The sequence below is a fragment of the Vreelandella massiliensis genome, from assembly GCF_900155385.1.
Lineage (GTDB): Bacteria > Pseudomonadota > Gammaproteobacteria > Pseudomonadales > Halomonadaceae > Vreelandella > Vreelandella massiliensis.
The window spans coordinates 1157627-1271738 of sequence record NZ_LT699745.1; the positions used below are offsets into that span (position 1 = coordinate 1157627).

Genomic DNA, 114112 nt, shown 5'->3' on the forward strand with positions numbered 1-114112 from the left:
TATCACGCCGCAAAAAGCCAGCCGTAATGGCTTGCCCGAAGCGGAGTTCGCCGGTGAGGTGTTGCGCCATATGAGTGAGCCCGGTACGTGCGTCGTGGGCTACAACAGCTTGCGCTTTGATGACGAAGTCTCACGCCATCTTTTTTACCGCAACCTTCTCGACCCTTACGCCCGGGAGTGGCAAAACGGCAACTCCCGCTGGGACTTAATCGACGTGGTGCGCGCGTTTTATGCCCTCCGCCCTGAGGGCATTGAGTGGCCCCTGCGCGACGATGGCGCACCGAGTTTTAAGCTTGAGGACCTCACCGCCGCCAACGGCATCGAGCACGCTGGCGCTCACGATGCCCTGGCCGACGTGCGTGCCACGATTGCGCTGGCGCGGCTTTTGCGCGAGCGCAATGCCAACTTGTTCGACTACCTGTTGGTGCTTCGCGGTAAGCGCGCCGTGGCCAAGCTGTTGGACCTGCCTCATGCCAAGCCGCTACTGCATATTTCCCGGCGCTATCCGGCAAGCCGCGGATGTAGTGCCCTGGTGATGCCGCTCGCGGAGCACCCCTCCAACCCCAATGGGGTGATTGTTTACGATTTAAGCGTCGACCCGAGCGAGTTGTTATCGCTCTCCGCGGAGCAAGTGCGCGAGCGGGTGTTTGTCAGTCAGCAGGATTTGGCCGAAGGCGAAACCCGTATTCCCCTCAAGGTGATCCATATCAACCGCTGCCCGGTGGTCTTTCCGGCGAGCGCCTTGAAAGATGTCGCCGGGCCACACCAGGGCGAATACGGTGAGATTGTGGCGCGCCTGGGGCTGGATATGCCGGCTTGCCGTACCCACTGGAAAACCCTGCGCGACAACTTCTTGGCAGTCGCCCACAAAGTGGCGGAGGTGTTTTCGCAAGGGTATGCCGAGGGCGTACAGGATCCCGATTTAATGCTCTACTCCGGCCGTTTTTTCTCCCCCGCCGATCGACAGCAGATGGAGCGCGTGCGCAGCATGAACCCGTGGGATCTGGTCGGGCAGCGCTTTGCCTTTCAAGATCCGCGTTTGGAAGAGATGCTGTTTCGCTATCGGGCGCGAAGCTACCCTGAAACCTTGGAGGGCGAAGAGCTTGCACAGTGGGAGGCGTTTCGCTGGTCACGGCTAAATGATCCGGCGCTTGCAGGGTTTACGCTAAAAGACTTTGCTCGCGAGATTGAGCGTTACAACCAGCAGCCGCTCACGGATCGCGAGCGACAAATCCTGGAAGAGCTCGTCATGCACGTCGAGGCGATCCTGCCGGCGCAAGCCTTTGACGCCGATTAGCGCACCGGGAGGGGCAAACCCCTCCAGGTGTGTTGCGTCAACACGCGGTTAACGGGCAAGCGCCTCAAGCGATTCGCGATAGGCTTTTACATCGCTTTTCTCGTCACCCGGGTTGAAGCGAATATCGAGCGCACGCTCGCTTAGGGTCTCCCATAAGGCGCGTAGCTCCTCTGCTGTCACTTCAAGGGCCAAATCGGCGCGCTTTTCACGGCGATTGAACTCAACCTCATCCAGCGCGGTGGCTTGCCAGTGGCGGTTGGCCAGCGCCTCTAGGCTGTTATCGCGCTGAGTGAAGCGCTCATGCACCGCTTGCCGGTAAGGGGCGAGCGCGGCGTTATCGAATTCGCTCAAGCGCGTTTCGGCCTCCTGTAAAAACGCGTCCATCCGTTCGGCGATGGTAGTGCTGTCAGCATCCGATGACTGCACAATCAGCGCAATCCCAGGGGCGTCAAGCAGCGGTGAGTAACCGGCATGGACGATATACCCAAGCTGCTCTTCGGTGCGCAGGCGTTGATAAAACGGGGTCTCCAGCCACTGCGCCAGTACGCTCACCGCCGCCTGCTGCGCAAGCGTGGTGTCGTCGCCTTGCAGGTAGCGCAGCACCAACGACTCATCCCGCGTGCTATTGGGGTGCAATATGGGCGGCTCAGCGCTGGCCTCAAGGGGTGTGAGCTGGGGAACATCGTCGCGCGTTAAGCGCGGGCGCAGCTGGCCGCGAATGGCTTCGGCCTGCGCTTTGGCGTCGGTTTCGCTTATGTTACCCACGGCCATGGCATCGACGTAGAGACGCTCCAGGAAGCGTTCGCGGAAGTCTTCAAGATGGTGGCGCTCTAAGCGCTCACTCGCCGCTAACAGTGCCTCGCTCGAGAACTGTGGGGTAAGAAGCGCTTCGCCTAGCGTGCGCTGCGCTTGCCGCACGAGGGATTCATCCGGCGCGTTACGCCACCCGCGCTGCAGCTGGTACTTCACCCGTTCAAATGCCCCGGGAGAGATGTGTCCATCTGCCAGCTGCGTGAGCGTGCGCTCAATCAGCGGGGCTTGGCCATCGCGCCAGCCGGAAAAGGCCAAGGTAACACCGCGCGAATGGGCATAGGATTTAAACGACTGCCCGGCCAGCCACGCGGGGTAGAGCGATTCGTTCAGGCTGTCGTTGAGCCACTGCGCCAGCAGGCGCGTTAATACCGCCTCTTCGGCAGAGTAGCTGGTGCTGGGGTGCTGCAAACTCACGCGCCACTCTACCTTGGGTGTGTTGAAGCGATCCTCCTGCATGTGCCAGGCCTGGAACGTAGGTGCTTCAACCAGGGGGCGTGGCTCCGCGTCGCTGCCTTCGATGAGGGTTAAATCTTCAGCGATGAACGGGTGGGGGTCGGGCAGCGTAAGCCCCGCCAGTGCCACGCCATCGGCGGTGGAGGTTAGCTTTTGCCACTGGGTGTTAAACCAGGGCGAGATCTGCTCGCTTTCCACCTCGGGGCCGGAGTATACGCGTAGCACCTTATCGGGTGTCAGGTTCTCGAGGTAGGTGCGGTGCATCTCGGCGTCAAAGCCATCCATGCGGTAAGGGGCATACTGCACGTCCTCGGCCGGGTAGCGCGATAGGTTCATGGCAAGCCCGGTGGCTTCTTGCTGCGGCGCGCCGTGTTGCTGAAAACGGAAGGCCTGCTCGCGTAGGTTGGCTTGCTCCTCGTAACGCCATTCTTCCAGGCCACCCGCGCGAATGTTGTCGATCTTGGCAAAAAGCGTGGCTTCGATGTCGTCAAGGCGCTTGGCACCATCCGGTGTGAGACTAACCGAGACGCTAAACAGCGCGTGCTCGCCATCGCGGCGGCCAACGCCGGCGGAGAGGCCGTCAGCGAGGCCGGCATCGCGCAGCACGGCCAGGATACTGCCCTCGCTCTCATCGCCAATTAAATGGGCGAGAAGCTGGGTCGGCTGGTGCCGGTAGTCGTCGATGGGGTCCGGGATCGGGAAGTGAAAGCGCACCTGGCGGCTATCCTTCAGCGAGTGCCGCTCCAGGTAAATCGGCAAGGTCTGTTCATCGACAAGCGGTGCGTCGATCTCAGGGGCGTCAATCCCGCGATTGGGAATGGCGGCAAAGCGCTCGGCAACCCACGCTTCTAGCGTATCCAGTGACTGCGGCGCGACGATCGCCAACGTCATGATATTGGCGTCGTAATGCTGATGATAAAAATCGATAACGCGCTCACGTAGCGAAGGTTCGCCTTCCGGGCGGTCGGCCAGGGTCTCGCGGCTGCCCACGGAGAAACTCGTCATCGGGTGCTCTTGGTTTAAGACCTGGTTAAGCACGTCGTTTTCGCGCCGGCTTTCGTCGCGGATGCGCGCCATATACTCGGAGTGGACAATATTGCGCTCACTTTCGAGCTTTTCGGCGTTAAAAAGCGGCGAGAGAAAAAAGGCGCTGAAGCGGTCAAGCGCGCCCGGTAGCGCCGACGGCGCGATATCAAAGAAGTAGTTGGTGTCTTGCGGCGCGGTAAAAGCGTTGTGCGAGCCGGCATGACGTGAGAGATAGCGCTGGTAAGCGTCCGATTCCGGGTAGGGCTCGGTGCCCAGAAACAGCATGTGTTCCAGAAAGTGCGCCAGCCCTTGGAGGTCGTCGGGGTCTTGCGCGCTGCCGACGCGTACGTTCATCGAGGCGGCGGCTTTATCGGCCTCGGGGTCGCTGACCAGCAGGGTTTGCAGCCCGTTCTCCAGGGTGAGCACGCGGTAGTTGCGCTCGTCGAAAGGGCTCACGATAGGGGTGACGGTGTCGCTGACGCCATCAGCCGTGTTAGCGCTGGCAGGGGTGGCGATAAGACTTAGCGCAAGGGCCGTGCCCACCGCAAGTGGCGAAAGTGTAAAAGGGCGATGCGTGTGCAACGCAGTAACTCGTAACATCAACGACTCCTAGGTCGAAGCCCATTGCAGCATCGGCCCGACGGGGTGCGCGCAAGCCGGTGACTGATAGGCGGGATTGTTCACATGCTTTGATACCGGAAAAGCGCCCAACAGTTCCAATGGCGCGGGAGTTAATTGCTGTTTCGCCTCGACGGTGTCGGTTGCCGGGTGTAGCCATCGATCCATGTCGCCAGGCGCAATCAAGGCGGGTAAGCGGTCGGTGAGCGGTGATAACCAGGCGTTGGCGGGGACGGTAATCAGCGCCATGGAGTCGGCGAATTGGGTAAGGGTGGTGTGATAGCGACACCAAATCCCCGCAAGCAAAAGCGGTGCGCGCTTCACGTGGGTAATCAAGTAGGGCTGTTTGCTCCGTGGATTATTTTTCCACACGTAAAAGCCGTTGACCGGGATAAGGCAGCGCCGTGCGTCAAAGGCATCGCGAAACATCGGGCGGGTCTCCAGCGTTTCGGCCCGTGCGCAGTGGGGCGCATGGTCAAGCACGGTAAGCCATGGCGGGGTTAGGCCCCAAAAGAGCGTGTTGAGGCGCCGCTCACCCTGCTCCCAGCGGATCGCCGACACCCCTTGGCGCGGCGCCAAGTTAGGTGATGTCACCAGGGGATCGACGACGCTAACGGCCCATGCGTCGGGCAAGACGTTGTCGCGAACATAAAGGCGTCCGGTCACACGAGCCTCCCAAGGGCGAAAAGCCAAAAAGCGTGGGGTGAAATCCGCATGGGACGAAAAAGCGTAGGGAATGACGCGCCATACAACATTCGTGTTGAAAGCGTATCGAAAACAGTGTTCGATCTAAGGTATCCTATCGCATTCCCTTTCCACGCAACAGTGCAGAAGGCTTTCCTCCTTTTGCGGTAAACCTGAAGAGATCGCCATGGCCCGTCCACGACAGCATGCGCCCGATGCCCTCCACGCGCAGGTAATGCACGCTTGCGACATGTGGTTGGCGGAGAAGCCCGTGCATGGTTTATCGCTACGCGCCATCGCGCGCGAGGTGGGGTGCGCGCCGAGTACGCTACTGAAACTCTACGGCAGCTTCAATAACTTGCTGCAGCATGTCAACGTCGAAACGCTGGCACGCTTGCAGCACACCATTACCTCGCTGGCGGATGACGACCCAGAGCCCTGGCTGCGCTCGCTGGCCCACGCCTACTGGCAGTTCGCCGAGCAGGCGTGCTACCGCTGGCAGTTGCTGTTTGACTATCCCCTCGCCGAGGAGGGGGAGCTCGACCAGCGCCAAAGTGATTTGATCGAAGCGCTTTTCACGCAGGTTGAAACCTGCCTAAAGCGCTACCAGCCTAAGCTTGATGAACTTGAGGCACGCCGCTTGGCGCGAACGCTATGGGGCAGTGTGCATGGGTTGGTGCAGTTGGGGCTCAATGAGCGGCTAGGCTATTGGCAGGGGCAGCAGCTTAAAGTCGATGAGCTCATCGAGCAGCTTCTGAGCACGGTGCTGGCGGGACTTCGTCACCAGGGAGTCGTTGAGTGACAAAGCCGGTTCTCCACATGCGCCGTGGGTTGCGCTGGGTGATCTTGGCGCTGATGCGGGTCTGTTACCGATTAACCGTGCGCGGCCAGCAGCATGTGCCTAAAGAGGGCGCGGCGCTGATGGTGTGCAACCACGTCAGTTTCATGGATGCGCTGGTGCTGGGTGGAGCGAGCCCGCGGCCGGTGCGCTTTGTGATGGATCGGCCCATTTTTGAGTCGCCGTGGCTGAAGTGGTGGTTTCAACTGGTGGGCGCTATCCCGATTGAGTCAGAGCGGCGCGACCCCGGTGCTTTGCGCCGTGCGCTGGAGGAGGTAAGCCAGGCGCTCAAAAACGGAGAGATCGTGATGGTCTTTCCCGAGGGGCGGTTAACTCCCGATGGCGAAACGCACACCTTTCGGCGCGGCCTGGAGACGATACTGGCCCGCGATCATGTGCCGGTGATTCCGGCGGGGCTGGCGGGGCTTTGGGGCTCGTGGACGTCTAATCATGGCGGGCCGGCATTGAAGAAGTGGCCCAGGCGCTTTCGCGCGCGGGTGAGCTTACACTTTGGCCCGCCGGTGGACCCACGCGCCACGACCCAGGACGTGGCGCTGCGTCGCTATCTTGAGGCGCGGGTGCGGGTGCTTAAAGCCGCCGCGGCTGAGGATATTCGCCCTTAACGTCGGCCGCTTCTAACCGCTTGCCAGCAGCGTGCCGAGGTGATCAGGTTGTCGCGCATCTCCAGGATTTCCATCCGCGTGGTGCCGATCTGCAGGCAGGCCGGGCCATCGGGGAAAGACTCCAAGTGCTCAAGCATCAGGCCATTCAGGGTCTTGGGCCCGTCGGTAGGTAAGTGCCACCCCAGCAGTTTGTTGATATCGCGGATATTGGCGGTCCCTTCGATAACGTGGCTGCCATCCGCCTGCGCGTGAATCTCCTCATCCTCCGAAACATCGGTGGTGAACTCGCCCACAATCTCTTCGAGAATGTCCTCAAGCGTCACTAAGCCCTCTACGTCACCATACTCGTCCACGACAATGCTGATGCGGCGCTTCTGCTTCTGGAAATTGAGCAGCTGGGTGTGTAGCGGCGTGGATTCGGGAATGAAGTAGGGTTCGCGCGCCTCCTGGACGATCGCTGCTTTAGTGACCTCGGGGCGCGAGAGAAAGCGTGCCGCGTTGCGCAGGTGCAGCATGCCGATGATGTTGTTGATGTCGCCCTTGTAAAGCGGTAGCCGGGTGTGCTGGCTGGTGCGGATTTGCTGCAGAATGTCTTCAAGCGAGTCATCAAGATCGATACCCAACACTTCGTGGCGGGGCACCATGATGTCGTTAACGGTGACGTTCTCCAGGTCCAGGATCGACAACAGCATAGCCTGGTGGCGGTAAGGGATCATGCTGCCGGCTTCGTGTACCACGGTACGAAGCTCATCGCGGGTTAGGCTATCGCCGCCGCTCTCCACGCTTTTTACCCCGGCTAGGCGCAGCAAGCCGTTGGAGATGACGTTGACCAGCACCACCAGCGGGTAGAGCAGCTTTAACAGCGGCACTAGTACGCGCGAGGCGGGGGAGGCGATACGCTCGGGGTTGATCGCCGCGTAGGTTTTGGGCGTGACTTCGGCAAAAATCAGGATCGTGATGGTCAAAAGGGCGGTGGCGACGGCGGGACCGGTCACTTCGCCAAAAAAGTGAATGGCGATAATGGTGGCGATCGACGCCGCTAGGTTATTAACGAAGTTGTTGCCAATCAGGATGACGCCAATCAGGCGATCTGGGCGCGCCAGAAGGTGCAGGACGCGTTTCGCCCGCGTGTCCCCGCTATTGGCTTGATGGCTCAAGCGATAGCGGTTGATCGACATCATGCCGGTCTCGGAACTGGAGAAAAAGGCGGACAGTAAGACGAGTAGCGCCAGCAGGCTAAAGAGTAGTCCCAGAGGGAAGTCGTCGCTCAAGTTGGGCGTCCTTTGTTGCGTATCGAGCTCGATTTTCAGAAGTTAGGGCGGCGTGTGTCAAGGCAACGATGGTCAGATGCAGACACGGTTCGGCCTAACGGTGGAGCAGTATTTCCAGCACGAACTTGCTGCCAAAATACGCCAGGATGAGAAAGCCGCAGCCCGCGAGTGTCCACTTGACCGCGCGCATGCCGCGCCAGCCGAAGCGGTAACGGCCCACCAGAAGCGTGGTGAACACCAGCCAGGCGATCATCGACAGTACGGTCTTATGCGCCAAGTGCTGGGCGAAGAGGTTATCCAAAAAGAGAAAGCCGCTGGCGATGGAGAGCGTCAGCAGTATGACGCCCGCCCACACCAGTTCAAACAGCACCCGCTCCATGGTGGTGAGCGGCGGCAGCGACTGCACAATGCCGCGAATATGGTGATGGCGCAGCGCCTGGTTCTGTAGCCCCACGAGTACGGCTTGAACCGCGGCAATGGCGAGCAGGGCAAAGGCCAAAGCCGAGCTAATGGCGTGGAGTAAAATGCCCGGTGTCAGCCCGGTTTCACTGCCTTGGTTTGGCAGCCCCGCTGCCGTGATCAGCACAATGCCCGCCAGTGGAAAGAGCACCACGCCGGCGTTAAGGACCGGTTTAAACAGGCTGGCGACAAGCACCACGTTAACGGCGACCGCCATGAAAAGCGTGGCGCTGGTGGTGAAGCCGGGCAAAAAGCCAGGGGATTGCCCCAGCAGCTTGATCACCATGGGGATATGCAGCAGTAGGCCCAGCGCCGCGATGACGCGAACCATCCCTGGCCGAGGCGGCACGCGGCGCAGCAGTGCCATGCCCTGCCAGGTTCCAGCGGCGATATAAAGAACAAAAGCCATCGTGGCGAAAGGGAGCGCCTGCATGATGCTATCCGTACGCTGTTAAGCGTGTTAATGAGAACGTGTCGTGAAAAGACGCCACTACTATAACCAATCCTTCGCGTCGCGCACAGACGCTCAGCGCCATTCGCGCTCTGTTTCGGCACGAAGAGCCGCCACCCATGGAGACTCGCCGCGCCAGGGCGTATAATCGCGTCCATTCATGTCCGCGGCGCGTGCGCCTTGTGACCACGACGGAGGCAGAGAGGCCCCATGTTTCAGAATCTAAGCGAGCGTCTTTCGCAGACGCTGAAGTCGATCAAGGGTCAGGCGCGCCTGACCGATGACAATATCAAAGACACCCTGCGCGAAGTGCGCCGCGCGCTGTTGGAAGCAGATGTCGCGCTGCCGGTGGTGAAAGACTTTATCGAGCGGGTGCGCGAGCGCGCGGTGGGGCAAGAGGTCTCGAAAAGCCTGTCGCCGGGCCAGCAGTTCGTCAAAATCGTCCAGCAAGAGCTGGAAGTCACCATGGGCGAGGCCAATGAGGCGTTGAACCTCAAAGGCTCGCCCGCCGTGGTGCTGATGGCGGGCTTGCAAGGCGCGGGTAAAACCACCTCGGTGGCGAAGCTGGCGCGCTACTTGCGCGAGCGCGAAAAGAAAAAAGTGCTGGTGGTGTCAGCCGACGTCTACCGTCCGGCGGCGATTGATCAGCTGGAGACGCTGGCGAAAGAGGTCGAGGTGGATTTCTTCCCCTCGCGCTCGGATCAAAAGCCGGTCGACATTGCCAATGCCGCGATCAAACACGCCAAGATACAGTTCCACGACGTGGTGCTGGTCGATACGGCGGGGCGCCTGGCCATTGATGAAGCGATGATGGCCGAGATCCAGGCGCTGCACCAGGCCGTGTCGCCCTCCGAGACGCTGTTCGTGGTGGACGCCATGACCGGCCAGGACGCGGTCAATACCGCCAAAGCGTTCCACGAAGCGCTGCCGCTGACCGGTGTGATTTTGACCAAGGCCGACGGCGATGCGCGCGGCGGTGCGGCGCTATCGGTGCGTCATGTCACTGGCAAACCGATCAAGTTCATGGGCGTGGGCGAGAAGGTCGATGCACTCGAGCCCTTCCACCCCGATCGCGTGGCCTCGCGCATCCTCGGTATGGGCGATATGCTCTCGCTGATCGAGGAAGCCGAGCGCACCGTCGATAAGTCCAAAGCGGAAAAGCTGGCCAAAAAGGTCAAGAAGGGCGATGGCTTCGACCTGGAAGACTTCCGCGATCAGCTTCAGCAGCTCAAGAAAATGGGCGGCATGGGCGGCCTGATGGCCAAGCTGCCGGGCATGGGGCAAATGGCTGAGATGGCGCAAGGCCCCGGCCCTGAGAAAGAGCTGGCCAAGCTTGAAGCGCTGATCAATTCGATGACGCCCAAAGAGCGCCACAAGCCGGAAATCATCAACGGCTCGCGCAAGCGCCGCATCGCCAACGGTGCTGGCTTGCAGGTGCCAGATCTTAATCGCCTGCTCAAGCAGCATAAGCAGATGCAGAAGATGATGAAGAAAGCCGGCAAAAAAGGCGGCATGCAGAAAATGATGCGCGGTATGTCCGGCATGATGGGCGGCGGAGGTCCTGGCGGGCCCGGTGGCCCCGGCGGTATGGGAGGAATGGGTGGCCCGGGTGGCTTCCCGCGTCGCTAAAAGCGCTATTCGCGCAGCCCAAGTGGATAGCGGATTTCATGCGCTCAGGCTTTCCAAAGTGGGCGCATTTGCGTAGAATGCGGCCTCTTCATGCGTAGGGGGTGCGTCAGTATGGCGCCGCCGGCTGCGTTATGAGGGCCTAAAAACACGATTTTGTATCGTCGACAGAGGCCTAAATCGCTCATGGTTTGGCTCTCTCGTAACCTCAACCGAAGGATAGTTATCGTATGGTTACCATTCGTTTGGCACGTGGTGGCGCCAAAAAGCGTCCCTTCTACCACTTGACCGTGACTGACTCGCGCAATGCTCGCGATGGTCGTTTCATCGAGCGCATTGGCTTTTTCAACCCGGTAGCCCGTGGTCAGGAAGAGCGTCTGCGCGTTGATCTCGACCGCGTTGCTCACTGGCAGAGCCACGGCGCGCAGCTCTCCGGCCGCGTTGCTGAGTTGGTCAAAGAAGCCCGCAAGCAAGCCTAAGATCGTTGTGGTCTTATGGCCTGTGCTGTCGAACCGAGGTCGTCAATGACGCGTTTTGCTAGCCATCAAACAGACGACACGCATGTGGTACTTGGCAAGTTAACCAGCCCCTATGGGGTGAAAGGTTGGCTTAAGGTGTATGCCTACACGAGTCCCATCGACAGTATTTTTGATTACCCCGAGTGGTGGGTGCGCAATGGCGAAACGCTTTCGCGCTATTCCGTGACTCAGGGGCGTCGGCAAGGCAAAGGCTTGGTGGTTCAGCTTGAAGGCGTGAATGACCGCGACGCGGCAGAAGCCCTGGCGCACGCGGATATTTTAATGCCGAAAGAGGCGCTGCCCGCGCTTTCCGACGATGAGTACTATTGGCATGAGCTTGAAGGCCTGGACGTCTTCACTCAGGCCGGCGAACGGTTAGGGCGGGTTAACTACCTGTTCGAAACCGGCGCCAACGATGTCATGGTGGTACGCGGCGATGGGGATGCGATCGACAAGCGCGAGCGCTTGCTGCCGTTTCTACCCGGCGATGTGATTATCGACGTGGATATGGACACGCAGCGCATGGTCGTGGACTGGGATCCCGCGTTTTGAGTGAATCGCCCGCCATGTGGATCGGTGTGGTATCGCTGTTTCCTGAGATGTTCGATGCGTTGACCCGTCATGGGGTTACCGGTCGAGCGGTGGAGCGGGAGCGTATCGCGCTAGAGTTCTGGAACCCACGCGACTACGCCACCGACCGTCATCGCAGCGTCGACGATCGCCCCTACGGTGGCGGCCCCGGCATGCTGATGAAAGTCGACACACTGCGCTGCGCGATCGCGGATGCGCGCAAGCGCGCCGTTGAAGCCACCGGGAAAACGCCGAAAGTGATCTATCTCTCCCCGCAAGGGCGTAAGTTGGATCAACGCGGTGTACAGGCTCTTGCCAGCGCAAGCCCGCTGGTGGTGGTGGCCGGACGCTACGAAGGCATCGACGAGCGTGTGGTCGAACATGACATTGATGAAGAGTGGTCAATTGGCGACTATGTGCTAAGCGGCGGCGAGCTGCCGGCAATGGTGCTGATTGACGCGGCGGCAAGGCTGGTACCCGGCGTGTTAGGGCATCAGGACTCCGCCATCGAGGACTCGTTTAACGACGGCTTGTTGGACTGTCCGCACTATACCCGCCCGGAAGTGATCGACGGGCGACACGTGCCGGACGTTCTCCTAAGCGGCAACCATGCGGCAATCCGGCGCTGGCGATTGAAGCAATCGCTGGGGCGCACATGGCAGCGGCGTCCGGATCTGCTTGAAGGGCGTACGTTGAGCCCCGAGCAGCGCACGCTGTTGGATGAGTTCATCGAGGAGGACGCTCGGTCTACTGACTCAGACTGCTAAGTAGTGAGTGCCCAGGATTCACGGGGCTAGGTAGGCTAGGGCGGCGGTGCAGGGCGAAGGCAAGTACGCGTGTAAAAGCCGCGCACCTGTGTCACCCATAACGACTCCCGCGTGGCTCGTTTCGAGCGCCGGGATCACGGCTTCCGCCTTCCAAAGCTGAGCGGTTAAGCCACAAGTTATTTTAGGAGTGAGATGATGAGTAGTAAAAACAAGGTGATCCAGGCGCTTGAAGCCGAGCAAATGAGCAAGGAAATTCCGGCTTTTGCCCCGGGCGACACCATTGTCGTTCAGGTGAAAGTGAAGGAAGGTAACCGCGAGCGTCTGCAGGCGTTTGAAGGCGTGGTTATCGGTAAGCGTAACCGTGGCCTGAACTCCGCGTTCACCGTGCGTAAAATTTCCCACGGTGTGGGCGTTGAGCGTACCTTCCAGACGTACAGCCCGCTGGTTGACTCTATCGAGGTCAAGCGTCGCGGTGACGTGCGTCAAGCCAAGCTCTACTATCTGCGTGAGCGCAGCGGTAAGTCGGCGCGTATCAAGGAAAAGCTGGCGTAAGTCAGGCTTTACCCCAGGCGTTGCCGCTAAGCGGCGCGCCTGGTTGCAAAACCCCGTCACCGCTTTGCGGGGCGGGGTTTTGTTTGTCGCTATTAACTATTTTTAACTACTGTCTTTAACCACTGTCTTTACCCCAGTTGCCGTTTACTGCGAGACCGCTTGCCTATGGACCTCATTGACGCCTTTCTGGATAGCCTCTGGCTTGAGCGCGGCGCCAGTGAGCATACGCTAGCGGCCTATCGGCGTGATTTAAACGCGTGGTGCGCGTATTTGGCACAGCAGGACGCTGAGTTAACCGCGCCGCCGGATGGCATGTTAAGCACCTGGTTCGACGCGCGGCGCGGGCAGGGGTATCAACTACGTAGCAATGCGCGGCTTCTTTCGAGTTTGCGCAGCTTCTATCGCTGGGGGCGCTTGAATGGCCACGTCGAGCGTGACCCGCTCGCGACCATCCGGCTTCCCCGTGTGCAGCCGGGGCTGCCGCATACCCTTGATGAGGACGAGGTGGAGCGCTTGCTGAGTGCGCCGGACACTACCACGGCCATGGGCGTGCGCGACCGGGCCATGCTCGAGCTTCTATACGCCTGTGGCCTGCGTGTCTCTGAGCTTGTAAGCTTGACCCTTGATGCGCTCAACCTGCGCCAAGGGGTCGTACGGGTGCGCGGCAAGGGCGATAAAGACCGGCTGGTGCCGCTTGGCGACGAAGCGGCGGATTGGCTTGAGCGCTACTTACGCACCGCGCGCAATGAGATGATGAAAGACCCGATGCGCCCGGCGCTCTTCCCCGGGCGTGGTGACAAGCCCATGACCCGGCAGACATTTTGGCACCGGATCAAGGCGCACGCGGTGACGGCGGGTATCACCAAGCCGCTCTCGCCGCACACGCTGCGCCACGCCTTCGCTACCCATTTATTGAATCACGGGGCCAATTTGCGGGTCGTACAGCTGCTGTTAGGTCATAGCGACCTTTCCACGACACAAATTTATACCCATGTGGCGCAGGCCCGGCTAGAGAGCCTGCACGCCCATCACCACCCACGAGGTTAGACCATGCGCCGTACCCCCTTTCTGCCGCTGGCGCTCGCCGCCGCTCTTTCCATGACGTTTGCCGCGACAGCGTTAGCCCAGGAGGTGCCCAAGACATTGGCGCAGTCGCTAAGCGTCAACGGCCAAGCCATGCCGGTGGAGGAGGTGACCGCCACACCGCTCGACGGCATTTATCAGGTGCGCCTGACCAGCGGCGAATCGTTTTACTCCAATGCCGACGGCAGCCACTTTGTGGTGGGCGATCTGTATGCAAACAGCGAGCAGGGGCTTATCAATCTCACCGAGCAGGCGCGTAACCAAGAGCGTGTCGCGGCGCTGGAGAGCGTGCCGGAAAGCGAGCGGGTGATTTTTCGCGGGATGCAGGCGCCCAAAGCGACGGTAACGGTCTTTACCGACACTAGCTGCCCTTACTGCTCGCGACTGCACGAAACCGTGCCGGAACTCAATGAACGTGGGATCGCCGTCCACTATTTGGCCTTCCCCCGCGCCGGGATGCAGAGCGAAGCGGCGAGGGTGATGCAGCAGGTTTGGTGCGCCGATAATCCTAGCGAGGCGATGACCGCGGCTAAAGAGGGTGAGTCGCTTTCAGGCAGCGCCAGCTGCGATAATCCGGTAGCATCGCAGTACGATTTAGGTTTGCAAGTCGGCGTGGAGGGCACGCCAGCGATTATTCTGCCCGATGGGCAAATGGTGCCCGGCTTTGTACCGCCAGAGCGCCTGGCCGCCATGCTGGGGCTGGATGAACAGTAAGCCGGCGAGACGCCAGGCCAGATAACGTTTTTTTAACCATTGTTAACGCTGAGACAGGCACGTTTGCGTGCACACATTCAAGTGCGATATTGAGAGGGGATCTATTTTGAAACCGGTGAGAGTAGGCATCTGTGGGCTGGGTACGGTCGGTGGCGGTACCTTCAACGTGTTGACGCGTAACGCGGACGATATCGCCCGCCGTGCGGGGCGCCCCATTGTCATTGAGCAGGTAGCGCACCGCAGCATCCACCCTGATTGCGACATCACCGGTATTAAAGCCACTACTGATGTATTTGAAGTGGCGCGCAACCCCGATATCGACGTTATCGTCGAACTGATTGGCGGCTACGACGTCGCTCGCGAGCTGGTGCTGACCGCGATCGAAAACGGCAAGCACGTGGTCACCGCCAACAAGGCGCTGATCGCGGTTCACGGTAACGAAATCTTCCAGGCCGCCCATGAGAAAGGCGTGATCGTGGCGTTTGAAGCGGCGGTGGCCGGCGGTATTCCGGTGATCAAGTCGCTGCGTGAAGGCCTCGGGGCCAACCGCATTGAGTGGGTCGCGGGTATCATTAACGGTACCGGCAACTACATTCTTACCCACATGCGCGACGAAGGCCGCGCTTTCGAGGACGTGCTCGCCGAAGCACAGGCACTCGGCTACGCCGAATCCGATCCGACCTTTGATGTCGAAGGGATCGACGCCGCGCACAAGCTGACGATTCTCGCCTCCATCGCTTACGGCGTACCACTGCAGTTTGATAAAGCCTTTACCGAAGGCATTGCGCGCATTACCGCCGAGGACGTTGAACAGGCGGATAACCTCGGTTACATCATCAAACACCTAGGCATCTCCAAGCGCACCGAAGCCGGGCTTGAGCTACGCGTCCACCCGACGCTGATCCCCAAAGAGCGCCTTCTCGCTAACGTACACGGGGTCAAAAACGCCATTGAAGTGATGGGCGATGCCGTGGGGCCAACGCTTTACTACGGTGCCGGCGCCGGTGCTGAGCCCACCGCTTCAGCGGTGGTGGCCGATCTGCTCGACGTGGCCCGTGATATCGCCACCGACCACCACTATCGCGTGCCGTATCTGGCCTTTAGCGGCGTGGGCCAAAGCGCCAACGCCCTGCCGATCATGCCCATGGAGGAGATCACCACCGCCTACTACCTGCGCCTGCTGGCGGTCGACCGCCCGGGTGTTTTGGCACGGGTGGCGACGATTCTCTCCGAGCAGGGCATCTCGATTGAAGCGCTGATCCAAAAAGAGGCCACGGAAGGCGAGTTGGTGCCGATCATTCTGATGACCCACCGCACCAAAGAGAAGCAGATGAACGACGCGATTCGTGAAATCGAGTCCATGGCCGATATTGCCGGCCCCGTCACCCGCATCCGCGTCGAAAGCCTGGACGAAGGCGAATAAAAGGAGCATACGCCATGCGTTATATCAGTACACGCGGACAGGCGCCCGCGCTGTCGTTTGAAGAGGTGGTGCTCACGGGGATGGCAAGCGACGGCGGCCTCTATGTGCCCGAAACGCTGCCTGCGTTCTCCCACGCCGAGCTTGCCGACATGGCGGGGCTGTCCTACGCCGAGATCGCCTTTCGCGTGATGAAGCCCTTTGTGAACGGCGAAATCGACGACGCCACGTTCCGCGAGCTGGTGCGCGACGCTTACGCCACCTTCAACCACGATGCCGTGGTGCCGCTGAAGCAGCTCGACGCCAACCACTTTTTGCTTGAGCAGTTCCACGGCCCGACGCTGGCGTTCAAGGACGTCGCGCTGCAGCTTTTGGGGCGCATCCTCGATCACTTTTTGCAAAAGCGCGGCGAGCGCGCGGTGATCATGGGGGCCACCTCAGGGGATACCGGGTCGGCGGCAATCGAAGGGTGTCGCCACTGCGACAACTTGGATATTTTTATCCTGCATCCGCACAACCGCGTCTCTGAAGTGCAGCGTCGCCAGATGACCACCGTGCTCGCCAATAACGTCTTCAATATCGCCATCGAGGGCAATTTTGACGACGCCCAGGCGATGGTCAAGGCGAGCTTCGCCGATCAGACATTCTTGAACGGCACGCGCCTGGTGGCGGTGAACTCGATCAACTGGGCGCGCATCATGGCTCAGATCGTTTACTACGTGGCCGCGGGTGTGGCACTTGGCGCGCCCAAGCGCGAAGTGAGCTTCTGCGTGCCCTCGGCGAACTTTGGCAACGTCTTTGCCGGCTACATGGCTTATAAAATGGGCTTGCCGGTGAAGCAGTTCATTATCGCCACCAACGCCAACGACATTCTCCACCGCACGTTGGCGGCGAACGACTTCTCCAAGCAGGAGCTGGCCGCGACCCTGGCACCGTCGATGGATATCGTGGTCTCCTCCAACTTCGAGCGCTTGCTGTTTGATGCCTATGAGCGCGACGGCGCGGCGGTGGCGGCGCTTTTGGAGCGCTTTCAGCAGGCGCCCACGGCGCTGGCCGAGGCGCCGCTTGCCAAGCTGCGCGAGAAGTTCGCTAGCCACAGCGTGGATGACGCGACGATTCTGGAAGTGATCCGCGAGGCGCACCACCGCACCGGTGAACTCCTCGACCCGCATACCGCCACCGGTTACCGCGCCGCCGAGCGAGCTCGCGCTGATCAGTCCACGCCGGTTATCACGCTTGCGACCGCGCACCCGGCGAAATTCGCCGAAGCCGTGGTCAAGGCAGGCTTTCCCGGTGTGCCGCTGCCCACGCACATGGATGACCTACTCGAGCGCGAAGAGCGCTACAGCGTGCTGCCGGCAAAGCTTTCCGCGGTGCAGCAGTTCGTCGCCGAAAACCGGCGCTAACCGGGGCGCTATGAGTGCGTTGATCGACCTACCCCTTAGCGTGACCCAGCCGCGCCTAGAGCCTCGTCCCCGCGACGAGGCCCTCTATGCCCGTGCTCAGGCTGAAGGGCTCAGCGAGCTTCAGGCGCGACTGCTCGCCTCAAGGCTACCCGGCTATCAAGGCGCGCTTGCGCCGCTGGTATCACCCAGCTTGCGCTACCTTGCCCACCCCGAGAAGCTCAAAGATGGCCGCGCCGCCGCCGAGCGCATTGCTCAGGCGGTAGCCGAGGGCGAGCCGATCGGTATTCTCACCGACTACGACGTGGACGGTATCACCTCCCACGTGGTGATCCGGCGCACGCTGGTCGAGCTTTTCGGCGTGCCCGAGAGTCAGCTCCATAGCCTGATTGGTCACCGCATTTTTGATGGCTATGGCATCAGTTTGCCGCTGGTGGAGCGCACCCTGGCGCTTGCGCCCAAACCAAGCCTTGTGATCACCGCCGACTGCGGAAGCTCCGATGAGCCGCGTATTGCGCGGATGAAAGCGGCAGGTATCGATGTGGTAGTGAGCGATCACCACGCCTTGCCGTTGGAAGGCCCGCCGCCTTCAGCGTTTGCCTGCGTCAACCCTACGCGCAGTGACTGCGCCTACCCGGATAAAACCATCGCCGGCTGCATGGTGGCATGGCTTTTAATGTCGCTGGCGCGCAGCGTGCTGATCGAGTGGGGTATACTGCCCGAGGCCACGCCGAAGCTTTCGCCGTGGCTCTCTTACGTGGCGCTGGGCACCGTGGCGGACTGTGTCTCGCTCGGGGGGAGCCCCGCGAATCGCGCGGTGGTGAGTCACGGCCTTACCCTGATCAACCGCATGGACGCCGCCTGCTGGCGCGCGATGGCCACCCGCCTTGGCACCGATAGCGTGCCCTTCAACGCTGAAACCCTAGCGTTTCAGATGGGGCCGCGCATCAACGCGCGTTCGCGGCTCGATGACCCCTACGCCGCGCTGCACTATATGCTCGCCGAAAGCGATGGCGTGGCGACGCGCCAGCTCAACGTGCTGGACGAGGACAACCAGTCGCGCAAGGCGATCGAGGCCGATATGGCCGAAGAAGCCCGGGCACTCGCCGCCGGTGACCTGACCGAGAACTCGCCCGCTATCGTGGTGCTGCTTGAAGAGGGCCATCCGGGCGTGCAAGGCATCGTGGCCTCGCGCCTGGTGCAGGCTTATGGTCGCCCGGCGCTGGTGCTGACGCCCGCGCAGCAGCCAGGGATGTTGACCGGCTCCGGCCGCTCGATTGAGGGCCTGCACCTGCGCGATGCGTTGCAGCGGGCGCATGAGCTAGCACCCGAAGCGCTGCCGCGCTTTGGCGGCCACAGCGGCGCGGCGGGCGTGGGCGTGCCCCGCGAGCAGCTGGATGCGTTCAAGGCGGCGTTTTTACAAGCCGTCGGCGAGCAGCTCGGCGATACGCCGCTCTACCCAAGGCTCTGGACCGACGGCGAGCTTTCCAGTGCGCAGCTGACGCTTGCCACCCTTAGCGAGGTCGAAACGCTCGGTCCTTACGGTCGCGAGTTTGACCCACCGCTTTTCGAGGGGCGTTTTATCGTCGAGGCGCTGCGCCCGGTGGGAGCAGATGGCACGCACTTGATGCTGGAACTTTCCATGGGGCCGGTCACCTGCAAGGCGATCTGGTTTCGTGCGCTAACCCCCGGCGAGCTGCCGGCATTTCAGGTCGGCGATACGCTGCACTGTGCGTATAAGCTCAATCGCAACCGCTGGCGAGGGCGTGAGTCGCTGCAGTTGATGGTCGAGCACGCCCGTCCTTTAACGTAAAAAGCGTTAACGTAAAACTCATAACCCAAGGGCACCGCCATGCGTGTGGAAGATCTTCCCGACGACTTACACAAACCCTATCCCCATAAACCCCATGAAGATGTCATGGCGATGCTGCTGGGCACGCTGTTTGTCGCGCTGGGCGTGACGTTTTATACCCAGGCGGTACTGTTGACCGGCAGCACCGCCGGGATGGCGCTGCTACTCAATTACGCCACCGGCTGGGGCTTTGGCGTGTGGTTTTTCGCCATTAACCTGCCGTTTTATTATCTCGCCATCAAGCGCATGGGCTGGAGTTTCACGCTGCGCACGTTCGCGGCCATTGGGCTGGTGTCGCTGTTTGCCGAGCTGACCCAACACTGGGTGCGCTTTGAAGCAGTGCCGACGCTCTACGCCGCGATCATGGGGGGCGCGCTGATGGGCATCGGCATGCTGATGCTATTTCGCCACCGCACAAGCCTCGGTGGTATTAATATCCTCGCGCTCTACCTGCAAGACCGCCACGGCCTGCGCGCCGGCTATGTGCAGCTCGGCATCGACGGTTTGATTCTGCTCGCCGCGCTCACCCAGCTGCCGCTGGATCGCGTTGGCTATTCGGTACTCGGCGCGCTGACGCTTAATCTGATTATCGCCCTGAACCATAAGCCAGGGCGTTATATTGGGGTGAGTTGAAGGATCGAAGTGAGTTAAGGCTGTTTTTGATCTCGAAGAGAGCGGCGTTGGGATCGAGGGTGCCATCTCCATTGCCGCCATTAAATCAGAGGGTTAGCGTTTTTCAGTGCCATGGTGAAACCGTGCAGTGGTCCCGTGCTAAAGTGCCGGTACTGCATGAGGAATGGCCCATGAGCGAATTACTCGATCCTACCAACGACTATGTTTTCAAGCGGCTGTTTGCCGAAGCCCCGGATTTGCTGGTGGATCTGATCAATGATCTGCGCCCAGATTTGCCTGATATTACCTCCGTTGAAATCATCAACCCCAACATTGAGCCAACCGAACTCACCGGCAAGTACATCATCCTCGACGTGCTCGCCCGTGATGGCGAAGGGAACTGCTACAATATTGAAGTTCAGGTACGCCGTTACGGAGCCTGGCACAAACGGGGTCTGTTTTATCTGACCCGCACGCTGGGCAATCAGCTCAGTGCCGGGGAGGACTACGAAGAGTTGCGCGCCTCGGTGGGCCTGCACCTACTGGACTTCGACCTGTTCACGGAAACCGCTGCCGAGCGCGAGCAAGCGATCTGGCGGTTTGAGATGCGCGATGAACGCCAGCCCCATATTTCGCTCGGAAACGTTTTGCAGATGAACCTGATCGAACTGAACAAGGCGGACCGCCTGAGCTTGCCAGAGGGTCCATTACGCGCCTGGATCACTTTCTTCAAGCACTGGCAGGAGGAACTCACCATGGCCAATGTTTCCCACGAACCGGTTAAACGTGCGATGAGCCGCATCCGCGAGCTCAGTGCCGACGAGGAAACCCGTCGTCTGGCCTTTGTGCGCGAACGGGCGCTGAGAGACGAAGTATCTTTTTTGAACGATGCTAGGCGAGAAGGCGAGGCCCATTTGCTTACCAAGCAAATGAAAATAAAGTTTGGTGAGCTTCCTGAGTGGGTGCAGAAGCGGCTCAATGCGGCGACTCCTGAGCAACTTGATGTTTGGGGGGAGCATATCTTAACCGCCAACTCCCTTGATGAGCTGTTCAAGCACTAACCCTAACCCCCGGCGGCACGTCATCGGCCTCCACGAGGACGCCTCAAACCGCCACCGTTAGCACATCCGTAACGCTGGTGAAAACGTCAAAGAGGGGCGTAGCGGTATGGGGCATGTCGACTTTCCGTTACATGCCCCAGTTAAATCGAGCCCTTCTTTACGATTTAGCTGCGAACTAATATCGACGTGCGATTGCCCTGTAAAAGCGTGCTGCGTGCCAAAGGTTAGCTTGAGTCCTGCCGTTAGCTCAGGAAGATTTATACAGCCAGAACCACCACACAATAGCGGCGATGAGGCCGAGGCCGAATAGATTGACCAGTACATTCATGCTTTCTCTCCTGTTGAAGCGTTTCCACTGGCTTGCCAGAGGCGTAGACGGTTGGCGTTGCTGACCACGGTGATCGAGGAGAGCGACATGACCGCGCCGGCAATAATCGGCGAGAGCAGCATGCCGGTGAACGGGTAAAGCACCCCGGCGGCAATGGGGATGCACAGCACGTTGTAGCCAAAGGCGCCGACCAGGTTCTGCTTGATGTTGGAGAGCGTCACCTGGCTGATTTCGATGGCATCGGCGACGCCGTGCAGCGAGCCGCGCATCAGCGTCATACCGGCACTCTCGATGGCCACATCCGTGCCCTGACCGATGGCGAAACCGACATTGGCACGCGCTAGCGCCGGGGCGTCGTTGATGCCGTCGCCGACCATCCCGACCACGTCGCCTTTGTCTTGCAGCCGTTCGATTTCGGCGTGTTTGTCCTCCGGCAACAGCCCCGCGCGGAAGTCATCAATGCCCACTTCGCGGGCAATCGCGCCGGCGGTGTGCTCGTTATCGCCGGTAAGCATCACCACCTTGATGTTATCGGCCTTCAGGCGCTTGATGGCCTCGATGGTATCCGAGCGCAGTGGGTCGCTAATGCCAAAGAGCGCGGTCAGCTCGCCGTCCACGGCGAGATACACCAGCGTGCGCGCTTTCTCTTCCAGCTCGCGCGCTTTTTCTCGGCCAGCGCCAAGATCAACGCCTGCTTCTTCAAGTAGGCGCGCGTTACCCAGCAGCAGCGGCTTGTCGTCGTCGGTTTGCGCTTTGACGCCACCGCCGGTGACGGTATCGAAGTCGTGTATCTTGGCGGGGTCGACCTCTTTATCCTCGGCCTGTTCTTGACAGTACTCCATCAGCGCCGCCGCTAGCGGATGTTCCGAGCCACGCTCAAGAGCCGCCACGAGGCTCAGTGTGCGATGTTTATCGCCACTGATAATCTCCGCTTCGGTTACGCGGGGTTTGCCTTCTGTGAGGGTGCCGGTTTTGTCCACCACCAAGGTTGTCAGTTTGCTTGCCGTTTGCAGTGCTTCGCCGCTTCTGACCAGCACGCCGTGTTCGGCGGCTTTACCCACCCCGATCATGGTGGAGATCGGCGTGGCCAGCCCAAGGGCACAGGGGCAAGCGATAATCAGTACGGCAGTGGCGGTGACCAGCATGTGAATGACGCGCGGCTCGGCACCGAAGTTGAACCACGCAAGCGCGGTCAGTACGGCGACGATCATCACCGAGGGCACAAAGATACTGGAGACTTTATCCGCCAGCTCGCCGATTGGTGGCCGCGAGTTCTGAGCGCTGGCGACCTGCTCGGTGATCTGGCCCAGGCGGGTATCGGCGCCCACCCGGGTGGCGCGATACACAAGGCCGCCTTTGCCGTTGACGGTGCCGGCGCTGACCTCGTCACCTTCGCCTTTTTTCACCGGGACAGGCTCGCCGGTGAGCATGGATTCGTCGATGTGGCTTTCGCCTTCGACTACTTCGCCATCCACTGGTAAGCGCTCCCCAGGGCGTACGCGGATCTGGTCATCCTCGCGCACGGCGTCGATGTCGATCTCCTCCTCCTTGCCATCGCGAATTACCCGCGCGGTACGGCTTTGCAAGTCGAGTAGGCGCTTGAGCGCGTCGCTGGTGCGCCCGCGGGCTTTAAGCTCCATGGCGTTACCGATCAGAATCAGGCCGATGACCATGGCGGAGGCTTCAAAGTAGATGCCGTGGGCCACTTCGGGCAGCCAAGGGGCGAACAGCACCACCACCATCGAGTAGAGCCAGGCGGTACCGGTGCCCATGGCCACCAGGGTGTCCATGTTGGCCTGGTGATGCTTGACGTTTTTCCACGCGTTGACGAAGAAGTGGCGGCCTGGGAATGCCATGATGGCCAGCGTTAAAAGTCCAATCACCAGCCAAAAGAGCCGGCCTGCGCCCTCCGGATGGGGGTGGTAGATAAACATGCTGGCCATCAGCGGGAGGGCAAGCGCCAGGGCGTAGAAGCCGCCTTTCAGCCGGCGCCTGTATTCGCGCGTTTGCTGCTCGGCGCGGGCTTTCTCGGCTTCGCGCATATCGACAATCGGCTCGGCCCCATAACCCACCGACTCCACTGCCTCAATCAGCGCTTGCTCATCGGCGCGGCCAAACACTTGCGCGGTGTGGGTGCCAAAGTTAACGGTGGCGGTATCCACGCCTTCCGTGCGCTCCAGGGCTTTTTGCACGGTTTTTACACAGCTAGCGCAGGTCATGCCGCTGATCGCGAGGCGTAACTGCTGCCCGCTGCTGCGTTTGTCGCGCTGCTTGTCTGCGCTCGCTTCGCTGGCGCTCTTTTTCTCCTCCTGCGGCGATTCGCCCTCTACGTCATCGGCGTTGGCGTCTGTTTTTTCCTCTTCCTCTGATAGCTCGCCGGGAGGGTAGCCGGCATCAACAAGCGCCTTGTCGATGTCGTCTTCGTTCAGGGTAGTGGTGACATCCAGACGCTTCTCCGCTGGCGTGCCGGTTACGTCGGCATCGCTATCACGCGCCTGTATCGCTTCGCGCATACGCTTAACGCAGCCCTGGCAGCTCATGCCGGGCACCGTGCGCGTTAGGGTGTGTTGGCTCATGGGGTCTCCCGTTTGTTATCAGCATCGTGTTCAGGAAGGCTTTCGATCAAGCGGCACAGGCTGTGGCCATCGGGGGCGGCGTCGGGCATCTCTTGCCAGCTCTCCAGGGCCTGCTCCATGCGTGAGGCCAGGGCTTCCAGCTCGGCGATCTGCGCGCGCACTTGCGGCAAACGGCTGGCGAGCAAGTCGCGCACCAAAGGGCAGGGCGAGTCGCCGTGGTCCGCATGGGCGAGAATGTCGCGGATTTCCGCCACGCTAAAACCGAGTTTTCGCGCCCGTTGAATAAAGCGCAGGCGCTCTAGGTCATTCTGATTAAAGAGTTGGTAGCCGTTATCCGGGTGACGCTCAGGTGAAAGCAACCCTTCGCGCACGTAGTGGCGCACGGTTTCCCCTGTGACACCCGCTTGCTTGGCGATGTCGTTCACTTTCATCAAAAGCCCTGTCGCTGATTTATGTACTTGGCATTAGTGTAAAACCTTTGGGTTACCCATAGGTCAAGGCGCTACAGCGGATATTTCAGGAAACAGTAAAACGCTGATTTAAAACGATCGTGCGACTAATGTATAAGGCGCAAATAAAATAAAACGCTCGTTTGCCCTTGAACGCACCGGGCTTTTAGGCCAAAACTGACGTGTACAAAAAAAGTATGACAGGTGAGCTCCACGCTGTCGGATCTTCGGGAAGTAAAGAGGCCCCTATGCATAACAACTTTAAAAAGCTTACGCTGGCGGCAGCCATCGCGGCAGTTGCGTTCACTAGCCAAGCCCACGCCGGTGGTTACCAAATTAACGAGCAGAGCGTGAGTGGCCAAGGCTACGGCCACGCCGGGCGTAGCTCCAATATCAACGATGCGACCATTGTGTTCGGCAACCCGGCGGGGATGTCGTTTCTCGACCGCGCCCAGGTGTCAGCGGGGGGAACGTATTTAAACGTTAATAGTGATATTAGTAATGTGCAGGCCTCCCAAAGCAGTCCGGCGATCCTTCAAGCAACAGGGGGGCAAACGGATACATTGCCGGTTTCTGGCACTAACGATGGCGATATGGTGCCTGGAACCTTAATTCCTTACGCTTTTTATGCGCATCCGGTAAATCAGAAACTGGCGTTTGGTTTTGGCGTTTACGCTCCGTTTGGCTCTAAAACAGATTACGAAGATGGCTTCCAAGGACGTAATCAGGGTAATTATACGGAAGTCGCTGTCATCAGTGCCCAACCGACTGTCTCCTACCGTTTTAACGAACAGTGGTCAGTGGGAGCGGGTATTACTTATAACCAAGTGGAAGGTGAGCTACACCGCCAGGTGCCTGTGGCGACACCGCTAGGATTATCTGAGGCCGATTCACGTGTAGAGGGTGACGACGACGCGTGGGGATATAACCTGGGAGTGATCTATCAGCCGGTGCCTGAAACGACGTTGGGCCTAACGTACCGTTCTAAAGTGGATTACAAGCTGGAGGGTGACTTTACCGCCAGTTCACCAGTGTTAGATCAATTGGGTATCGGAACGGTAACCGATGACGCCTCACTCGATTTGACTACGCCAGAAACGGTTAATTTCTCCCTGACTCAGCAGATGACAGATCGTTTGAAACTTATGTTTGGTGCTTCCTGGGCGCGCTGGAGCCGTTTCGAGCAGATTCGGGTGGATGGGCGCGAGCGGGATGTGATCACGCTGGAAAAACAGGATTACAGCAACGCCTGGGCCTTTTCGACCGGTGGCGAATATCAGCTGACGCCGACGCTTGCCCTTCGCGCTGGGGTAGCGCTTGATTTTACACCAACCCAAGATGATACGCGCAGCGTGCGTATTCCATCCGACGATCGCCGAATCTTTTCCCTGGGGGCAGGTTGGAGCCCGACAGAAGACCTAACGCTCGATTTCGCCTACTCCTACTTAACTGAGCGCAGTACCCAGGTGGAACAATCCAAAACGGATAGCTTCACCGTGGCAGGTCAGCCAACGCCGCCTATTACCTCTACCTACTCCGCTGACTACAAAAACGAAGCCCACGGCTTCGGCGCGCAGCTGACGTACCGCTTCTAAGCGAAGCGCTGCGCTTTGTCGCTGAAACCCGGCCTCGGTCGGGTTTTTTACGTTCTCCACCCTGGGCTTTGGATGCGGCAGACGCTGGCTTTCGTTACAATGCGCGTTTTACTCCACTAAGGCTGACCCATGCTGGAAACGAACCCGATTCATAACCAAATTAAGGACCTGTCGGAGCGGACAGAGGTTCTTAGGGGGTATCTTTGACTACGCCGAAAAGAAAGATCGGCTAGAAGAGGTCACCCGCGAGCTTGAAGACCCGGGCGTCTGGAACGACCCGGATTACGCCCAGAAACTGGGTAAAGAGCGCGCCTCGCTTGAGACCATCGTCGCGACCATTGATGACCTAGAGCAGGGCTTGGCCGATAGCGGCGATCTTTTAGAGCTCGCCGAGATGGAAGAGGACGAAGGCACGGTCGAGGAAGTTCGCAAAGAGCTCGACGGCCTGCAAAAAGCGCTTGAAAAGTTAGAGTTTCGCCGCATGTTCTCCGGCGAAATGGACGAAAATAACGCCTACCTCGATATTCAGTCCGGCTCCGGCGGCACCGAAGCGCAGGACTGGGCCAATATCCTGCTGCGCATGTACCTGCGCTGGGCGGAGAGTCACGGTTTTAAAGCCGAGATTATCGAGATATCCGCTGGCGACGTTGCCGGGATTAAATCGGCATCGCTACATATTCAGGGCGATTACGCCTTTGGCTGGCTGCGCACCGAAACCGGCGTGCATCGCTTGGTGCGCAAAAGCCCGTTTGACTCCGGTGGCCGCCGGCATACCTCCTTTGCCTCGGTCTTCTTATCGCCAGAAATCGACGACAGTTTTGAAGTCGAGATTAACCCCTCCGACTTGCGCGTGGATACCTACCGCTCCAGCGGCGCGGGCGGGCAGCACGTCAACACCACCGACTCCGCCGTGCGGATCACTCATGAACCCACCGGTATTGTGGTGGCGTGCCAAAGCCAGCGCAGCCAGCACGCCAACCGCGACTTCGCCATGAAGCAGTTGAAGGCGAAGCTGTGGGAGTTTGAGATGCAAAAGCGCAATGCGGCCAAGCAGGAAGCGGAAGACGCCAAAGCCGATATCGGCTGGGGCAGCCAAATTCGCTCGTATGTGCTGGATGATCAGCGCATCAAAGACCTGCGCACCGGCGTGCAGTCGAGCAACTGCGATAAGGTGCTTGATGGCGATTTGGATCAATTTATCGTCGCTAGCCTCAAGCAGGGTTTGTAATCTTTTTAGCGTTTGAACAGAAATAGGGTGCCCGATGGCCAACCAAGACGCGTCTTCTCTCGAAAACGAAAACCACCTGATCGCCGAGCGCCGCGCCAAGCTTGTGGCTCACCGTGAGCGTGCGACCGAGCAGGGCAAGAGTGCTTTCCCGAACGACTTTCGCCGCGATAGCCTAACCGTCGAGCTGCAAGACGCGCTGGGTGACAAAGACAAAGCCGAGCTTGAAGCGCTCGACCATCACGCCTCGGTGGCCGGGCGCGTGATGCGCAAGCGCGGTCCCTTTATCGTCATTCAGGACGTGGCGGGGCAGATTCAGCTCTACGTGGATAAAAAAGGCCTCCCCGCTGACGTGCTTGAAGGGGTGAAAGGCTGGGATATCGGCGATATCGTCGCCGCCCGCGGCCCGGTGCATAAATCCGGCAAGGGCGATTTGTATGTAATGATGAAAGAGGCGCAGCTTTTAACCAAAAGCCTGCGCCCGCTGCCGGATAAGTTCCACGGCCTGACCGACCAGGAGGCGCGCTACCGTCAGCGCTACGTGGATTTGATCATGAACCCGCAGTCGCGCAAGGTGTTTGAGACCCGCGCGGCGGTGATCAGCGCCATGCGCCGCTTCTTTGAAGCGCGTGGCTTTATGGAAGTGGAAACGCCGATGCTGCAGCCGATTCCCGGTGGCGCCACGGCCCGGCCTTTCATCACGCGTCATAATGCGCTGGATATGGATATGTACCTGCGCATTGCCCCGGAGCTTTACCTCAAGCGTTTGGTCGTGGGAGGGTTTGAGAAAGTCTTTGAGATTAACCGCAACTTCCGCAATGAAGGGCTTTCCACACGCCATAACCCGGAATTCACCATGGTCGAGTTTTACTGGGCCTACGCGGACTACCGCGACCTGCTCGACATGACCGAGGAGATGGTGCGCGCCACCGCCGAGGAGGTGCTCGGTACCACGACCATCGCCTACCAAGGCGCGAGCTACGATTTCGGCAAACCGTTTGTGCGCCTGACACTGCGCCAGGCGATTCTCGATCACGGCGAGGGCATTACCGATGCGGACCTCGATAGCCTCGACGCCGCGCGGGCGCTGGCGGAAAAGCTTGGCATGCAGGTCAAAGAGAGCTGGGGATTGGGCAAGCTGCAAACGGAAATCTTCGAGGAGGTCGCCGAGCCCAAGCTCGACCAGCCGACCTTTATCACCGAGTACCCAGCGGAAGTCAGCCCCCTGGCGCGTCGCAACGACGCCAACCCGTTTGTGACCGACCGCTTTGAGTTCTTCGTAGGCGGGCGTGAAATCGCCAACGGCTTCTCGGAGCTTAACGACGCCGAAGATCAGGCCCAGCGCTTTCGCGAGCAGGTCGCCGAAAAAGAGGCCGGCGACTTGGAAGCGATGTACTTTGACGCCGACTACGTGCGCGCCTTGGAGTACGGCCTTCCGCCCACGGCGGGCGAGGGGATCGGGATCGACCGCTTGGTGATGCTGTTCACCGATAGTCCTTCGATTCGCGATGTGCTGCTGTTCCCGGCGATGCGTCCGGAAGCCGAATAAGGCGTTTTGATCGCTGGCAAGTGGGCGCCTAAGCGCCCATAATGATCACGTTTCGACGGCGAGGAGAGACCATGAAACTACTAAACCGCTCCGCTCTGAGTGTTAGGCCGACCCAAGCCTTTGTGGATTGGATCAATGCGCTCGAACCCACCATGGGAGACGACGACCTAACCCTGGACGACGTCGAACGTGAAAGCACAATCTACCTGATTCCTGAAATGGACACGCCCGAAGCGCTTCACGCCTTCGTGCGCGAACGTTTTGTCGACATTCTCGAAACCGAGCTGCGCGCGTGGGAAGAGGATGAGCGCCAGTGGCCCGAAACGTTGGACTGGCCGCTTTTCGAGGCGTTTTTACGGGTCGAGCACAGCTATCTCGCCATCGATTTGGATGACGAGACAGCGCTGGAAATCTCGGAAGTGGACGACGCCCTGCTGCTGGATAGCGATGAAGCGTAAGCGCTGATCCAAATCGTTGAGTTTAAGCACAAACGCAGTGATGAAACCGGCCCAGGCCGGTTTTTTTTGCTAGGAAACCGCATGCGACTGTTTGCAACTCGAGCGGGAGATGATGGTCTGCCAGGCCCGGAGCGCCTGCTCGCCGTGCTGGCGCTGATCTCCGGCACGCTGATGGCGGTGGTGGATACCACCATGATCAACTTGGCGCTGCCCTCGATTGCCGCCGATTTAGGTGTGCCCGGCTCGCGGGCGGTGTGGATCACCAACCTTTTTCAAGTGGTATGCGCGGCGTTTTTGCTGGTGTTCGCCGGGCTGAGCGAGCTGGTGACGCGCCGGCGGTTGTACCTTTTGGGTCTGGGCACTTTCGTATTCGCCGCGCTTGGGGCGGCGCTTTCGCGCAGCCTGGAAACGCTCTTGGTGTTTCGCGCCCTGCAGGGGTTGGGGGCGGCGGCTACCCTCTCCATCGGCCCGTCGATTTACCGCGCGATTTTTCCCTCTCGCTTGCTAGGTAGCGCGCTGGGTCTCTCCGCGCTGGTGGTGGCGGGCGGTTACGCCGCGGGGCCGACGCTTAGCGGGGTGATTCTCTCGTTTGCTGACTGGCCGTGGCTGTTTGCACTCAATGTGCCGCTAGGCGTGGTGTCTCTTTGGCTGGCCAAGCGCGCGCTGCCGCGGGAAACGCCGCGCCAAGGCAGTTTCGATACCTTGGGCGCGCTTTTATCGATGCTGATGCTGGCGAGCTTTTTCCTGGCCATGGACGCCGTGGGCCACGCGGCGCCGCTATGGCAAACGCTAAGCTGGCTGGCGATCGCGATGACCTCATGCGTGGGATTTATCCGCCGCCAGCGCCGCGCGCCTTACCCGCTGTTGCCTCTCTCGGTTTTTGCCGAAAAGCGCTTTACCTTGGCGGTTTCAGCCTCGGGACTGGCGTTTATTGGCCAAGGCTTAAGCTTTGTGGCGCTGTCGTTTTTCTATCAGGAGCAGATGGGGTTTTCACCGCTGCAAACCGCGTGGCTTTTCACCCCGTGGCCCCTGGCCATCATGGTGATCGGCCCCTTGGCGGGGCGCTTGGCGGATCGTATTAACCCCAGCGTGCTTTCCAGTACCGGGCTTGTGCTGCTGATCATGGGCTTGATATCGCTGGGGCTGGTGGATGAGAGTACCGGGGTGGCGGGAAGTCTCTGGCGCACCGCCCTTTGCGGTATCGGTTTTGGGCTGTTTCAGCCGCCCAATAACCGCGAAATGATGGCGAGCCTGCCGCCGGAGCGCAGCGCCAACGCCTCCGGGGTGATGAGCACCACGCGCACGGTAGGGCAATCCCTCGGGGTGGCGCTGGTGGGCGCGGCCCTGGCGCTGGGGTTGGCGGTACAGCTGACCCTGTGGCTAGGGGCGGTGACCACACTGTTATCGCTAGTCGCCAGTCTTGCCCGTGTCCCGCTGGCCCGCGAGGCCAGCCGTGCCCGCCGGGCATCGTCTCAGCCCGGCTGAGCGCGTACAATAGCGCCTATTTCGAGCGAGGAGTGAGCCATGACGCTACAGACCCAGATCGAGCGGAAGCTCGCAGCACTTGAACCCGAACTGGTGCGGGTGGAGAACGAAAGCCACATGCATAACGTGCCGCCCAACTCGGAAACCCACTTCAAGGTCACGCTGGTAAGCGAAGGCTTTGAGGGGTTAATGCCGGTGAAGCGCCACCAGAAAATTTATGCGTTGCTGGCTGATGAACTCTCCGGCCCCGTTCACGCCCTGGCGCTGCATTTGTACACCCCTCAGGAGTGGCAGGCGCGGGGGGGGGAGCGGCCGGATTCGCCTAACTGCCGTGGCGGCGGGCAGTGAACGCAGAGCTTGTTCGTCGTCAGTACCTGGATGCCATGGGGGTTACCGTCTGGGCATCTCGCTACCGCTTGCCCAACGCCCTGGAAACCCCCGCCTGCGAATGGGAAGAGGAGAGCGTAAGGGCGCCGGAAAGCCCCAGCCAGCGCCTGCATGCGCTGCTGGATGACGCGCAAAAGGCGGAGCAAAAGCGCCAGAAAAGCACCTCCAACCCGGAGTCGCTTTCCCAAATAGCACCCCAAGAAACAGCGCCTGCCGCCGTTAGAGCGCTGCTTGATGATGCGCCGACGAAGGACGCACCCGACACACCCTCTGCGCCAGCGCCCTCTATCGAAAGCGAAAGCGCAGAGCGCCCCTCCCGCGAGCCGGTGACGTTCACGCTGTCATGCTTCTGCTTAGCCGGCCGCTGGCTAAGCCTGCACGCAGGGGAGCTAAGCGCCCAGGAGCAGCAACTGCTCGCCAACCTTTACCGCGCAGCGGGGGTGGCGCTTGCGGAGCCCCTGGAGCGGATGACCTTTACCTGGCCCCCGCTAGCCGATGGCCCCGCACCTGAAGAGCCGCTGGAAGAGGCGCGCGAAGGCGTGCATGCCTTTGTCAGCGGCGCCGCCGGGCGTCATGAATGGCGCCTTGAGCGCGTGCTTTGGTGGGGCAATGCCGAGTCCTCGCCGCTAGAGAAGGTGCTGGATATCGCCGACGGGCAGAGCCGCACCCTTGAGCTTCCCGTTTGGCAGGGGCCCACACTCGCCGCGCTGTTAGGCAGCGCGGACGCCAAGCGGGCGCTATGGCCCTCACTGCTAGCGCTCGGCGAGCAGTGGTCGACCTGATGATGCTAGCGATCCGAACACTACAGCAAGAAGACGCTGAGGTGCTGCTGACGGTTGAGGCACAGGCGCAGAGCGGGATGGCGCCTGTTCAACTCACGGAAGCCTTAGCAGTGCCGGACACCAGCGTGCTGGGCGGTTTTCGGGCTGAGACATTGGTGGGCTACGCGTTGGTCGCCAAGCTGCCTTTTGACGCCGAGCTTCACGCCATCGGCGTACTGCCCGCAGAGCGCGGTGGCGGTGTCGGGTGCGCGCTAATGGAAGCGGTAATATCCACGGCGCGCCGATGGCAGAGCGAGCGCTTGCTGCTGGAGGTGCGCGCGGGCAACCAAGCGGCGATCGCGCTTTACCAGCGCATGGGGTTCAGGGAAGGCGGGCGGCGCAAAGGCTACTATCCTGCCGTTCAACAGGGTAGCTCGGCGGCAGTGGCCGCCGAGCGAGAAGATGCGCTGCTAATGTCGCGTGACGTCGCGCCTTAGCCGTTGGCTTGGGCGTTACCCAACGCGCAGGGAGGGTCAGGGCGCGCTGCTGGTATCCACGTCGTCAAACTTGCTTAGCAGACCGTTCAGGCGCTGCTCCCACTCATTGCGCTCCCGCTGCAAGCGGCTGTTCTCCTCGCGCAGCTCTTCGTTTTCGAGTTTCATCATCTCGAGGGCTTCAACGGCGGCGGTGATTTTTTGCTCTAACTGGTCGAACACTTCCTGGCTCATGTACGGCTCCTAACCAATAGGGTGGCTTTAGCGATGTGGTGTGGCTTGCGCGAGCCTAACGCTACGCGGAATTAGCGGCAAGCGTTGATGTGGTGCTTTCGCGTTGATAAAGCCTGGCAGTGCTCTCGCCGGCGTGAGTTTCGCGGTACAGTCGCCAGTGGGCGGGCACCTCCGGCGTAAGCGCGGTTTCTGTCTCGACATAGACCATGGCCCCTGGGGCGAGCCAGTTGCCGTTCTCCAGCGCCAGGCAGCAGGGCGCGGCAAGCCCTTGGTGAAACGGCGGATCAAGAAACACCAGGTCAAACGCCGCGCCGGGCTTCTCAAGAAACGCCAGAGCCTCCTGGGTGACGACCTGGGCATGGGTCGCCTTGAGCGTGGCCAAATTCGCTCGGATCTGCTCGGCGACCGCGCGGTCTCGCTCAACGAAGTGGACATGGGCCGCTTGGCGTGAGAGCGCTTCGATGCCAAGCGCCCCGGTGCCGGCGAACAGGTCGAGCACACGCTGACGGTAGAGCGCCTGGCCGAGCCAGTTGAATAGCGTCTCTCTCACCCGATCCGGCGTCGGGCGCAGCCCCGGGTATTCAAGCACGGGTAGCTGTCGGCGACGAAAATCGCCGCCAACAATGCGGAGTTTGCCGCCCGCGCGCCCGGCTTGAGGCGCGCGAGAAGGGCGTTTTCGTTTAGCGCTGTTGGGTTTCATAGCGGAGATTGTAGCGGCCTGCGTATCCAAAGTCTTGGGGCGCAGTGGTAGGATGGCGCTAATGTTTCCCTCTTGATTGGATGACACCCATGTTTGGTTTATTCAAACGTAAGACAAAGCACGACAAAACCCAGCAGGACGCGGAGCACGACGAAAAGAGTCAAGCGTCGGCCAAGGAAGAGGGCGAGCGAGAGGCCGGTGACGCCTCGTCGCCAACGCAAGCGCCGGCGCCCACCGCAAGCCCCGAACTCCCGGAGCCTAAGGCTGAGCCTCTGCCCGAGCCTGAACCCAAACCCGAATCTCTACCCGAGCATGAACCCGAATCGGAACCCGTGCCCTCGCCTGCGTCAAAGCCGGCGCCACAGGAAAAGCCCAAGGCCGCCGATAAAGGGGGCGAGAAGAAGGGCTGGTTCTCGCGCATTAAAGCCGGCCTAGGTAAAACCCGCGCCAACTTAACCGACGGCATCGCCGATCTGTTTCTGGGCAAAAAGCAGATCGATGACGAGCTGCTGGAGGATCTGGAAACGCAGCTGCTCGTCGCCGATGTGGGCATCGAAGCCACCACCGAGATTATCGAGCGACTCGAAGCGCGCGTTTCACGCAAAGAGCTCAAAGACCCCCAAGCGCTTTATCGCGGGCTGCAAGAAGAGCTCACTGCCATGCTGGCGCCGGTGGCAACGCCTCTTTCGCTTGATAAAGAGAGCGATGGTCCCTTCGTGATTCTGGTGGTGGGGGTGAACGGCGTGGGCAAAACCACGACCATCGGCAAGCTGACGCAGCGTTTTCAGCGTGAGGGTAAAAGCGTCATGCTGGCCGCGGGGGATACGTTTCGCGCGGCGGCGGTCGAGCAGCTCAAGGTCTGGGGCGAGCGCAACAGTGTACCGGTCATTGCTCAGCACACCGGTGCCGACAGTGCCTCGGTAATTTACGATGCTGTCGCTGCGGCGAAATCCCGCGGCGTTGACGTGCTAATTGCCGATACCGCCGGGCGTCTGCATAACAAAAGCCACCTGATGGAGGAGCTAAAAAAGGTCCATCGGGTGATGCAGAAACTCGACGATACTGCCCCGCATGAAGTGATGCTAGTGCTGGATGCCGGCACCGGGCAGAACGCCATTTCCCAGGCCAGCACCTTCAACGAGGCGGTGCCGGTCAGCGGGATTACCCTCACCAAGCTCGACGGTACCGCCAAAGGCGGCATTATTTTCGCCCTGGCGAAACAGCTTGAGACGCCGATTCGCTTTATCGGCGTGGGCGAAGGGCTCGATGACTTACGCCCCTTCCAGGCCGATGACTTTGTCGGCGCGCTGTTTGACCGCCAGGGTGATGACGACCGCGCATGATCGCTTTCGAGCACGTGGGTAAGCGCTATGGCGGACGCTTTGAAGCGCTCGCGCACTTAAACTTTCGCGTGACGCGCGGTGAGATGGTGTTTCTCACCGGCCACTCGGGGGCGGGCAAAAGCTCGCTGTTGCGCTTGGTGATGCGCCTTGAGCGCCCCACCCGCGGGCGGGTAGTGGTGGCCGGGCATGACATCGCCGCACTGCACCCGAGCCAGGTGCCGTTTTACCGCCGCCAGATCGGCGTGGTGTTCCAGGACCACCAGCTGCTGTTTGATCGCTCGGTGTTTCACAATGTCGCTCTACCGCTGGAGATTCAGGGCGTCGAGCCGCGCGAATCGGCCCGCCGGGTGCGCGCCGCACTCGATAAAGTCGGCCTTTTGCACCGCGAAAAGGCCGTGCCCATCGAGCTCTCCGGCGGCGAGCAGCAGCGCGTCGGTATTGCCCGCGCGGTGGTGAATAAGCCCGCCCTGCTACTGGCCGATGAGCCCACCGGCAACCTCGACCCGCAGCTCTCTGCCGATATCATGGCGCTGTTTGAAGATTTTAACCGCATTGGCACGACGGTGATGATCGCCAGCCACGACCTGGCGCTGATTGCGCGCTTGCGCCATCGTACGCTGCGACTTCGCGATGGGCGCTTGGTGGGTGACGAGGGGGCTGGATGAGCGTATCGAAAACACCACCCCCCGCGCCTCGCGGCGCACGCTCACAGCAGACGCGCCAAGGCAGTCGGATGCGGGCCTGGGGACGGCATCACCGCGCCATGGCCATGGATAGCTTGCACCGCCTGGTACGCTACCCGCTGGGTAACGTGTTGACGATGCTGGCCATCGCCATTGCCTTGGTGCTCCCTGCCGCGCTCTGGCTGACGCTGGATAGCGCCCGCCTGCTGGATACCGAGCTCACCGAAAGTGCAACACTTACTGTCTATCTCGATGATAGCGCCAATGACGCGCAGGCCGGCCGTATCCATGAAGCCGTAACGGCACAGCCCGAAGTGGATCAAACGCGTTTTATCAGCGCCGATGAAGGAATGGCGGATTTCCAGCGCTCGCTGGGCCTGGATGACACCCTCGCAGGGCTTGAGGCTAACCCCTTGCCCGCCAGTATCGTGATTCAACCGCGTGACGTTGAGCCGCTAGCGATGCAGGCACTCGCCGCGCGTTTAGAGGAGATGGCCGGCATCGACGAAGTGCGTCTGGATCTTGCTTGGATGGAACGGCTTCGAAATCTGGCCGAGCTGGGGCGGCGTTTGGCCCTGGCGCTTGGAGTGCTATTCGGTTTAGGGGTGCTGCTGGTGGTGGGCAATACCGTGCGCCTGTCGGTGGAGAGTCGGCGCCGCGAGATTGAGGTGGTCATGCTGATCGGGGCAACACACGCCTTTGTGCGTCGCCCCTTCTTGTACAGCGGTGCCTGGTACGGTTTTGGCGGTGGCGTGTTCGCTCTCGTGCTCTTGAGCCTTGGCGGTCAGTGGTTATCGCTACCCGTGGCGGCCTTGGCCGAAAGCTATGGGGCGCAATTTTCCCTACCGGCACTCGACGTGACAGGCTCTACAATTTTGCTATCTTGCAGTACACTACTCGGCTGGCTGGGCGCGTGGCTTGCGGTCACGCGGCATTTGGCCAGCATCATGCCGAAGTGAGTAACCACGCGTAGTTTGGTGTCGTAAAGCGTTTTCTGATTTGCCGATCCTTATTTGCTGATCAATGCATGACAATGGGGTGGGTTAGGGAAGGCTATCATGGCCGCTTTAGCGAACCTTTCCTGGCAGTCAGTGTCTATTTATCTAGTCAACCACGATGGGGTTATCAGGGAGACCACCTGCACATGAGCAACAGTCTTCTACCGGTGGGGCAGCTTTCACCAGGCCACGACCTGGGCGGCTATATTCAAGCGGTTAACAGTATTTCCGTGCTGAGCGCGCAAGAAGAGCGCGATTTAGCATTTCGCCTGTACGATGAGGGTGACTTGGAGGCCGCCCGTCGGCTTGTCCTTTCACACCTGCGTTTTGTCGTGCACATTGCGCGCAGTTACTCCGGTTACGGCCTGCAGCAAGCGGACCTGATCCAAGAGGGTAACGTTGGATTGATGAAGGCCGTCAAGCGCTTTGACCCCAATCAAGGGGTTCGGCTAGTGTCGTTTGCGGTACACTGGATCAAAGCGGAAATCCACGAGTTTGTGCTGCGTAACTGGCGGATTGTGAAAATCGCCACCACCAAGGCCCAGCGTAAGCTGTTCTTTAACCTGCGCAGCGCGAAAAAGCGCCTGGCGTGGCTGAACAACGACGAAGTCAACGCCATCGCTAAAGACCTCGACGTTAAACCCGAGGTGGTGCGCGATATGGAAGGGCGGCTGTCGTCGTTCGATGCAGGCTTTGATGCCTCGCCAAGCGACGATGAAGAGAGCGTCTACCAGGCGCCGGTGCACTATCTTGACGATGCGGCCGCCGACCCCGCCACACAGCTAGAGGATAGCGACTACGAGCAGGACGCCACGCGCCGCTTGCAGTCGGCCTTGGAGAGCCTTGACGAGCGCTCGCGGGATATCCTCAAACGCCGCTGGCTTGCCGAGTGCAAAGCGACCCTGCACGATCTCGCCGATGTTTACGGTGTCAGCGCGGAGCGGATCCGTCAGCTGGAAAAAAACGCGATGAAAAAGCTGCGCCAGAAAATTGGCGACGACGCCTTCGCGGCCTAAAGTGCCGCGTGAGCGACCTAAAAAACCGGCTCAGGGAGCCGGTTTTTGTGTTTTAAGCTGGCTGGGGAACATCGCGCAGAAGCGGCTCCGCCAGAAGCGACCACTGATCCTCCCAGTGCTCGGTCGGCAAGCGCTTGAAGTCACTGCGAACGTACTGGGCGATACGCCCCTCCGCTTGCGCGATGAGCAGATTGGCCGCGGCGGAGGCGGTAATCGTCGGGCGCCGGCCTTCGTTGAGCTCAGCTTCGCGCAGCACCTGTTTTAACTGCATTTCCAAACGTTCAAAGAGCTGATGCACGCGCTGTCGAAGCCTCGCTGTTTCGCCGGTGAGCACGTCCCCGTGCATCACGCGGGCAAGCCCGGGGTTTTTTTCCGCGAAACCCAGCACCAGCGTGAGAAGGGTGCCGCAGCGGCCAAGGGCATCGGGTACGTCCTCGAGAATCCGCGTGATACGAGCAAACAGGCTCTCTTCGATAAAGTCGATCAGCCCCTCAAACATGCGCGCTTTGCTAGGGAAGTGGCGATACAGCGCCGCTTCCGATACCCCCACTTGACGCGCAAGGGCGGCGGTGGTGATGCGCTTGCCGCTATCCTCCTCCAGCATCAATGCCAGTGCTTGTAGAATCTGCTCACGGCGATGCGGTTTTTGTGAATCGCTCATGGCCACCTCCCTTAGCGGTTAATCTGCATCCGTGATCAGCGTGCCTACCCCGGCATTGGTGAAGATCTCAAGCAGCACGGCGTGAGGAACGCGCCCGTCAATAATATGCGCGCTGTTGACACCGCCTTTGACCGCATCAAGGGCGCAGCGAATCTTCGGCAGCATGCCGCCGTGAATCGTGCCATCGGCAATCAGCGCATCGACTTGCGCCGTGGTGAGACCGGTTAGGACGTCGCCTTCTGCGTTCATCAAGCCAGCCACGTTGGTCAACAGCATCAGCTTTTCGGCGTTTAGCGCTTCGGCGATTTTGCCGGCGACCAGATCGGCGTTGATGTTAAAGCTGCTGCCTGTTTCATCCACGCCGATAGGGGCGATAACGGGAATAAAGTCGCGGGCAGCGAGCATTTCGATCAAATCGGTGGAGATAGCTTCGACTTCGCCGACATGGCCGATATCGATAATCTCCGGCGCGGTCATTTCGGGCGTCTTGTGCTCCACCTTGAGCTGGCGGGCACGAATTTGGCCGCCGTCCTTGCCGGTCAGGCCGATGGCTTTGCCGCCGCTCTGGTTAATCAGGTTAACGATGCTTTTGTTCACCAATCCGCCCAGCACCATTTCCACCACGTCCATGGTCTCGGCATCGGTGACGCGCATGCCATTAACAAAGCGCGATTCAATGTTGAGTTTGCTTAACAGCTCGCCGATTTGCGGCCCGCCGCCATGCACCACCACCGGGTTGATGCCCACCTCCTTCATCAGCACGATATTGCGCGCGAAGGAGTTAATCAGGGTATCTTCGGTCATGGCGTTGCCGCCGTATTTCACCACCACGGTTTTTCCGGAGAATTGCTGGATGTAGGGGAGGGCTTCGGAAAGCACCTCCACAACGACCTGCGGGTCGCGATTGGCTGAACTCATTGCGTTTCCCTTGCTAAATAAAGGCGTCTTGAACGTTTTTAGGTTTTTATGTGTTGCGCTTTTTACATCTGCGGCAGCGAGAGGCCTGGGTCGACTTGGGCGAGGGCTTGGGCAAAACGCGTTTGAATGCGCGCGAGCGCCTCGGCGTTTTTACCCTCAAAGCGCAGCACCAGCACCGGCGTGGTGTTAGAGGCGCGGCACAGTCCCCAGCCGTCCGGGTAATCAACGCGAATGCCATCTAGCGTGGTTTTGATACCTTCGCCGAACTCCCCCTCGCGAGCAAGTTTCTCGACCAGGGTGAATTTGTTCTCGTCGGTGACATTGATATTGATTTCCGGCGTGCCGACATCCAGCGGGAAGCTTTGGAAGTAGGCATCGGCGTCGTCTTGCTGCTTGGCCAAGATCTCGACCAAGCGGGCGGCGGCGTAAAGGCCGTCGTCGAAGCCGTACCAGCGCTCCTTGAAGAAAATATGCCCGCTCATCTCGCCGGCAAGTTGGGCGTCGGTCTCTTTCATCCGCGCTTTGATAAGCGAGTGGCCGGTGCGCCACATTTCGGGCTCGCCCCCGGCTTGCTCGATCACGGAGATGAGGTTGCCGGTGCATTTGACGTCGAAGATCACCTTGGCGCCGGGGTTGCGCGAGAGCATGTCGGTGGCGAATGCCATCAAGAGGTGATCTGGGTAGATCAGCTTGCCGCTCGGGGTAATCACCCCTAGGCGGTCACCGTCGCCATCAAAGGCAAGGCCGATATCGGCGCCGCTCTCACGCACTTTCGCGATCAGGTCTTTGAGGTTCTCCGGCTTGCCGGGGTCCGGGTGGTGATTGGGAAAGGTGCCGTCGATGTCGGCAAAAAGGGGAAGGGTTTCCACGCCCAAACGCTCGATCAGTTGAGGGCCGAGCTCGCCCGCCACGCCATTGCCGCAGTCGACCACCGCCTTGAGTGGACGGCTGACGTTGATATCGCCGGTAATGCGCTCAAGGTAGGCGTCGCGCACGTCCTCTTCGCGCACCGTGCCTTCGCCGCTTGCCAGGTCGTTCTCTTGGATGCGTTGATGTAGCGCGGTAATTGCCTCCCCCGAGAGCGTTTCGCCGCCCAGCACGATTTTAAAGCCGTTGTAATCGGGCGGGTTGTGGCTGCCGGTCACCATGACGCCCGAAGCGGTGCCGTCGAGCACGTGGGTGGCAAAATAGAGCACCGGGGTGGGTACCATGCCAATATTGATGACGTTTTGCCCGGCAGCGGTGAGGCCGCGAATCAGCGCTTCTTGCAAACGCTCGCCGGAGAGGCGTCCGTCACGGGCGACCACCACGGTGGACTCCCCGCGTGCGGCGGCTTCACTGCCGATGGCGCGACCGATCTGCTCGACGCCGGTTTCGGTCAAGGTATCGTCGACGATGCCGCGGATATCGTAAGCGCGGAAAATAGAGGCCGGGGGGGTGGTGGTCGTCATGTGCTTCCTCGTTAAAGCGGTAAAAAGTAAGGTATAAACAGTGCGCTAGGTGATTTATGCCGTACCGGTGCTGCCGAAACCGCCGCTGCCGCGCAGGCTATCGTCAAACTGCTCGACGACCTCAAGCTCGGCCTGCACCACGGGTACCAGCACGTACTGGGCCAAGCGCTCAAACGGCTCAAGGGTGAACGTCCGCTGGCCGCGGTTCCAGACCGACACCATCAGCTCTCCTTGGTAGTCCGAATCGATCAAGCCCACCAGGTTGCCGAGAACGATGCCGTGTTTATGCCCAAGCCCCGAGCGGGGCAGAATCATCCCCGCAAGCGTTGGGTCTTGGATATGGATGGCAAGCCCCGTGCGCACCAGTTCGCACTCGCCGGGTGCCAGGGTGAGCGGTGCATCGAGCAGCGCACGCAGATCCATCCCCGCTGAGCCGTCGGTGGCGTAAGTGGGCAGGTGATCACGCAGGCGTTCGTCGAGTATTTTGCACTGAAGCCTAGGGTGCGGCCGGGCGGTCATGATGGTGTTCCTCACACTATAGTCATTAAGACGTTAAGAGCATAAGCGCGCGCTGGATAATCGCGTTGGCCAGCGCTTGCTTGGATTGGGTCGGCTGATGCTCGCTTTCCGTACCCTTTGGGGTGCGCCACAAGAGCCATGCGGCGTTGTCGTCGCTGCCAAAGCCGAGCCCCGCGACAGAGACGTCGTTGGCCACGATCATATCGAGCCCCTTGCGCGTGAGTTTGTCGTGAGCGTAGTGCTCGACATCCTGCGTTTCGGCGGCAAACCCGACCACGAACGGGCGCTTGCCGGCGGGTAAGGCCGCGATGCCCGCGATGATATCGGGGTTCTTGATCAGCGTCAGGGTGAGCGTATCGCTATCGTCGCGCTTTTTGATCTTATGCGCCGAGGCCGATTCGGCGCGGTAATCGGCGACGGCGGCGCAGCCGATGAACAGCGCCGCCGTCGGGGCTAAGCGCTGCGCTTGGCTATTCATCTCCTCGGCGGACTCTACGTCGATGCGCTTAACGCCTTTTGGCGTAGGTAAGCTCACCGGGCCGCTGATCAGTGTGACCTTGGCGCCGCTTGCCGCGGCCGCCGCGGCAAGCGCAAACCCCATCTTCCCCGAGCTGTGATTGGAGAGATAGCGCACGGGGTCAAGCGGCTCGCGAGTGGGGCCGGCGGTGATGACGACATGCACGGCGTTTTGCGGTGACACTTGCGGTGTTAGCTGATTGAAAACGGCCTCCACGATGGCTTCCGGCTCGCTCATGCGCCCGGGGCCGACATCGCCGCAGGCCTGATCGCCGGCGTCGGGGCCAATGGGCTGCCAGCCGTCCTGTTCCAGTAGGGCGATATTGCGCTGCGAGGCGGGGTGGCGCCACATGGCTTGATTCATCGCCGGGGCGATCAGCTTTGGCGCTTCACTGGCAAGGCAGAGCGTGGTGAGCAGATCATCGGCCATGCCGTGGGCGAGGCGCGCGATAAGATCCGCCGTTGCCGGGGCAATCAACACCACATCGGCCCAGCGGGCGAGTTCGATATGCCCCATCCCCGCTTCGGCGTCAGGGTCTAAAAGGGAGGTGCGTACCGCCTCACCGGAGAGCGCTTGCAGCGTCATCGGCGTGATAAACGCCTGAGCACCCTCGGTCATGACCACGCGCACCTCGCACCCCGCCTGTTTGAGCAAGCGGATAATCAGCGCGCTTTTGTAGGCGGCAATCCCGGCGCTAACGCCAAGCAGCACGCGTTTTCCCGTCAATAGAGCCATGGCAGGTGATCCCTAAGTGTCGGTCTTTGGGCAGAGAGTAACTCAAAGGCGCTACCATACCACTGGCGCGCATCCCTTGGCAGGCCTAAGCTAGATCGGAAGCGGGCAATAGAAAGGGAACGTTAACGTAGCAGGGAGAGCGTTATGGGAATTAATCACTGGCCCGAAGGCGAGCGGCCGCGGGAGAAGCTTTTGACCATGGGCGCGCAGGCGCTTTCGGATGCCGAACTGTTAGCCATTTTTTTACGCGTCGGCGTAAAGGGGCGCTCCGCGGTGGATCTGGCGCGGGATCTGCTCTCAAGCTTTGGCGGTTTGCGCGCGCTGCTGGAGGCCGATCAAGACGCGTTCTGTGCCGCCAGAGGCTTGGGTAGCGCCAAGTTTGCCCAGCTGCAAGCCACGCTTGAGCTTTCCCGCCGCCATTTGGCCAGCCAGTTGGCGCGGGGCAATGCGCTGACCTCACCCGCGCTGGTACGCCACTACTTGACCTCACAGATGCGCCATCTCGGGCACGAGGAGTTTGCGGTGCTGTTTCTGGATACCCAGCACCGCATCATTCGCTATGAGTCGCTGTTTCGCGGCACGCTGGATAGCGCCTCGGTCTATCCGCGCGAGGTCGCTAAAAGGGCGCTGGAGCTTGGCGCCGGGGCAATGATCCTGGCCCACAACCACCCCTCCGGCGTCGCCGAGCCCAGCGATGCCGACCGGCGCATTACCGAGCGCTTAAAAGAGGCGCTAGGGCTTTTTGATATTCGGGTGCTGGACCACTTTGTGGTCGGTGACGGCGATGTGGTGTCGTTTGCCGAGCGCGGCTGGATATAGTGGTCGACTTATGGGAACATAGCGGGCTGTCAGTGGCGTCAGCGTCGCGCGACTTCCCGTATTTTTCCGGCCTTTGCCTCAGGATACTGCGATCAAATGGGGCGAATAGGCGTATTTTTGCTCTTTTGAGGCGGTTTAACTTGCCGCTCATCGGGTCCTCTGGTATAAAGTGCCACCTTTAACTTGGGTTGAATAACGGGCTTGGGAAACGTCAGGCGGTGCAATCGCGTCAACTGCCTCCCTGCTCCGGTTTGCCCGACAGTTTTGAACAACTCGCCAAGCGGTTGGAGGCTCTCATGTCCAAAGTATGTCAGGTTACCGGCAAGCGCCCGGTATCCGGTAACAATGTATCTCACTCTCAGCGTAAGACGCGTCGTCGCTTCTTGCCGAACCTGCACACCCATCGTTTTTGGGTAGAAGCCGAAAACCGCTTCGTCAAGCTGCGCGTCTCCTCCAAGGGCATGCGCATCATCGACAAGAAAGGTATCGAAACGGTTCTGGCTGACATCCGCAAGCGCGGCGAAGCCATCTAAGACAGCGCCATCCACGGCAGCAACACACTGGGAGAGTGAAATCATGCGCGATAAGATCAAGTTGGTGTCCAGCGCCGGTACCGGCCACTTCTACACCACTGATAAGAACAAGCGTAACACCCCGGATAAGTTCGAATTTAAAAAGTACGATCCGGTGGTTCGCAAGCACGTGATCTATAAGGAAGCCAAGATCAAGTAAGCGATTACGCTGATCGGCTTTCACCGCAGGCGAGTTAGCCTGCCGATAAAACCCGGCTAAGGCCGGGTTTTTGCATGTCGATGCCTACAGCGCCTTCCTCTGCAGGGCGCTGGCTAAGTGAGTCATCATGCCCGAATTGCCCGAAGTTGAAACCACGCGGCGCGGTATTGCGCCCTACGTGGAAGGCCAGGAAGTGACCGAGGTGATCGTGCGCCAGCAGCGGCTGCGGGTGCCGGTGCCTAAGGAGCTCCCCGAGCGGTTGATCGGCGAGCGCATCGGCACGCTGCGTCGACGCGCCAAATACCTGCTCCTGCCCGTCGAGGGCGAGCAGCAAGAGCCAACGCTTTTGTGGCACCTGGGCATGTCGGGCAGCCTGCGTATCGCTCGGGTGGGGGATTTGCCCAAAAAGCACGATCATATTGATCTGGTGCTGGCCAACGCGCATATTTTGCGTTACCACGACCCGCGCCGCTTTGGCTTTGTGGACTGGCTGCAAGGCGATGAACAGCGCGATCCGCGCTTGGCGCGTTTGGGTCCGGAGCCGCTATCCGGCGCGTTTACCGGGGAGCGTCTCTATCGGCTGTCACGCGGCAAGCGCATGGCGGTCAAACCGTTTTTGATGGATAACCAAGTGGTCGTGGGCGTGGGCAATATCTATGCGTCCGAGGCGCTTTTTATGGCGGGCATTGACCCCCGTCGCGCCGCCGGGCGCATTTCGCTTGAGCGCTACGAACGCTTGGCCGCGGCCGCTCGCGAGGTGCTGGCGGCGGCGATAACCCAAGGCGGTACCACCCTGCGCGACTTTGTCAGTGGTCAGGGCGAGCCGGGCTATTTTGCCCAACGCCTGAATGTTTATGGTCGCCATGGCCAGCCGTGCCGGCGCTGTGGCGGTGAGTTAAAGCGCATTACGCTTGGCCAGCGTGCGAGCGTTTACTGCCCCCGGTGTCAGCGTTAAACCGCTATCCCGGCATTACCGTTTTTTGGAGAGAATCGTGACCCAACGCCTGCGACTGAATAAAAACGCCGACCGCCGCTTGAAAGCGGGGCATCTCTGGATCTACTCCAACGAGGTGGATACCCAGGAGACGCCGCTTAAAAACTTCACCGGCGGTGAAGCGGCCATCGTCGAGGCATCGAACGGTAAGGCGCTGGGTGTGGCCTACGTCAACCCGCACTCGTTGATCTGCGCGCGGGTGATGTCCCGGGACCCGGCGATGCGCTTAGACCGTTCGCTGTTTGTCCACCGCTTTAATCAGGCGCTGGCGCTGCGGCAGCGGCTCTTCGACAAGCCGTTTTACCGCTTGATACACGGCGAAGGCGACCTTCTGCCGGGGCTTGTGATCGACCGTTTTGGCGATGTGCTGGTGGTACAGCTTAATACCGCAGGGATGCAGGCGCTTAGCGATGAGATCGTCGATGCGCTGGAAAAAGTACTCAAGCCGGGCGTCATCGTCTTTCGTAACGACACGGGGGGGCGCCGCCAGGAAGGCTTAGAAGCGCATGTGGAGGTGGCCAAAGGCACGCTGCCCGATGAGGTGCTGATCGAAGAGAACGGGGTCCGCTTTGCGGTGCCGGTACTCGACGGGCAAAAGACCGGCTGGTTCTTCGACCACCGCGCGAACCGCGAATGGCTCAACCGCCAAGTGGCGGGTAAACGCGTGCTGGATGTGTTCAGCTACGTCGGCGGTTGGGGGGTGCAGGCGGCGGCCAGCGGGGCGTCGAGCGTGCTGTGCGTGGATAGTTCTGGCCCGGCGCTTGCGCAAGTGGCGCGCAATGCCGAGCTTAACGGCCTGCACGAGCAGATCGCGATCGGCGAAGGCGATGCCTTCGAGGCGCTGGCAGCGCTGAAAGCCGACGGTGAGGCGTTCGATGTGGTGATCCTCGACCCGCCGGCGTTTATCAAAAAGCGCAAGGATATCCCTAACGGCGAGCGCGCCTACGCCCGCTTGAACCGTGAAGCGATGCGCCTGCTTGGCCGCGACGGTCTGTTGCTCTCGGCGTCGTGCTCCATGCACTTGGCGCCGGAGCGCTTGATGGAGGTGGTGCGTGGCGCGGTACGCCATCAGGACCGCCATGGCCAGGTGATTTTCCAGGGCCATCAGGGGGGCGATCACCCGGTGCATCCGGCGATCCCGGAAACGGCGTACCTAAAAGCACTGGGCGTGCGTGTGTTCCGCGATTAAGCCTAAATGCCGCAGGCGCGAAGGATAATTTTTCGTGCTTGCGGCGTAATAATATGATTTTTCTCCTAGAAAACGCCTTCACCGGCGTTTTTTTTGTTTTGTTGTAAGGGGGATGGGAATGGCTTTCTGGTGTGCTGTAATAACAGCGACACCATCCATAACAAGCCGTTCCATGAGGAGAATTCCATGCGCATCGCCGTTCCCAAAGAGATCAAAAATCACGAATATCGCGTCGCCCTCACCCCGACCGGCGCGCGCGAGCTGACCGGGCGTGGCCACGAGGTGGTCGTGCCGTCCCTTATACACATCTCGACGTGTATTCGTGCAAGCCAGCGCCGGCGAGGGCGCGGGCTTTCGCGATGCCGATTTCGAGGCCGCCGGGGCGCGCATTGAAGCCGACGTGGACGCCCTATGGCAAAGCGCCGAACTCATACTAAAAGTCAAAGAGCCGCAGCCTGACGAAGTGGCGCGGCTTACCCCAGAGCACACCCTGTTTACTTATCTGCACTTGGCCGCCGAGGAGTCGCTGACGCGCGGTTTGATGGAGAGCGGTGCCACCTGTATCGCCTATGAAACCGTCACCGACGCCCGCGGTGGCTTGCCGCTGCTGGCGCCGATGAGCACCGTTGCCGGGCGTATGGCGGTACAGGCCGGCGCCCACAGCCTGGAGAAAGCCCAAGGCGGCGCGGGTGTGCTGCTTCCCGGTGTGCCGGGCGTCGCGCCGGGCAACGTGACCGTGATCGGCGGTGGCGTGGTGGGCGAAAACGCGGCGCGCATGGCGCTAGGGTTGGGCGCCGATGTCACCATTCTGGATAAATCACTCGCGCGGCTGGAAGTGCTGGATGACCGTTATCAAGGGCGGATCAAAACGGTCTACTCCACCGCCGATGCGCTCGATAGCGCCGCGCGCGAATCCGACATGGTGATCGGCGCGGTACTGATCCCTGGTGCCGCAGCGCCCAAACTGATCACCCGCAAGATGCTCGGCGATATGAAGCCGGGTAGCGTGCTGGTGGACGTGGCGATTGACCAGGGCGGCTGCTTTGAAACCAGCAAGCCCACCACCCATGCCGAGCCGACCTATATCGTTGACGGCATCGTCCACTACTGCGTGGCCAACATGCCGGGGGCGGTGGCGCGCACCTCCACCCAAGGGTTGACCAACGCCACGCTGCCGTTTGTGCTGGCGTTGGCCGATAAAGGCTGGAAGCAGGCGCTGAAGGATGACGCCCATTTCTTGCCGGGGCTCAATGTTCACAACGGCCAGGTGACGTATCAAGCGGTGGCCGACGCCTTCGGTTTGGAGAGCGTCGACCCGGCGAGCGTGGTCGGTTAAACGACAGGCTAGCATTCAATAGTGCGGCGGCACATCGTCTTCAGGGCGGGGTGTCGCCGCGCTGTCGCTTTGTTGTAGGGTTTGATGCTGTTCGCGCAGGCGTTCGCGCATTAAGGCGCTGATCTGTTCGAGTTTTTCCAGGCGGCGCTCTTGTTGCGCCACCGCATGATCCAGCGTATCCAGCCAGTGCTCTTGATAAGCGAGATGGGTTTCCAACATTTCAAAACGTTGGAATAGCTCGGCGGGCGATAATGTTTGGGTCATGGTAACATCGCAACCTTGTAAGCGTGTGAAAAGTCGTCACATGTGTAGGAGGGCCGCCGCGTAATGGCAGCGGTCGGTAGGACGAGGTATTGTCCTGTGTCTGTTACCCATACAACAAGAGAGCTTTTTGTATCCATGAACCCGAAAGTTGTTGTTCGATGCATCCTAATCAGTCTTTTACTTGCCGCCCCCGCACCGCTGTTACTGGCGGGGATCGTTCACCTATTTAATGCCTCCCTGGCGGCGTCGCTGATGGCGGAGCTTGCCATTAGCGGCATCGCCGGCACTTACTTTGCCGTGGCGTTTGCGAGCTTTATCGTGTTGTGCGTGGGCACGCTGGCCGCCGCTGGTCTGGCGCCGCCGGTGGTGGTAACGCCCGAGATCGCCCGCACCAAGCCAGCGCCGCGCCAGCCTGCGGCCTCAACCCCGACCCAAGACGAGGAGGATGATTGGGAAGAGGAGGAGGATATCATCGACCCCAACGATGGCCGCGAAGAGGGCGAAGTGAAGTGGTTTAACACCAATAAGGGCTACGGCTTTATTACCCGCGATAACGGCGAAGATGTGTTTGTTCACTTTCGCGCGATCCGGGGCCGTGGGCCGCGAATGTTAACGGAGGGGCAGATCGTGCGTTACTACGTGATCAAAAATGAGCGCGGTTTGCAGGCGGACGACGTCAGTATTATCGAATAGTGCCACCTTCTCGCGGCTAACCAACACTGTAGCTCTGTAGCAATCTCATCAACCCCGCCTCGGCGGGGTTGATGACGTTTGGGCCTGCGTGTGTAAAAAAAGAGAGGGCGGGATTCAGCGCCCGGAGTCGGGCCAGTTGATGGCGCGCTCCTCCCCGTCTGGTAGCACTTGCCAAAAACGGTCGGGGTCGTCACCGGGGTGCCAGCCGCCAAGCGAGCAGCGCACTTCGACTTGTAGCGCTTGTGCCGCGTGCTGTGCCGCCTCCTGATCGGTTTGCCACGGCGTTTCAGCGCTATCTAGCCACAGGCTGGCAAAGCCATCGGCGGCGTTCTCGACCAGTAGCACCGGCACGCGGTGGCCATAAAAATGACCTTGAGTGCGCCACTTGCCTTTGCCGGCGGGGGTGAGCGGCGACGCATCCAGCGTTTGAGCCAGCCACGTATTGAGCGCCTCAAGCGGTGCGCGCGCCAAGTAGATTTCGATATCGGGATAGCGCTCCATTATGTGCGCTCCGTGCGGCGGGTAGGGCTTTCGACAAACAGCGCCTTGAGCGTCGCCTCATAAATGCGGCTCAACTCGTCCAGGTCCGCCGCGCGCACGCGCTCGTTAACCTTGTGAATGGTGTCGTTGAGCGGGCCAAGCTCCACCACCTGCGCGCCCAGGGTAGCGATAAAGCGTCCATCCGAGGTGCCGCCCGAGGTGGAGAGCGCGGGGCGCTCGCCGGTGACCGCTTCGACCCCTTGGGTCGCGGCGTCGATCAGTGCCCCCTCGGCGGTTAAAAACGGCTCGCCGTTAAGCGTCCAGTCCAGGTCATACTCCAGCCCATGGGCATCCAGGATCGCGTGGGTGCGCGCCTTGAGTTGCTCGTGGGTGACTTCGGTGGAGAAACGAAAGTTAAACACCACTTCCACTTCACCGGGAATCACGTTGGTCGCGCCGGTGCCCGCGCGAACATTGGAGATCTGAAAGCTCGTCGCGGGGAAGAAGTCGTTGCCGTGATCCCAGTGCTCATTAGTCAGCGCATCCAGGGCGGGCATGGCCTGGTGAATGGGGTTACGCGCCAGGTGCGGGTAGGCCACGTGCCCCTGGATACCCTTGATATGCAAAACGCCCCCCAGCGAGCCGCGGCGCCCGTTTTTGATCACGTCGCCAAGCCGTGACGTCGATGAGGGCTCGCCGACGATGCAGTAATCCAGGCGGTCGTGGGCTTCACGCAGATGCTCGACCACCGCGCGCGTGCCATCCACCGCCGGACCCTCTTCGTCGGAGGTGATCAAAAACGCGATCCGGCCATCGTGGTTGGGATGTTCGCCGACAAAGCGCTCCACCGCCGTGACCATCGCCGCGAGGCTGCCTTTCATGTCCGCCGCGCCGCGCCCGCACAGCATGCCGTGATCGTCGATGCAAGGCTCAAAAGGCGGGTACTCCCAGCGCGTGGGCGGACCGCTTGGCACGACATCGGTGTGCCCGGCAAAGGCCAGCACCGGCCCGTGATGGCCGCGTACCGCCCAAAAGTTATCCACGTCGCCAAACGGCAGGCGCTCGACGTGAAAATCGAGCGCCTCCAGGCGCTCGATCATGATGTCTTGGCAGCCTTCATCGTCCGGCGTCACCGAGGGGCGGCGCAACAGGTCAAAGGCGAGTTTCAGCGTCGGAGAGAGGGTCGTGTCAGGCTCAGTTATGGGCATGCAGCGCCTCGTTGAGCGCCACGGCGCTTTTGTTGGTCAAGCACTCGATGCGGCCGTTTTGCGAGTTACGACGCAGCAGTAGGTCATCCTGGCCGGCCAATTCGCGCGCGGCCACGGTGTTGACCTCCTGGTTCTGGTCGTCCAGCAGCGTGACTTTGGCGCCGGCGGTGAGATAGAGGCCCGCTTCCACGGTGCAGCGATCGCCCAGCGGAATGCCGATACCCGCATTGGCACCGATCAAGCAGCCTTCGCCCACTTTGATGACGATGTTGCCGCCGCCGGAGAGTGTGCCCATGGTGGAGCAGCCGCCGCCGAGATCCGAGCCTTTGCCCACCATAACGCCGGCGGAGATACGCCCTTCGATCATGCCAGGGCCTTCGGTGCCAGCATTGAAGTTGACAAAGCCTTCGTGCATCACGGTGGTGCCTTCGCCCAGATAGGCGCCCAGGCGCACCCGGGCGGTGTCGCCGATGCGAATGCCTTGGGGCACCACGTAATCGGTCATCTTGGGGAATTTGTCGACGCAGTCGACCGACAGCGTGCGCCCCGCCAGGCGCGCTTTCAGGCGGCGTGCGGGCAGCTCTTCGATGTCGATGGCGCCTTCGTTGGTCCAGGCGATATTACGCAGCAGGCCGAACATGCCGGTGAGATCCAGCCCATGGGGTTTGACCAGCCGGTGCGAGAGCAGGTGCAGCTTGAGATACACCTCCGGTGCGGTTTGCGGCGGCTGGTCGCTGTCCAAAAACATCGCCACCAGCGGGCGCTGGCTGGCCGAAAACGACTCGGCAAGCTCCGCTTGGGCAGTATGCCCAGCGGCTTCCAGGGCTTTCGCCAGGCGCGTGCAGTCTTCCGGCAAGAAACTGATCGCGGCATTGCCTTCGGGGGCGTCGAGCGCCTCTTTGGCTGCCTTGACCAGGCTGTCATCGGGATTCAAAAGCGGCGCCGGGTAATAAATTTCCAGCCAGTCGCCTTGGGTGTTTTGGGTGCCAATTCCAAGCGCAAAGCTCAGCATAAAGAGGATCCTTTTAGTCAGTCGGTAGGTCAGTGCCCGTCAATCATGGGTGCCGGTAACGCGAAAGTGTTGAAGCAAAAGTGTTAAAGCAAAAGTGCTAACGCGAGAGGGCGAATCAAGCGAGCTTGTCGTAATCGCCGTCTTGGTAGCCAACGATGATAGTGCCGTCGTTGAGCTCTAAAAGCGGTCGCTTTAGCAGCGTCGGATGTTTCAGCAGCAGTTCGCGGCCTGAGTTGGCGTCGAAGTCCTTCTCTTCTTCAGAAAGCTCGCGCCACGTTTTGCTGCGTTTATTGATCGCCTCCACCAGCGGAACACGGTTAAGAATATGTTCCAGAAGCGGTGCCGAGAGCCCGTCTTTGCGCAGGTCGTGTGTCTTAAAGGGCATGCCTTTTGCGTCCAATGCCTTTCGTGCTTTACGGCAGGTATCGCAGTTGTGGATCAGGTAAAGCGTGAGCATACGACCTCCTTTTCTTAATCAGACGGAAAACTTGATTCAAGACGGTTCTGCGTTAAAGCGTGAACGATGTGGCAAGGTGGCTGCCTCGATTAGCCTCGCTCGATCACGCGGCGTATTCGCTGCGCGGCTTCAAGGGTGGGAGCGAGCTCGGCCACCAAGGCCAGTCGTAGCCGACCCGAGCCGGGGTTTACCCCGCTTGTGCCGACGCTCCCCATGAGGCTGCCGGGTAGAACGCTGACGTGCGCTTGCTCAAACAGACGCTGGGTGAAAGCGATATCGTCGCCGCCCGGCACCGCCGGCCAGAGATAAAAGCTAGCCTCCGGGGTGGGGAAATCCAGCACCGGCGCAAGTTCCTGTGTCACGGCGGCGAACTTCTCCCGGTAGGCCTCGCGATTGGCGCGTACGTGGGCTTCATCTTGCCAAGCGGCGATAGAAGCGTGCTGCAGTGGCAGTGACATCGCGCAACCGTGATAAGTGCGGTAGCGCTTGAAGGGCGCGATAAGCGCGGCGTCGCCGGCGACAAAGCCCGAGCGCAGCCCCGGCAGGTTGGAGCGCTTGGAGAGCGAATGAAACACCAGGCAGCGCTGATAGTCGTGGCGATTAAGCTCGGCGCAGGCTTGCAAGAGCCCGGGTGGCGGGTGAGCCTCATCCAAGTAGAGCTCGGAGTAGCACTCATCGGAGGCGATGATGAAATCGAACTCATCGGCGAGCTTAATCAGCTGTTTGAACTCCTCAACCGGTGTGACTGCCCCGGTGGGGTTGCCCGGCGAGCAGACAAACACGATCTGCACCTCGCGCCAGGTGTCGGCGGGCACCGCGGAGAAATTGGGGCGAAAGCCGTTCTCCGCCGTGCAGTCGAGATAGAGCGGCTCGCCCCCGGCGAGCAGCGTGGCCCCTTCGTAGATCTGATAGAAGGGGTTGGGAACCGCGACTTTCGCCGGGCGCGTTTGGTCGAGCGCCGCCTGGACGAAGGCAAAAATCGCTTCGCGGGTGCCGTTGACCGGGAGCACTTGGGTCTCCGCGTCCAATGCCTGCAGGGAGAAGCGCGCGCTGGCCCAGTTGGCGATGGTTTGGCGCAGCCCGGGCAGGCCGGCGGTGGCCGGGTAGCGGGCAAACTCGGCCTGATGGGCGTGCAGCTTCTTGAGCGCGGCGGCGAAAGGCGCGTGCTGCGGCTCGCCAATGGTCAGCGGGATAGGGTCGAGATCCGTCGGCGCGATAAGCTTGGCCTTGAGCGCGGCCAATTTTTCGAACGGGTAGGGGTGCAGGGCGTCGAGATCGGGGTTCATCGGGAGTCCAGAGTGCGTGTCCAGGGTGCCGAGGCGGCAGCGTTATCGGCGTATGGCCGCCGATTATAGGCAAGCCCTTGGGTAGGCTCAAATGAGCCGGGCTCAATTAGACGCTCAACACTTCCGTCAAGCGCTCGCGCAGCTGCTGCTGACGCTCCGGATCGGTCAGGGGTTCGCCTGCTTTGGTGGTGATGAAAAAGACGTCCTCCACCCGCTCGCCCAAGGTGGCGATCTTGGCCGCCGAAAGAGCGATGCCCTGCTCCATGAAAATACGCCCGACGCGGGCCAAAAGGCCGGGGCGGTCTGGGGCGCTGAGTTCAAGCATGGTGCGCTCGTTGGCCGGGTCCTGCTCGATCAGCACGTCGGTGGGCACTTTGAAGTGCTTGAGCTGGCGCGGCGTATGGCGGGAGACGATATCCGGGTAGTCTTCGGGGTCGTCGAGCTCCTCGACCAAGTGGCGACGCATCTCCTCGATGCGCTCTGGGTCGCTGATCGCCTGGCCTTGGCTGTCGAGCACGATAAAGGTGTTAAGCGTCCAGTTGTTGTTTGAGGTGGCGATGCGTGCGTCGTGGATCGAAAGCCCCAGCTGCTCCATGGCGGCGGCGGTGGCGGCGAAAAGGTCATCCACCGAGCGGGTGTGGATAAACACTTTGGTGCCGCCTTCGGCCATGTCGTCGGTGGGCGCGCTGATCAGCACCAGCGGTAGGTGGGTATCGGTATGACCCAGGATACCCTGGGTCTGCCAGGCGATTTCGCTGGGGGCGTACTGCAGGAAGTAATCCTCGCCGAGCGAATCCCACAGCGGGTCGATATGCTCGGCGACAATGCCCATGGTCTGCAGTAGCGAGCGCGCCTCCATGCGGGTTTCGCGCACCCAGTCTTCGCGGTCGGGCGGGTTTTTTAGGCCGCGGCGCAGTGCGCGCTTGGTTTCGGTGTGGAGTTGGCGCAACAGCGACGCCCGCCAGCCGTTCCAGAGCGTCGGGTTGGTGGCGTTAATGTCGGCCACGGTGAGCACGTAAAGGTAGTCCAAGCGCGTTTCGCTGCGCACGGCGAGGGCGAAATCGCGGATCACGTCGGGGTCGGTAATATCGCGCTTTTGTGCGGTCATGGACATCAATAGGTGCTGCTCCACCAGCCAGCGGACCAGGTTGGTGTCGTGGGTGGAGACTCGGTGGCGCTTGCAGAACTGCTCGACGTCTTCAGCGCCGATCAGCGAGTGGTCGCCTCCGCGGCCCTTGCCCACGTCATGAAAGAGGCCGGCGATCCAGAGAAGGTCGAGCTTGGGTAGCTGCGATATCAGTGCGGCGGCGACCGGGAACTCATCCTTGGCCTCGGGGTTGCGAAAGCCGTGCAGAAATTTGAGTAGCCGCAGGGTGTGGGCATCGACCGTGTAGATGTGGAACAGGTCGTGCTGCATCAACCCCACCGCGCGACCAAACTCGGGCAGGTATTTGCCCAGAATACCGTAACGGTTCATACGCCGTAGCTGGCGCGGCACGTTGCCCGATGAGCGTAACAGCGCCATGAACAGACGCTGGTGGAGCGGGTCGTCGCGGTAGTGATCGTCGATTTGGTGGCGGTGGTCGCGAATCAGGCGGATGGTGTCCGCGCGCACGCCCTCGATCTCGGGGTGCTGCGCCATGAGCAGGAAAAGTTCCAGCATCGCCGAGGGTTTATCGCGAAAGAGCGTGCGCGAGCGCACTTGAATGTAGCCGCCCTTGGTCTCAAAGCGCTCGTTGAGTTTGACCGTCTCCAGCGACTCTTGGCCGCGCAAAATCACTTCGTCAAAGTGCTGCAGCAGCATATCGTTGAGCTGCGCAAGGGCGGTGACATGGCGGTAGTAACGCTTCATGAACTGCTCCACCGCGAGCCGCTCGGGCGTATCGCGAAAGCCGAACATCTCGGCAATGGTGCGCTGATGGTCAAACAGTAACCGGTCCTCCGCGCGCCCGGTGAGCATGTGCAGGGCGTAGCGCACCTGCCATAAAAACGCTTGGCCCTGGCTTAAAATGCGCAGCTCCGCATCGTTCATGAAACCGTTGGCGACGATATCGATATAGTGTTCGGTATCAAAGTGGCGCTTGGCGACCCAGCCGATCATCTGGATATCACGCAGGCCGCCAGGGGAGCTTTTGAGGTTGGGCTCTAAGTGGTACTCGGAGTTGTTGTAGCGGTAGTGGCGGGCGATTTGCTCTTGCCATTTGGCCTCGAAGAAGCGATCCGCCGGCCATAGCCGCTCGGGGCTGAGGCGTTCGCGCATGGCCTCACGCAGGCGTTTTGGCCCGGCAATCAGGCGCGATTCGAGCAGATTGGTGATCACCGTCACATCGGCGTCGGCCTCGCGCTCGCAGTCATTGAGTGAGCGCACGCTGTGGCCTATCTCCAGGCCAATATCCCACAAAAAGGTAATAAAGGCGGTAAGCGGTTCGCGATAGGGCGTATCGTCGTCGTGCTCCAGCAGCAGTAGCAGGTCGATATCCGAATGTGGATGCAGCTCGCCCCGCCCGTACCCGCCGACGGCCACCAGAGCGACACCATCATCAGGCCACGCATGCTGCGCCCAGGCGATCGCTAAGAACTGATCAAGGTACCAGGCGCGCCCGCGCACCAGGTCGCGGATATCCGCGCCGGCGCGAAATTTCGCGTCGAGCCCTGCTTGTAGATCCCGAAGGGCCGCTTTGAACGGGACGACCGGCGAGCGTGAGCCGGCGAGTTCATCGCGAAAGGTCTCGAGATCAAGAAGCGACGTATCCGGCTCGAACCGGTAGTGGTGAAGTAGCATGGGCCGCCTGAAAGTTGTGCGTTTGGTGAGTGCGTTAGGCGCCTAGAAAGCTCAAGTCTTCATCGCTGCGCGCGGTGAGAACCTCTACGCCGTCGTCGGTCACCAGCAGGGTGTGCTCCCACTGAGCGGATAGGCTGCGATCCTTGGTGACCGCCGTCCAGCCATCGCGCAGCACCTTGGTTTTATAGCCGCCGACATTAATCATCGGCTCGATGGTAAAGCACATACCCGCTTTGAGGGTAATGTCCGCGTCGGCGGCGTAGCCGTCATAGTGCAGAAACTGCGGCTCTTCGTGAAAGTCGGCGCCGATACCGTGGCCGCAGAAGTCACGCACCACCGAGTAGCCATTGGCTTCTGCGTGCTGCTGAATCGCTCGTGCCAGTTCGGAAAGGCGCACGCCAGGCTTAACCCGCGCGATGCTTTTGTACAGGCACTCTTGCGTGATACGGCTTAACCGTTCGCCCTGAATCGTGTCGCCAATCACAAACATGACGCTGGAGTCACCATGGTAACCGTCGGCGGTTTTGACGGTAATATCCAGGTTCATGATATCGCCATTTTTGAGCTTTTTACCGTCATCGGGGATACCGTGACACACCACGTGGTTGATGGAGGTGCAGGTCGCCTTGGGGAAGCCATGGTAGTTCAGCGGCGCCGGCGTGGAGCCGAGCTCTTTCACGATGTAGTCGTGGCAGCGGCGGTCGATCTCGCCAGTGGTAACGCCCGCTTCAACGTAAGGGGTGATCATTTCAATGACACTGGCGGCTTGGCGGCCAGCTTCGCGCATTTTTTCGATTTCAGCGGGGGTCTTGATCGGAACGTTCATTAGCACTCGTCACGTTGAGAATGGGACATCGTGGCGCCAGTATAAAGGCTTGGCGACAAGAACGGGAAAGTGGTGATGGCTTCATCTTGGCGGTAATCTATGGTATAAAGCCGCGCGCTTTCCTGCAATCGCCCCAGCCGTTTTTGCTTGCGGCAAATGGTGCTTCTGGCAAATGGTGTTTGTGGCAACAAACGGAAAGGCGCAATGGGCATGGCGCAATGGTGCGCGATGCTACTAAACAGCAAGCCTTAAAACACACATGCACCGTCACATGGTCCCGGGTGCCTTTGAACGCCACGTTTGAGCCTAGGTCAAACGTCGTGTCTCTGGTCGGATCCATGGGGTGTATGGAGGCCTAACCCGAGTTTCAGGAGTTCTACCATGGCACACGTCAATATGCGTGACCTGCTCAAAGCAGGCGCTCACTTCGGTCACCAAACCAAGTACTGGAACCCGAAGATGAGCAAGTTCATCTTTGGTGCGCGCAACAAGATCCATATCATCAACCTTGAGCACACGCTGCCGGCGCTTAACGAAGCGATCGACGTGGTTGAGAAGATGGCCGCTTCCAACAACAAGATTCTGTTTGTAGGTACCAAGCGTAGCGCGAGCAAAATCATTAAAGAAGAAGCCAACCGTGTTGGCCAGCCGTTCGTTAACCATCGCTGGCTGGGCGGCATGCTGACGAACTTCAAAACGATTCGCCAGTCCATCAAGCGTCTGCGTGATCTCGAAACCATGCGCGAAGATGGCACCTTCGAGAAGCTGACCAAGAAAGAAGTCCTGATGGCAACCCGCGAGCAGGACAAGCTTGAGCGCTCCATCGGCGGTATCAAGAACATGGGCGGCCTGCCGGACGCGCTGTTCGTGATCGACGTCGACCACGAGCGTATCGCGATCAACGAAGCCAACAAGCTGGGTATTCCGGTCATCGGCGTTGTCGATACCAACTCCAACCCAGACGGCGTTGACTACGTGATCCCGGGTAACGACGACTCTATCCGCGCGATTCAGATTTACGTGAAGGCCATCGCGGACGCTTGCGGTCGCGCCAAAGAGGGCCGTCCGGACGAGTTCGTCGAAGTCGCCGACGACGCCGCCGATACCGAAAGCAGCGCTGCTGCCGAGTAATAGGCCGCATAAGATGGGGTGTGAATGCACCGCATCGCGTTAGGAGGGGGCCTTATGCCCCCTTTTTCCCGCCTTGGCGGGCCTTGTCTCCAATTTCTAGACCCATTTAGATCAGAGGTGAATCCTTATGGCAGCTATCAGCGCCTCTCAGGTAAAGGAACTGCGCGAACGTACTGGCCTTGGCATGATGGAGTGCAAAAAAGCACTTACCGAAGCCAGCGGTGACATCGAAGTCGCCATCGAAAACCTGCGCAAGAACTCCGGCCTTAAAGCCGCGAAAAAAGCCGGCCGTACCGCCGCGGAAGGCGCCGTTGTTACCCGCGTTTCCGAAAGCGGTGACTACGGTGTCATGGTCGAAATCAACTCCGAAACCGACTTTGTTGCGCGTGACGACAACTTCAAAGCCTTTGTTGACACCATCGCTGACGCCTTTTTTGCTGCAAAAAGCGAAGACGTTGCCGTGGTAATGGAAGGTGAGCTGGAAACCGTTCGCGAGCAGCTGGTACAGAAAATCGGTGAAAACATCGGGGTGCGTCGCGCGGTGGTCGTGGAAGCCGGCGAAGGCAACCTCGTTGGTGAGTACGTTCACGGCGGCCGCATTGGCGTTTTGACCGTGCTCAAAGGCGGCACGACCCAGGCGGCGAAAGACGTGGCCATGCACGTTGCCGCGATCAACCCGACGGTCGCCCGTCCGGACGATATGCCGCAAGAGAAGCTGGACGAGGAAAAAGCGATCATTCTGGCCCAGCCGGACATGGCCGGTAAGCCGGAGCAGATTGCCGAGAAAATGGTTCAAGGCCGCCTGAAGAAGTACCTGGCCGAGAACAGCCTCACCGAGCAGCCGTTCGTTAAAGATCCGAACCAAACCGTTGCTGAGTACGTGAAGGCAGCCGGTGGCGAAGTGATTGGCTTTACCCGCTTCGAGGTTGGCGAAGGCATCGAGAAAGAAGAAGTCGATTTCGCTAAAGAAGTCATGGAACAGGCTGGCCGTAGCTAAGGTCATAGGTTCCAAGCGAATGGGCGTGCGCGCGAGCGCACGCCTTTGCGTATCCGGCTCCTGTGTTTACTTGCCTTGCTTGATCGCTTGTAAGGTGAAGGCAGGGACCGCGCGCTTGTTCAGTATTTAGATCCGCCTTGTTTCAACGCCTTTCGTGCTGTTAACGCTCTAGGAGAGATGCCATGTCCCGCGATGCTAATGAGCCCCTTACCTCGGTTTCCCCCAGTAAGAAAACGGAGAGCTCGAAGTCGAAATATAAGCGTATTTTGCTCAAGCTTTCGGGTGAAGCCCTCATGGGCGAGCACGATTTTGGTATCGACCCGGCTGTGCTCGATCGTATGGCGCTAGAGATCGGTCAGTTGGTGGGCATCGGGGTACAGGTGGGGCTTGTGATTGGCGGCGGCAACCTGTTCCGCGGCGCGGCGCTGAACGAGGCCGGCATGGATCGTGTGACCGGTGATCACATGGGAATGCTGGCGACCGTCATGAATGCGCTGGCCATGCGCGATGCGCTGGAGCGCTCCAATATTCGCTCGCGAGTGATGTCGGCGATTCCCATGAGCGGCGTGGTAGAGCACTATGACCGACGCACGGCGATTCGCTATTTGACCTCTGGCGATGTCGTGCTCTTCTCCGCTGGTACCGGTAACCCGTTTTTCACCACCGATTCCGCGGCATGTCTGCGCGGTATCGAAGTGGATGTCGACGTCGTGATTAAAGCCACTAAAGTCGACGGCGTTTATAATAAAGACCCGGTGAAACACGCTGATGCGGTGAAGTATGAGCGCCTCACCTACGACGATGCGTTGGACCAAAAGCTCGGCGTAATGGATTTGACCGCTATCTGCCTGGTACGTGACCATGGCATGCCAGTGCGGGTATTTGACATGAATAAGCCTGGTGCCCTGCTGAACCTGGTCGTTGGGGGCAAGGAAGGCACGCTGATTGACAGAGGGGAATAACGTGATTAACGAGATTAAAAAAGATGCCGAAGCGCGAATGAAGAAAAGCGTGGACGCACTGCATACGAACTTCAATAAAATTCGCACCGGGCGCGCGCATCCCAGCATTCTGGATGCCGTGACCGTCGAGTATTACGGTAGCCAAGTCCCGCTAAGCCAAGTGGCATCGATCAACGTGGAAGATGCCCGCACGCTAACCGTCTCCCCCTGGGAGCAGGGCATGGTGCCGAAAGTCGAAAAGGCGATCATGACCTCCGATTTGGGCCTCAACCCGGCCAGTGCAGGGGCGGTGATTCGCGTGCCGATGCCGATGCTGACCGAGGAGACACGCAAAGGCTACATCAAGCAAGCGCGTAGCGAAGCCGAGCACGCCCGGGTGGCCGTGCGTAACGTGCGCCGCGATGCCAATGGCGACTTCAAGTCGCTGCTTAAAGAGAAAGAGATCACCGAAGACGATCAGCGCCAAGGTGAGGACGAGATCCAAAAGCTCACCGATAAGTACGTCGCCGAAATCGATAAAGCATTGGCTGCCAAAGAGCAGGACTTAATGCAGGTGTAACAGTACCACCTCAGTCACGGGCAGCGCCGCTGCCCGTGCGGCTTTTTGCCGGTTAGATGAATGACCCTTGGTGCGAGAATCCATGACGTTACCGCAGCCTCCAAATAAACAGCCGGCTAACCCTCAGGCGTACTCAGCGCAAGCCCCCCGGGAGTCCGCGCTGTTGCCCTCTCATGTCGCCATTATCATGGACGGTAACAACCGCTGGGCGCGCGGGCGCGGTCTTTCCGGTGTGCGCGGCCACCGGGCGGGAGTGGAAGCGGTGAGGACGGTGATTCAGCGCGCCGCAGAGCGAAAGGTCAAGACCTTAAGTCTTTTTGCCTTCTCCAGTGAAAACTGGAAACGCCCTGCAGCGGAGGTGAACGCGCTGATGGAGCTCTTTTTGATGGCGCTCAAGCGCGAAGTCAAAAAGCTCCACGAGCGCAATATTCGTCTCACCATCCTCGGCGAGCGGGAAGGCTTTTCGCATGCGATCCAACAGCATATTCAGCGCGCGGAGACGCTGACGAGCGAGAATACCGGGATGCATCTGGTGATTGCGGCCAACTATGGCGGGCAGTGGGAAATCGCCCGGGCAGCGCGAGAGCTGGCGCAAAAAGTGGCCGAGGGTGAGATAAGCGTCGCCGACGTGGATGAAGCGCGTATGGACCAGACCATCTATGCCAACCAGATGCCGCCGGTGGATTTATGTATTCGCACCAGCGGTGAGCAGCGGTTATCCAACTTCATGCTGTGGCAGCTTGCCTATGCCGAGCTCTACTTCTCACCGCTGCTGTGGCCCGATTTTGGTGCGGATGCCTTTGATGCGGCGCTTGCGGATTTTGCTCAGCGTCAGCGGCGTTTTGGCATGACCGACGAACAGCTCTCCTCGGCGCAATCGTCCGAGAAGCCGTCTTCAAAAACGGGCTCCTCTAAATCAGTATCGCCAACAAGAACAGAGGCATAAGACGTTGCTTAAACAGCGAATTATCACGGCAGCTTGGATGGCGCCGCTGGTGCTGGCGGGGCTGTTTGGGCTCCAAGGCGGTGCGTTCGCCCTTTTTACCGCGGGTATTGTGCTGCTGGGCGCTTGGGAGTGGACCAACTTAGCCGGCGTTCAGCGCACGAACTATCGAGTGCTGCTTGTCGGCACCGCCGCTATTGTGATGTTGCTGTTGTGGCTAAGTGGTGGCGCACTCTCCCGCTGGCCATTATGGGTGGCAGCCGTTGGCTGGCTGATGAATCTCTATTGGGTGATGCGCTACCCAGTGGCGCTGTCGCAGTGGCACTCAACCCCGCGCCGTTTGCTGATGGGGTTATGGGTGCTGCTGCCGTGCTGGGTGGGGTTTAATCTGCTGCGTGAAAGCGGTGGCGTGTGGCTGCTGTTCGTCCTGCTGTTGGTATGGGCCGCCGATATCGGCGCCTATTTCGCCGGTCGTGCGCTAGGTAAGCGCAAGCTTGCTCCTCGGGTGAGCCCTGGGAAATCCTGGGAAGGCGTGTTTGGTGGTCTTGCCGCGACCCTGGTGCTGGCGCTGCTGTTTAGCGTCTGGCAGGGCTTAGGCTGGTACGGTGGTGTTGTGCTGCTGTGCGTGACACTGGTCGTCACGCTGGTATCAGTGCTAGGCGATCTGCTCGAAAGTATGCTCAAGCGCTACCGCGAGATCAAAGACGCCAGTCAACTGCTACCCGGCCATGGCGGCGTGCTGGATCGCATCGATAGTCTCACCGCAGCCATTCCGATCTTCGCGCTACTTTACACGCTGGTGCCGACCCTATGAGTCATCCGCAGCGTGTGACGGTGCTGGGGGCGACCGGCTCGATTGGCACCAGTACCTTAGATGTGATTGCCCGCCACCCGGAACGCTATCAGGTGTTTGCCCTCACCGCGCACACTTCCCGAGAAACGCTCTTATCACAGTGCATTGAGCACCGGCCCGCCATAGCTGTTCTGGCGCAGGAAGAGGACGCGCAGTGGTTGCGGTCGGCACTGCGTCAGGCGCGCGTGGCAACCGAGGTGGCCGTTGGCGAGCAGGCGTTGGTGGATGTTGCCCAGGATAGCAGCGTGGATATCGTCATGGCGGCTATCGTCGGGGCCGCCGGGCTTTTACCGGCGCTGGCCGCGGCGAGTGCGGGCAAGCGCGTACTGCTTGCCAATAAAGAAGCCTTGGTGATGAGCGGTGCCTTGTTTATGCAGGCCGTGGAAACCGCACAGGCGACGCTTTTGCCCATTGATTCTGAACATAATGCGATCTATCAGTGTCTACCTAGCGAGCATCGCGGCGGCCTTGACCGCCATGGAATCTCACAGCTACTTCTCACCGCGTCTGGCGGGCCGTTTCGCACTTGGCCTCGCGAGGCGCTGGCGACGGTCACCCCGGAGCAGGCCTGCGCCCACCCTAATTGGTCGATGGGGCGCAAAATTTCCGTGGATAGCGCCACGTTGATGAATAAAGGCTTGGAGTTGATAGAGGCGTGCTGGCTGTTCGATGCCGCGCCCGAGCAAATTCAAGTCGTGGTGCATCCGCAAAGTGTGATTCACTCCATGGCTGCCTACCACGATGGCTCGGTGCTGGCGCAACTGGGCAATCCCGATATGCGCACACCGATTGCCTATGGGTTGGCCTGGCCTGAACGTATCGACGCAGGCGTTGCGGCGCTCGATCTCTTTCAAGTCGCACGGCTCGATTTTGAAGCACCGGACGAAGCGCGCTTTCCCTGCCTGCGCCTGGCGCGGGAAGCCATGCAGCAAGGCGGCACCGCGCCGGCGATTTTAAACGCCGCCAACGAGGTGGCCGTTGAGGCCTTCTTGGCCAAGCGGTTAGGGTTTAATGCCATTAGTGATGTCGTGGCGGCGGTGTTGAACGATCAGGCGGCCGAGCCGGCCCACCATCTCGACATCGTGCTCAATGCCGATCAGCACGCGCGCCGCGCAGCTCAGCAGTGGGTGAAGCACTATACAGGCTAAGTACGCGGCAGGCTAAGTACGCGGCAGGCTAAGTACGCCAACCAGCGGGCGATGAGCAAGAAGTAAGGGGATAAGCGTGGGCTTGATACAGAATATATTGGCGGTCATCGTGGTGCTTGGCTTGTTGGTGACCTTTCACGAGTTTGGTCACTTTTGGGTCGCGCGCCGCTGCGGGGTGAAAGTCCTGCGCTTCTCGGTAGGGTTTGGTAAGCCGTTGTGGTCGCGTACCGACCGCCACGGCACGGAGTACGCGGTGGCCGCCATCCCGCTCGGCGGTTACGTTAAAATGCTCGACGAGCGCGAAGCGCCGGTGCCCGAGGAGGAGCTTAAGTACGCGTTCAACCGCAAAAATGTTTGGAAGCGTGTGGCCATCGTGTCAGCGGGGCCGCTGGCCAATTTTTTGCTGGCCATCGTGGCGTACTGGGCGCTGTTTGTCGCTGGTACGTCGACCGTCACGCCGCTGGTCGGGGATGTGGTCTCGGGTTCGCCGGCGGCGCAAGCCGGGCTTGAGCGCGGCGATGAAATCGTCGCCATCGAAGACGAGCCTGTGCGCGCGTGGGACGAGATCAACCTGAAGCTGGTGGCGCTGATCGGCCACGATGGCGAACTCAGCATCGATGCGCGCCCCGAGGGTAGCAGTGGCGTGCAGCGCTATACGCTGCCGGTCGACGATTACCTGGTACGCCAGGACCCACCCCAGCCTTTACAGAGCTTGGGTATCACCCCCTGGCAGCCTGACTTCCCGGCGGTGTTGGGGCAAGTCATGGAAGGGGGGGCGGCAGCCAGCGCGGGACTGCAACCCGGTGATCGAATCGTGGCGGTGAATGGCGAGCCGGTTGCAGACTGGATGGCCTTTGTGAATGTTGTGCGCGGCAGTGCAGGGGAAACGCTGCAAGTGCGCATTGCGCGTGACGGCAGTGAGCAAACCGTCTCGCTCACGCCCGGGCGTAATACCTTGGAAAACGGCGCGGAAGTGGGCTACATCGGTGCCGGGGTGGAGCCGGTGGAGTGGCCGGAGGAGCTGCGCCGCGAAATTCGTTATGGCCCCGTCGAAGCGGTAGGCCAAGCGTTTAATAAAACCGGTGAAATGGTCATGCTGACCCTCGACGCTATCCGTAAGATGCTGGTGGGGCTGATTTCACCGTCGAACTTATCCGGGCCGATTACCATCGCCCAGATTTCCGGTGACTCCGCGCGCGCCGGCATGGAAGCGTTTGTTGGCTTTCTCGCCTATCTTTCCATTAGCTTGGGCGTGCTTAACCTACTGCCGATTCCTGTTCTCGACGGCGGCCACTTGCTTTACTACTTGGTGGAAATCGTCCGGGGCCGCCCCGTTTCAGAGCAGGCGCAAGCCATTGGTTTGCGCATTGGCTTGGCCCTGGTGGGAACATTAATGTTAATGGCGCTCTATTTTGATCTGATGCGCCTGTGGTGATCACGCGTGTAGCGAGCAGCACGGCTTGTCAGCTGCCTGCACAAATGTATAAGGTGCCTGTCTAGACACGAAGGCAGACTAACGCGAGCGAACTAACTGCATGAAAATTAAGACCCTGGGAGTGGCGGCACTCCTGCTGGCGACAGCGGGCAGCGCCCAAGCAGAATCTTTTGACGTTTCCGACATTCGTGTAGAGGGGCTACAGCGGGTTTCTGCCGCCTCGGTCTTTAATGCTTTCCCCGTGAGCGCAAACGATCGTGTTGATGACGAGGAGCTCGCTGACGCGGCGCGTGAGCTCTTTGCGACAGGGCTTTTCGAGGATGTCTCGCTGGCGCGCGAAGGCGATGTCTTGGTCGTTCAGGTGGTGGAGCGTCCGACGATTGCGCGTCTCAGTATCAGCGGAAACAAGCAAATTTCTGAAGAGGATCTGCGCCAAGGTCTCCAGCAGGCGGGGTTATCCGAAGGCCAGGTGCTGCAACTCTCCACCCTTGAAGAGATGCAGCGCGAACTCGAAGGCGTTTACCAGTCGCAGGGTCGTTACAGCGCGCGAATCGATACCCAGGTCGAAGAAGTCGACGAAGGTCGCGTTCAGGTCAATATCGATATCAATGAAGGCGACGTGGCGAAAATTCGCCAAATCAATATCGTGGGCAACGAGGCGTTTGACGACGAGACCCTGCGCGATCTGTTTGAATTAGAAGATTCACCTGGGCTGTTTTTTGGTTGGTTTTCTAGCGACGAGTATTCCCGTGAAGCGCTTGCCGGTGATATTGAGCGTCTGCGCTCGTTCTACCTGGATCGCGGCTATGTGAACTTCGATATCACCTCGACCCAGGTCTCAATCGGGCCTGAGAAAGAGGATATTTTCATCACGCTTAATGTCGACGAGGGGCGTCAGTTCCAGGTGGGCGATATCCGCTTCAGGGGTGAGCTGCAAATCGCCGAAAGAGAAGCGCGGGAACTTTTGGAAGTGCAAAGCGGCGATACCTTTTCGCGTAGCGACCTCAACGCCTCGACGGAAGCGCTGCGTCAACGCTTAGGTGCGGAAGGCTTTGCCTTTGCCGAAGTGGAGGGTGTTCCACAGATTGCCGATGACGGCAGCACGGTGGATCTGGTGATCGGCGTTGATCCGGGGCAACGCACCTATGTGCGCCGCATAGAGTTCGTCGGTAACACCACCACGCAAGATGAAGTGCTGCGCCGTGAGATGGTTCAACTAGAGGGTGCGCCGGCCTCGACCGAGGCGATCACTCAGTCGCGCCAGCGCCTGCAGCGGTTAGGCTTTTTCAGCCAGGTCGAAGTGGATACTCGTCGGGTGCCGGGCGAGTCGGATCAGCTGGATGTAACGTATAACGTCGAGGAGCAGCCTTCCGGGTCGATTTCCGCCAGTATCGGTTTTTCTCAGAGCGCCGGGGTGATATATGGCGCCTCGCTGTCGCAAAAGAACTTCCTAGGGACCGGTAACCGCGTCAACGTTGGCGCCCAGCGCAGCGATACCTTTACCAGTATCAATTTTGGCTTTACCGACCCCTACTGGACACTAGACGGCATTTCCCGTGGTTATAACGTTTTCTACCGGGAAACCGACTACGAAGACTCGGATATTTCCACCTACTCAACCGATGCTTACGGCGCGGGCATCAACTTTGGTTATCCAATCAGTGAGCTTTCGCGGTTAAATTTTGGCGCGAGTTTTGAAGATACAACGATCAAGACCTATTTCGATACCGCCTCCGAGATCGAGCGCTATCTCCAAGACGAAGGAGAGAATGCCCAAAGCGTTAAGCTCACAGGCAGCTGGACACGCAATAACCTCAACCGCGGCATCATGCCGACCGATGGTAGCTATCAGCGAATTTCACTCGAAACCGCCGCCCCCGGCAGTGACATCGGCTATTACAAGGCGCGTGCCCGGACGCAGCATCTCTTTCCTATCGATGACGATCACCTCTGGGCACTCAAGTTTAGCGGTAACCTAGGTTATGCGGACACCTTGGGCGGCAACGACCCTTACCCCTTCTATGAAAACTTCTACGCCGGTGGCCTGGGTTCGGTGCGCGGCTTTACCTCCAACACCCTGGGGCAGCGCACCACGCCACAGCGTGTGGGAGGGCGCGACCGCACCATGGGGGGTAATGTTCTGGTGGAAGGCAGTGCCGAGATGATTTTCCCGATGCCCTTTATTGAGGACCAGAGCCAGCTGCAGTCATCGCTCTTTTTCGATGCCGGCAACACTTTCCTGACCTCGTGCTACGACGTGCTAGAAGACGACGCGGGCCGCCAGCGCTGCACCTCGGGCGTGGATTTGGGTGATTTGCGCTACAGCGTAGGTGTGGGTCTTTCCTGGCTAACGCCCGTGGGTCCGCTAACCTTTAGCGTAGCCGAGCCGGTGAACGACGAAAGCGACGATGATACCCAGTTCTTCCAGTTCTCCTTGGGGCAAACGTTTTAAGGCCTAAGGGCACGGTGAACCCAGTCGCGACTGGGTTCCTTTAATTAGCGCCCCATGGTTGCGCTAGGTACCAATAACATTCAGGAGTGAATAGCATGCGTAAACTCACGGCTGCCGTTTGTTTGATGGGCGCGATGATTCTGCCGGCACATGCGGCCGAGGTCGCGGTGCTGGATTGGCGTGCGGCGCTGATGAATACCGAGGCGGCCCAGGCGTCACTGAGCGAATTAGAGAATGAAGTGGGTGAGCAGCAGCGTGAAGCACAGGGCTTGGCTCAGGAACTGCAGGCCCTTCAGCAGCGCCTAGAGAGCGAAGGTGAGCTGATGTCGGAGGCGGAGCGTGAATCGATGATTCGTGAGCTGCAGCAAAAAGGCAGCCGCTTCGAGCAGCTGCGCCAGCAAATTGGGCAGGCCCAGCAGCGCTCCGAGCAGCAGTTTTTACAGCGGGCCGAGTCCACCCTTGAGCAAGCCGTGGATCAGGTCATCGAGCGCCACAACATCGATGTGTTGGTGGAACCCCAGGGCGTACTGCACTCATCGATGGATCTGCCTAACCTCACCGATGAGGTGACACAGACGTTTAATTCGCTGAATTAAATCGCACCGCAAAGGCTAACGTCGTTGAGAACGTCGCTGCGGTGCGCTGACACCGCTCGCATTTCGCGCTACGAGTTTGGGCTACCATGACGCACGCTGCTTACACCATTACCCTGGCGGAGATTGCCCGCCATTTAGGCGTCGCATTTAGCGGCGACGGAGATTTGCCCATTCGCGGTTTGGCGACGCTCAAGGACGCTAAACCGGATCAGGTGGCGTTCCTCGCCAATCGCGCTTATTTGAAAGATTTGGCCACGACACAAGCCGGCGCTGTTTTGCTCCACCCTGAGCACGGCAAAAACTGCCCGGTACCTCGGCTGGAGATAGACAACCCTTATCTTGGCTACGCCAAGCTGTCGCAGCTGTTCGACCCCTTGGCTGCCCAGGATACCCCTGGCATCCATCCCTCGGCGGTGGTGGCTGATGATGTCACCCTTGGATCAGGCGTATCGATCCAAGCCAACGCCGTGATCGCCTCCGGCGCGGTGCTCGAAGACCGCGTCGTCGTAGGGCCGGGCAGCGTTGTGGGGGCGGATAGCCACCTGGGTGAGGGGACGCGCTTACATGCCAACGTGACCGTTTGTCATGGCGTGGTCGTGGGTAAGCGGGTGATTCTGCATAGCGGCTGCGTGATCGGCGGCGACGGCTTTGGTTTTGCCCACGACGGTACCGGCTGGCACAAAATTGCACAGCTTGGCGGCGTGATTCTCGGTGACGACGTGGAAGTCGGTAGCTGTTCAAGCATTGACCGAGGGGCACTGGGGGACACCGTGATTGGCCGCGATGTCAAAATCGATAGCCAGGTGCAGATCGCGCATAACGTGCAAATCGGCGACCACAGTGCGCTTGCTGGATGCGTGGGCATTGCCGGCTCCACCAAAGTGGGTAAGCACTGCATGCTCGGTGGCGGCGTTGGGCTTTCGGGGCATTTGACCCTATGCGACGGCGTGCAAGTCACGGGGATGAGCCTTGTCACTAACTCCATTCACGCGCCAGGGGTTTACTCTTCAGGCACGGGAGCGATGCAAAACCAGCAGTGGCGTAAAAACGCCGTGCGCTTTAAGCAGCTTGATGAGATCGCCAAGCGCCTGTCACGGCTAGAAAAACGCAGCCGTCCCGAGTAAGCGACAAGACGTTATTTCGTGGGATATTGTGCTGGGCAGGTTGAGGCTAAGGCGTCGCGCGTTATAATCCCCTGCCTTCCCCAGCGGGAGAGCTGGACGCGCCTGAGGTTGACTCAGGGTATATGTTTTTTAGAGGTCGCTACGATGGTCATGGATATCAATGAAATTCGCGAATATTTGCCCCACCGCTACCCGTTTCTGCTGGTGGACCGGGTGATGGAGCTCACCGAAGGCGAAACCATCGTGGCGTATAAAAATGTCAGCATCAACGAGCCGTTTTTTAATGGCCACTTTCCCCATCATCCGATTATGCCGGGCGTGCTGGTGATCGAGGCCCTGGCACAGGCATGCGGGATTTTAGGGTTTAAAACCGTTAATAAACGGCCGGCCGATGGCTATGTTTATTACCTGGTCGGCAGCGATAATGTCCGTTTTAAGCGTCCGGTGATGCCGGGTGATCAACTCCGTCTTGAGGCGAACGTCATTCGCGGCAAGCGGGGTATCTGGAAGTTTGCCTGCCGCGCCACGGTAGATGGTGAACTGGCCTGCGAAGCGGAAATTATTTGTGCCGAGAGGAAGGTGGCTTGATTCATCCGACTGCACTGATTGATCCATCGGCACAGTTGGCCGATGACGTCGAAGTAGGTCCGTATAGCATCATCGGACCCGAGGTCGCGATTGGGGCGGGCTCGGTGATTGGCCCTCACGTGGTGGTGAAAGGGCCGACAACGCTGGGTGCGCGTACACGCATTTTTCAGTTCGCGTCGGTGGGTGAGGATTGCCAGGATAAAAAGTACGCCGGTGAACCCACGCGCTTGGTAATGGGCGACGATAACGTGATTCGCGAAGGTGTCACGCTGCATCGCGGCACCGTCCAGGATCGGGGCGAGACCACGATTGGCTCACGTAATTTGTTCATGGCCTATGTCCACGTGGGCCATGACTGTGTCATCGGCAACGACTGTATTCTCGCTAACCAGGTGACCCTCGCCGGGCACGTTACCGTTGGCGATTTTGCCATTTTGGGCGGATTGGCGGCTGTGCATCAGTTTTGCCACTTTGGCGAACACGCCATGGCGGGCGGTGGCTCTATCATCACCAAAGATACCCCGGCGTTTACCATGATCAACGGCAATCCGGCCCAGGTGCATGGGTTGAATTTGGTCGGCCTCAAGCGCCGTGACTTTAGCCGTGAGGCGATCAAGGCCTTAACCGATGCGTATAAACTGCTTTATCGCCAAGGGCTTACCGTAGAGCAAGCGCTTGCGGAAATGCGCAAGCGCTACGCGCTGCCGGAAGTCGAGCGCTTCGCCGCCTCCATCGAGTGTGCAACCCGCGGCATCGTACGCTAAACGAGGCCTGCCATGACGCTTAAGCGCATCTACATCGTGGCCGGTGAGTTATCGGGCGATATCCTCGGCGCGGGCCTGATGCGTGAGCTGAAAGCGCGCCATCCGGGGATTGAGTTTCGCGGTATCGGCGGGCCGCGCATGATCGAGCTGGGGATGCAAAGCCGTTTTCCGCTGGAAACCCTCTCGGTGATGGGGCTGGTGGAAGTGCTGAAGCACTTGCCTGAGCTTCTCAAGGTACGCAAAACGCTCAAAGCCGATGCCCTGGCGTGGCAGCCGGATCTAATGTTAGGGATAGACGCGCCCGATTTTAACTTAGGCTTGGAGCGCGCCCTGCACGCTGCGGGGATCAAAACCGCGCACTATGTGAGTCCCTCGGTATGGGCGTGGCGCCAAGGGCGGGTAAAAAAAATCGCCCGTGCGGTCGATGGCATGCTGACGCTACTGCCGTTCGAGGCCGATTTTTACCGCGCGCACCGCGTGCCGGTTGCCTTTGTCGGCCACCCGCTCGCCGACGAGCTGCCACTCGATACCGACCGCCGCGTAGCTCGGGAAGCGCTTGGGTTAGCTGCCGAAGGGCCGCTTTTGGCGCTACTGCCAGGCTCCCGGGCGAATGAGATCCGCTTTATGGGGGCGACGTTTTTCGCCGCCGCGTTAACACTCAGTGAGCGTTTCCCCACGCTTAATTTTGTGATCCCTGCTGCCACCCCGGCCCGTTTCCAAGAGCTCAAAACGCTGCTAACGGCGTACCCAGCACTCTCCCAACGGGTGACCTTGCTTGATGGTCACGCACGCGAGGCGATGGTGGCAAGCGACATGGTGCTTCTGACCTCGGGCACCGCCGCGCTGGAGGCGATGCTCTGTCATCGCCCCATGCTGGTCGCTTATAAGATGGCGCCGGCCACGCACTGGTTGGCCAAGCGGCTGGTCAAAACGCGCTGGATCTCGCTGCCCAATCTTATCGCCCAAGAGACCCTGGTGCCGGAGTTGATTCAAGACGCCGCAAGCGCCGAGGCGATCGCCGGCGAACTCGGGAAGTTGCTTTTGCAGCCCGCCGAGTGCGAGGCGCTGGAAGCGCGCTTTGCCGCCATGCATGCCCAGCTACAGCGCGGCGCCAACCAACGCGCGGCACAGGCGATTGAAGCGATCGCCGCCGGGCAGCCGCTTGTTCAAGGTGAAACATGAGCACAGAAATCGCCGCTTGGCCGCCCCTGGAAATCGCCTACCAAGGCGATCGACTCGCGGGCATTGATGAAGTGGGGCGCGGACCCCTCGTCGGCAGTGTGGTCGCCGCTGCCGTTATCTTGAACCCGGCGATGCCGATTGACGGGCTTACCGACTCCAAAAAGCTCACCGCGCGAAAGCGCGAAGCCCTCGACGAGGAGATTCGCCAGAAAGCCTTGGCGTTTTGCGTCGCCGAGGCCTCGGCGGCTGAGGTCGATACGCTCAATATCTTTCATGCCACGCACTTGGCCATGCGCCGCGCGATCGACGGACTTAGCCCCGCAGCGGAGTATTTGCTGGTCGACGGTAATCGCCAGCCAGGCCACGCACTCCCGGGCCAAGCGGTGGTGAAGGGCGATTTGCGCCATCATGCGATTGCCGCTGCATCGATTCTGGCCAAGGTGGCCCGCGATGCGCAGATGGTCGCGCTGGATGCGCGCCATCCGGAGTACGGCTTCGCCCGCCATAAAGGTTACGCGACGACGGAACACCTGGCCGCGCTGGACGCCCACGGCCCTCTGCCTGAGCATCGCCAAAGTTTTGCTCCGGTGAAGCGACAGCTCGTTTTGCTATAACGCTGTCCTGTATTTAATCCCTGTTATTTAACCCCTGTTATCCATGTACTTTATTTGCCCAGCGGCGAGATTCTTATGACGGTTCCGTTTGTCCATTTGCGCATACACAGCGAATACTCCCTGGTCGATGGCCTGGTCAAGCTTAAGCCACTGGTCGCCGCCACCGCTGAGCAGGAGATGCCCGCAGTGGCGCTCACGGACGAGGCGAACCTATTTGGGCTGGTGAAATTCTATACCGCCGCCCAGGGCGCCGGTATCAAGCCGATTATTGGCAGCGATCTGTGGCTGCATAATCCCCACGATGAGGTCCACCCGTATCGGATCACGCTGTTGGCTATGAACGAGACGGGGTATCGCAACCTGACCGAGCTGATTTCGAAAGGCTGGACCAAGGGCCAGCGTCAAGGGCGGGCGATTCTCGACAAGCGCTGGGTGCTGGCCCAAAGCGAGGGGCTGATTGCGCTCTCGGGCGCGCGCGACGGCGAAATCGGTCGTCACTTGCTGTCTGAGCACTACGCAGATGCCAAGGCGCTGCTGCATGAGTGGCAGGAAGCCTTCCCCGAGCGCTTCTATCTGGAGCTGACCCGCACGGGGCGGCCGCTTGAAGAGGCCTGTGTGCATGCAAGCGTCAGGCTCGCCCTCGATACCGGCACGCCGGTGGTCGCCACTAACGACGTGCGCTTTCTTGAGCGCGACGACTTCTGGGCCCATGAAACCCGCGTGGCGATCGGCGAGGGCAAGGCCCTAGACGACCCACGCCGCGAGCGCAAGTACGCCGAAGAGCAGTACCTGAAAAGCCCCGCCGAGATGGCCGAGCTGTTCGCGGATATCCCTGAGGCGTTGGAAAACAGCGTCATGATCGCCAAGCGCTGCAGCGTCGACGTGCGTTTGGGCGAAATCTTCCTGCCCGAGTTCGAAATCCCCGAGGGCATGACCCAGGATGAGTTTTTTCGCAAGGTCTCCCACGATGGCCTGACCGAGCGGCTGGATTTTCTCTTTCCGCCAGCGCAATACCCCCGCGAAGGTAGCGACTACCAGGCCATCGACAAGCGCTATCGGGAGCGGCTCGATTTCGAGCTCGATATCATCATCCAGATGGGGTTCCCCGGCTACTTCTTGATCGTGATGGACTTTATCCAGTGGGCCAAGGATAACCAGGTTCCGGTAGGGCCGGGACGGGGCTCCGGCGCTGGGTCGCTGGTGGCGTACGCCCAGAAGATCACCGACCTCGACCCGATCGGTTACGACCTGCTGTTTGAGCGCTTCCTAAACCCCGAACGTGTATCGATGCCCGACTTCGACGTTGACTTCTGTATGGAGAAGCGCGACCGGGTGATCGAGTATGTCGCCGAGCGCTACGGACGCGATGCGGTGTCGCAGATCGTCACGTTCGGCACCATGGCCGCCAAGGCGGTGGTGCGCGACGTGGCCCGCGCGCAAGGCAAGCCCTATTCGCTCGGCGATAAGCTCTCCAAGCTGATTCCGTTTGAGGTCGGAATGACGCTTTCCAAGGCGATTGACGCCGAGCCCGCGCTTCAGGCGTTTGTCGAGGACGACGACGAAGCCGGCGAGATTTGGGAGATGGCGCGCAAGCTGGAAGGCGTCACCCGTGGCACCGGCAAACACGCCGGCGGCGTGGTCATCGCCCCTACGAAGCTGACCGACTTCGCGCCGCTTTTGTGCGACGAAGATGGCTCGGGACTGATGGTGCAGTTCGATAAAAACGATATCGAGGAAGCCGGCCTGGTGAAGTTCGACTTCCTGGGGCTGCGCACCCTCACCATCATCGACTGGGCGCTAGAGATGGTCGATAAGGTGCGCGCGGCGAGCGGGGAGGAGCCACTCAATATCGATGCCATCCCGCTGGATGACGTGCCGACCTTTGACATGCTCAAGCGCGCCGAAACCACGGCGGTGTTTCAGCTCGAATCCCGCGGCATGAAGGAGTTGATCAAGCGCCTGTTGCCCGATTCGCTCGACGATATGATCGCGCTGGTGGCCCTGTTCCGCCCGGGGCCGCTGCAGTCGGGCATGGTGGACGACTTTATTAACCGTAAACACGGTCGCGCGGAGGTCTCTTATCCGCACCCGGACTATCAGCACAAGCTGCTCGAGCCGGTGCTCAAGCCCACCTACGGCATCATTCTTTACCAAGAGCAGGTGATGCAGATTGCCCAGGTGATGGCGGGCTACAGCCTCGGCCAGGCGGATATGCTGCGCCGCGCCATGGGTAAGAAAAAGCCCGAGGAGATGGCCAAGCAGCGCGCCGGCTTCATGGACGGCTGCGCGGCCAACGGGATCGATAAAGACCTCGCGGGGAATATCTTCGACCTGGTGGAGAAGTTTGCTGGCTACGGCTTTAACAAGTCGCACTCGGCGGCCTACGCGCTGGTCTCCTACCAAACGGCGTGGCTCAAGGCGCACTACCCGGGGCCCTTCATGGCCGCGGTAATGTCCACCGAAATGGACAACCTGGATAAGGTCGTGCCGCTGATCGAGGAGTGTCGCCACCTCAAGCTCACCGTGACGCCCCCAGACGTCAACGTGGGCGGCTACAAGTTCACCGTCGATGTTGAGGGCCGTGTGGTGTATGGCCTAGGGGCGATTCGCGGGGTAGGCGAAGGGCCCATCGGTGCGATTGTCGAGGCGCGTGAAGCCGAAGGGCCGTTTACCGACCTGTTCGACTTCTGCCGGCGCATCGACCCCAAACGCATGAATAAGCGCACGCTGGAAGCGCTGATTCGCTCCGGCGCGCTGGATAACTTAGGTCCCCATCGGGCGGTGCTCGCCGCGGCGATGGAGGATGCGCTTAAGGCCGCCGCGCAGAACCATACCAACCAGAACTTAGGTATGCTGGATATGTTCGGTGACGCCTTCGCGGCCGCCGAGGATAACGATGTTTACGCTGAGTATCGGGGCGTGCGCGAGTGGAGCGACCGCGAGCGCTTGGCGGGCGAAAAAGAGACCCTGGGGCTTTATCTCACCGGGCACCCCATCGACGAGTACGAGCGCGAGTTGAAGCGCTTTGTCTCCACCCGCATCGCCGACTTATCCCCCTCCCGGGAGCCGCAGCGCGTCGCCGGATTGGTGGTCGGCGTGCGCACGATGAAGTCCAAGCGTGGCGACACCATGGCGTTTATTACCCTGGATGATCGCACCGGGCGTATCGAGGCATCGCTATTTGGCGAGCTTTTCGACCAGTTGCGCGGCCAGATCGAGTCCGATCAGGTGTTGATCGTTGAAGGTGATGTCTCAAGCGATGACTACTCGGGCGGACTAAAATTGCGCGGTAAAGACGTCACGCCCATGGTCGCCGCAAGGGTGCGTTATGGCGAATCCGTCGATGTGGCGCTGGTAGCTGAGCGCATTAACGGTCGTTTGGTCGAGACCCTGCGCGATAGCTTGACGCCCTATCGCGACAGCGAAGGCTTGCCCGTGCGGCTGCAGTATCGCCACCCCGAGGCCACGGCGTGGTTTGAACTGGCCGCCGAGTGGCGAGTGGCGCCGAGTGACGATCTATTGCTGGCGCTGCAAGACGTGCAGGGCCAGGCGGGTGTTCAACTGCGCTATCGTTAACAACGGGTGTTACGGTGCCAGCGCTTGCGTGACAAGGATAGGGTGCGATAATGCGTGGCACTATTGCGCGTTCCGAGAAGGCTTAATTTTTACAGGCTTAGCCGATGAATCCTAATTACCTCGATTTTGAACAGCCGATTGCCGAGCTGCAGGCAAAAATTGAAGAGCTGCGTTTGGTCAGTACCGACAGCCAAGTCAATCTCTCCGATGAGATTGAGCGCTTGGAGGAGAAGAGCCGCAAGCTCACCGAGTCGATCTTCAAGGACTTGACGCCTTGGCAGGTGTCACAGCTTTCGCGGCATCCACAGCGCCCCTATACGCTGGATTATCTTGAGCACATTTTTACCGACTTTGATGAGCTGCACGGCGATCGCCGCTTTGCCGATGACGCGGCAATCGTCGGCGGCGTCGCCCGGCTTAACGATAAGCCCGTGATGGTGATTGGCCACCAGAAAGGCCGCGACGTAAAAGAGAAAGTGCGGCGCAATTTTGGCATGCCGCGCCCAGAAGGCTATCGCAAAGCGTGCCGGTTAATGGAGATGGCTGAGCGCTTCAACATGCCGGTGCTGACGTTTATCGACACCCCAGGGGCCTACCCGGGCATCGACGCCGAGGAGCGCGGCCAGTCCGAGGCGATTGCTTACAACTTGGCGGTGATGTCGCGGCTCAAAACGCCGATTATCTCCACCGTTGTCGGCGAAGGCGGCTCGGGCGGGGCGCTGGCGATCGGCGTGTGCGACGAGCTGCACATGCTGCAATACTCGACCTACTCGGTGATCTCGCCTGAGGGCTGCGCGTCGATTCTATGGAAGAGCGCCGAAAAAGCCTCCGACGCGGCGCAGGCGATGGGCATCACCGCCGAGCGTTTAAAGGAGCTCGGCTTTGTCGACGCCTTGGTGAAAGAGCCGCTCGGCGGCGCGCATCGCCACCCGATCACCACCGCCGAGCGCGTTAAAGAGACGCTCGATGCAAGCCTTGAGCGCCTGCAGGCGATGGATACCGACACGCTGCTCGCGCGGCGCTACGAGCGGTTGATGAGCTATGGCGCGCCCGCCGCTTGAGCCGCTGTTAACGCGATTGCAAAGCGCCCTGGTGGAGACCCCACCGGGGCGCTCTGTTTGGGTGGCGCTTTCCGGCGGGCTGGACTCAACGCTTTTGCTCACCCTCGCCGCCGCCGTGTGCAAAGAGGCGCAAATACCGCTAAGGGCGATGCATGTGCATCACGGCCTGCAAACGGCTGCCGATGCCTTTGAACAGCACTGCCAAGCGCTCTGTCAGCGCCTCAACGTACCCTTGACCCTCGCCCGGGTGACGGTGGAGCCGAGCGGTCAAGGTGTCGAAGGCGCGGCGCGCGAGGCACGCTACGGCGCTTTTGCCACGCATATTCCACCCGGCGATACGCTTTGGCTGGCGCAGCACCAAGATGACCAAGCCGAAACCTTTCTTCTCGCCGCCCTGCGGCGTAGCGGCATCCGGGGGTTGGCCGCGATGCCCCGCGTGCGGGAGTGGCGCGGCGTATGGCTTATTCGCCCCTGGCGAGACGTGCCCAAGCAGCGCCTGGAAAGTGCCGCGCAGGCGCTGGATCTTCAGTGGTGCGATGACCCTTCCAACTGCGATACGCACTTTGATCGTAACTTCTTACGCCACCGCGTCTTGCCGGTGCTCGCCGAGCGCTGGCCGCAGGTGCGGGGCGCTTTTGCCGCAAGCGCCGAACAGGCCGGCGAGGCCGATGCGCTCTTGGGCGAGTATGCGGCCGAGGAGCTCAACGCGCTGACATGCGGGCCGGGGCAGCTTGACGCAAAGGCGCTTAGGCAGCGCTGTCCGGCGCGTCAGCGGCTTTTAATCCGCCGCTTCTGCCAGCAGCGGGGGATCGCCACGCCACCACGTAAGCGCCTGGAGAGCTTGCTGACGCAGCTAGACGCCGCCAACGATGCTCAGGTGTGCGTTACATGGGAAGCCGCCGAGGCGCGGGTGTGGCAACAAAGGCTCTACCTTATGCCTGCGCGCGCGCCGCTGCCCGCCTGGCAAACCTGGTGGAACGGGCGCGCGCCGCTGGTGACGCCTTTGGGCGAGGTTCCGCTTTCGGTCGTGAGTCAAGCGCCGTTGATGGCCACTTGGCGTCAGGGCGGTGAGGTCTTGGAACTCCCCGCGCGCGGTCGGCGCGATCTCAAGCGGCTGCTGCAGGAAACTCGCATTCCGCCGTGGGAGCGCGAACGGGTGGTCGTGATTTGGAAAGCGCACCCCGATGGCGCGCTTTTACACTGCGTGGCGGCATTGCATCCGCCCACCGGATGCTATTGGCAAGCGGCAGGGTGGACGGTCTTGTGGGAGGGAGCTAGCGCACCGCAAGCGTGAAGCCAGCCGCCTCCAAGTAGGCCTGCTCCTGCTCCAAATCGGTGCTAAGTAGAGTAGGCTCGTCGCTTTCGGGCAGTGCAATGTGCAGTGCCTCGCCCTTGACGCTCAGCTCGGGCAGTGGCGGTGGGGTCTCAGGGCGCGAATGGTTAAGGAGTACGCTTAAACGCAGCAGCCGCGCGAGCCGGGCACAAACGCTTTGTTGCGCTTTGGGCAGCGCTTGCCACTCTTTTAGCGGAAACTTGCGCCGATGAGCGCGCACCAAAAACGCCAGTAGCCGCTGCTCGGGGCGTGAAAAACCGGGAAGGTCCGAGTGCTCCAGTAGGTAAGCGCCGTGGCGGTGAAACTGGCTGTGTGAAATGGCGAGGCCAATTTCATGGACGTCGCTTGCCCAGCATAAATAGCGCCGGTGGTCCTCACTGAGCTGCCACGCCTCCCGCACCGCCGCAAAGAGTCGATGGGCGGTGTCGGCGACGTTTTCCGCCTGACGGGTATCCACATCGTAGCAACGCTTAAGCGTCTCTAAGCTTTTTAGCCGCGAGTCCTCGGCGCTGTTGCGCCCGGCCATATCGAAAAGCACGCCTTCGCGTAGGGCGCCGTCGGCATAGCGCATCTGCTCAAGCTCAAAGGCTTCAAAAATGGCGCTTAAAATCGCCACACCGGCGGGGAAAACCTTGGCGCGGTCGGGCTTTAGACCATCAAGGGCGACTTTATCCACGTGTTTGCACTTGATGATGCGCTCGCGCAGTTTTTTTAGCCCCGCGTGCGTGATGAGGCCTTCCTGTGGGGTGTCGGCGTAGGCGTGCAGCACGCTGGCCACGGCTTTAATGGTGCCGCTGGAGCCCACCGGGTCCTCCCACCCTAGGCGCTGGTAGGGGCGCAAGATATTGGCGATTTCAGAGCGCGCGGCAAGCTCTGCTTTGCGCATACGCTTCTCGCTTAAGTCACCGTCCGCAAAGAAGCGGCGTGAAAATGTCACGCAGCCCATGCGCAGGCTCTCAAGCGCCCTAGGCTCAAACGCCTCGCCAATAATCAATTCGGTCGAGCCGCCGCCGATATCGACAATCAGCCGGCGACCGCTCTCGGCCAGCGCGTGTGCCGCGCCTAGGTAGATTAAACGTGCCTCTTCGCGCCCGGCGATGATCTCGATGGGGTGACCAAGCTGTGCTTCTGCCAGGTCGATAAACGTCTGGCTATTGTGCGCATCGCGCAGGGCGTTGGTGCCGACAATGCGCAGCTGCGCGGGGGGGATGTCGCTTAAGAACGGCGCGAAGCGGGCGAGACAGTCGAGCGCGCGCTGCATGGCCGCATCGCTTAAGAAGCCCTCATCGTCTAGCCCCGCGGCAAGCTGGACTTTTTCCCCCAGGCGCGCGACGACCTGCAGCCGCTCGTTTTGATAGTTGGCGACCAGTAGGTGAAAACTGTTAGAGCCTAGGTCAATCGCGGCTAACCGACGGGGTTCGGGGCCGTCAGCGATACTGTGGGATAGACCAGGCAGCGTATCGTAAGTCGGGAGCAAGATGTCCTTGGGCATGCGCTATCCTTCAGGTTGGCTATGCCAAGGTTGCGGGGCACTATCTTGATTGTCAATTGCCGAAGGCTTGCGTTTAGCGCAGCGCTTGACTACCATCTGGCAACTGGTTTGATCCGAATCGGCTTGCTATACACTTTTGGCAATGCACTCTTCGGTCGCCTCAGGCTTGGTTCGTTCAATGCCAAGCTGTTCCGATGTCCAAGTCGTCAGATTGCCCGCCGGTATGTCGGATTCCTTTTTTCGAATCCATGTACTCAAGGGATCAGTAAGTGTTAGCACCCTCGCGCTGAGCGCAGCACATCACGTTCAGCAGTGTCTTTCTTCGAGCGCGTGCCTCCCGGGATCTGAACGCACCCTGCGACGTAGCGGTTGACATCGTCGCTTCATGCCTCCTTTCTTATTTCCGGCGCCTGGCGCCTAGCTTTCATGAGCAACGTTCTAACACACCGATGAATCTCACTGAACTTAAGCAAAAACCCGTTCCCGAGCTGCTCGATATTGCCCGCGAGATGGGGATCGACAACCTCGCCCGTTCGCGCAAGCAGGACATCATTTTCGCCATCCTTAAGAAACACGCCAAAAGCGGTGAGGATATCTACGGCGACGGTGTGCTGGAAATTCTTCAGGATGGCTTTGGCTTCCTGCGCAGCGCCGACAGCTCTTACCTCGCTGGGCCGGACGATATTTACGTCTCGCCCTCCCAAATTCGCCGCTTTAACCTGCGCAAGGGTGACTCCATTGCCGGGAAAATTCGTCCGCCAAAAGAAGGCGAGCGCTATTTTGCCCTGCTCAAGGTCAGCCAGATCAACTTCGATCGCCCGGAGAACGCCAAGCACAAGATTCTGTTCGAGAACTTGACGCCGCTGTTCCCCGATGAACGTATGTTCATGGAGATCGGCAACGGCTCGACGGAAGACCTCACCTCGCGCATCATCGATCTCACCGCACCTATCGGCAAAGGGCAGCGGGGTCTGCTGGTGTCGCCGCCCAAGGCGGGTAAGACGCTGATGCTGCAGAACATCGCCACCTCGATCACGCGCAATAACCCCGAGTGCCATCTGATCGTTCTGCTGATCGATGAGCGCCCGGAGGAAGTGACCGAGATGTCGCGTACCGTGCGCGGCGAAGTGGTCGCCTCGACCTTTGATGAGCCGCCGGCGCGCCATGTGCAAGTCGCCGAAATGGTCATCGAGAAAGCCAAGCGCCTGGTCGAGCACAAGAAAGACGTGGTCATCCTGCTCGACTCCATCACCCGCCTGGCGCGGGCCTACAACACCGTGGTGCCAAGCTCCGGCAAGGTGCTGACCGGCGGTGTGGACGCCCACGCGCTGGAAAAGCCCAAACGGTTCTTTGGTGCTGCGCGTAATATCGAAGAGGGCGGCAGCCTGACGATTATCGCCACGGCGCTGGTGGATACCGGTTCGAAGATGGACGAAGTGATCTTCGAGGAGTTCAAGGGCACCGGTAACATGGAAGCGCACCTCGACCGCAAGCTAGCCGAAAAGCGCGTCTTCCCCGCCATCAATATCCGCCGCAGCGGGACCCGCCGTGAAGATTTGATCGCCTCCGAAGAGGAGATGCAGCGAATGTGGATTCTGCGCAAGCTGCTCAATCCGATGGACGATATCGCCGCGACGGAGTTCTTGATCGACCGTCTCAAAGACACCAAAACCAACTTGGAGTTTTTTGAGGCCATGAAGCGCCGCTAAGGCGCTCTCGCCGCCCTACCTCAGCCGGGGAGCCATCAGTGAAGTACCATGACCTGCGGGATTTCATCGCCGCCCTGGAGGCGCAGGGCGAGCTTAAGCGTATTAGCGCAGAAGTTGACCCCTACCTGGAAGTGACCGAAATCTGCGACCGCACGCTGCGCGCCGGCGGCCCGGCGCTGCTGTTTGAGAACGTCAAAGGTCACGACATGCCGCTTTTGGGCAACCTGTTCGGCACGCCCAAGCGGGTGGCGCTGGGCATGGGCGAAGACTCGGTCGAGGCGCTGCGCGAAGTCGGCAAGCTCTTGGCGTTTTTAAAGGAGCCCGACCCGCCCAAAGGCGTGAAGGATGCCTGGTCGAAGCTGCCCATCTTCAAGCAGGTGCTGAGCATGGGGCCGAAGACGGTCAAGCGGGCGCCGGTGCAGGACGTGGTGTTTGAGGGTGACGAGGTCGACCTGGATCGCCTGCCGATTCAGCACTGCTGGCCGGGGGATGCCGCCCCGCTGGTGACCTGGGCATTGGTGGTCACTCAAGGCCCGCACAAAAAACGCCAAAATCTGGGAATCTATCGCCAGCAAAAAATCGGCAAGAATCGGCTTATCATGCGCTGGCTGTCGCACCGCGGCGGCGCGCTCGACTTTCAAGAGTTCCAAAAAGCACACCCGGGTGAGCCTTTCCCGGTGGCGGTGGCGTTGGGGGCTGACCCGGCGACCATTCTCGGGGCGGTGACGCCGGTGCCGGATACGCTCTCCGAGTACGCTTTTGCCGGGCTTTTGAGAGGCTCGCGCACCGAGCTTGTGAAGTGTGGCCATGCCGCGCTTGAAGTGCCGGCGTCGAGTGAAATCATCCTCGAAGGTTTTATCTACCCCGACGACATGGCCCCGGAAGGCCCGTTTGGCGATCACACCGGTTACTACAACGAGGTCGACCACTTTCCCGTGTTTACCGTGACGCGCATCACCCAGCGTCGCGATGCGATTTACCACTCCACCTACACGGGCCGGCCGCCGGATGAACCGGCGATTCTCGGCGTGGCGCTCAACGAAGTGTTCGTGCCCATCCTACGTAAGCAGTTTCCTGAAATTGTCGACTTCTACTTGCCGCCGGAAGGCTGCTCCTACCGCATGGCGGTAGTGACGATGAAAAAGCAGTACCCCGGTCACGCCAAGCGGGTGATGATGGGCGTCTGGAGCTTTTTGCGTCAGTTCATGTACACCAAGTTTGTGGTGGTGCTCGATGACGACGTCGATGCGCGTAATTGGGAGGATGTGATTTGGGCGATGACCACGCGAATGGACCCGGCACGCGACACGGTGATTATCGAAAACACGCCGATCGATTATCTTGATTTCGCCTCGCCGGTATCGGGTCTGGGTTCCAAAATGGGGTGGGATGCGACCAATAAGTGGCCGGGAGAAACCGACCGCGAGTGGGGCGTGCCCATCACCATGGACGAGGCGGTGAAAACCCGTGTCGACCAGCGCTGGGAAGCGCTGGGTATTGGTATTCCGCTGCCAGCGGCACGCCAAGGGTGTGAGTAAGCGGTTCCCCTGTTTGACACAATAATTGAGGCTTTCATGAGCGCAAGGACGTTGACTTGCCAAGTCACCGAGGTAGAAGACTTAAACCCCGATGTATTCGGGGTCACGCTCCACGGACGTGCCGAAGCGATGCGTCACGCCCCGGGGCAGTATCTGGAAATGCACCTAGAGGGCGATATCTGGGTACCCTTCTCGATCGCCAGCGCCGATCGCGGCGACGGTCAGCTTGAGCTGCATATTCAGCACTGGCCGGAGCGTGATAACTCCGCACGCCTGCGTGACCTTTTGCAGGTGGCGAACCAATTGACGGTTCGTCTGCCCGGCGGTGACTGCACCGTGGACCTGGAAAGCACACGGCCGCTAATGCTTGTCGCTGCCGGCACCGGTTTTGCGCAGATGAAAGCGATCGTCGAGGCGGTGCTGGCTCACCAGCCCAACCGCAAGATTGACCTGTGGTGGGCCGCACGCGAGCATCGCGACATTTACCTTGAGTCCCTGGCCTGCCAATGGGCGCAACAGCACCCCGCGTTTACCTTTCACGCGGTCACGGAGTTCCCCCTCACCGAGCCAATGCCCCAGGGCGAGCGGATTCTTCATCACCTGGGCCGCGTGGACGAAGCGCTTGAAGCCGAGCCGCTCTCACCTTCGCCGTGCGAGGTGTATCTCTCCGGGTCGCCGGGCATGGTCTATGCCTGCGTGGATATTTTGACCGAGAAAGGGTTTGATAACACCCAGATGTTTTCCGATGTCTTCAGCTACGCGCCGCGTTAAATCAGCCGATAACGTGTTGTTAATAAAGTGCTAGTGGGTGTTTGTGCGGCTGTTAGCCTCGTCGTTGCCGCCAATATTGGGTAAAATGGCCCTGTTGTTGCCCCCTGACAACGTCACCTACGATAAGGAGGCTTTCATGGCCCATGACGAAAACTTTGAAGACAGCTCGGGATTTCTTTCCGTTGCATTGGGATTGATCGTGCTAGTGAGCATGAGCGCGCTTCCCGGGACTATTGGCTGGGTTCAGTACTTTAATGGCTGATAGCGTTAGTGGTTAATCGCTTTACGCTCATGTTGATAACCAAAGTTGTACGACAAGCCCTTGTCAACGTCACGTAAAGCAGGCACGATCAAGTTATTGCTTTGTTCGTAACACACAACCCCACGGAAATAGACGATGATCATGACCTCGCCGACACGCTACGTCGTAATCGCTCCAGCTAAGGCTGGCGTCTATTTTGGCTATTGGTTTAGCCACGGTGTGCCCGTGGCCGACGCCTAGCGTCGCGCCAACAGGCACACCCCACGGGTTGCCTGCCGCGAAAGCCCTGGTTGGTAACCCCAGCCGGGGCTTTCGCGTTTTTGTCATCTGTTTAGAAGAGACTGCAACACCACACAATCAACACTATCCACCCAAGGAGCAGCACCATGACCTATCGCGCTTTCGCTTTTGCCACCGTTAACGGCTATGTACACGGATATGCGGGCAATGGCTGGCGATTTAGCGCCGCGCGATCGGTGACAGCTGCCATCTCCGGTCGCGCCGTTGTCGATGGCGAGTTGCACCCACGATGTCCCTTAAATGACTCCTTGAACACGGAGAGTTGATCCATGAACGCCCCCGCTAAAACACTTGAGACGACGAGCACGTCAACCGCGTTACCCATCACCGAGACTGCCACCGCGCTGCTCCCAACCCCCGCCGAGCTACGCGCCTCCCTGCCGCTGAGCGATGCGCTAACGTCAAACATTGCGCACCACCGTGATGCGGTAAACCGCATTCTTCGCGGCGAGGACGGTCGTCTATTGGTCGTGGTGGGGCCTTGCTCCATCCACGACCCAAGCGCGGCTATCGAGTATGCCGAGCGCCTAGCGCACTTAAGCGAAGAGGTGAGTGGGCAGGTGGTACCGGTGATGCGGGTTTACGTGGAAAAGCCACGCACCGCGATCGGCTGGAAGGGGCTGGCGTACGATCCCGATCTCAATGGCGCCGGCGATATGGCCAAAGGGCTTGCGCTTTCGCGTGACGTGATGCATTGCGTGGCCGAAAGAGGGCTGCCGGTGGCGACTGAAATTTTGCAGCCCATGCTGGCGCCCTACTTGGACGACCTGCTGAGCTGGGTGGCGATCGGGGCGCGTACCACCGAGTCGCAGCTTCACCGCGAGCTGGCCAGCGATTTAAGCGCCGCCGTCGGGTTTAAAAACGCCACCAGCGGCGATGTACAAGTGGCGATTGACGCCATGCAAGCCGCCGCCCACCCGCATCATCGCTTCGCCCTGGACGCGCACGGCCGCCCGGTAACGCGGCAAAGCGAGGGCAACCCGCACACCCATCTGGTGCTACGTGGCGGCCACGGCGAGCCCAACTATCAGGCACGCCATGTACACGCCGCGACGACAGCGCTGCGCGACGCCGGGCAAAATCCGCGCCTGATGGTGGATTGCAGCCACGCCAACGCGCGCAAAGACCACCGCCGCCAGCGCGAAGTGATGCTGGATGTCCTCACCCAGCGTCAGGCAGGTGAGAACAACCTCGTGGCGTTGATGCTCGAAAGCTACCTGCACGAAGGCAAGCAGCCGCTAAAGCCGGGCGCACTGCGCTACGGCGTCTCGGTCACCGATGCCTGTATCGGCTGGGAGGCGACAGAGCACCTTGTGAAAACTGCCGCCGAGCGCTTGGCGTAGGTGGCGCGGAAGGCTTGTGCGCGGTGGCCGGCCACGTATCATAGAGGCCTTTCTCGCTAATCGCCACGACAAGAGGCCGGCCATGGCAGTGTTTAAACTAGAGCAGTATGAGCCCGAGGTATACCGCCGCAAAGCGCGAATGATCAGCTTTGCCATGGCGGGGCAGTTGATCATATTCGGAATGCTGTTTTCCCTGCTGCTCACCTCGGCCTTGGGTAGCAGCCTTTGGCTCAATGCCTTGGGGGTATTTCTGGGTCTTTTAGCCACTAGTGCGCTTTTTGCCGTGCTAAAAGATCGCCCCTGGATGAACGAAGTGCGCTACGCCTGGCAGCTTAAGCACCACCTCTCGCAAATCAGCGGTTATCTTCCCACGCTGCGTAAAGCAGTGAAAGAGGACAATCGCGTCGCGCTGGATATCCTCACCTTTTACCATCAAGGCATGTCTCAGCTAGCCGAACTCAACGGGCGCACAACCGATGACGATGCCGAACGACTGGCAGAGAAAATGGAAGTGAAGCTTAAACGCGAGGAGTTGGATCTGCCTGAGCACGTTGACCGCTTTGACCCGCAGGATTTGCAGGCGTTTAAACGCGGTTAGCCTATGCGTTCGTTTATCCAAGACCACAACAGGGAGCGTACTATGCGCCACTTATTGACCTTGAGCCTCGCCGCGCTGCTCGTAAGTGGGTGTGCCGCGACGCCAGCGCCCACCCAGGCGACAGATCACGGCGCCTCTAACCGCAAGGCCACCGCGCCGTTGCTACCTTCGGCGCTCTTTGCTGGCGAAGCGGAAACCTTCGAGGGGTGGCGCTGCGAGCCGGCAAGCCAGCATCTGGTGACCGCCTTTAACGACGAAACGCTGCGCTTGTGGTCGCTGCACGGGGCGTGGCGTTTGCCTCAGGCGGTGGTCGCCAATGGTGCACGCTACCAAGATGGCGCGATTAGCTTCTGGAACCGCGGCGATAAAGCCCAGGTCGAGACGCCGCGCGGCCAACTACAGTGCCAGCGTGCTATCAGTCGAGAAGCGCTTAGCCGTGAAGATCACCCGGGCGTGATGCTGTTTGGCCGTGGCAATGAACCCGGCTGGAGTGTCGCGCTCTCAAGCAGCACGCCAACGCTTACGCTGACCACCGACTACGGTGAGCAAACCCAAACGCTGCCCTACATGGTGAGCGTGATGGACAACGACGCCGGCCGAGTGGTACTGGAAAACGCCGACGCCGAACGCTTTTTTCGCGTGCGCATCGAAGCGGGGGCTTGTTTTGACAGCATGAGCGGCAAACCCTTCCCCGCGCGGGTGACGCTCTCCCTGGATGGCGAGCAGTACAGCGGCTGTGGGCAAGGCATCGCGCCATAAAACGTACGGTGAACACGTGAGCCCTTAGCAAGAGGGCGGGGCTAGGCGCCAGCGTGGTTCAACAAAAGCGGTGGCGCAGAGAGCGCGACGATCGCCCAGGGCGCGCGCGCCCAAACGCTCAAGGGTTGCCTGATCGAGACTGCGCTCGCTCCCTTTCTGCTCCGATGCATCCCGCGTCTGCCAACTCGTTTGCCCGCCGTTGCGGGTGGCGATCCTATAGGTGAAGGGGTAAAAACCGGGGAAACCCAGGCGCACATCGGTGACCAACAGCGCTTCGGTATCCTCGTTACGCTCAATGTCGTAGCGTAAAAATGTCCCGGAGAACCAGCGTAGCCGTGCAAGGTGGCGGTCGTTAGCGGCAGCGGCGTCAAGGTGGCTTTGACGGATGAGGGGCTCAAGTAGCGGGGGCTCATCATCCAACAGGCTGATTAAGCTCTCATACTGCGTGTCGCCATCCACCACCGTGGCGCGCCACAGTAGCGTTGTAAACGGCGCGGGCTGTACGAGTCGCGGGGCTTGCTCGATCCCTTGCGCGGCGAGCACCGGTTCGAGTCGCTGTATCACGACGCCTTTCGCCCCAAGGGCGAACAGAAGGTACGCACTCGAAAGCGCAAGCCCCCAAACGCAGCGGCGCTTGACGTTGCGACCCAGAAGCGCGGCTCCCAGCGCGATCATCAAGCAGAGCGAGTAGATCGGGTCGATGATAAAGACGATGGGCCAAGCGACAGGCGGTGAGCCAAGCGGCCAGAAAAGCTGCGTGCCGTAGGTGGTAAGCGCATCGAGCAGCGGGTGAGTCAGCAGTATCAGTAAAAAGAACGTTAGCCACTGGCGCAGGGAAATATCCCGCGCGGGGGGAAAGCGGGCACAGAGCCACGCGAGCAGCACGCCTACGCCAGCAAGAACAAAAAGCGAGTGGCTGAACCCACGGTGCTGGGTAACGTTAGCGACCGCATCGCCGTAGTCGATGGCCACATCCAGATCGGGCAGGGTGCCTGCCACGGCCCCAAGTAAAATCGCCTTACGCCCCAGGCGCTTTCCGAGTACGGTACCGCCAATGGCCGCGCCCAGCGCCGCTTGCGTGAGAGAGTCCACCGCTTTCTCCTGTGGGTAAAGCCAGCTAAGATATGATAAGCCTTTTCATTATACGCAGTCTGTTAAGAGGGTGCCTAGATGTTACACTTCTGTCCAATTAAAAAGCGCCTAAGTAAAAAGCGGTTTGCCCAACGCGCCTTGAGTCTGTCGCTGCTCTTTGTAGCGCCTTTCGCCTTTGCCACGCCTGCGATTGACGTTCACAGCGACCCTAACTGCGGCTGCTGTGGCGCTTGGGTGGCGCACCTTGAAGAGAACGGCTTTGAGGTGAACCACCATCGCGACGGCGACGTGCGCCAGGTGAAAATCGAACAGGGGGTCACGCCTGAACTGGCTTCCTGCCACACCGCCATTATTGATGGCTATGTGATCGAAGGACACGTGCCGGCCGACGATATCCAAACGCTGCTGGACGAGCGTCCGGACGTCGCGGGTCTGGCCGTACCGGGCATGCCCCATGGCTCGCCGGGCATGGAGACCGGTCGCGTGGATGACTATGCGGTGCTAACGTTTACCCGTGATAATCGTGCACCGGAAATTTTCCGCGAGTACGCGCAGTAACGGTTAACGCCATTCGTCAAGCCGAACGCAATCAGCTAATAAGGAGCGAGAAATGCAGTATCTGCACACGATGGTACGCATTAGCGATATTGATGCTTCACTACATTTCTACTGCGACCTGTTAGGCCTTAAAGAAGTGCGCCGCAAGGAGAATGAGAAAGGGCGTTTTACCCTTGTCTTTCTCACCGCACCGGAGGATGAACAGCGCTCAGAGGAGCTGCAGGCCCCAGAGCTTGAACTGACCTACAACTGGGATCCCGAGGAGTACAGCGGCGGGCGTAACTTTGGCCACTTGGCCTATCGGGTGGACGATATTTACGCGCTGTGTCAGAAGCTTCAAGATAACGGCGTGACGATCAACCGCCCGCCACACGATGGCCACATGGCGTTTGTGAAGTCTCCCGACGGTATTTCCGTCGAGCTGTTGCAAAAAGGCGATGCCCTGCCGCCCAAGGAGCCTTGGGCATCCATGGAAAACACCGGAAGTTGGTAAAGTGAGCACTCGATCGTTATCAAAAACAGCGTTGTTGACAATGCGAACAGCCCCAAGGTGGCTTGCGATAGCCGCCTTGGCGTTACTGCTGGGTGCCTGTGGCAGCACTCCTAAGCAGGCGCCCCTGGATAGTGCCGCGCGTGATGCGTCGCTCTCAGGGCCGGTGGTGGAGACGCGCTGGAATTTGCTGCTGGTGGGCACCAATGAGCGCCTCTCTTTACCCGAAACGCCCTTTTTTCGTATCAGCGAGGACGGGCGCGTGAGCGGCCACGATGGCTGCAACCGCTTTACCGCGCGCGCCGAACTGGGCGACAACCAGCGCATCGCGATCAGCGACATTGCCACCACCCGCATGGCGTGCCCGGATAGCGAAAGCACGGAACGCGTCACCGCTATGCTCGAAAACGCTTACCGCTATTTGATTGATCATGACCGTTTGGTGTTCTTCGGCCCGGATAGCCGCGTACTCGGCGGTTGGCGCCGGGCCAACTGATACAGCGTGTCGTTAATCGCTAAAAGGCGGGTTAAAGCGGGCGATAAAGCGCGCATCGATCCGCTTTTTCCATCGCCACACCCATTTCCCGGAAAACCCCAAGGCGCCGCGACTTGCAATGGCGCGCCCATCCCCGGTGCCGATTAGTGCAAGTACCCGTTTGGGCGGCTGCCACTTGGCAAGTGACTCGCCTCGGCATGCCGCGCGCAGATTATCAGCCAGTAGCGGGCCCATGCGCACGGCGTAAACCCCGGCATTGGGTAACGGCGGCTCAAACGCTGCGCAGTCGCCGGCGGCAAAAAGCCCGGGTATGCCCTGCACCTCAAGGGTCTTTGTCACTTGGATAAACCCATTGGCATCAAGCGGTAGGGCGGTATCGACCAGCCAAGGGTGGCCTACCGCCCCCGTCGCCCACAGCACGATATCCGCCGGATAGCACCGGCCCGCCGTATCCAGCACGCCACCCGCGGACAGCGCCCGCCCGCGAACGCGGTGATGCACCGTGATGTTCGCACGGCGTAGCGCGCGCTGGAGAAGTCCTCGCGGCAGCCACCCCGCCTCGGGCAGAAGCGCATCGGCGGCGCTTAACAGCTCCCCCCGCCAGGTGATATCGGGTCGCTTTTGGCGTAGCTGCGCCAATACGCTCATTAGGGTTTCGCAGCCAGCGGCGCCGCCGCCGACGCTGACCACGCGCTGCTCTCCCCCGTTGGGAAGGCGTGCCACGCTATCTTGTAGGGCTTGCCAGCGTTGATGAAGCGTGCTTAGTGGGCGCATGGCGAGCAGATAGGGTGTGTTGTCACTTGTTTGCTCGGGCAGCGCGAGGGTGGAGCCGATATTGAGTGAGGCCACGTCAAACCCGACCCGCTCGCCGCTTTTAAGCGTTACCTCGCGCTTCTCTACGCTTAACCCCGTGGCGGGCGAGATGATCAAGCGTGCCCCCGCGCGTTGGCACAGCGCTTGGATATCGATTTGCGTCTCGCGTAGCGAACACTCGCCGGCAAGCCAGGCGGGGACGCTACCCGAGTACGCCGCATAGCGGCTATCGCTGACCACGGTGGCTTCAATGCTAGGCGCTGGATTTTTCGCCAAGGCTTCAAGCACGAAGGCGTGGGCGTGCCCGGCGCCGATCAGCAGCAACCGCGTCATTGGGCCTCCTTTTTGCCTTCACCCCGCCGCCAGGCGAAGTAGCGCTTGAGCAGGGCCAGCACGCGCTCGGGTTTGTGCGCATTCTTCCACACGCCGGCCGTGGCCTTGGCGGCTTCGCCGAGAGTGGGGTAGGGGTGGATGGTGCCGAGCAGCTTATTCAGCCCGAGGCCGTGCTTCATGGCGAGGGTGAACTCGCCCAGCCACTCTCCCGCGTTCTCCGCGACGATGGTGGCACCGAGTATCTTGTCGCGCCCTGGCACGGTGAGCACTTTGATAAAGCCCTCCGTCGCGCCCTCGGCAATGGCGCGGTCGCTCTCGCCCATGGCGTAATGGGTGAGTTCATAATCAATCTCTTGGGCCTTGGCCTCTTTTTCGTTCAACCCCACGCGCGCGACCTCGGGCTGGGTGTAGGTCACCGCGGGCATGAAGCGGTAATCCACGGCGAAGCTTTTCAGCTCGCCAAACAGCGCATTCACCGCGGCGTGCCAGGCTTGGTGGGCACCGGCGTGAGTGAGCTGATAAGGGCCTGCCACATCGCCACAGGCCCAGATATTGGGCAAGCGCGTTTGCAGGCGCGTATTCAGTTCCAGCGTGCCCGCCTCGCTCGTGGTGACCCCGAGCTCTTCCAGTCCCAGCCCTTCGACGTTGGCTTGGCGGCCAACACTCACTAGCAGCTGGTCAAAGGGCAGGTGGGTGTGCTCGCCATTGTGCTCCACGGCAAGTTGATACCCCGTCTCGCTCTGGGTGATCTCTAGCGCTTGGGTATGCGTCATCACCGTCACCCCGTCGCGGGCGAGCGTCGCTTCGACGTGGTCGCCGACATCATCGTCTTCACGGCCCATGAGGCGGGGCGTGCCCTCCACCAGGGTGACCGCCGTGCCCAGCCGAGCAAAGCTTTGGCTGAGTTCGCAGCCAATCGCGCCGCCGCCGAGCACCACCAAGCGCTTGGGCTGCTCGGTGAGCGACCAGAGAGTTTCCGAGGTGAGCACCGGCGCGCCCTCAATCCCAGGGAGCGAGGGGATGCGCGGCCGGGCGCCGGTGGCGATGACGATATGCCGGGCGCTCAGGGTTTGATCGCCCACGCGCACCTCCCACGGTGAAGTGAGCGTGGCCTGCGCTTGATACACCGCCACACCCAGGTTGCTGTAGCGCTCGACGCTATCGTGGGGCTCGATGTCGGCGATCGCTTGATGGACGTGGCGCATGACCTGGGCAAAATCGATGCTGGGTTCGCTTGCCGAGACACCAAAGCGCTCTGCCGTGCGAATTTCATGCGCTGCGCGGGCCGCGCGAATTAGCGCTTTCGATGGCACACAGCCGGTGTTCAAGCAGTCGCCGCCCATTTTGTGCTTCTCGACCAGCGCGACCTTGGCGTTAACCGCGCTGGCGATATAGCTGGTGACCAGGCCGGCCGAGCCACCGCCGATGACCAGAATATCGTAATCAAAGGTGCTCGGGCGCGTGAAGGCTTGATACATCTTGCGCTTTTGCACCAGCAGGGCGATGCGCCGCGCGATCCAGGGAAACACGGCCAGCAGCGCAAAGGAGGCGAGCAGCGAAGGCGAGAGAATGCCGCTTAAGCTTTCCAACTCCCCCAGCTGGCCCCCCGCATTGACGTAAATCACCGTGCCGGGAAGCATCGCCACTTGGCTCACCCAGTAGTAGGTCACGGTTTTTATCCGTGTGAGCCCCATGACCAGGTTAATGATGAAAAACGGGAAAATCGGCACCAGGCGCAGGGTGAAAAGGTAGAGAGCGCCGTCGCGCTCAACCCCGCGATTGATACGCTCGAACTGGCGCGGGAAGCGCTTTTCGATCGGCTTGCGAAACAGAAACCGTGAGATCAAAAACGCCAGTGTGGCGCCGATCGTGCTGGCGAAGGAAATGATCAAAAGCCCCCAGCCAAGGCCAAACAGCGCCCCGCCCAGCAGCGTCATCAAGGTGGCGCCCGGCAGCGACAGCGCCGTGACGACCACGTAAATAGCAAAGAACGCCCCCGCGACTTGCCAGGGCGACTGCTGAAACAGCGCTTGAAAATCGCCGCGATACGCTTGCAGCGTCTCAAGGGTCAAGTACGCCGGCGCCCCGCTGAGATAAAACAGCGCCACCACGGTGACCAAAAAGGCAATCAATAAAAGGCGTTGTCGGTTCACGTCAGGCTCCAGTGTTGGCGGTGGTATGTCAGTATCGTTCAGGGTCAGTGCGCTGTGGCGTCAATTCCTTACGTTTGCAGGCGGCGAAGCCGCTGCCAGCGCTGCCAATCCTCGGGGCGGTCAACGTCCCAAACGGTGGCGGGGTACGCCGCGGTTAACCCGCACGCGGTGAGGCGGGCGCGGGTCTCGGCGAGCACGTGTTCACTGCCCCACGGCATGTCGCGAAAGAGCGTGGGGGTGTCCTCTTGGGTGCCGATGAGCCCATAACCACCATCCTCGGCGGGAAGCATCACTACCTGATGGTCGGCTAACTGCGCGGCGCAAAGGTGCAGTAATGCGGGTGTGATGCTGGGACAGTCGCTGCCGACCACCATCGCAGGGCCGGGCGTGGCGCTTAGGGCGTGACGCATCCGCGCGCCAAGGTCACCTTCCGGTTGAGGTTTTAATGCGATGCCATACTGCTGATGGAGCGCAATAAAGAGCGGGTGCTCGTGTTCCAGTGCGGTCCAGAGCGTTACCTGGTGGGGTGGAAAGGCGCGGCAGGCCGTCGCCACGCAGGCGCGCACCAACTCGGCATGGGCATCGGCCGCGCCGAGCTTGCCTAGACGCGGTATCAAGCGGGTTTTAGCGTGACCGGGTAGCGGCGCCTTGGCGAGCAGATGCAGCGCGACAGGCGGGCAGGTCAGCAAAGGCTCAGCGCACATGGCGATACGCCTTGGCGAGCGCTTCGGCGTCAACGCCGCGCCAGTAGCGGTAGCGCAGCCGCCACATTAATACGATCGTGCGCCAGGCGCCGTGTTTGTCCCAGCGTCTGCCGGAACTCACCACCTTGGCGCGTAGGCAGGCAGGGCGGCTTAAGCGTTTGAGTCGACGCGTGATGTCGATGTCCTCCATCAACGGCTGCTCGGGGTAGCCGCTCACCGCCTCGAAGGTGTCGCGGCGCATGAAGAGCGCCTGATCGCCGGTGGCGATGCCGGTAAGGCGCGAGCGCAGGTTGATCATCGTGCTGATCACCGGCAGCCAGGGGCTATGGCCCTCCAGGCGAATATCAAACCTCCCCCAGGGCCGCGTCGCGAGTGCCTGCGTGATCAGCGAAAGCGCCTCGGGCGGCAAGCGGGTATCGGCGTGAAGAAAGAGTAGCGCATCTGCGCGGGCATGCGCGGCACCCAGGTTCATCTGCCGCGCGCGACCAGGCAGGCTTGTCAGCACGCGATCCGCCAACGGTTTGGCAAGCGCTAGAGTGTCGTCTTGGCTTTCGCCATCCACCACGACCACTTCCACCCCCTGCGCGCGCAGGGGCTGCAGGGCCGCGAGGTGGGCCGGCAAGGCGCCAGCCTCGTTGAGCACGGGCATGATGATACTGAGCGGTACAGCCGGATGTCTTGTGGCAGCGTGGTTTCTGTTCATAAGGCACCTCTCATAAGGTATCTCTCATAAGACACCACGCCGTACGTGGCGTCTTGCCCAGAAAAGCCTAGGGATGAGCAGGGCCAAGGCGAAGCCGATAAACGGCAGCAGGGCCTGAAGTAGCGCCCATACCCCGATCAGGCGGCGATTGCCCCCGCTTGCCAACGCCACCGCCTCGGTGGTGACCGTCGGAACGCGCCCGGCGCCAAGCAGCAGCGTGGGAAGGTACTGGCTGATACTGACCGCCAGGCCCACGGCGCATGCCGTAAGTAGCGGTGCCAATAAAAGCGGTACGCGCACTTGCCAGAACGCGCGCCACTTAGACGCCCCCAGTGCGTGCGCCACCTGCATCCAGTGAGGATCAAGACGCCGGTAGGCTTCCGCCAGTGAAAGGTAGAGGTAGGGCACGACAAACAGCAGGTGCGCCGCGACGACCAGGGTGCGCTGCGGGCGAAAGCCTAAGCTTTCGGCGGCGACCACCACGCCAAACAGAAAAGCGACCTGTGGCACCAGCAGCGGCAGATACAACAGCCAGAGGGCGTGTTTGGGGTGACGTTGGCGCTGCACCTCGTTTTCAAGGCACGCCACCACCAGCACTAGCGCAATCAGGGTAGCGGCAACGCCGATTACCAGCGTATTGGCAAGCGGCAGCGCGAGACTGTCAAACGCGCGCTGCCAGTGATCGAGTGTGAAGCCGGCGGGTAGCGCATCGGGAAAGCGCCAAAAGCCGGCGACGGAGAAAAGCGCGAGCCCCGCCAGGGCCAACAGCGCGGTGAGGGTTGTGAATGACAAGCCCGCGCGCCCAACCACCGCCCCTACACGGCTGCCTTGGGTGCGCTGGCCGTTGAGTATCCAGCGCTTGCCGAAGCGCTTCACCCCTTGTTCACCCAGCCACCAAAGCATAAGCGCGCTCAAGGTGACCCCCAGTTGCAATAGCGCCCCCGCCGAGGCCATGAGCCGGCGCGAAAGATCGGGGTCGTTAAACCAGGAAAGCACGGCCACGCTCAGGGTGGGCGGGCGCGTCGGGCCGAGAATAAGGGCCATGTCCACCACCGAGCTTGAGTAGGCGATCACCGCATACACCGGGAGACGAATCAGCGGGTAGAGCGCCGGGAGCACCGTCTTTAGCCATGCCAAAGTGGGTGTGTAGCCTAGTGAGCGGGCAAGCTCGATACGCCGCTCGGGCGACAGTTGCGGGAGCACGGCAAGGCTCATCAGTAGCAAAAACGGCACTTCTTTGAGCACTAAACCGGCAATCAGTGACAACCCCCAGGGGTCGTTGACGATCAGCCAGTCGGGTGGGCGCTCCCAGCCGGAGAGGCCCGGCGAGATAATCCGCGCCAAGAGGCCCGACGGGGCGATCAAAAAGGCCAATCCAAACGCGACCGCCGCATGAGGGATCGCCAGCAAAGGCGAGACCAGCCGGTGCAGGGCACGATCGAGCCGGGTGCCTTGGTTCGCTGCCAAGAAAAGAACGACAACGGTGAGGGCAATCAGCGGTGCAACAAGCCCCGCTGAGAGGCTGAGCAACGCCGATTGGCCGACTCCTGGCCAAGCCAGCAGCGCTTGCCAGGGGGCGAGGGTGAAACGGACGGCGCCCAACCCAGGATGTACGCCAAACGCCGGCATAACCAACGTCGCCACCCCGGCCCCTACCGGTACCACCAATACCGCGATCAACAGCCAAGGGGCGAGCCTCAGCACGGATTACTGGGTTCCGTAACGCTCACGCCAAGCCTCCTGCAGCGCGGTCATCCAACTGGGGTGGGGCTCGGGTAGCGTTTGCGAAAGCGCATCCGCGGGCAGTTCGGCGGGGTGCGCATCGCCTTGTTCAAAGCGTGCCTTGTCCTTTTCGTCCAAGCGGTTGACGTCTAAAACGGTCCGATCTCCCCACATCTCCAGCGACTGCTTCTGCGCTTGCGCCTCGGGCGAGAGCAGGAAGTTGGCCAGCGTCATCGCGCCCGCTTTATGCGGCGAGTTGTACGGAATCGCCACAAAGTGGACATTGCCAAGCGTGCCGCCTTCAAACACGTAGCTGCGCACACTCTCGGGCAGCTGATACTCCTGCACCGCCACGGCCGCTTCCGAGGGATAAAAGGAGAACGCCAGGCTCAGTTCGCCATCGCTCATTAGCGTGCGCAGGGCGGGGCCGGAGTCGGGGAAGCTGCGACCGCTGCGCCACAGGTGCGGATGCAGCGTATCCAAATAGTCCCAAAGCGGTGCGGTGACGGCGCCGAAGTCGCTTTCCGAAACCGGTTGATAGAGCGCGTCGTCTTGCTCGCTAAGCTCAATCAACGCTTGCTTGAGAAAGGTGCTGCCGGTGAAGTCGGGAATGCGCGGGTAGGTGAACTCTCCCGGGTTCTCCTCGGCCCAGTCGAGAAGCGCGTCGATGCTGCGCGGCGGGTTTTGGACGTGGGCGCTATCGTAGTAGAAGGTAATCTGCGCCTTGCCCCAGGGCGACTCATAGCCTTCGGTGGGCAGCGTGAAGTCGGTGACCACTTCCGGGTTGTCATCGGGGTAAGTGAGAGCGAAATTGGGCAGTGATTCGGCGAAGGGGCCGAACAGCAGGTCGCGCTCGCGCATGGCGGCAAAGTTCTCGCCGTTGATCCAGATAAGGTCCACGCTGCCCTCGTCGTCATTGCCCGCCTGCTTCTCGGCCAGCACCCTTGAAACGGCGTTGCCGGTGTCGTCGAGCTTAACGTGGCGCACCTCAACGCCGTGGCGGCGCTGCATCTCGTTGGCGACCCAGTCGATATAGCGGTTGGTGCGCGTATCGCCGCCCCAGGCGTTCCAGTAGACCGTTTGCCCTTGGGCATCTTCTAAGACGGACTCCCAATCGTCAGGGTTGGGGGCAGCCAAGGTCGCTGTCGAAAACGATAGCGCCAGGGTGGCGAAGGCAAGTGCCTTCAGGCGGTAAAGGGTGGGGCGTGGATAGGGCATGGTCGGGCCTCGTGTTAAGCAACTCGTGTTTAAGCCACTTGGTTTAAACAACTGGTTTTAAGCAAAATGAGGAGAAAGCGCATGGTGAAGCTCGGATAACTCGCGCTGCACGTGGTCGATAACGCCCGGCGACAGATAGTGCTCCACCCGGTCGCGGACGTGGGCGATCGTATCAGGGTCGGTGAGCTCCGCCGACCAATCCTCGCCGCGGCGTTCGGCATCTTGTGCCTGCAGATGCTGTGCGCGCCACTTGGCGCACCAGGTGAGCGACCAGAGCCACGTCGCTCGGCGACAGGCAATTAGCGTCTGGGTGCTGGGGGCCTCGCCCATACGGTCTTGCCAGTGGCGATAAAAGGCGGCGACCTCTTCAAGCGATAGTACCGCCTGGGTGTTTACGTCCCAGGTGGTGGAGGTATAGAGCGAGGTGTGGGCGAGATCAATGCCCGGCAGGCCGTAACGGCACTTTTCCAAATCCACCAGCACGGCACGACCGCGGCCATCGACTAAAAAGTTGCCGGGATGCGTGTCGAAGCTGATCAGGCACGGCTCGGCATCCGGCAGTACGGCGGGCAGGGCATCGAGTTCGCCGCGAATGCGGGCAACCACATCGGCGCTTAAGTCGGCTTTCTCCAGCCACTCGCCTTGGCGGGCTACCTCCTCGCGCATCGCCTGCCACGGGTTTTTCGGCGCTAAAAGCGGCGCTGGCGAATCCGGCCGCGGCAGGGCGTGCAGGCTTGCCAGCGTTTCGGCGATACGGGCCAAGTCCTGTGGCAAGCTTGCCAGCTGGCCCTCAATGGCATCCACGAGTAAACCGCCCCGTGGCAGCGTATCGCTTACGGGCAATAGGCCATGCAGGCGCGGCGCGTGCCCACCTGCGCTTGCGCGCTCATAGCAGGCGGCCTCGTAGGCGAGGTTTTCCGTTGGCGGCAAACCCATCTGGCTCTGTTTGGGCAGTCGTGCCACCCAGTCGTCGCCGTCGCGATGCATCCAGACGTGGTCGTGGGCAAGCCCGGTGTCAGCCATCGGTGACAGCGTGCGGTAGGTAATGCCCGCACGCTTAAGTTCGCCCTCAAGCGCCGTTATACGTTGCTCGGCAGGTGTCGGCATGGAGAATCCTTATTCTTGCGCAAAAGCGGTGCCGGTCAATGGCTATTATTCAGTGGCTATCGTTAAGTGATAGCGGTGCATCAAACCTTACACGCTTTGTACAAAAAAAGGGAAGGCGTGCGTTAATGCAGTGGATAACGCAAAACGCCCGCATAGGCGGGCGTTTTGGTAACGACACGTGATTGGCCTTACAACGCCTCAATCTTCGCTTTCTGCTCTTCCAGCAACTGTTTGGCTGATTGGAACTCGGCGAGTTTGCCACGCTCTTTTTCCACCACGGCTTCTGGGGCTTTGGCGATAAAGCCTTCGTTGCCGAGCTTCTTCTCGATGCCGCCGATCAGCTTGTCCTGCTTGTCGATCTCTTTGTTGAGTCGTTTAAGCTCGGCGTCCTTGTCGATCAAGTCCGCCATGGGTACCAGCACTTCCATGTCGCCCACCAGCTGCGTGGCCGATAGTGGGGCGTCGTCGGGGGTTTCAAGCCAGCTCACGCTTTCCAGTTTGGCCAGTTTGGCGAGGAACAGGCGGTTTTTCTCCAGGCGCTCGGCGTCCTCCGGCTGGCCCTTGGTCAGCAGCACGTCCAGCGGCTTGCCCGGGGCGATGTTCATCTCGGCGCGGATGTTACGCACGGCGATGATCACGCCTTTGAGCCACTCGATATCGCGGGTGGCCTGTTCGTCGATTTTGCTTTCTTCTGCCTCGGGCCATGGTTGCACCATGATCGAGTCATTGCCGCCTGCGTGGGTGCCGGCCAGCGGGGCGATGCGCTGCCAGATCTCCTCGGAGATAAACGGCATCATCGGGTGAGCCAGGCGCAGAATGGCTTCCAGCACGCGCACCAGGGTGCGCCGGGTGCCTCTTTTCGATTCGGCCGTGGCATTTTCATCCCATAAAACCGGCTTGGAGAGTTCCAGGTACCAGTCGCAGTATTCGTTCCACACGAACTCATAAAGCGCCTGAGAAGCGTGGTCGAAGCGGTACTCCTCCAGCGCCTTGGTGACTTGGTTTGCGGTCTTCTGTAGCTGCGAGATGATCCAGCGGTCGGCGAGCGAAAGCGTGACCTCGCCGCCATCCTGTCCGCAGTCCTCGCCTTCGGCGTTCATCAGCACGTAGCGCGAGGCGTTCCACAGCTTGTTGCAGAAGTTGCGGTAGCCGTCGAGGCGGTTCATGTCGAACTTGATATCGCGCCCGGTGGTGGCCTGCGAGAGAAAGGTAAAGCGCAGCGCGTCGGTGCCGTGGGGCTCGATGCCGTCCTTGAACTCGTCGCGGGTCGCCTTGGCAATCGCCTTGGCTTTTTGCGGCTGCATCATGTTGCCGGTGCGCTTTTCGATCAGGGTGTCGAGCTCGATGCCATCGATCAGGTCGATGGGGTCGAGCACGTTGCCCTTGGACTTGGACATTTTGTTGCCGTCGCGGTCGCGCACGAGGCCGTGAACGTAGACCTGCTTGAAGGGCACCTCACCGGTAAACTTGAGCGTCAACATGATCATCCGGGCGACCCAGAAGAAGATGATGTCAAAGCCCGTCACCAGCACGCTGGAGGGGTGGAAGGTCTCAAGCTCGGGCGTCTGTTCCGGCCAGCCCAGCGTTCCAAACGTCCAAAGCCCCGAGCTGAACCAGGTGTCGAGCACGTCGTCGTCCTGGGTCAGTTCAACGTCCGCGCCCAAGCCGTTTTTCTCGCGGGCTTCTTCGGCGCTACGCGCCACATAGACGTTGCCTTTGGCGTCGTACCACGCCGGGATGCGGTGGCCCCACCACAGCTGGCGGGAGATACACCAATCCTGCAGGTCGCGCATCCAGGCGAAGTACATGTTTTCGTAGTTCTTAGGCACGAACTGGATGTCGCCGTTCTCGACCGCTTCAATGGCGGGTTTAGCGAGTGTCTCCACCGCGACGAACCACTGATCGGTTAAAAGCGGCTCGATCACATCGCCAGAGCGGTCACCGTAGGGCAGGGTGTTGTTGACGCTCTCGACTTGTGCCAAGAGGCCGAGAGCTTCCATGTCCTCGACAATGAGGCTACGCGCGGCAAAGCGGTCGAGGCCAGCGTATTTGCCCGGTAGCGTCGCATCTTCTTGGGGCTGCGGCTGGCCTTTGAGGTTAAAGATCTCCGCGCGCTCAAGGATGGTGGCATCCTGGGAGAAGACGTTGATCAGCAGGTGGTCGTGGCGTTTGCCCACTTCGTAGTCGTTGAAGTCGTGCGCCGGGGTGATCTTCACGCAGCCGGAACCTTTCTCCATGTCGGCGTGCTCGTCGGCGACGATGGGGATGCGCCGGCCGACCAGCGGCAGCTCAATAAACTTGCCCACCAGCGAGGCGTAGCGCTCGTCTGCGGGGTTCACCGCCACGCCGGTATCGCCGAGCAGGGTTTCCGGGCGGGTGGTGGCGACGACCAGGTAATCCTTGCCATCAGCGGTGGTGGCACCCTCGGCCAGCGGGTAGCGGAAGTGCCAGAAGCTGCCCTGCTGCTCTTTGTTTTCCACTTCGAGATCGGAGATCGCCGTGTGCAGCGTGGGATCCCAGTTGACCAGGCGCTTGCCGCGATAGATCAGCCCCTCGTCGTACAGGCGGACAAAGACCTCCTGCACCGCCTTGTAAAAGCCATCGTCCATGGTGAAGCGCTCGCGGCTCCAGTCCACGCTCGCGCCCATGCGGCGTAGCTGACGGGTGATATGACCGCCGGACTCCTCCTTCCACTCCCAGACTTTATCGATGAACGCCTCGCGGCCCAGGTCGTGACGGGTTTTGCCCTCTTCCGCCGCGACCTTGCGCTCCACCAGCATCTGCGTGGCGATACCGGCGTGGTCGGTGCCGACTTGCCAGAGCGTGTTGCGGCCCTGCATGCGCTTGTAGCGTGTCAGCGTGTCCATGATGGTGTCTTGGAACGCGTGCCCCATGTGCAGGCTGCCGGTGACGTTGGGCGGCGGAATCATCATCGAAAACGGTTGCCCGTGGCCGGAGGGGGCGAAGCGGTTATCGGCCTCCCAGCGCGCGTACCAGCGGGTTTCGATCTGTTCGGGTTGGTAGGTCTTTTCCATGGAGTCACTCACAGCAGAGACGCCCCGCGTCGCGAGGGTGCGAATACATTGATCAGGATGCGAAATGGGCGCCAAGTATAGCGCGCGAAGGGGGAGGGCGTCAGGTCCTGCCCGCGGGTATCCACACGCCACGCATCGCGGTAAGCCCCAACACCGGCCCGGGTAGCAGCCACCAGAGCACGCTAAGACCCTGGGTGGCCCAGAGCGAGGTCACCAAGGCAATGGCGGGGATAGTGAGGGCAAAGCCGATGGCGTTCATCATGGCAAGCGCTGAGCCTAAACGCGCGCTGGGGGCGGTCGCCGACGCCAGCGCCGAGAACTGTGCGGAATCCGCGATCACGCTAAAGCCCCACACCAGCAGCAGCGCCAGCAACAGAAGCGGCGGTGCGCCGCCGATCAGGGGGTAGAGCAGGCACAGCGCCCCGGAGCACGTAAGCGCTATAAACGCCACGCGGGCACTCCCGTAGCGGCGGGATGCGCGCCCGGCGAGCACGCACCCCGGCATGCCCACCGCAATCACCGCGAAGCTCAGCCACGCGATACTCCCGGGAGCGGCTCCCAAGCGGGCAAGCTCGCGGGCAACCAGAAACGGCGTCAGCGTCCAGAAGGCGTAAAGCTCCCAGCAGTGGCCGAAGTAGCCCAGTGCCGCCGAGCGAAATCCGCGCTGTTGAAAGGCAAGAAGCCCGGCCCAGGGGCGGCCACCCTTGGCGGTGGCGGGGAGGTGAGGACCCACGCCGAGGCGAAAGATCATGGCGGCGGCGCATAGCGCCAAGCAAGACGCCAGCAGCAGCGGCCACTGCCAGGGAAGCGAGAGCGTGACACCGCGAAGCAGGTGCGGCGAGGCGGTGCCAAGCGTCAGCATCCCCACGAGCCACCCTAGCGCAGCGCCCGCGTGAGTGGGGGTCCAGCTCACCACCAGCTTCATGCCCAGCGGGTAGATGCCGGCCAGACATAGCCCGGTCAGAAAGCGCAGCAGTACCCCTATGCTCACGCTCTCCACCGCCAAAATAAAAGCGGCGTTGATCATCGCCCCTACCACCGCAGAGGCGGCAAACAGCGTGCTTGCCCGCACCCGGTCGGCAAGCCCGGTGGTAGCGATGGTCAGCGTACCGGTAATAAACCCCGCCTGAACGGCGATGGTTAAAAGCCCCAAGTCGCTTTCGCTTAAGCCCACCGCTTCATGCAGGGCAAGCCCTACGCCGTTGACGCTAAACCATAGCGAGGTGCCAAAAAGCTGAGCAATCACGATGGTGACAAGGGGGTGGCGCGTGAGCAATGAGATCATAGGAGCGTTAGCCGAGCTTATGCGGCACCACTTCGTGGCTGAGGGTTTTATAGCGCTGCCAGCAGGCACGCTTGGCGACTAGGACCGCTTGGTGCTGGTTGATGATTTCCGCTACGCGGGCGTAGTCGTCGAAGCCGTCGGGGATGTCTGGGTGGAGGTTCAGCAGCGCCGTCTCGCGTGTGGGGCTGGGTAGGGCGTTCCAGCCCAGCGTCACCGGGACTTGCGCCGCCATATCGCTGGTTTCCAGCGCATGGGGAATATAGGCGTCGGGGCGAAAGGTCCATAAGGCTTCATCGGCCTGTTCGGCCAGGGCTTGGTCTTCGCAGTGCAGGTGAAGGCGGTACCCTTTGCGCCAGATCGTCTCGGCCAACTTGCAGGCGAAGGCGAGGCGGGCGTCGAGGGTGGTGTCGGGAAGAATAAAAAAACCGATGCGCGCAATTAACGGCCCCCGCGCCCGCCGCTAACACCCGATGAAACGGTTAGCGGCGGGCAGGCCTTGGGGGTAAACCAGCTGGGGCAGCCAGCCATATTTGTCCTCGCTGCGGCCGTACTGCAAATCCAGCAGCTTGGTACGTAGCCGTTTGGCGACCTTATTGTCGCTGCCTGCCGTGAGACGAATGCGCTCGTTTTCGCTGACAAGCTCGCCTACCGGGGTGATGACCGCCGCCGTGCCACAGGCGAAGACTTCGGTAATCTCACCGGAGGCCGCGCCATCGCGCCATTCGTCAATGCTGATGGGGCGCTCTTCGGGCGTTAGGCCTTCATCTTTGGCCAGCGTGAGCACGGAGTTACGCGTAACACCTTCGAGGATGGTGTCGGTCAGGCGCGGGGTGACCACGCGGCCGTCCTGGTAAACGAAGAACAGGTTCATGCCGCCGAGCTCTTCGATCCACTTGTTCTCCGCCGCGTCCAAAAAGGCCACCTGGCTGCAGCCGTTGGCGCTCGCCTCTTTTTGCGCCGCGAGCGAGGCCGCGTAGTTACCGCCGCACTTGGCAAAGCCGGTACCGCCGGGGGCAGCGCGTTTGTAGTGGCTGGAGAGCCAGATCGACACCGGGTCGATGCCGCCTTTGAAATAGGCCGCCGCCGGGGAGGCGATGACGTAGTAATCGACTTCATGCGCGGGGCGCACGCCGAGGAAGGCCTCGGAGGCGATCATGAACGGACGCAAGTAGAGGCTGCACTCGTCGGAGGCATCCTTGGGGGTGGGCACCCAGGCTTGGTCCTGCGCAAGCAGGGCTTTAAGCGAGCCGATAAAGTCCTCGTCGGAGAGTTCCGGCAAGGCCAAGCGGCGGGCGCTACGGCGGAAACGCTCGGCGTTTTTCTCTGGGCGGAAGGTCCAGATCGAGCCATCGGCGTGACGGTAGGCTTTAATACCTTCAAAAATTTCCTGGCCGTAGTGCAGCACTGAAGCCGCGGGGTCAAGGGTTAGTGGGCCGTAGGGGCGCACTTCATGGCCGTGCCAGCCAGCGTCGTTGGTCCAGCGCACATGGGCCATGTGGTCGGTAAAGTGAGTACCGAAGCCCGGGCTTTTGAGGATATTGTCGCGGATCTCGTCAGACGTCGACTGGTTGGACGGCAAAGTAGTAAAACGATCAGTGGGCACGGTTCTCTCCACAGCGACCGCCACGCAAGCACTTAAGGACGCTCAACATGGTGGTCTTAATTCAAGTGAATAGGGCAGCGCACCCGGCGCGTTGCCAGGTGCGCGAATAACGCAAAAAAATTGCTATGACGCAATGTGTAACGGTTGCCGCGCCGAAAGGCAACCGTTCAGCGCTTAGCTGTCGTTTTTATCTACCTGAGCATCGCTTTCACGGTCGAGCAGATACTGGGTGAGAAGCCCGACGGGGCGACCGGTGGCGCCTTTCTGTTTGCCTGAGTGCCAAGCGGTGCCGGCGATATCCAAGTGTGCCCAGGGGAAGTGGTCAGCAAAGCGTGACAAAAAGCACGCTGCGGTGATCGTGCCCGCCGGTCGACCACCGATATTGGCCAAATCGGCAAAGTTGGAGTCGAGCTGTTCCTGGTACTCGTCCCATAGCGGCAGGTGCCAGGCGCGATCCCAAGCGGTGTCGCCGGCCTCAAGCAGGTCCAGCGCTAAATCATCGTCATTGGATAAGAGCCCCGTCGCGTGGTGGCCCAGGCCAATAATGCAGGCGCCGGTCAGGGTGGCAATATCGACCACGCTTGCCGGTTTGAAACGCTCCGCGTAGGTGAGGGCATCGCACAGCACCAAGCGGCCTTCGGCATCGGTGTTGAGCACTTCAACGGTGAGCCCTTTGAGGGTTTTAATGATATCGCCCGGCTTGGTGGCGGCGCCATCGGGCATGTTTTCCGCCGCGGCAACGATGAACACCAGATTAAGCTTCGGCTTGATACCCAACACGGCTTTGACGGTGCCGAAAACGCTGGCGGCGCCGCCCATGTCGAACTTCATTTCGTCCATGCCTTCGCCGGGTTTGAGCGAAATACCGCCGGTATCAAAGGTGATGCCTTTACCCACCAAGACGTGGGGTGCTTCATCAGCGTCGTCGGCGCCTTGGTATTTCATCACGATCAAGCGGGTGGGCTCACGGCTGCCACGACCCACGGAGAGCAGCGAGCCGGCGCCAAGGGCTTCCAAGGCGTCTTCGTCGAGAATATCGGCACTCAGCGCGCCTTTTGAATCGGAGGCGAGCTTCTCGGCTTGCTGGGCTAAATAGCGCGGCGTGCAGACGTTACCGGGCAGATTGCCCAGGGTGCGGGTGAAGTTAATGCCTTCACCAATGGCCGCGCCCACGCGCGCGCCCTCTTTGACGGCAGCCGCTTCGTCGGCGTCACTCAGCAAAAGCGCCACGGTTTTTAACGCGGGCTTGGGGGCGGGCTTGGATTTAAACTGGTCAAAGCGATAAACCGCGCGCTCAGCGGCTTCCAGCGTTTTGCGCGCTTTCCAGGCGCTGTCGCGCTCTTCCACGGGCACATCGGTAAAGGCGATGCTGGCGTCATCAAGGGGCAGTTTCACCAAGGCGGTGAAAGCGGCGTCGAGTGCCTTTAGGAAAGCGGCCTCTTGGCACTTCTCGCGCTCGCCTAAGCCCACCAGCAGCAGGCGCTCGGTACCCAGACCCGGCGCGAAGGGGATCATCTGCACGTTGCCGAGCGTAGCATCGAAGTCGCCACGCTCTAGGAGTTGATCGATCAGCCGCTCGCTGGCGTCATCGAGCTTCGCCACGGCGGGCAAGAGTTCGCTATCTTTAAACACGGGTACGACAAGACACGCGGTTTCGGCTTTGGCCGGATTGGCGGTCTGAACGGAAAATTCCATGACGTCTCCAACAAGACAAGTATCGAAGGATTCGGGATAATGCGCGGCTACGTAGATGTAAAGTGCGCTATCTGCGATTAGTGTACCCAAGCCCTGGGTACATTGCATGAGTACGATTGCATAGCATCCTGCACGATTGGCCGGAGAGCGCGTTGATTTTATTTCGCTATTTAACCCGCGAAGTGTTGCTGACCATGTCGGCGGTGGCCGGCATTCTGCTGCTGGTGATCATGGGCAGCCGTTTTATCCGCTACTTCTCTAACGCGGCGGAAGGCGACTTTCCCGTCACTATCCTGGGCAATTTGATGCTGTTTCATCTGCCGGGATTTATGGAGTTGATTCTACCGCTGGCGTTTTTCCTGGGCATTCTGCTCGCCTACGGCCAGCTCTATATGAACAGCGAAATTACCGTCATGGTGGCGTGCGGCATCAGTCCGACGCGGCTCTTAAAAGTGACGCTGCTGCCGGCCACGGTAGTTGCCGTGTTGGTGGGGCTGTGCAGCCTGTGGTTGACGCCTGTGGGTACGCTAAACACGGAAACGATGCTGGAGGAACAGCGCAGCCGCTTGGATGTTTCCGTGCTCGCGCCCGGACGTTTTCAAGAGTTTGGCCAGGGGCGAACAGCCTATATTAGTGGGTTTTCAAACGACGGTAAGACAATGGAAAACGTCTTTGTCCACGAACTCGGCGACCGAGGCGAAGACGTGCACAACTACGTTACCCGGGCGGCGTCGGGGTATCAGGAGATCCGCGAGGATACCGGCAGTCGTTTTTTGGTGCTGGAGGCAGGTGAACGCTACGGCGTGACTCCCGGACGATTTGAGGCACAGCGTTTAATCTTTGAGCGCTACACACTGCGCCTGGGGGCAACTCGCGAGCGCCAAGCGCTAGATTCATTCGAAGTAGCTTCCACGCCCGCGCTTTTGGCCAGCTCCGACCCCCGCGCGGCAGCACAGTGGCAGTGGCGGGCAGGGCTGCCGCTGATGGTCTTTATTCTGGCGCTAATGGCACAGCCGCTCTCCAAGGTAAACCCACGTCAAGGGCGCTTCGCTAAGCTGTTGCCGGCGGTATTTCTGTATGTCGCCTATTTAAGCCTACTGCTGGCGGCGGTGGACACCATCGGTAGCGGCGCATGGCCCGTCGCGATTGGCGTATGGCCCGTGCATGGGCTGTTTTTGGGGCTGGGCTTGCTGCTGCTGTGGCACTCGCAACGCAAGGGGATGCGCTAGTGGTGATGGATCGTTTAGACCGCTACATCGGGCGCAACGTGCTCGCGGCCATTGTGGTGGTGCAAATCGTACTGCTGGGGCTGGACATCACCATTGCTTACTTAGACGAGCTGGGTGATGTGCAGCAGGGCTATAGCGCGCTCGACGTGCTGTTTTATCTGCTCATGCGCCTGCCCTGGCGCTTTTATCAGTACGCCCCGGTGGCGGTGCTGATTGGCGCGCTGATTGGCCTGGGCAGCATGGCCTCAAGCAATGAGCTGACCGTGATGCGCGCGGCGGGGCGCTCCCTTACGCGCATCGTCTGGGGCGTGATGAAACCCGTGCTCCTAGTGGTCGTCGTGGTGCTGCTGGTGGCCGAGTATGTTAGCCCGCGTACCGAGCAGTACGCCGAGGCGTGGAAATTAGAGCAGCGCCAAGGCGAAGGGGCCGTGCTCACCAGTCGCAGCGGCTGGCAGATAGAGGGCGATAGTATTTATCGCTTTGGAGCGATTCGGGCGGATAACGTCGTGCTCGATCTCACCCGCTACCGCTTTGATGAAGGCCAGCTCGTTGAAGCGGCCCACGCCTGGCGTGCCGCATGGGAAAACGGCGAGTGGCAGTTGGAAAACGTCACGGTCACCGAGCTTTATGATGACCACACTCGGGCGCAGCGTTTTGATACGTTAGCGTGGGAAACAGACCTCACGCCCACTCAACTGGAGCGGCTGCTACGCGATATCGAAAGTCAGTCACCTAGCGAGTTGTACGCCTATGCGCAGTTTTTGCAGTCGCAGGGCCAGCAAGCCGATGAGCCACTGCTCTACTTTTGGCAGAAAATGCTGATGCCGCTGACCATGGCCTCGCTGGTGTTGATCGCCGCTTCGTTCGTTTTCGGCCCTTTGCGCACGGTGGCGGCCGGTACCCGGGTGTTTTACGGGGTGGTGACGGGGCTTTTATTTAAGTACACCCAAGACTTGCTTGCCCCGGCGTCGACGATTTTTGGTTTTTCGCCGGTATGGGCGGTGCTTGTGCCTACCCTTGCCTGTGCCGCGGCCGGGCTCTATTTTTTGCGCCGCAACGGCTGAATCCACCTATTGATGATGACATAACTCCATGCCACAACGACGTTTTACCCAGCTTGATAGCGTATGGCCCGCGCCGCTTGCACGCCGTCTCGGCGCGTTAATCTACGACGGTTTTTTGGTTGCTGCCATTTGGGTCGCCGTGACGGTGGCGCATGTGGCCTTTTTCCGTTTTGTCGTGGGGCAGAGTGCGGAAGAGGTGGGCACCCACGCCATTGAAATCTGGACGCTGCGGCTGCTTCTCGTGCTCTCCGCCATGGGCTTTTTTACCTTTTCATGGACCCGGGGGGGGATGACATTGGGCATGCAGTCGTGGCGTTTGCGCGTGCAGACCGTCGATGGCTACAGCATTACCGTAGGGCAGAGCATTATCCGCTGTCTGGTGGCGTGGGTGTCGCTTGCGGCGTTGGGGCTGGGCTACTGGTGGGTGATGTTTGATAGCGAGCGCCGCAGTTGGCCGGATCTTGTTTCTGGCACCCGCACGGTGGTGTTACCCAAAAAGTAGCTGTAGACCAAGGTCACACAAAAAAATCGTGAAAGCGTGCGATTATGACTTGCAGAGATGTATGCGAATCATTTACATTCGTCTCATGCTTTCATGAGGTGCCGCTATGTATGTTTGCGTATGTAAGGGAGTCACTGACCATCAAATCCGCCAGCAAGTGAGCGATGGCGCACGTAGCTGGCGTGATGTGCGCGAAGCCACCGGCTGTGGCACGCAGTGCGGTAAGTGCGCCTGTTTTGCCAAATCTCTGACCCGCGAAGCCGTTCAGGAGGCGCGTGCAGAAGCCGATATGAGTCTCGCTTACGCAGTTTGATGCGAATCTCTATCATTGTAGTTTCTTTTAGCAAGTTTATGATTTATTTGAGTTTTTCATCTTCTTTCCTATACTCCCACTAACGCTGGGAGTTTCGCCTTTTGGTGGCCTATACTTCCTTTGACCATCCCGCGCGACTCAAGAGGTAAGAGTATGAAAGGTGATATCAAGGTTATCGAATACCTGAATAGAGCGCTGTTTAACGAACTTATCGCCATCAACCAGTACTTCCTGCACGCCAAGATGTACAAAGATTGGGGCCTCAAGGCGCTGGCTAAATGGGAGTATGAAGAGTCCATCGAAGAGATGGTGCATGCCGACAAGCTGATGGAGCGCATTCTGTTTCTGGAGGGCGTACCCAATTTGCAGGATCTAGGTAAGCTGCATATTGGCCAGAACGTCAAAGAGATGTTGGAGTGCGATCTCAAAATTGAGCACGATGGGCGCAAAGACTACATCGAAGCGATCACCTACTGCGAAAGCGTTAAGGATTATGTCTCGCGCGACTTGCTGCGCGACCTGCTCGCCGATGAAGAGGGCCACATCGACAATATCGAAACCGAACTGCACTTGATTGAGCAAGTGGGTATCGAAAACTACCTACAGCGCCAGATGCAGATGGCCGGCGACGAAGAGTAAACCGCGCCAGTTTCAGCATCCAGTTGAAACACCAAAAAAACGGGCAGCTTTTAAGCTGCCCGTTTTTTGCTGGTGCGGTTCGTATGAATGCTACGCCATCTCATCAGCTATTGCCGTAAATGGACGTTATTTCACCACGCCACAGGCCACGCGCGCGCCACCGCCGCCAAGGTGCGGCTCATCAGCGTAGGTATCGCCTCCGGCGTGAATGATGAGCGCGCGCCCTTGTATGTCTTCCATGTTGAGACGCGGGGCTAATAGCGGCAGGTTTGCCTCGCCGTCTTGATTAACCGTCAGGGCCGGAAGGTCGCCCAAGTGGCCGTCTGCGTAAGGCCCTTGGTGGGTGCCGGTGTCTTCAGGATCGTAGTGGCCGCCTGCGGAGAGCGCGGCGGTCATCTTGCCCTCACCGTCTTTAGCCGGTTCGCAGCTAGCATTTTGGTGAACATGGAAGCCGTGAACGCCGGGTTGCAAGTCTGTCAGCGACGGCGTCAGCAATAAGCCATGCTCGTTAGCTTCGATGGTGACGCGGCCGATCGACTCATCCATCCCGTCGGCGCTCACCCGGTGCATATCTACCTCGATCGTGTCGTTCGCTTGCACCGAGGTGGCCAGTAGTAGGGCAGCCGCAATGCCTGTCAGCGGTACTGAATAGCGCATGCTGTGTTCTCCTCTTGTGTGCAGGAAAATTTCGCTATCACTTCCTCCCCTTAAGGTAGCCGCCAGGTGACGAACCTGCCAGCCAGTGCTTTGGCACCTAAGCCAATTGCTATTCAAAGCGACACACGTGTGAACCGAACGTGAATCTATTTGCTATTGCATATAGCAATGGTTATCATTAATTTTAATTGCAGCGCTCTGAGATCGTCTTTCTGATGTCTTCAGCCGATACACACCCTCTCAACAGCCTCTACCGGGAAAACCAGTCCTGGTTGCGGGGCTGGCTGTATTCCCGCCTCGGCTGTTCAGAAACCGCGGCAGACTTGGCCCAGGATACCTTCCTGCGCCTGTTGAAGACCGGCAACTACCCGCCTTCGGGGGAATCCCGGCGTTACCTGACCCGGGTTGCCAAGGGGCTGATGATTGATGCCTTTCGGCGCCAGAGGATTGAAGAAGCCTACCTGGAAACCCTGAGCCAGCTGCCGGAGGCGGTGGCCACCAGCCCGGAAACCCACCACGCCATCATTGAAACCCTGGTGGAGATCGAGTGGTTGCTTGATGGTCTGCCGGTTAAAGTGCGCAAGGCGCTGCTGTTGCGGCAACTTGACGGTCTCCCTTACGCCGCCATTGCCCGTGAGCTGGCGGTGTCGGTTTCCTCGGTGGAAAAATACGTGGCGCGTGGCCTGGCCGCCTGCTGCCTGGCCCTGGAGCAGGACTGAGCATGGGCAGTCTGCGCCCCTACGGCCGTGAACCGGCCCAGAGCGATATCGACCACATTGAAACCGCAGCGGGCTGGATGGCACGGCTATTGGCCGATGATGTCAGCGAGCAGGACCGCACCAATTGCCAGCAGTGGCGTGAGCAGGACCCCCGGCACGAACGGGCCTGGCAGCGGATGTGCCAGGTATCGGGGAAGTTTTCGTTACCGGCGAACGCCGGTGGCACAAAGGTGCTGGAGCGCGCTCACAAGGCGGTGACATCGCGGCGCCAGTTCCTGAACTTATCAATATTCATGGCCGCTGGCCTGACTGCTGCCTGGCTGGGCGCCTCCCGGACTCGGCTCGGCGGCAGTCTGCTCGCACAATACCGCACCGGGGTGGGGGAAACCCGGGAACTTACCCTTGAAGACGGCACCCGGCTGGTCCTGAACACGGACACCGCCGTGGATATCGACTTTTCCGCCCGGGAGCGCCGCATTCAGCTGCATCAGGGGGAAATCCTGGTGGCGACAGGCCCGGAATCGCCACGCCGGCGGTTTTCGGTAACGACCCGTTTCGGGGAACTGGTGGCCCTGGGGACCGAGTTCAACGTTCGTCAGAACGAGCGGCATATCCAGGTCTCGGTGCTGGAAGGGGCAGTGGAAGCCCGTCCCGCTGGAAGCGGCCAGATCCAGCGGGTGGGGGCCGGTCAGCAGGCCCGCTTCGACAGCACCCAAGCCGATGCACCCCAGCGCCTGCAAGCCGGGGCCACCAGCTGGCGTCAGGGCAAGCTGGTGGCCGAGGGAATGCGGGTTGCGGATTTTGTCGAGGAAATTGCCCGCTACCGGCCCGGTTTCACCCTTTGCGATAGCGCCGTGGCCGATCTCACCATCAGTGGTGTCTTTTCCCTGGAAAACGCCGACCGCGCCCTGGAAAGCCTGGCCCGGAGCCTGCCCGTGGAGCTGAGTTACCGCACGGCTTACTGGGTGAAGGTGGTTCCCGCCCATTGAGGTCGCTGCCGGTATTCACCGGCAGTGAGCAGAGCCCTCAATTTTTTTAAGAATAACGTTACGGGTTTTGCGATTTCGTTCGGAAGAGTAGGTAGAACCGACGAATCCGACACCTGGCCGTTGTTGCCCTACCATGCAAATGCCCTCCCAGATCGTGGAAAACACCCCGGCTCGCCGCCAGCCTTTGCTGATGGCGGGGCTTGCTGTCTTGATGCTGCTGGCGGTTATTGCCAGTTTGCGCATCGGCTCCTTGCCCCTGTCCACAGGCACGGTGATTGAAAGCCTGGTGGCCTACAATGGCTCCGACGAACACCTGGTGGTACGCACCCTGCGACTGCCCCGGGTGTTGCTTGCCATCCTGGTGGGCGCCGCCCTGGCCGTGGCCGGCGCCCTGATGCAGGCGGTCACCCGCAACCCCCTGGCCTCACCCACCATCTTCGGGCTCAATGCCGGCGCGGCCTTTGCTGTGGTTACCCTGTCCTTTGTGGTGGGGCTGGAAAGCCCCCTCATTCTGGTGATCGCCGCCTTTCTGGGTGCGGTTGGGGCGGTGACCCTGACGTACCTGATCGGTTCGGCCGGCAGTGGCGCCACGCCGGTGAAGCTGGCACTGGCGGGCACGGTGGTCGGGATCCTGCTGTCGGCCTGGGTCAGCGGCATTCTGATTTTTGACCAGCAAACCCTGGACGAAGTCCGCTTCTGGCTGGCCGGGTCCATTGCCGGCCAGTCCCTGTCAGACAGCGCGCTGACCCTGCCGTTTCTTTTTGTGGGGCTGGTGTTGGCCCTGGCCATCAGCCACCAGCTCAATGCCCTGAACCTGGGGGAACAGGTGGCAACTGCGCTCGGGCAGGACACCCGGCGAATTCGTTCATTGGCAACCCTGGCGACGGTATTGTTGTGCGGGGCGTCCGTGGCAGCGGTCGGGCCCATCGGGTTTGTGGGCCTGGCGGTACCCCATCTGGTGCGCCTGCTGATGGGGCCGGATTATCGCTGGATCATACCCGGCTGTCTGCTGGCGGGGCCGGCGTTGCTGCTGGCGGCCGATACCCTGGGGCGGGTGGTGGTAGCACCCGGCGAGTTGCAGGCCGGCATCGTCACGGCCCTGATCGGTGCACCGGTGCTCATTCTCGTGGTCCGTCGGCACAAGGTCATGCAGTTATGAGCCATGCCGTTAAGATCGGGGTCTGGTCCCGTGCCAGTTGGCTTTGCCTGGTGGCCGTATTGCTGGTTGGTGTGTTCGCCGGCTGGTCCCTGACGCTCGGGGTCTATCCGACATCGCCAGTGAGCGCGCTACTCGACAGTCTCTCAGCGGTTGAGGCCATGGTGCTGTTCGAGCTTCGTTTACCCCGAACGCTGGGCGCTCTAATGGTGGGATTCGCCCTGGGTTTGTCCGGCTGCCTGTTTCAGGGCCTGGTGCGTAACCCCCTGGTGGCACCGGATATCATCGGTATCAATGCCGGGGCGGGGCTGGCGGCCGTGGCCCTGATCGCCACCGGCACGGCGTTGGCCCTGGTCCCCCTGGCGGCAATCGGGGGCGGCCTGGTTACAGCGGCCGCCATCTACGTGCTGGCCTGGAAGGCGGGCATTGCCGGCAACCGACTGGTGCTGGTGGGTATCGGCATCAATGCCATTCTGGGGGCCCTGACCAGCTTCATGATTGTTCGCTTCCCGGTGGAGTCAGTGACGCCGGCGCTGGTCTGGCTGGCCGGCTCGCTCTCCGCCGTGCAGTGGCCGTTGCTGGCCTGGCTCGGCGCCACCCTGTTGCTGGCCACGCCTGTGACCATGATCCTCCTGCGCCGCCTGCAATTGCTGCAACTGGGCGATGACAGTGCCCGGGCACTGGGGCTGGTGGTGGAGCGGGACCGGGGCCTGCTGTTGCTGATCGGCGCCTGTCTGGCGGGGGCCGCGGTGGCCTTGGCGGGACCCATTGCATTTGTGGCCCTGGTGGCGCCGCACATCGCCCGGCTTCTGGCCGGGCCACTGACTCTCGGTGTGCTGATGCTGTCGGGACTGACCGGTGCCTGCCTGGTATTGCTTTCGGAAATGATCGCCCGGCACGCCCTGGCTCCGGTCACCCTGCCGGTCGGCCTGATTACCGCCGCCACCGGTGCGCCGCTGTTCCTGTATCTCCTGTACAAAGAAAACCGCAAGGCCTGAGGAACTCAACCATGCCCGATTTACGCGCACAACAAGTGACTCTGGGATACGCCGGGCGACCGGTCATCGGCGAGTTGTCCGTGGCCTTTCCCGAGGGTGCCATCACGGTGATCGTCGGTGCCAATGCCTGCGGCAAGTCAACCCTGCTCAAGGCCACCGCGCGCCTGCTCACTCCGGACGCCGGGCAGGTATTGCTCGATGGCAAATCCCTACACCGGTTGCCCACCCGCCAACTGGCCCGGCGCCTGGGGATGCTGCCCCAATCGCCGGTGACTCCCGAGGGCCTTACGGTCCGGGATCTGGTGGGTCGTGGCCGCTTCCCCCACCAGGGTCTGTTTGCCTATTGGCGGGAAGAAGACGAGCAGGCGGTGACCGAGGCCCTGACCCTGACCGGCACCCTGGACCTGCAGCACCGGCCCATGGACGAGCTTTCCGGCGGGCAGCGCCAGCGGGCGTGGATCGCCATGGCGCTGGCCCAGCAAACCGACATTCTCCTGCTGGACGAACCGACCACCTTCCTGGACATCGCCCACCGTCTGGAAGTGCTGGATCTGCTGCACCGGCTCAACCGGGAGCGGGGCACCACCATCATCATGGTCCTGCACGACCTCAACGAGGCCAGCCGTTACGCCGATCACCTCATTGCCATGGGCAGCGGCTCGGTTCAGGCGGCGGGAGCACCGGAGCAGGTGGTGACGCCGGAACTGGTCAGAAAGGTGTTCGCCATCGACAGTGTGGTGATTCCCGATCCACTCACCGGCAGCCCGATGGTGATCCCCAGATCAGCGGCCGAATCCCCAGTGCCGGAGAAGCCGGTGGCGCAGGCCGCGAGGCCATGGCCAACCCAGCAGCGGGAGTCCCAGGATGGCTGACGGTAT

109 protein-coding genes and 1 pseudogene (2 of these 110 cut by a window edge) are annotated in these 114112 nt (G+C 60.5%); 73 read left to right on the forward strand and 37 right to left on the reverse strand.

The genetic code is table 11. The annotated features are described in order from the left end of the window. Positions 1 to 1297: the 3' portion of an exodeoxyribonuclease I gene (gene sbcB / locus BQ9846_RS10070; RefSeq protein ID WP_075880834.1), read on the forward strand. The gene continues 203 nt to the left of window position 1, outside the view; the window shows 1297 of its 1500 coding nt (coding positions 204–1500); the start codon falls outside the window, past its left edge; the stop codon is at positions 1295 to 1297. A gap of 48 nt (positions 1298 to 1345) precedes the next feature. Here sbcB and BQ9846_RS10075 read toward each other — a convergent pair whose 3' ends face one another. Together BQ9846_RS10075 and BQ9846_RS10080 are read right to left on the reverse strand one after the other, a co-directional pair. Next, a complete protein-coding gene (locus tag BQ9846_RS10075) occupies positions 1346 to 4189 on the reverse strand; it encodes an insulinase family protein (protein ID WP_075880835.1) in 2844 nt (947 codons plus the stop codon). Between the two features lie 9 nt (positions 4190 to 4198). Beyond that, positions 4199 to 4873: an SOS response-associated peptidase gene (locus BQ9846_RS10080; RefSeq protein ID WP_075880836.1), complete on the reverse strand. Its 675-nt coding sequence runs from the start codon at positions 4871 to 4873 to the stop codon at positions 4199 to 4201. 205 nt (positions 4874 to 5078) lie between these two features. On the opposite strand from BQ9846_RS10080, the gene BQ9846_RS10085 reads away from it, so the two are divergent. Next, positions 5079 to 5693: a TetR/AcrR family transcriptional regulator gene (locus BQ9846_RS10085; protein WP_075880837.1), complete on the forward strand. Its 615-nt coding sequence runs from the start codon at positions 5079 to 5081 to the stop codon at positions 5691 to 5693. Between the two features lie 17 nt (positions 5694 to 5710). Next, positions 5711 to 6352, forward strand: a complete 642-nt coding sequence (locus BQ9846_RS10090; RefSeq protein WP_075880838.1) for a 1-acyl-sn-glycerol-3-phosphate acyltransferase — start codon at positions 5711 to 5713, stop codon at positions 6350 to 6352. Here BQ9846_RS10090 and BQ9846_RS10095 read toward each other — a convergent pair. Together BQ9846_RS10095 and BQ9846_RS10100 are read right to left on the reverse strand one after the other, a co-directional pair. Next, positions 6349 to 7623, reverse strand: a complete 1275-nt coding sequence (locus tag BQ9846_RS10095; RefSeq protein WP_075880839.1) for an HlyC/CorC family transporter — start codon at positions 7621 to 7623, stop codon at positions 6349 to 6351. The two genes, BQ9846_RS10090 and BQ9846_RS10095, sit on opposite strands and share 4 nt — an antisense overlap. Positions 7624 to 7717: 94 nt before the next feature. Then, positions 7718 to 8515, reverse strand: coding sequence for a cytochrome C assembly family protein (locus BQ9846_RS10100; RefSeq protein WP_075880840.1), 798 nt, complete (start codon positions 8513 to 8515; stop codon positions 7718 to 7720). 228 nt (positions 8516 to 8743) lie between these two features. Between BQ9846_RS10100 and ffh the strand changes: the two genes are divergently transcribed. The 12 genes from ffh to BQ9846_RS10160 all read left to right on the forward strand — a co-directional run bounded on the left by ffh (position 8744) and on the right by BQ9846_RS10160 (position 20711). After that, a complete protein-coding gene (ffh, locus tag BQ9846_RS10105) occupies positions 8744 to 10162 on the forward strand; it encodes a signal recognition particle protein (protein WP_075880841.1) in 1419 nt (472 codons plus the stop codon). A 227-nt stretch (positions 10163 to 10389) separates the two neighbouring features. Further along, entirely contained in the window at positions 10390 to 10638 is a 249-nt protein-coding gene (gene rpsP / locus BQ9846_RS10110) for a 30S ribosomal protein S16 (protein WP_075880842.1), read from the forward strand. 45 nt (positions 10639 to 10683) lie between these two features. Beyond that, positions 10684 to 11229, forward strand: coding sequence for a ribosome maturation factor RimM (gene rimM, locus BQ9846_RS10115; RefSeq protein ID WP_075880843.1), 546 nt, complete (start codon positions 10684 to 10686; stop codon positions 11227 to 11229). Between the two features lie 14 nt (positions 11230 to 11243). Continuing rightward, positions 11244 to 12014, forward strand: coding sequence for a tRNA (guanosine(37)-N1)-methyltransferase TrmD (gene trmD / locus BQ9846_RS10120; RefSeq protein ID WP_075880844.1), 771 nt, complete (start codon positions 11244 to 11246; stop codon positions 12012 to 12014). 195 nt (positions 12015 to 12209) lie between these two features. Next, complete coding sequence (gene rplS / locus BQ9846_RS10125) at positions 12210 to 12566, forward strand: 50S ribosomal protein L19 (protein ID WP_075880845.1); 357 nt, start codon at positions 12210 to 12212, stop codon at positions 12564 to 12566. Positions 12567 to 12731: 165 nt separating this feature from the next. After that, complete coding sequence (gene xerD, locus BQ9846_RS10130) at positions 12732 to 13613, forward strand: site-specific tyrosine recombinase XerD (protein ID WP_075880846.1); 882 nt, start codon at positions 12732 to 12734, stop codon at positions 13611 to 13613. A 3-nt stretch (positions 13614 to 13616) separates the two neighbouring features. Next, entirely contained in the window at positions 13617 to 14363 is a 747-nt protein-coding gene (locus BQ9846_RS10135) for a DsbC family protein (RefSeq protein WP_075880847.1), read from the forward strand. A gap of 106 nt (positions 14364 to 14469) precedes the next feature. After that, the gene (locus BQ9846_RS10140) at positions 14470 to 15786 is read left to right on the forward strand and encodes a homoserine dehydrogenase (RefSeq protein WP_075880848.1); all 1317 of its coding nucleotides are present in this window, start codon (positions 14470 to 14472) and stop codon (positions 15784 to 15786) included. 14 nt (positions 15787 to 15800) lie between these two features. Then, positions 15801 to 17189 (forward strand): threonine synthase, encoded by a 1389-nt coding sequence (gene thrC, locus BQ9846_RS10145; protein ID WP_075880849.1) that lies wholly within the window; start codon positions 15801 to 15803, stop codon positions 17187 to 17189. Between the two features lie 10 nt (positions 17190 to 17199). After that, positions 17200 to 18999, forward strand: a complete 1800-nt coding sequence (locus tag BQ9846_RS10150; protein ID WP_075880850.1) for a single-stranded-DNA-specific exonuclease RecJ — start codon at positions 17200 to 17202, stop codon at positions 18997 to 18999. 39 nt (positions 19000 to 19038) lie between these two features. Continuing rightward, positions 19039 to 19671, forward strand: coding sequence for a YitT family protein (locus tag BQ9846_RS10155; protein ID WP_075880851.1), 633 nt, complete (start codon positions 19039 to 19041; stop codon positions 19669 to 19671). A 170-nt stretch (positions 19672 to 19841) separates the two neighbouring features. After that, the gene (locus BQ9846_RS10160; protein ID WP_075880852.1) at positions 19842 to 20711 is read left to right on the forward strand and encodes an Rpn family recombination-promoting nuclease/putative transposase; all 870 of its coding nucleotides are present in this window, start codon (positions 19842 to 19844) and stop codon (positions 20709 to 20711) included. 324 nt (positions 20712 to 21035) lie between these two features. Here the strand turns inward: BQ9846_RS10160 and BQ9846_RS10165 are convergent, their stop codons facing one another. Both BQ9846_RS10165 and BQ9846_RS10170 read right to left on the reverse strand, forming a co-directional pair. Further along, positions 21036 to 23615 carry a heavy metal translocating P-type ATPase gene (locus tag BQ9846_RS10165; RefSeq protein ID WP_075880853.1) on the reverse strand — a complete coding sequence of 860 codons (2580 nt, stop codon included), beginning with the start codon at positions 23613 to 23615 and terminating at the stop codon, positions 21036 to 21038. Then, positions 23612 to 24046: a MerR family transcriptional regulator gene (locus BQ9846_RS10170; RefSeq protein WP_075880854.1), complete on the reverse strand. Its 435-nt coding sequence runs from the start codon at positions 24044 to 24046 to the stop codon at positions 23612 to 23614. The genes BQ9846_RS10165 and BQ9846_RS10170 overlap by 4 nt, the downstream gene beginning before the upstream one ends. A 266-nt stretch (positions 24047 to 24312) precedes the next feature. Here BQ9846_RS10170 and BQ9846_RS10175 point away from each other — a divergent pair, with 266 nt between their 5' ends. The 8 genes from BQ9846_RS10175 to rimI all read left to right on the forward strand — a co-directional run bounded on the left by BQ9846_RS10175 (position 24313) and on the right by rimI (position 32021). Further along, complete coding sequence (locus BQ9846_RS10175) at positions 24313 to 25659, forward strand: OmpP1/FadL family transporter (RefSeq protein WP_075880855.1); 1347 nt, start codon at positions 24313 to 24315, stop codon at positions 25657 to 25659. Positions 25660 to 25788: 129 nt separating this feature from the next. Further along, a protein-coding gene (gene prfB, locus BQ9846_RS10180) for a peptide chain release factor 2 (RefSeq protein ID WP_144049410.1) occupies positions 25789 to 26887 on the forward strand; the annotation gives its coding sequence in 2 pieces (ribosomal slippage) (positions 25789 to 25863 and positions 25865 to 26887; 1098 coding nt in all). A gap of 34 nt (positions 26888 to 26921) precedes the next feature. Beyond that, positions 26922 to 28433, forward strand: coding sequence for a lysine--tRNA ligase (gene lysS / locus BQ9846_RS10185; RefSeq protein WP_075880857.1), 1512 nt, complete (start codon positions 26922 to 26924; stop codon positions 28431 to 28433). A 71-nt stretch (positions 28434 to 28504) separates the two neighbouring features. Further along, positions 28505 to 28891, forward strand: coding sequence for a hypothetical protein (locus BQ9846_RS10190; RefSeq protein ID WP_075880858.1), 387 nt, complete (start codon positions 28505 to 28507; stop codon positions 28889 to 28891). An 81-nt stretch (positions 28892 to 28972) separates the two neighbouring features. Continuing rightward, positions 28973 to 30376, forward strand: a complete 1404-nt coding sequence (locus BQ9846_RS10195) for an MFS transporter (protein WP_075880859.1) — start codon at positions 28973 to 28975, stop codon at positions 30374 to 30376. Positions 30377 to 30415: 39 nt separating this feature from the next. Continuing rightward, entirely contained in the window at positions 30416 to 30724 is a 309-nt protein-coding gene (locus BQ9846_RS10200; RefSeq protein WP_075880860.1) for a BolA family protein, read from the forward strand. Further along, entirely contained in the window at positions 30721 to 31545 is an 825-nt protein-coding gene (locus BQ9846_RS10205; protein WP_144049411.1) for a hypothetical protein, read from the forward strand. Before BQ9846_RS10200 ends, BQ9846_RS10205 begins: the two co-directional genes overlap by 4 nt. Next, on the forward strand, positions 31503 to 32021 hold the full coding sequence (rimI, locus tag BQ9846_RS10210) for a ribosomal protein S18-alanine N-acetyltransferase (RefSeq protein WP_235818953.1): 519 nt from the start codon (positions 31503 to 31505) through the stop codon (positions 32019 to 32021). Before BQ9846_RS10205 ends, rimI begins: the two co-directional genes overlap by 43 nt. Before the next feature lie 36 nt (positions 32022 to 32057). Here the strand turns inward: rimI and BQ9846_RS10215 are convergent, their stop codons facing one another. Both BQ9846_RS10215 and rsmD read right to left on the reverse strand, forming a co-directional pair. Beyond that, a complete protein-coding gene (locus tag BQ9846_RS10215) occupies positions 32058 to 32252 on the reverse strand; it encodes a cell division protein ZapB (protein WP_075880861.1) in 195 nt (64 codons plus the stop codon). A gap of 61 nt (positions 32253 to 32313) precedes the next feature. Continuing rightward, the gene (rsmD, locus tag BQ9846_RS10220) at positions 32314 to 32952 is read right to left on the reverse strand and encodes a 16S rRNA (guanine(966)-N(2))-methyltransferase RsmD (protein ID WP_075880862.1); all 639 of its coding nucleotides are present in this window, start codon (positions 32950 to 32952) and stop codon (positions 32314 to 32316) included. A gap of 89 nt (positions 32953 to 33041) precedes the next feature. Between rsmD and ftsY the strand changes: the two genes are divergently transcribed. The 4 genes from ftsY to rpoH all read left to right on the forward strand — a co-directional run bounded on the left by ftsY (position 33042) and on the right by rpoH (position 36992). Beyond that, on the forward strand, positions 33042 to 34295 hold the full coding sequence (gene ftsY, locus BQ9846_RS10225; RefSeq protein WP_075880863.1) for a signal recognition particle-docking protein FtsY: 1254 nt from the start codon (positions 33042 to 33044) through the stop codon (positions 34293 to 34295). Further along, a complete protein-coding gene (gene ftsE / locus BQ9846_RS10230) occupies positions 34292 to 34960 on the forward strand; it encodes a cell division ATP-binding protein FtsE (RefSeq protein WP_075880864.1) in 669 nt (222 codons plus the stop codon). The genes ftsY and ftsE overlap by 4 nt, the downstream gene beginning before the upstream one ends. After that, positions 34957 to 35937 (forward strand): permease-like cell division protein FtsX, encoded by a 981-nt coding sequence (gene ftsX, locus BQ9846_RS10235; RefSeq protein ID WP_075880865.1) that lies wholly within the window; start codon positions 34957 to 34959, stop codon positions 35935 to 35937. The genes ftsE and ftsX overlap by 4 nt, the downstream gene beginning before the upstream one ends. Before the next feature lie 185 nt (positions 35938 to 36122). Further along, positions 36123 to 36992: an RNA polymerase sigma factor RpoH gene (gene rpoH / locus BQ9846_RS10240; RefSeq protein ID WP_075880866.1), complete on the forward strand. Its 870-nt coding sequence runs from the start codon at positions 36123 to 36125 to the stop codon at positions 36990 to 36992. A gap of 52 nt (positions 36993 to 37044) precedes the next feature. On the opposite strand, the gene slmA is transcribed toward rpoH, so the two are convergent. The 5 genes from slmA to coaBC form a co-directional block, all read right to left on the reverse strand. After that, entirely contained in the window at positions 37045 to 37653 is a 609-nt protein-coding gene (gene slmA, locus BQ9846_RS10245) for a nucleoid occlusion factor SlmA (RefSeq protein ID WP_075880867.1), read from the reverse strand. Positions 37654 to 37671: 18 nt separating this feature from the next. Continuing rightward, positions 37672 to 38571, reverse strand: coding sequence for an acetylglutamate kinase (argB, locus tag BQ9846_RS10250; RefSeq protein ID WP_075880868.1), 900 nt, complete (start codon positions 38569 to 38571; stop codon positions 37672 to 37674). Between the two features lie 62 nt (positions 38572 to 38633). Further along, on the reverse strand, positions 38634 to 40022 hold the full coding sequence (locus BQ9846_RS10255; protein ID WP_075880869.1) for a phosphomannomutase/phosphoglucomutase: 1389 nt from the start codon (positions 40020 to 40022) through the stop codon (positions 38634 to 38636). A gap of 54 nt (positions 40023 to 40076) precedes the next feature. Then, positions 40077 to 40541 (reverse strand): dUTP diphosphatase, encoded by a 465-nt coding sequence (gene dut, locus BQ9846_RS10260; protein ID WP_075880870.1) that lies wholly within the window; start codon positions 40539 to 40541, stop codon positions 40077 to 40079. A gap of 25 nt (positions 40542 to 40566) precedes the next feature. Further along, positions 40567 to 41793, reverse strand: coding sequence for a bifunctional phosphopantothenoylcysteine decarboxylase/phosphopantothenate--cysteine ligase CoaBC (gene coaBC, locus BQ9846_RS10265; RefSeq protein WP_075880871.1), 1227 nt, complete (start codon positions 41791 to 41793; stop codon positions 40567 to 40569). A gap of 144 nt (positions 41794 to 41937) precedes the next feature. Here coaBC and radC point away from each other — a divergent pair, with 144 nt between their 5' ends. The 5 genes from radC to BQ9846_RS10290 all read left to right on the forward strand — a co-directional run bounded on the left by radC (position 41938) and on the right by BQ9846_RS10290 (position 45527). Beyond that, complete coding sequence (gene radC / locus BQ9846_RS10270) at positions 41938 to 42612, forward strand: RadC family protein (RefSeq protein ID WP_075880872.1); 675 nt, start codon at positions 41938 to 41940, stop codon at positions 42610 to 42612. 296 nt (positions 42613 to 42908) lie between these two features. Next, positions 42909 to 43145: a 50S ribosomal protein L28 gene (gene rpmB, locus BQ9846_RS10275; RefSeq protein ID WP_075880873.1), complete on the forward strand. Its 237-nt coding sequence runs from the start codon at positions 42909 to 42911 to the stop codon at positions 43143 to 43145. Positions 43146 to 43188: 43 nt separating this feature from the next. Then, positions 43189 to 43344, forward strand: a complete 156-nt coding sequence (gene rpmG / locus BQ9846_RS10280) for a 50S ribosomal protein L33 (protein WP_009098622.1) — start codon at positions 43189 to 43191, stop codon at positions 43342 to 43344. A gap of 127 nt (positions 43345 to 43471) precedes the next feature. Continuing rightward, a complete protein-coding gene (gene mutM, locus BQ9846_RS10285) occupies positions 43472 to 44299 on the forward strand; it encodes a bifunctional DNA-formamidopyrimidine glycosylase/DNA-(apurinic or apyrimidinic site) lyase (RefSeq protein WP_075880874.1) in 828 nt (275 codons plus the stop codon). A gap of 37 nt (positions 44300 to 44336) precedes the next feature. After that, a complete protein-coding gene (locus BQ9846_RS10290; RefSeq protein WP_075880875.1) occupies positions 44337 to 45527 on the forward strand; it encodes a class I SAM-dependent rRNA methyltransferase in 1191 nt (396 codons plus the stop codon). A gap of 78 nt (positions 45528 to 45605) precedes the next feature. Here the strand turns inward: BQ9846_RS10290 and BQ9846_RS16785 are convergent, their stop codons facing one another. After that, on the reverse strand, positions 45606 to 45806 hold the full coding sequence (locus BQ9846_RS16785) for a hypothetical protein (RefSeq protein ID WP_165697900.1): 201 nt from the start codon (positions 45804 to 45806) through the stop codon (positions 45606 to 45608). Here BQ9846_RS16785 and ald point away from each other — a divergent pair. Further along, positions 45714 to 46863: pseudogene (ald, locus tag BQ9846_RS10295) on the forward strand (alanine dehydrogenase). The gene BQ9846_RS16785 and the pseudogene ald sit on opposite strands and share 93 nt — an antisense overlap. Before the next feature lie 15 nt (positions 46864 to 46878). Here ald and BQ9846_RS10300 read toward each other — a convergent pair. Then, positions 46879 to 47127, reverse strand: coding sequence for a SlyX family protein (locus tag BQ9846_RS10300; RefSeq protein ID WP_075880876.1), 249 nt, complete (start codon positions 47125 to 47127; stop codon positions 46879 to 46881). A 135-nt stretch (positions 47128 to 47262) separates the two neighbouring features. Here BQ9846_RS10300 and BQ9846_RS17155 point away from each other — a divergent pair, with 135 nt between their 5' ends. Beyond that, positions 47263 to 47820, forward strand: coding sequence for a cold shock domain-containing protein (locus BQ9846_RS17155; RefSeq protein WP_075880877.1), 558 nt, complete (start codon positions 47263 to 47265; stop codon positions 47818 to 47820). A 114-nt stretch (positions 47821 to 47934) separates the two neighbouring features. Here BQ9846_RS17155 and BQ9846_RS10310 read toward each other — a convergent pair whose 3' ends face one another. The 7 genes from BQ9846_RS10310 to map all read right to left on the reverse strand — a co-directional run bounded on the left by BQ9846_RS10310 (position 47935) and on the right by map (position 55871). Beyond that, positions 47935 to 48321: a hypothetical protein gene (locus BQ9846_RS10310; RefSeq protein WP_210433185.1), complete on the reverse strand. Its 387-nt coding sequence runs from the start codon at positions 48319 to 48321 to the stop codon at positions 47935 to 47937. Continuing rightward, positions 48321 to 49508, reverse strand: coding sequence for a succinyl-diaminopimelate desuccinylase (gene dapE / locus BQ9846_RS10315; RefSeq protein WP_075880879.1), 1188 nt, complete (start codon positions 49506 to 49508; stop codon positions 48321 to 48323). The genes BQ9846_RS10310 and dapE overlap by 1 nt, the downstream gene beginning before the upstream one ends. After that, positions 49495 to 50520, reverse strand: a complete 1026-nt coding sequence (gene dapD, locus BQ9846_RS10320) for a 2,3,4,5-tetrahydropyridine-2,6-dicarboxylate N-succinyltransferase (RefSeq protein ID WP_075880880.1) — start codon at positions 50518 to 50520, stop codon at positions 49495 to 49497. Before dapD ends, dapE begins: the two co-directional genes overlap by 14 nt. 115 nt (positions 50521 to 50635) lie before the next feature. Continuing rightward, positions 50636 to 50977: a Spx/MgsR family RNA polymerase-binding regulatory protein gene (locus BQ9846_RS10325; protein ID WP_075880881.1), complete on the reverse strand. Its 342-nt coding sequence runs from the start codon at positions 50975 to 50977 to the stop codon at positions 50636 to 50638. Between the two features lie 89 nt (positions 50978 to 51066). After that, complete coding sequence (gene dapC / locus BQ9846_RS10330; RefSeq protein ID WP_075880882.1) at positions 51067 to 52263, reverse strand: succinyldiaminopimelate transaminase; 1197 nt, start codon at positions 52261 to 52263, stop codon at positions 51067 to 51069. A gap of 106 nt (positions 52264 to 52369) precedes the next feature. Continuing rightward, positions 52370 to 55045: a [protein-PII] uridylyltransferase gene (locus BQ9846_RS10335; RefSeq protein ID WP_075880883.1), complete on the reverse strand. Its 2676-nt coding sequence runs from the start codon at positions 55043 to 55045 to the stop codon at positions 52370 to 52372. A gap of 34 nt (positions 55046 to 55079) precedes the next feature. Further along, positions 55080 to 55871: a type I methionyl aminopeptidase gene (gene map / locus BQ9846_RS10340; protein WP_075880884.1), complete on the reverse strand. Its 792-nt coding sequence runs from the start codon at positions 55869 to 55871 to the stop codon at positions 55080 to 55082. 381 nt (positions 55872 to 56252) lie between these two features. On the opposite strand from map, the gene rpsB reads away from it, so the two are divergent. The 18 genes from rpsB (at position 56253) to tilS (ending at position 77150) form a co-directional block, all read left to right on the forward strand. Then, on the forward strand, positions 56253 to 57002 hold the full coding sequence (gene rpsB / locus BQ9846_RS10345) for a 30S ribosomal protein S2 (protein ID WP_075880885.1): 750 nt from the start codon (positions 56253 to 56255) through the stop codon (positions 57000 to 57002). 127 nt (positions 57003 to 57129) lie between these two features. Beyond that, positions 57130 to 57999, forward strand: coding sequence for a translation elongation factor Ts (gene tsf / locus BQ9846_RS10350; protein ID WP_075880886.1), 870 nt, complete (start codon positions 57130 to 57132; stop codon positions 57997 to 57999). A 182-nt stretch (positions 58000 to 58181) separates the two neighbouring features. Continuing rightward, complete coding sequence (pyrH, locus tag BQ9846_RS10355; protein WP_075880887.1) at positions 58182 to 58961, forward strand: UMP kinase; 780 nt, start codon at positions 58182 to 58184, stop codon at positions 58959 to 58961. A gap of 1 nt (position 58962) precedes the next feature. Next, on the forward strand, positions 58963 to 59520 hold the full coding sequence (gene frr, locus BQ9846_RS10360; RefSeq protein WP_075880888.1) for a ribosome recycling factor: 558 nt from the start codon (positions 58963 to 58965) through the stop codon (positions 59518 to 59520). Between the two features lie 82 nt (positions 59521 to 59602). After that, positions 59603 to 60466, forward strand: coding sequence for a polyprenyl diphosphate synthase (uppS, locus tag BQ9846_RS10365; protein WP_083651554.1), 864 nt, complete (start codon positions 59603 to 59605; stop codon positions 60464 to 60466). A gap of 4 nt (positions 60467 to 60470) precedes the next feature. Then, complete coding sequence (locus BQ9846_RS10370; RefSeq protein ID WP_075880889.1) at positions 60471 to 61277, forward strand: phosphatidate cytidylyltransferase; 807 nt, start codon at positions 60471 to 60473, stop codon at positions 61275 to 61277. Continuing rightward, the gene (gene ispC, locus BQ9846_RS10375; protein ID WP_075880890.1) at positions 61274 to 62464 is read left to right on the forward strand and encodes a 1-deoxy-D-xylulose-5-phosphate reductoisomerase; all 1191 of its coding nucleotides are present in this window, start codon (positions 61274 to 61276) and stop codon (positions 62462 to 62464) included. The genes BQ9846_RS10370 and ispC overlap by 4 nt, the downstream gene beginning before the upstream one ends. 76 nt (positions 62465 to 62540) lie before the next feature. Further along, complete coding sequence (gene rseP / locus BQ9846_RS10380) at positions 62541 to 63899, forward strand: RIP metalloprotease RseP (protein WP_075880891.1); 1359 nt, start codon at positions 62541 to 62543, stop codon at positions 63897 to 63899. A gap of 100 nt (positions 63900 to 63999) precedes the next feature. After that, a complete protein-coding gene (gene bamA / locus BQ9846_RS10385; protein WP_422821883.1) occupies positions 64000 to 66351 on the forward strand; it encodes an outer membrane protein assembly factor BamA in 2352 nt (783 codons plus the stop codon). A gap of 95 nt (positions 66352 to 66446) precedes the next feature. Next, the gene (locus BQ9846_RS10390) at positions 66447 to 66947 is read left to right on the forward strand and encodes an OmpH/Skp family outer membrane protein (protein ID WP_075880892.1); all 501 of its coding nucleotides are present in this window, start codon (positions 66447 to 66449) and stop codon (positions 66945 to 66947) included. Between the two features lie 86 nt (positions 66948 to 67033). Continuing rightward, on the forward strand, positions 67034 to 68071 hold the full coding sequence (lpxD, locus tag BQ9846_RS10395; protein ID WP_075880893.1) for a UDP-3-O-(3-hydroxymyristoyl)glucosamine N-acyltransferase: 1038 nt from the start codon (positions 67034 to 67036) through the stop codon (positions 68069 to 68071). 144 nt (positions 68072 to 68215) lie between these two features. Then, a complete protein-coding gene (fabZ, locus tag BQ9846_RS10400) occupies positions 68216 to 68659 on the forward strand; it encodes a 3-hydroxyacyl-ACP dehydratase FabZ (protein ID WP_075880894.1) in 444 nt (147 codons plus the stop codon). Further along, a complete protein-coding gene (gene lpxA, locus BQ9846_RS10405; protein WP_075880895.1) occupies positions 68656 to 69423 on the forward strand; it encodes an acyl-ACP--UDP-N-acetylglucosamine O-acyltransferase in 768 nt (255 codons plus the stop codon). Before fabZ ends, lpxA begins: the two co-directional genes overlap by 4 nt. 12 nt (positions 69424 to 69435) lie before the next feature. Continuing rightward, entirely contained in the window at positions 69436 to 70605 is a 1170-nt protein-coding gene (gene lpxB / locus BQ9846_RS10410) for a lipid-A-disaccharide synthase (protein ID WP_075880896.1), read from the forward strand. Continuing rightward, entirely contained in the window at positions 70602 to 71219 is a 618-nt protein-coding gene (gene rnhB, locus BQ9846_RS10415) for a ribonuclease HII (RefSeq protein WP_075880897.1), read from the forward strand. Before lpxB ends, rnhB begins: the two co-directional genes overlap by 4 nt. A gap of 75 nt (positions 71220 to 71294) precedes the next feature. Continuing rightward, positions 71295 to 74795 (forward strand): DNA polymerase III subunit alpha, encoded by a 3501-nt coding sequence (gene dnaE / locus BQ9846_RS10420; protein ID WP_075880898.1) that lies wholly within the window; start codon positions 71295 to 71297, stop codon positions 74793 to 74795. A gap of 104 nt (positions 74796 to 74899) precedes the next feature. Next, the gene (gene accA / locus BQ9846_RS10425) at positions 74900 to 75856 is read left to right on the forward strand and encodes an acetyl-CoA carboxylase carboxyl transferase subunit alpha (protein WP_075880899.1); all 957 of its coding nucleotides are present in this window, start codon (positions 74900 to 74902) and stop codon (positions 75854 to 75856) included. Continuing rightward, the gene (gene tilS, locus BQ9846_RS10430) at positions 75837 to 77150 is read left to right on the forward strand and encodes a tRNA lysidine(34) synthetase TilS (RefSeq protein WP_075880900.1); all 1314 of its coding nucleotides are present in this window, start codon (positions 75837 to 75839) and stop codon (positions 77148 to 77150) included. The genes accA and tilS overlap by 20 nt, the downstream gene beginning before the upstream one ends. Here tilS and ppx read toward each other — a convergent pair. Continuing rightward, positions 77131 to 78681, reverse strand: a complete 1551-nt coding sequence (ppx, locus tag BQ9846_RS10435) for an exopolyphosphatase (RefSeq protein WP_075880901.1) — start codon at positions 78679 to 78681, stop codon at positions 77131 to 77133. The genes tilS and ppx overlap by 20 nt on opposite strands. 449 nt (positions 78682 to 79130) lie before the next feature. On the opposite strand from ppx, the gene rho reads away from it, so the two are divergent. From rho to BQ9846_RS10470, 7 genes are all read left to right on the forward strand, one after another. After that, entirely contained in the window at positions 79131 to 80390 is a 1260-nt protein-coding gene (rho, locus tag BQ9846_RS10440; RefSeq protein ID WP_075880902.1) for a transcription termination factor Rho, read from the forward strand. Between the two features lie 38 nt (positions 80391 to 80428). Then, on the forward strand, positions 80429 to 81928 hold the full coding sequence (ubiD, locus tag BQ9846_RS10445; protein ID WP_075880903.1) for a 4-hydroxy-3-polyprenylbenzoate decarboxylase: 1500 nt from the start codon (positions 80429 to 80431) through the stop codon (positions 81926 to 81928). Positions 81929 to 81964: 36 nt separating this feature from the next. Further along, positions 81965 to 82699 carry an NAD(P)H-flavin reductase gene (locus BQ9846_RS10450; RefSeq protein WP_075880904.1) on the forward strand — a complete coding sequence of 245 codons (735 nt, stop codon included), beginning with the start codon at positions 81965 to 81967 and terminating at the stop codon, positions 82697 to 82699. 136 nt (positions 82700 to 82835) lie between these two features. Continuing rightward, the gene (locus tag BQ9846_RS17105) at positions 82836 to 82961 is read left to right on the forward strand and encodes a hypothetical protein (protein WP_268874680.1); all 126 of its coding nucleotides are present in this window, start codon (positions 82836 to 82838) and stop codon (positions 82959 to 82961) included. A gap of 569 nt (positions 82962 to 83530) precedes the next feature. After that, entirely contained in the window at positions 83531 to 84604 is a 1074-nt protein-coding gene (locus BQ9846_RS10460) for a 3-deoxy-7-phosphoheptulonate synthase (protein WP_075880906.1), read from the forward strand. Positions 84605 to 84686: 82 nt separating this feature from the next. Continuing rightward, a complete protein-coding gene (locus tag BQ9846_RS10465; RefSeq protein WP_075880907.1) occupies positions 84687 to 85202 on the forward strand; it encodes a DUF3087 family protein in 516 nt (171 codons plus the stop codon). A 42-nt stretch (positions 85203 to 85244) separates the two neighbouring features. After that, positions 85245 to 85961 (forward strand): MliC family protein, encoded by a 717-nt coding sequence (locus tag BQ9846_RS10470; RefSeq protein ID WP_075880908.1) that lies wholly within the window; start codon positions 85245 to 85247, stop codon positions 85959 to 85961. Between the two features lie 24 nt (positions 85962 to 85985). Here BQ9846_RS10470 and BQ9846_RS10475 read toward each other — a convergent pair whose 3' ends face one another. After that, positions 85986 to 87053, reverse strand: coding sequence for a metal-dependent hydrolase (locus BQ9846_RS10475; RefSeq protein WP_075880909.1), 1068 nt, complete (start codon positions 87051 to 87053; stop codon positions 85986 to 85988). A gap of 78 nt (positions 87054 to 87131) precedes the next feature. Between BQ9846_RS10475 and BQ9846_RS10480 the strand changes: the two genes are divergently transcribed. The 3 genes from BQ9846_RS10480 to BQ9846_RS10490 are packed head-to-tail and all read left to right on the forward strand — an operon-like array spanning position 87132 to position 88597. Beyond that, on the forward strand, positions 87132 to 87611 hold the full coding sequence (locus tag BQ9846_RS10480; protein WP_075880910.1) for a DUF411 domain-containing protein: 480 nt from the start codon (positions 87132 to 87134) through the stop codon (positions 87609 to 87611). A 52-nt stretch (positions 87612 to 87663) separates the two neighbouring features. Then, positions 87664 to 88104: a lactoylglutathione lyase gene (gene gloA / locus BQ9846_RS10485; RefSeq protein ID WP_075880911.1), complete on the forward strand. Its 441-nt coding sequence runs from the start codon at positions 87664 to 87666 to the stop codon at positions 88102 to 88104. 40 nt (positions 88105 to 88144) lie between these two features. Continuing rightward, positions 88145 to 88597, forward strand: a complete 453-nt coding sequence (locus BQ9846_RS10490) for an META domain-containing protein (RefSeq protein ID WP_075880912.1) — start codon at positions 88145 to 88147, stop codon at positions 88595 to 88597. Positions 88598 to 88609: 12 nt separating this feature from the next. On the opposite strand, the gene BQ9846_RS10495 is transcribed toward BQ9846_RS10490, so the two are convergent. The 12 genes from BQ9846_RS10495 to BQ9846_RS10550 form a co-directional block, all read right to left on the reverse strand. After that, on the reverse strand, positions 88610 to 89743 hold the full coding sequence (locus BQ9846_RS10495) for an FAD-dependent oxidoreductase (protein ID WP_075880913.1): 1134 nt from the start codon (positions 89741 to 89743) through the stop codon (positions 88610 to 88612). Next, positions 89740 to 91896, reverse strand: coding sequence for an FAD-dependent oxidoreductase (locus tag BQ9846_RS10500; protein ID WP_075880914.1), 2157 nt, complete (start codon positions 91894 to 91896; stop codon positions 89740 to 89742). The genes BQ9846_RS10495 and BQ9846_RS10500 overlap by 4 nt, the downstream gene beginning before the upstream one ends. Positions 91897 to 91964: 68 nt before the next feature. Continuing rightward, positions 91965 to 92600 carry a TIGR04282 family arsenosugar biosynthesis glycosyltransferase gene (locus BQ9846_RS10505; protein WP_075880915.1) on the reverse strand — a complete coding sequence of 212 codons (636 nt, stop codon included), beginning with the start codon at positions 92598 to 92600 and terminating at the stop codon, positions 91965 to 91967. After that, positions 92590 to 93303: a TIGR04283 family arsenosugar biosynthesis glycosyltransferase gene (locus tag BQ9846_RS10510; protein ID WP_075880916.1), complete on the reverse strand. Its 714-nt coding sequence runs from the start codon at positions 93301 to 93303 to the stop codon at positions 92590 to 92592. Before BQ9846_RS10510 ends, BQ9846_RS10505 begins: the two co-directional genes overlap by 11 nt. A gap of 24 nt (positions 93304 to 93327) precedes the next feature. Next, on the reverse strand, positions 93328 to 95007 hold the full coding sequence (locus BQ9846_RS10515) for an ABC transporter permease (RefSeq protein WP_075880917.1): 1680 nt from the start codon (positions 95005 to 95007) through the stop codon (positions 93328 to 93330). 3 nt (positions 95008 to 95010) lie between these two features. Beyond that, positions 95011 to 96243, reverse strand: a complete 1233-nt coding sequence (locus BQ9846_RS10520; RefSeq protein WP_075880918.1) for an ABC transporter substrate-binding protein — start codon at positions 96241 to 96243, stop codon at positions 95011 to 95013. Between the two features lie 57 nt (positions 96244 to 96300). After that, positions 96301 to 97350 (reverse strand): phosphotransferase family protein, encoded by a 1050-nt coding sequence (locus BQ9846_RS10525; protein ID WP_075880919.1) that lies wholly within the window; start codon positions 97348 to 97350, stop codon positions 96301 to 96303. Between the two features lie 188 nt (positions 97351 to 97538). Then, the gene (locus BQ9846_RS10530) at positions 97539 to 100385 is read right to left on the reverse strand and encodes a valine--tRNA ligase (protein ID WP_075880920.1); all 2847 of its coding nucleotides are present in this window, start codon (positions 100383 to 100385) and stop codon (positions 97539 to 97541) included. A gap of 100 nt (positions 100386 to 100485) precedes the next feature. Further along, complete coding sequence (locus BQ9846_RS10535; protein WP_075880921.1) at positions 100486 to 101670, reverse strand: MFS transporter; 1185 nt, start codon at positions 101668 to 101670, stop codon at positions 100486 to 100488. Between the two features lie 7 nt (positions 101671 to 101677). Continuing rightward, positions 101678 to 102109 carry a DNA polymerase III subunit chi gene (locus BQ9846_RS10540; protein ID WP_075880922.1) on the reverse strand — a complete coding sequence of 144 codons (432 nt, stop codon included), beginning with the start codon at positions 102107 to 102109 and terminating at the stop codon, positions 101678 to 101680. Positions 102110 to 102130: 21 nt separating this feature from the next. After that, the gene (locus BQ9846_RS10545; RefSeq protein ID WP_083651555.1) at positions 102131 to 103273 is read right to left on the reverse strand and encodes a branched-chain amino acid aminotransferase; all 1143 of its coding nucleotides are present in this window, start codon (positions 103271 to 103273) and stop codon (positions 102131 to 102133) included. 174 nt (positions 103274 to 103447) lie between these two features. Further along, a complete protein-coding gene (locus BQ9846_RS10550; RefSeq protein ID WP_075880923.1) occupies positions 103448 to 104968 on the reverse strand; it encodes a leucyl aminopeptidase in 1521 nt (506 codons plus the stop codon). Between the two features lie 152 nt (positions 104969 to 105120). Between BQ9846_RS10550 and lptF the strand changes: the two genes are divergently transcribed. From lptF to bfr, 5 genes are all read left to right on the forward strand, one after another. Then, positions 105121 to 106197 (forward strand): LPS export ABC transporter permease LptF, encoded by a 1077-nt coding sequence (lptF, locus tag BQ9846_RS10555; protein WP_075881733.1) that lies wholly within the window; start codon positions 105121 to 105123, stop codon positions 106195 to 106197. After that, a complete protein-coding gene (gene lptG / locus BQ9846_RS10560) occupies positions 106197 to 107261 on the forward strand; it encodes an LPS export ABC transporter permease LptG (protein WP_075880924.1) in 1065 nt (354 codons plus the stop codon). The genes lptF and lptG overlap by 1 nt, the downstream gene beginning before the upstream one ends. 28 nt (positions 107262 to 107289) lie before the next feature. Then, complete coding sequence (locus tag BQ9846_RS10565; RefSeq protein WP_075880925.1) at positions 107290 to 107763, forward strand: RDD family protein; 474 nt, start codon at positions 107290 to 107292, stop codon at positions 107761 to 107763. A gap of 106 nt (positions 107764 to 107869) precedes the next feature. Then, on the forward strand, positions 107870 to 108076 hold the full coding sequence (locus BQ9846_RS10570; RefSeq protein ID WP_075880926.1) for a (2Fe-2S)-binding protein: 207 nt from the start codon (positions 107870 to 107872) through the stop codon (positions 108074 to 108076). Positions 108077 to 108229: 153 nt separating this feature from the next. Next, positions 108230 to 108715, forward strand: a complete 486-nt coding sequence (gene bfr / locus BQ9846_RS10575; protein WP_075880927.1) for a bacterioferritin — start codon at positions 108230 to 108232, stop codon at positions 108713 to 108715. Between the two features lie 126 nt (positions 108716 to 108841). Here bfr and sodC read toward each other — a convergent pair whose 3' ends face one another. Beyond that, entirely contained in the window at positions 108842 to 109372 is a 531-nt protein-coding gene (sodC, locus tag BQ9846_RS10580; protein ID WP_075880928.1) for a superoxide dismutase family protein, read from the reverse strand. A 215-nt stretch (positions 109373 to 109587) separates the two neighbouring features. On the opposite strand from sodC, the gene BQ9846_RS10585 reads away from it, so the two are divergent. The 6 genes from BQ9846_RS10585 to BQ9846_RS16705 form a co-directional block, all read left to right on the forward strand. Continuing rightward, a complete protein-coding gene (locus tag BQ9846_RS10585; RefSeq protein ID WP_075880929.1) occupies positions 109588 to 110091 on the forward strand; it encodes a sigma-70 family RNA polymerase sigma factor in 504 nt (167 codons plus the stop codon). A gap of 2 nt (positions 110092 to 110093) precedes the next feature. Next, positions 110094 to 111080, forward strand: coding sequence for a FecR domain-containing protein (locus tag BQ9846_RS10590; RefSeq protein ID WP_075880930.1), 987 nt, complete (start codon positions 110094 to 110096; stop codon positions 111078 to 111080). A gap of 133 nt (positions 111081 to 111213) precedes the next feature. Beyond that, entirely contained in the window at positions 111214 to 112239 is a 1026-nt protein-coding gene (locus BQ9846_RS10595) for a FecCD family ABC transporter permease (RefSeq protein ID WP_075880931.1), read from the forward strand. Further along, positions 112236 to 113234, forward strand: coding sequence for a FecCD family ABC transporter permease (locus BQ9846_RS10600; protein WP_075880932.1), 999 nt, complete (start codon positions 112236 to 112238; stop codon positions 113232 to 113234). The genes BQ9846_RS10595 and BQ9846_RS10600 overlap by 4 nt, the downstream gene beginning before the upstream one ends. 11 nt (positions 113235 to 113245) lie before the next feature. After that, positions 113246 to 114106, forward strand: a complete 861-nt coding sequence (locus BQ9846_RS10605; protein ID WP_075880933.1) for an ABC transporter ATP-binding protein — start codon at positions 113246 to 113248, stop codon at positions 114104 to 114106. After that, positions 114099 to 114112 carry the 5' portion of a (2Fe-2S)-binding protein gene (locus tag BQ9846_RS16705; RefSeq protein ID WP_075880934.1) on the forward strand. The gene runs 817 nt beyond the window's last position, so 14 of the gene's 831 nt are visible here — the first part of the coding sequence; it begins with the start codon at positions 114099 to 114101; its stop codon lies beyond the right edge, outside the window. The genes BQ9846_RS10605 and BQ9846_RS16705 overlap by 8 nt, the downstream gene beginning before the upstream one ends.

Bases quoted from the DNA above. Each gene is read 5' to 3' on its own strand.
- BQ9846_RS10585 (WP_075880929.1), top strand. From the start codon at position 109,588: ATGTCTTCAGCCGATACACACCCTCTCAACAGCCTCTACCGGGAAAAC.
- BQ9846_RS10200 (WP_075880860.1), top strand. From the start codon at position 30,416: ATGACGCTACAGACCCAGATCGAGCGGAAGCTCGCAGCACTTGAACCC.
- BQ9846_RS10300 (WP_075880876.1), bottom strand. From the start codon at position 47,127: ATGACCCAAACATTATCGCCCGCCGAGCTATTCCAACGTTTTGAAATG.
- gloA (WP_075880911.1), top strand. From the start codon at position 87,664: ATGCAGTATCTGCACACGATGGTACGCATTAGCGATATTGATGCTTCA.
- BQ9846_RS10590 (WP_075880930.1), top strand. From the start codon at position 110,094: ATGGGCAGTCTGCGCCCCTACGGCCGTGAACCGGCCCAGAGCGATATC.
- BQ9846_RS10195 (WP_075880859.1), top strand. From the start codon at position 28,973: ATGCGACTGTTTGCAACTCGAGCGGGAGATGATGGTCTGCCAGGCCCG.
- BQ9846_RS10155 (WP_075880851.1), top strand. From the start codon at position 19,039: ATGCGTGTGGAAGATCTTCCCGACGACTTACACAAACCCTATCCCCAT.
- dapE (WP_075880879.1), bottom strand. From the start codon at position 49,508: ATGCCCATAACTGAGCCTGACACGACCCTCTCTCCGACGCTGAAACTC.
- BQ9846_RS10175 (WP_075880855.1), top strand. From the start codon at position 24,313: ATGCATAACAACTTTAAAAAGCTTACGCTGGCGGCAGCCATCGCGGCA.
- rnhB (WP_075880897.1), top strand. From the start codon at position 70,602: ATGAGCACAGAAATCGCCGCTTGGCCGCCCCTGGAAATCGCCTACCAA.
- mutM (WP_075880874.1), top strand. From the start codon at position 43,472: ATGCCCGAATTGCCCGAAGTTGAAACCACGCGGCGCGGTATTGCGCCC.
- BQ9846_RS10090 (WP_075880838.1), top strand. From the start codon at position 5,711: ATGCGCCGTGGGTTGCGCTGGGTGATCTTGGCGCTGATGCGGGTCTGT.
- BQ9846_RS10565 (WP_075880925.1), top strand. From the start codon at position 107,290: ATGCCACAACGACGTTTTACCCAGCTTGATAGCGTATGGCCCGCGCCG.
- BQ9846_RS10165 (WP_075880853.1), bottom strand. From the start codon at position 23,615: ATGAGCCAACACACCCTAACGCGCACGGTGCCCGGCATGAGCTGCCAG.
- BQ9846_RS10490 (WP_075880912.1), top strand. From the start codon at position 88,145: ATGCGAACAGCCCCAAGGTGGCTTGCGATAGCCGCCTTGGCGTTACTG.
- lysS (WP_075880857.1), top strand. From the start codon at position 26,922: ATGGCCAACCAAGACGCGTCTTCTCTCGAAAACGAAAACCACCTGATC.
- BQ9846_RS17155 (WP_075880877.1), top strand. From the start codon at position 47,263: ATGAACCCGAAAGTTGTTGTTCGATGCATCCTAATCAGTCTTTTACTT.
- tilS (WP_075880900.1), top strand. From the start codon at position 75,837: ATGGCGCGCCCGCCGCTTGAGCCGCTGTTAACGCGATTGCAAAGCGCC.
- sodC (WP_075880928.1), bottom strand. From the start codon at position 109,372: ATGCGCTATTCAGTACCGCTGACAGGCATTGCGGCTGCCCTACTACTG.
- BQ9846_RS10255 (WP_075880869.1), bottom strand. From the start codon at position 40,022: ATGACGACCACCACCCCCCCGGCCTCTATTTTCCGCGCTTACGATATC.
- BQ9846_RS10470 (WP_075880908.1), top strand. From the start codon at position 85,245: ATGCGCCACTTATTGACCTTGAGCCTCGCCGCGCTGCTCGTAAGTGGG.
- BQ9846_RS10190 (WP_075880858.1), top strand. From the start codon at position 28,505: ATGAAACTACTAAACCGCTCCGCTCTGAGTGTTAGGCCGACCCAAGCC.
- rpsP (WP_075880842.1), top strand. From the start codon at position 10,390: ATGGTTACCATTCGTTTGGCACGTGGTGGCGCCAAAAAGCGTCCCTTC.
- rpsB (WP_075880885.1), top strand. From the start codon at position 56,253: ATGGCACACGTCAATATGCGTGACCTGCTCAAAGCAGGCGCTCACTTC.
- argB (WP_075880868.1), bottom strand. From the start codon at position 38,571: ATGAGTTCAGCCAATCGCGACCCGCAGGTCGTTGTGGAGGTGCTTTCC.
- BQ9846_RS10600 (WP_075880932.1), top strand. From the start codon at position 112,236: ATGAGCCATGCCGTTAAGATCGGGGTCTGGTCCCGTGCCAGTTGGCTT.
- BQ9846_RS10390 (WP_075880892.1), top strand. From the start codon at position 66,447: ATGCGTAAACTCACGGCTGCCGTTTGTTTGATGGGCGCGATGATTCTG.
- rplS (WP_075880845.1), top strand. From the start codon at position 12,210: ATGAGTAGTAAAAACAAGGTGATCCAGGCGCTTGAAGCCGAGCAAATG.
- BQ9846_RS10310 (WP_210433185.1), bottom strand. From the start codon at position 48,321: ATGGAGCGCTATCCCGATATCGAAATCTACTTGGCGCGCGCACCGCTT.
- BQ9846_RS10530 (WP_075880920.1), bottom strand. From the start codon at position 100,385: ATGGAAAAGACCTACCAACCCGAACAGATCGAAACCCGCTGGTACGCG.
- coaBC (WP_075880871.1), bottom strand. From the start codon at position 41,793: ATGGCTCTATTGACGGGAAAACGCGTGCTGCTTGGCGTTAGCGCCGGG.
- ftsE (WP_075880864.1), top strand. From the start codon at position 34,292: ATGATCGCTTTCGAGCACGTGGGTAAGCGCTATGGCGGACGCTTTGAA.
- BQ9846_RS10505 (WP_075880915.1), bottom strand. From the start codon at position 92,600: ATGTGCGCTGAGCCTTTGCTGACCTGCCCGCCTGTCGCGCTGCATCTG.
- BQ9846_RS10075 (WP_075880835.1), bottom strand. From the start codon at position 4,189: ATGTTACGAGTTACTGCGTTGCACACGCATCGCCCTTTTACACTTTCG.
- rsmD (WP_075880862.1), bottom strand. From the start codon at position 32,952: ATGAAACCCAACAGCGCTAAACGAAAACGCCCTTCTCGCGCGCCTCAA.
- ispC (WP_075880890.1), top strand. From the start codon at position 61,274: ATGAGTCATCCGCAGCGTGTGACGGTGCTGGGGGCGACCGGCTCGATT.
- BQ9846_RS10520 (WP_075880918.1), bottom strand. From the start codon at position 96,243: ATGCCCTATCCACGCCCCACCCTTTACCGCCTGAAGGCACTTGCCTTC.
- accA (WP_075880899.1), top strand. From the start codon at position 74,900: ATGAATCCTAATTACCTCGATTTTGAACAGCCGATTGCCGAGCTGCAG.
- bamA (WP_422821883.1), top strand. From the start codon at position 64,000: ATGAAAATTAAGACCCTGGGAGTGGCGGCACTCCTGCTGGCGACAGCG.
- dapC (WP_075880882.1), bottom strand. From the start codon at position 52,263: ATGAACCCCGATCTCGACGCCCTGCACCCCTACCCGTTCGAAAAATTG.
- rpmB (WP_075880873.1), top strand. From the start codon at position 42,909: ATGTCCAAAGTATGTCAGGTTACCGGCAAGCGCCCGGTATCCGGTAAC.
- BQ9846_RS17105 (WP_268874680.1), top strand. From the start codon at position 82,836: ATGGCCCATGACGAAAACTTTGAAGACAGCTCGGGATTTCTTTCCGTT.
- tsf (WP_075880886.1), top strand. From the start codon at position 57,130: ATGGCAGCTATCAGCGCCTCTCAGGTAAAGGAACTGCGCGAACGTACT.
- BQ9846_RS10100 (WP_075880840.1), bottom strand. From the start codon at position 8,515: ATGCAGGCGCTCCCTTTCGCCACGATGGCTTTTGTTCTTTATATCGCC.
- BQ9846_RS10215 (WP_075880861.1), bottom strand. From the start codon at position 32,252: ATGAGCCAGGAAGTGTTCGACCAGTTAGAGCAAAAAATCACCGCCGCC.
- BQ9846_RS10170 (WP_075880854.1), bottom strand. From the start codon at position 24,046: ATGAAAGTGAACGACATCGCCAAGCAAGCGGGTGTCACAGGGGAAACC.
- fabZ (WP_075880894.1), top strand. From the start codon at position 68,216: ATGGTCATGGATATCAATGAAATTCGCGAATATTTGCCCCACCGCTAC.
- slmA (WP_075880867.1), bottom strand. From the start codon at position 37,653: ATGAGCGATTCACAAAAACCGCATCGCCGTGAGCAGATTCTACAAGCA.
- dut (WP_075880870.1), bottom strand. From the start codon at position 40,541: ATGACCGCCCGGCCGCACCCTAGGCTTCAGTGCAAAATACTCGACGAA.
- BQ9846_RS10450 (WP_075880904.1), top strand. From the start codon at position 81,965: ATGAGCGCAAGGACGTTGACTTGCCAAGTCACCGAGGTAGAAGACTTA.
- pyrH (WP_075880887.1), top strand. From the start codon at position 58,182: ATGTCCCGCGATGCTAATGAGCCCCTTACCTCGGTTTCCCCCAGTAAG.
- BQ9846_RS10495 (WP_075880913.1), bottom strand. From the start codon at position 89,743: ATGACGCGGTTGCTGCTGATCGGCGCCGGGCACGCCCACGCCTTCGTG.
- rimM (WP_075880843.1), top strand. From the start codon at position 10,684: ATGACGCGTTTTGCTAGCCATCAAACAGACGACACGCATGTGGTACTT.
- lpxB (WP_075880896.1), top strand. From the start codon at position 69,436: ATGACGCTTAAGCGCATCTACATCGTGGCCGGTGAGTTATCGGGCGAT.
- BQ9846_RS10325 (WP_075880881.1), bottom strand. From the start codon at position 50,977: ATGCTCACGCTTTACCTGATCCACAACTGCGATACCTGCCGTAAAGCA.
- rpoH (WP_075880866.1), top strand. From the start codon at position 36,123: ATGAGCAACAGTCTTCTACCGGTGGGGCAGCTTTCACCAGGCCACGAC.
- uppS (WP_083651554.1), top strand. From the start codon at position 59,603: ATGACGTTACCGCAGCCTCCAAATAAACAGCCGGCTAACCCTCAGGCG.
- BQ9846_RS10535 (WP_075880921.1), bottom strand. From the start codon at position 101,670: ATGATCTCATTGCTCACGCGCCACCCCCTTGTCACCATCGTGATTGCT.
- radC (WP_075880872.1), top strand. From the start codon at position 41,938: ATGGGAATTAATCACTGGCCCGAAGGCGAGCGGCCGCGGGAGAAGCTT.
- ftsX (WP_075880865.1), top strand. From the start codon at position 34,957: ATGAGCGTATCGAAAACACCACCCCCCGCGCCTCGCGGCGCACGCTCA.
- BQ9846_RS10460 (WP_075880906.1), top strand. From the start codon at position 83,531: ATGAACGCCCCCGCTAAAACACTTGAGACGACGAGCACGTCAACCGCG.
- bfr (WP_075880927.1), top strand. From the start codon at position 108,230: ATGAAAGGTGATATCAAGGTTATCGAATACCTGAATAGAGCGCTGTTT.
- lpxD (WP_075880893.1), top strand. From the start codon at position 67,034: ATGACGCACGCTGCTTACACCATTACCCTGGCGGAGATTGCCCGCCAT.
- BQ9846_RS10480 (WP_075880910.1), top strand. From the start codon at position 87,132: ATGTTACACTTCTGTCCAATTAAAAAGCGCCTAAGTAAAAAGCGGTTT.
- ppx (WP_075880901.1), bottom strand. From the start codon at position 78,681: ATGCCCAAGGACATCTTGCTCCCGACTTACGATACGCTGCCTGGTCTA.
- rho (WP_075880902.1), top strand. From the start codon at position 79,131: ATGAATCTCACTGAACTTAAGCAAAAACCCGTTCCCGAGCTGCTCGAT.
- map (WP_075880884.1), bottom strand. From the start codon at position 55,871: ATGAACGTTCCGATCAAGACCCCCGCTGAAATCGAAAAAATGCGCGAA.
- thrC (WP_075880849.1), top strand. From the start codon at position 15,801: ATGCGTTATATCAGTACACGCGGACAGGCGCCCGCGCTGTCGTTTGAA.
- rimI (WP_235818953.1), top strand. From the start codon at position 31,503: ATGGCCCTCACTGCTAGCGCTCGGCGAGCAGTGGTCGACCTGATGATG.
- dnaE (WP_075880898.1), top strand. From the start codon at position 71,295: ATGACGGTTCCGTTTGTCCATTTGCGCATACACAGCGAATACTCCCTG.
- BQ9846_RS10510 (WP_075880916.1), bottom strand. From the start codon at position 93,303: ATGAACAGAAACCACGCTGCCACAAGACATCCGGCTGTACCGCTCAGT.
- BQ9846_RS10595 (WP_075880931.1), top strand. From the start codon at position 111,214: ATGCAAATGCCCTCCCAGATCGTGGAAAACACCCCGGCTCGCCGCCAG.
- BQ9846_RS10525 (WP_075880919.1), bottom strand. From the start codon at position 97,350: ATGCCGACACCTGCCGAGCAACGTATAACGGCGCTTGAGGGCGAACTT.
- BQ9846_RS10335 (WP_075880883.1), bottom strand. From the start codon at position 55,045: ATGCTACTTCACCACTACCGGTTCGAGCCGGATACGTCGCTTCTTGAT.
- dapD (WP_075880880.1), bottom strand. From the start codon at position 50,520: ATGCTGAGCTTTGCGCTTGGAATTGGCACCCAAAACACCCAAGGCGAC.
- BQ9846_RS10550 (WP_075880923.1), bottom strand. From the start codon at position 104,968: ATGGAATTTTCCGTTCAGACCGCCAATCCGGCCAAAGCCGAAACCGCG.
- BQ9846_RS10085 (WP_075880837.1), top strand. From the start codon at position 5,079: ATGGCCCGTCCACGACAGCATGCGCCCGATGCCCTCCACGCGCAGGTA.
- BQ9846_RS10605 (WP_075880933.1), top strand. From the start codon at position 113,246: ATGCCCGATTTACGCGCACAACAAGTGACTCTGGGATACGCCGGGCGA.
- BQ9846_RS10160 (WP_075880852.1), top strand. From the start codon at position 19,842: ATGAGCGAATTACTCGATCCTACCAACGACTATGTTTTCAAGCGGCTG.
- BQ9846_RS10465 (WP_075880907.1), top strand. From the start codon at position 84,687: ATGGCAGTGTTTAAACTAGAGCAGTATGAGCCCGAGGTATACCGCCGC.
- ffh (WP_075880841.1), top strand. From the start codon at position 8,744: ATGTTTCAGAATCTAAGCGAGCGTCTTTCGCAGACGCTGAAGTCGATC.
- BQ9846_RS10150 (WP_075880850.1), top strand. From the start codon at position 17,200: ATGAGTGCGTTGATCGACCTACCCCTTAGCGTGACCCAGCCGCGCCTA.
- trmD (WP_075880844.1), top strand. From the start codon at position 11,244: ATGTGGATCGGTGTGGTATCGCTGTTTCCTGAGATGTTCGATGCGTTG.
- BQ9846_RS10570 (WP_075880926.1), top strand. From the start codon at position 107,870: ATGTATGTTTGCGTATGTAAGGGAGTCACTGACCATCAAATCCGCCAG.
- xerD (WP_075880846.1), top strand. From the start codon at position 12,732: ATGGACCTCATTGACGCCTTTCTGGATAGCCTCTGGCTTGAGCGCGGC.
- BQ9846_RS10135 (WP_075880847.1), top strand. From the start codon at position 13,617: ATGCGCCGTACCCCCTTTCTGCCGCTGGCGCTCGCCGCCGCTCTTTCC.
- ftsY (WP_075880863.1), top strand. From the start codon at position 33,042: ATGTTTGGTTTATTCAAACGTAAGACAAAGCACGACAAAACCCAGCAG.
- rpmG (WP_009098622.1), top strand. From the start codon at position 43,189: ATGCGCGATAAGATCAAGTTGGTGTCCAGCGCCGGTACCGGCCACTTC.